The 115,343-nt window shown below is 35.2% G+C and carries 107 protein-coding genes and 3 tRNA genes; 80 read left to right on the forward strand and 30 right to left on the reverse strand.

What is annotated here, in order from left to right; all coding sequences use genetic code 11:
* The first annotated feature begins 250 nt into the window (after positions 1–250).
* The 16 genes from Q0972_RS09935 to Q0972_RS10010 all read left to right on the forward strand — a co-directional run bounded on the left by Q0972_RS09935 (position 251) and on the right by Q0972_RS10010 (position 14,593).
* Positions 251–532 carry a hypothetical protein gene (locus tag Q0972_RS09935; RefSeq protein WP_299365399.1) on the forward strand — a complete coding sequence of 94 codons (282 nt, stop codon included), beginning with the start codon at positions 251–253 and terminating at the stop codon, positions 530–532.
* A gap of 716 nt (positions 533–1,248) precedes the next feature.
* Positions 1,249–2,130, forward strand: a complete 882-nt coding sequence (locus Q0972_RS09940; RefSeq protein WP_299365401.1) for a hypothetical protein — start codon at positions 1,249–1,251, stop codon at positions 2,128–2,130.
* Between the two features lie 145 nt (positions 2,131–2,275).
* Positions 2,276–2,992: a DUF1963 domain-containing protein gene (locus Q0972_RS09945; RefSeq protein WP_299365403.1), complete on the forward strand. Its 717-nt coding sequence runs from the start codon at positions 2,276–2,278 to the stop codon at positions 2,990–2,992.
* Positions 2,993–3,219: 227 nt separating this feature from the next.
* On the forward strand, positions 3,220–3,996 hold the full coding sequence (locus Q0972_RS09950; protein ID WP_299365405.1) for a tetratricopeptide repeat protein: 777 nt from the start codon (positions 3,220–3,222) through the stop codon (positions 3,994–3,996).
* Positions 3,993–4,457: a hypothetical protein gene (locus tag Q0972_RS09955; protein WP_299365407.1), complete on the forward strand. Its 465-nt coding sequence runs from the start codon at positions 3,993–3,995 to the stop codon at positions 4,455–4,457. Before Q0972_RS09950 ends, Q0972_RS09955 begins: the two co-directional genes overlap by 4 nt.
* 148 nt (positions 4,458–4,605) lie before the next feature.
* Positions 4,606–5,583 (forward strand): WD40 repeat domain-containing protein, encoded by a 978-nt coding sequence (locus Q0972_RS09960; RefSeq protein ID WP_299365408.1) that lies wholly within the window; start codon positions 4,606–4,608, stop codon positions 5,581–5,583.
* 157 nt (positions 5,584–5,740) lie between these two features.
* Positions 5,741–6,361: an intradiol ring-cleavage dioxygenase gene (locus tag Q0972_RS09965; RefSeq protein WP_299365410.1), complete on the forward strand. Its 621-nt coding sequence runs from the start codon at positions 5,741–5,743 to the stop codon at positions 6,359–6,361.
* Positions 6,354–7,181, forward strand: coding sequence for a hypothetical protein (locus tag Q0972_RS09970; protein ID WP_299365411.1), 828 nt, complete (start codon positions 6,354–6,356; stop codon positions 7,179–7,181). Before Q0972_RS09965 ends, Q0972_RS09970 begins: the two co-directional genes overlap by 8 nt.
* 382 nt (positions 7,182–7,563) lie before the next feature.
* Positions 7,564–8,157 carry a phosphoribosyl-AMP cyclohydrolase gene (locus tag Q0972_RS09975; RefSeq protein WP_299365413.1) on the forward strand — a complete coding sequence of 198 codons (594 nt, stop codon included), beginning with the start codon at positions 7,564–7,566 and terminating at the stop codon, positions 8,155–8,157.
* 244 nt (positions 8,158–8,401) lie between these two features.
* Complete coding sequence (locus Q0972_RS09980) at positions 8,402–8,830, forward strand: hypothetical protein (protein ID WP_299365415.1); 429 nt, start codon at positions 8,402–8,404, stop codon at positions 8,828–8,830.
* 196 nt (positions 8,831–9,026) lie between these two features.
* Positions 9,027–10,280: a T9SS type A sorting domain-containing protein gene (locus Q0972_RS09985; protein ID WP_299365417.1), complete on the forward strand. Its 1,254-nt coding sequence runs from the start codon at positions 9,027–9,029 to the stop codon at positions 10,278–10,280.
* A 134-nt stretch (positions 10,281–10,414) separates the two neighbouring features.
* Entirely contained in the window at positions 10,415–11,191 is a 777-nt protein-coding gene (locus Q0972_RS09990; RefSeq protein ID WP_299365419.1) for an MBL fold metallo-hydrolase, read from the forward strand.
* A 40-nt stretch (positions 11,192–11,231) separates the two neighbouring features.
* Positions 11,232–11,723: a GNAT family N-acetyltransferase gene (locus tag Q0972_RS09995; RefSeq protein ID WP_299365421.1), complete on the forward strand. Its 492-nt coding sequence runs from the start codon at positions 11,232–11,234 to the stop codon at positions 11,721–11,723.
* A 141-nt stretch (positions 11,724–11,864) separates the two neighbouring features.
* Entirely contained in the window at positions 11,865–12,635 is a 771-nt protein-coding gene (locus Q0972_RS10000) for a hypothetical protein (protein WP_299365423.1), read from the forward strand.
* Positions 12,636–12,870: 235 nt separating this feature from the next.
* Positions 12,871–13,359 carry a hypothetical protein gene (locus Q0972_RS10005; RefSeq protein ID WP_299365425.1) on the forward strand — a complete coding sequence of 163 codons (489 nt, stop codon included), beginning with the start codon at positions 12,871–12,873 and terminating at the stop codon, positions 13,357–13,359.
* A 121-nt stretch (positions 13,360–13,480) separates the two neighbouring features.
* A complete protein-coding gene (locus Q0972_RS10010; RefSeq protein ID WP_299365589.1) occupies positions 13,481–14,593 on the forward strand; it encodes an agmatine/peptidylarginine deiminase in 1,113 nt (370 codons plus the stop codon).
* A gap of 24 nt (positions 14,594–14,617) precedes the next feature.
* Here the strand turns inward: Q0972_RS10010 and Q0972_RS10015 are convergent, their stop codons facing one another.
* Both Q0972_RS10015 and Q0972_RS10020 read right to left on the reverse strand, forming a co-directional pair.
* Entirely contained in the window at positions 14,618–15,376 is a 759-nt protein-coding gene (locus Q0972_RS10015) for a DUF481 domain-containing protein (RefSeq protein WP_299365427.1), read from the reverse strand.
* Positions 15,377–15,487: 111 nt separating this feature from the next.
* Positions 15,488–16,726 (reverse strand): peroxiredoxin, encoded by a 1,239-nt coding sequence (locus Q0972_RS10020; RefSeq protein WP_299365591.1) that lies wholly within the window; start codon positions 16,724–16,726, stop codon positions 15,488–15,490.
* A 247-nt stretch (positions 16,727–16,973) separates the two neighbouring features.
* Here Q0972_RS10020 and pheT point away from each other — a divergent pair, with 247 nt between their 5' ends.
* From pheT to ribB, 8 genes are all read left to right on the forward strand, one after another.
* Complete coding sequence (gene pheT, locus Q0972_RS10025) at positions 16,974–19,400, forward strand: phenylalanine--tRNA ligase subunit beta (RefSeq protein ID WP_299365429.1); 2,427 nt, start codon at positions 16,974–16,976, stop codon at positions 19,398–19,400.
* 71 nt (positions 19,401–19,471) lie between these two features.
* Positions 19,472–19,972: a thiol peroxidase gene (gene tpx, locus Q0972_RS10030; RefSeq protein ID WP_299365431.1), complete on the forward strand. Its 501-nt coding sequence runs from the start codon at positions 19,472–19,474 to the stop codon at positions 19,970–19,972.
* 5 nt (positions 19,973–19,977) lie between these two features.
* Positions 19,978–20,346 (forward strand): diacylglycerol kinase, encoded by a 369-nt coding sequence (locus Q0972_RS10035; protein WP_299365432.1) that lies wholly within the window; start codon positions 19,978–19,980, stop codon positions 20,344–20,346.
* 80 nt (positions 20,347–20,426) lie between these two features.
* Positions 20,427–21,191, forward strand: a complete 765-nt coding sequence (locus tag Q0972_RS10040) for a M15 family metallopeptidase (RefSeq protein WP_299365433.1) — start codon at positions 20,427–20,429, stop codon at positions 21,189–21,191.
* Positions 21,192–21,217: 26 nt separating this feature from the next.
* Complete coding sequence (locus Q0972_RS10045; protein ID WP_299365434.1) at positions 21,218–23,641, forward strand: DNA translocase FtsK; 2,424 nt, start codon at positions 21,218–21,220, stop codon at positions 23,639–23,641.
* Between the two features lie 109 nt (positions 23,642–23,750).
* Positions 23,751–24,353, forward strand: a complete 603-nt coding sequence (locus tag Q0972_RS10050; RefSeq protein ID WP_299365593.1) for an outer membrane lipoprotein carrier protein LolA — start codon at positions 23,751–23,753, stop codon at positions 24,351–24,353.
* Positions 24,354–24,371: 18 nt separating this feature from the next.
* A complete protein-coding gene (locus Q0972_RS10055) occupies positions 24,372–26,354 on the forward strand; it encodes an LptF/LptG family permease (protein ID WP_299365435.1) in 1,983 nt (660 codons plus the stop codon).
* 31 nt (positions 26,355–26,385) lie between these two features.
* Positions 26,386–27,534, forward strand: a complete 1,149-nt coding sequence (gene ribB, locus Q0972_RS10060) for a 3,4-dihydroxy-2-butanone-4-phosphate synthase (protein WP_299365436.1) — start codon at positions 26,386–26,388, stop codon at positions 27,532–27,534.
* On the opposite strand, the gene Q0972_RS10065 is transcribed toward ribB, so the two are convergent.
* The 9 genes from Q0972_RS10065 to Q0972_RS10105 all read right to left on the reverse strand — a co-directional run bounded on the left by Q0972_RS10065 (position 27,531) and on the right by Q0972_RS10105 (position 37,544).
* Entirely contained in the window at positions 27,531–29,066 is a 1,536-nt protein-coding gene (locus Q0972_RS10065) for a family 16 glycosylhydrolase (RefSeq protein ID WP_299365437.1), read from the reverse strand. The two genes, ribB and Q0972_RS10065, sit on opposite strands and share 4 nt — an antisense overlap.
* A 202-nt stretch (positions 29,067–29,268) precedes the next feature.
* A complete protein-coding gene (locus Q0972_RS10070) occupies positions 29,269–30,564 on the reverse strand; it encodes a hypothetical protein (protein WP_299365438.1) in 1,296 nt (431 codons plus the stop codon).
* 25 nt (positions 30,565–30,589) lie between these two features.
* Positions 30,590–31,807, reverse strand: coding sequence for a hypothetical protein (locus tag Q0972_RS10075; protein ID WP_299365439.1), 1,218 nt, complete (start codon positions 31,805–31,807; stop codon positions 30,590–30,592).
* Positions 31,808–31,931: 124 nt separating this feature from the next.
* Positions 31,932–32,315 (reverse strand): ester cyclase, encoded by a 384-nt coding sequence (locus Q0972_RS10080; RefSeq protein ID WP_299365440.1) that lies wholly within the window; start codon positions 32,313–32,315, stop codon positions 31,932–31,934.
* Positions 32,316–32,396: 81 nt separating this feature from the next.
* The gene (locus Q0972_RS10085; RefSeq protein WP_299365441.1) at positions 32,397–33,227 is read right to left on the reverse strand and encodes an AraC family transcriptional regulator; all 831 of its coding nucleotides are present in this window, start codon (positions 33,225–33,227) and stop codon (positions 32,397–32,399) included.
* Between the two features lie 62 nt (positions 33,228–33,289).
* Positions 33,290–34,483 carry a DegT/DnrJ/EryC1/StrS aminotransferase family protein gene (locus Q0972_RS10090; protein ID WP_299365442.1) on the reverse strand — a complete coding sequence of 398 codons (1,194 nt, stop codon included), beginning with the start codon at positions 34,481–34,483 and terminating at the stop codon, positions 33,290–33,292.
* Positions 34,484–34,547: 64 nt separating this feature from the next.
* Positions 34,548–35,174, reverse strand: coding sequence for an NAD(P)H-dependent oxidoreductase (locus tag Q0972_RS10095; protein ID WP_299365443.1), 627 nt, complete (start codon positions 35,172–35,174; stop codon positions 34,548–34,550).
* A 92-nt stretch (positions 35,175–35,266) separates the two neighbouring features.
* Positions 35,267–36,325: a peptidoglycan bridge formation glycyltransferase FemA/FemB family protein gene (locus Q0972_RS10100; protein ID WP_299365444.1), complete on the reverse strand. Its 1,059-nt coding sequence runs from the start codon at positions 36,323–36,325 to the stop codon at positions 35,267–35,269.
* A 40-nt stretch (positions 36,326–36,365) separates the two neighbouring features.
* Positions 36,366–37,544, reverse strand: coding sequence for a hypothetical protein (locus Q0972_RS10105; protein ID WP_299365445.1), 1,179 nt, complete (start codon positions 37,542–37,544; stop codon positions 36,366–36,368).
* 505 nt (positions 37,545–38,049) lie between these two features.
* On the opposite strand from Q0972_RS10105, the gene Q0972_RS10110 reads away from it, so the two are divergent.
* The 3 genes from Q0972_RS10110 (at position 38,050) to Q0972_RS10120 (ending at position 40,651) form a co-directional block, all read left to right on the forward strand.
* The gene (locus Q0972_RS10110; RefSeq protein ID WP_299365446.1) at positions 38,050–38,187 is read left to right on the forward strand and encodes a hypothetical protein; all 138 of its coding nucleotides are present in this window, start codon (positions 38,050–38,052) and stop codon (positions 38,185–38,187) included.
* Between the two features lie 242 nt (positions 38,188–38,429).
* Complete coding sequence (locus tag Q0972_RS10115) at positions 38,430–39,872, forward strand: pentapeptide repeat-containing protein (protein ID WP_299365447.1); 1,443 nt, start codon at positions 38,430–38,432, stop codon at positions 39,870–39,872.
* 8 nt (positions 39,873–39,880) lie between these two features.
* Positions 39,881–40,651 (forward strand): hypothetical protein, encoded by a 771-nt coding sequence (locus Q0972_RS10120; protein ID WP_299365448.1) that lies wholly within the window; start codon positions 39,881–39,883, stop codon positions 40,649–40,651.
* Between the two features lie 146 nt (positions 40,652–40,797).
* On the opposite strand, the gene Q0972_RS10125 is transcribed toward Q0972_RS10120, so the two are convergent.
* Positions 40,798–40,882: transfer RNA gene (locus tag Q0972_RS10125), tRNA-Ser, on the reverse strand.
* A gap of 209 nt (positions 40,883–41,091) precedes the next feature.
* Between Q0972_RS10125 and Q0972_RS10130 the strand changes: the two genes are divergently transcribed.
* The 5 genes from Q0972_RS10130 (at position 41,092) to Q0972_RS10150 (ending at position 45,164) form a co-directional block, all read left to right on the forward strand.
* Positions 41,092–41,871, forward strand: a complete 780-nt coding sequence (locus tag Q0972_RS10130) for a DUF3108 domain-containing protein (RefSeq protein ID WP_299365449.1) — start codon at positions 41,092–41,094, stop codon at positions 41,869–41,871.
* 29 nt (positions 41,872–41,900) lie between these two features.
* A complete protein-coding gene (locus Q0972_RS10135) occupies positions 41,901–42,239 on the forward strand; it encodes an FUSC family protein (protein WP_299365450.1) in 339 nt (112 codons plus the stop codon).
* A 68-nt stretch (positions 42,240–42,307) separates the two neighbouring features.
* Entirely contained in the window at positions 42,308–43,339 is a 1,032-nt protein-coding gene (locus Q0972_RS10140) for a M28 family metallopeptidase (RefSeq protein ID WP_299365451.1), read from the forward strand.
* A gap of 81 nt (positions 43,340–43,420) precedes the next feature.
* Positions 43,421–45,013 (forward strand): M28 family metallopeptidase, encoded by a 1,593-nt coding sequence (locus tag Q0972_RS10145; RefSeq protein WP_299365452.1) that lies wholly within the window; start codon positions 43,421–43,423, stop codon positions 45,011–45,013.
* 75 nt (positions 45,014–45,088) lie between these two features.
* Positions 45,089–45,164: transfer RNA gene (locus tag Q0972_RS10150), tRNA-His, on the forward strand.
* 44 nt (positions 45,165–45,208) lie between these two features.
* Here the strand turns inward: Q0972_RS10150 and bshB1 are convergent.
* Positions 45,209–45,931 carry a bacillithiol biosynthesis deacetylase BshB1 gene (gene bshB1 / locus Q0972_RS10155; RefSeq protein ID WP_299365454.1) on the reverse strand — a complete coding sequence of 241 codons (723 nt, stop codon included), beginning with the start codon at positions 45,929–45,931 and terminating at the stop codon, positions 45,209–45,211.
* Between the two features lie 220 nt (positions 45,932–46,151).
* On the opposite strand from bshB1, the gene Q0972_RS10160 reads away from it, so the two are divergent.
* The 4 genes from Q0972_RS10160 to Q0972_RS10175 all read left to right on the forward strand — a co-directional run bounded on the left by Q0972_RS10160 (position 46,152) and on the right by Q0972_RS10175 (position 52,571).
* Positions 46,152–47,990: an SLC13 family permease gene (locus Q0972_RS10160; protein ID WP_299365455.1), complete on the forward strand. Its 1,839-nt coding sequence runs from the start codon at positions 46,152–46,154 to the stop codon at positions 47,988–47,990.
* A gap of 59 nt (positions 47,991–48,049) precedes the next feature.
* Positions 48,050–49,945, forward strand: coding sequence for a DUF4914 family protein (locus tag Q0972_RS10165; protein ID WP_299365457.1), 1,896 nt, complete (start codon positions 48,050–48,052; stop codon positions 49,943–49,945).
* Between the two features lie 240 nt (positions 49,946–50,185).
* A complete protein-coding gene (pckA, locus tag Q0972_RS10170) occupies positions 50,186–51,823 on the forward strand; it encodes a phosphoenolpyruvate carboxykinase (ATP) (protein WP_299365459.1) in 1,638 nt (545 codons plus the stop codon).
* A gap of 55 nt (positions 51,824–51,878) precedes the next feature.
* The gene (locus tag Q0972_RS10175) at positions 51,879–52,571 is read left to right on the forward strand and encodes a DUF2490 domain-containing protein (RefSeq protein ID WP_299365461.1); all 693 of its coding nucleotides are present in this window, start codon (positions 51,879–51,881) and stop codon (positions 52,569–52,571) included.
* Here Q0972_RS10175 and Q0972_RS10180 read toward each other — a convergent pair.
* Together Q0972_RS10180 and Q0972_RS10185 are read right to left on the reverse strand one after the other, a co-directional pair.
* Entirely contained in the window at positions 52,552–53,697 is a 1,146-nt protein-coding gene (locus Q0972_RS10180) for an aminotransferase class I/II-fold pyridoxal phosphate-dependent enzyme (RefSeq protein WP_299365463.1), read from the reverse strand. The genes Q0972_RS10175 and Q0972_RS10180 overlap by 20 nt on opposite strands.
* Before the next feature lie 38 nt (positions 53,698–53,735).
* Positions 53,736–54,605 (reverse strand): Brp/Blh family beta-carotene 15,15'-dioxygenase, encoded by an 870-nt coding sequence (locus tag Q0972_RS10185; protein ID WP_299365465.1) that lies wholly within the window; start codon positions 54,603–54,605, stop codon positions 53,736–53,738.
* Between the two features lie 105 nt (positions 54,606–54,710).
* Between Q0972_RS10185 and Q0972_RS10190 the strand changes: the two genes are divergently transcribed.
* Positions 54,711–55,457 carry a bacteriorhodopsin-like gene (locus Q0972_RS10190; RefSeq protein ID WP_299365467.1) on the forward strand — a complete coding sequence of 249 codons (747 nt, stop codon included), beginning with the start codon at positions 54,711–54,713 and terminating at the stop codon, positions 55,455–55,457.
* A gap of 55 nt (positions 55,458–55,512) precedes the next feature.
* Here the strand turns inward: Q0972_RS10190 and Q0972_RS10195 are convergent, their stop codons facing one another.
* The 6 genes from Q0972_RS10195 to mscL all read right to left on the reverse strand — a co-directional run bounded on the left by Q0972_RS10195 (position 55,513) and on the right by mscL (position 62,378).
* The gene (locus Q0972_RS10195) at positions 55,513–56,919 is read right to left on the reverse strand and encodes an MATE family efflux transporter (protein ID WP_299365469.1); all 1,407 of its coding nucleotides are present in this window, start codon (positions 56,917–56,919) and stop codon (positions 55,513–55,515) included.
* Positions 56,920–57,050: 131 nt separating this feature from the next.
* Entirely contained in the window at positions 57,051–57,467 is a 417-nt protein-coding gene (locus tag Q0972_RS10200) for a hypothetical protein (protein ID WP_299365471.1), read from the reverse strand.
* Positions 57,468–57,469: 2 nt separating this feature from the next.
* Positions 57,470–57,841 carry a hypothetical protein gene (locus tag Q0972_RS10205; protein WP_299365473.1) on the reverse strand — a complete coding sequence of 124 codons (372 nt, stop codon included), beginning with the start codon at positions 57,839–57,841 and terminating at the stop codon, positions 57,470–57,472.
* Positions 57,838–58,221 carry an alkyl hydroperoxide reductase gene (locus Q0972_RS10210; protein ID WP_299365475.1) on the reverse strand — a complete coding sequence of 128 codons (384 nt, stop codon included), beginning with the start codon at positions 58,219–58,221 and terminating at the stop codon, positions 57,838–57,840. Before Q0972_RS10210 ends, Q0972_RS10205 begins: the two co-directional genes overlap by 4 nt.
* 410 nt (positions 58,222–58,631) lie before the next feature.
* Positions 58,632–61,823 (reverse strand): cytochrome c biogenesis protein CcsA, encoded by a 3,192-nt coding sequence (ccsA, locus tag Q0972_RS10215; protein ID WP_299365477.1) that lies wholly within the window; start codon positions 61,821–61,823, stop codon positions 58,632–58,634.
* A 105-nt stretch (positions 61,824–61,928) separates the two neighbouring features.
* A complete protein-coding gene (gene mscL, locus Q0972_RS10220; protein ID WP_299365479.1) occupies positions 61,929–62,378 on the reverse strand; it encodes a large conductance mechanosensitive channel protein MscL in 450 nt (149 codons plus the stop codon).
* Positions 62,379–62,695: 317 nt separating this feature from the next.
* On the opposite strand from mscL, the gene Q0972_RS10225 reads away from it, so the two are divergent.
* The 11 genes from Q0972_RS10225 to Q0972_RS10275 all read left to right on the forward strand — a co-directional run bounded on the left by Q0972_RS10225 (position 62,696) and on the right by Q0972_RS10275 (position 74,167).
* Positions 62,696–63,457 (forward strand): Rossmann-like and DUF2520 domain-containing protein, encoded by a 762-nt coding sequence (locus Q0972_RS10225; protein ID WP_299365481.1) that lies wholly within the window; start codon positions 62,696–62,698, stop codon positions 63,455–63,457.
* Positions 63,444–63,977: an HAD family hydrolase gene (locus tag Q0972_RS10230; protein ID WP_299365482.1), complete on the forward strand. Its 534-nt coding sequence runs from the start codon at positions 63,444–63,446 to the stop codon at positions 63,975–63,977. The genes Q0972_RS10225 and Q0972_RS10230 overlap by 14 nt, the downstream gene beginning before the upstream one ends.
* Positions 63,978–63,981: 4 nt before the next feature.
* Positions 63,982–64,296, forward strand: coding sequence for a hypothetical protein (locus Q0972_RS10235; RefSeq protein WP_299365484.1), 315 nt, complete (start codon positions 63,982–63,984; stop codon positions 64,294–64,296).
* A gap of 7 nt (positions 64,297–64,303) precedes the next feature.
* Entirely contained in the window at positions 64,304–65,230 is a 927-nt protein-coding gene (locus Q0972_RS10240) for a geranylgeranylglycerol-phosphate geranylgeranyltransferase (RefSeq protein WP_299365485.1), read from the forward strand.
* A 157-nt stretch (positions 65,231–65,387) separates the two neighbouring features.
* Complete coding sequence (locus Q0972_RS10245; protein WP_299365487.1) at positions 65,388–65,978, forward strand: Maf-like protein; 591 nt, start codon at positions 65,388–65,390, stop codon at positions 65,976–65,978.
* A gap of 30 nt (positions 65,979–66,008) precedes the next feature.
* Entirely contained in the window at positions 66,009–66,950 is a 942-nt protein-coding gene (locus Q0972_RS10250) for a septum formation inhibitor Maf (protein WP_299365489.1), read from the forward strand.
* 38 nt (positions 66,951–66,988) lie between these two features.
* Positions 66,989–67,522, forward strand: coding sequence for a mechanosensitive ion channel domain-containing protein (locus Q0972_RS10255; RefSeq protein WP_299365491.1), 534 nt, complete (start codon positions 66,989–66,991; stop codon positions 67,520–67,522).
* Positions 67,523–67,525: 3 nt separating this feature from the next.
* Positions 67,526–68,605: a magnesium/cobalt transporter CorA gene (gene corA, locus Q0972_RS10260; protein WP_299365492.1), complete on the forward strand. Its 1,080-nt coding sequence runs from the start codon at positions 67,526–67,528 to the stop codon at positions 68,603–68,605.
* Positions 68,606–68,695: 90 nt separating this feature from the next.
* Positions 68,696–71,215 (forward strand): PIG-L family deacetylase, encoded by a 2,520-nt coding sequence (locus Q0972_RS10265; RefSeq protein WP_299365493.1) that lies wholly within the window; start codon positions 68,696–68,698, stop codon positions 71,213–71,215.
* Between the two features lie 136 nt (positions 71,216–71,351).
* Positions 71,352–73,178 (forward strand): sodium:solute symporter, encoded by a 1,827-nt coding sequence (locus tag Q0972_RS10270; protein WP_299365494.1) that lies wholly within the window; start codon positions 71,352–71,354, stop codon positions 73,176–73,178.
* Positions 73,175–74,167, forward strand: coding sequence for a Gfo/Idh/MocA family oxidoreductase (locus Q0972_RS10275; protein WP_299365495.1), 993 nt, complete (start codon positions 73,175–73,177; stop codon positions 74,165–74,167). Before Q0972_RS10270 ends, Q0972_RS10275 begins: the two co-directional genes overlap by 4 nt.
* A 41-nt stretch (positions 74,168–74,208) precedes the next feature.
* Here Q0972_RS10275 and Q0972_RS10280 read toward each other — a convergent pair whose 3' ends face one another.
* Positions 74,209–75,057, reverse strand: coding sequence for a DUF2911 domain-containing protein (locus Q0972_RS10280; protein WP_299365497.1), 849 nt, complete (start codon positions 75,055–75,057; stop codon positions 74,209–74,211).
* A gap of 158 nt (positions 75,058–75,215) precedes the next feature.
* Between Q0972_RS10280 and Q0972_RS10285 the strand changes: the two genes are divergently transcribed.
* The 24 genes from Q0972_RS10285 (at position 75,216) to Q0972_RS10400 (ending at position 93,881) form a co-directional block, all read left to right on the forward strand.
* The gene (locus tag Q0972_RS10285; protein ID WP_299365499.1) at positions 75,216–75,545 is read left to right on the forward strand and encodes a helix-turn-helix transcriptional regulator; all 330 of its coding nucleotides are present in this window, start codon (positions 75,216–75,218) and stop codon (positions 75,543–75,545) included.
* A 93-nt stretch (positions 75,546–75,638) separates the two neighbouring features.
* On the forward strand, positions 75,639–76,109 hold the full coding sequence (locus Q0972_RS10290; protein ID WP_299365501.1) for a DUF6428 family protein: 471 nt from the start codon (positions 75,639–75,641) through the stop codon (positions 76,107–76,109).
* Positions 76,110–76,129: 20 nt separating this feature from the next.
* The gene (locus Q0972_RS10295; RefSeq protein ID WP_299365503.1) at positions 76,130–76,744 is read left to right on the forward strand and encodes a protein-tyrosine-phosphatase; all 615 of its coding nucleotides are present in this window, start codon (positions 76,130–76,132) and stop codon (positions 76,742–76,744) included.
* 25 nt (positions 76,745–76,769) lie between these two features.
* Complete coding sequence (gene arsB / locus Q0972_RS10300; protein WP_299365505.1) at positions 76,770–77,810, forward strand: ACR3 family arsenite efflux transporter; 1,041 nt, start codon at positions 76,770–76,772, stop codon at positions 77,808–77,810.
* A gap of 101 nt (positions 77,811–77,911) precedes the next feature.
* On the forward strand, positions 77,912–78,568 hold the full coding sequence (locus Q0972_RS10305; protein WP_299365507.1) for a TetR family transcriptional regulator C-terminal domain-containing protein: 657 nt from the start codon (positions 77,912–77,914) through the stop codon (positions 78,566–78,568).
* The gene (locus Q0972_RS10310) at positions 78,569–79,879 is read left to right on the forward strand and encodes an AarF/UbiB family protein (RefSeq protein WP_299365509.1); all 1,311 of its coding nucleotides are present in this window, start codon (positions 78,569–78,571) and stop codon (positions 79,877–79,879) included. It begins immediately after the preceding gene.
* Positions 79,880–80,515, forward strand: coding sequence for a flavin reductase (locus tag Q0972_RS10315; RefSeq protein WP_299365511.1), 636 nt, complete (start codon positions 79,880–79,882; stop codon positions 80,513–80,515). It abuts the gene before it with no gap.
* 151 nt (positions 80,516–80,666) lie between these two features.
* Positions 80,667–82,088 carry an SDR family oxidoreductase gene (locus Q0972_RS10320; RefSeq protein WP_299365513.1) on the forward strand — a complete coding sequence of 474 codons (1,422 nt, stop codon included), beginning with the start codon at positions 80,667–80,669 and terminating at the stop codon, positions 82,086–82,088.
* A 158-nt stretch (positions 82,089–82,246) separates the two neighbouring features.
* Positions 82,247–82,396, forward strand: coding sequence for a DUF2256 domain-containing protein (locus tag Q0972_RS10325; RefSeq protein WP_299365515.1), 150 nt, complete (start codon positions 82,247–82,249; stop codon positions 82,394–82,396).
* Positions 82,369–83,673 (forward strand): DASH family cryptochrome, encoded by a 1,305-nt coding sequence (locus tag Q0972_RS10330; RefSeq protein ID WP_299365517.1) that lies wholly within the window; start codon positions 82,369–82,371, stop codon positions 83,671–83,673. Before Q0972_RS10325 ends, Q0972_RS10330 begins: the two co-directional genes overlap by 28 nt.
* Before the next feature lie 132 nt (positions 83,674–83,805).
* Entirely contained in the window at positions 83,806–85,326 is a 1,521-nt protein-coding gene (locus Q0972_RS10335) for a cryptochrome/photolyase family protein (protein WP_299365519.1), read from the forward strand.
* A gap of 120 nt (positions 85,327–85,446) precedes the next feature.
* Complete coding sequence (locus tag Q0972_RS10340) at positions 85,447–86,940, forward strand: cryptochrome/deoxyribodipyrimidine photo-lyase family protein (protein ID WP_299365595.1); 1,494 nt, start codon at positions 85,447–85,449, stop codon at positions 86,938–86,940.
* Between the two features lie 100 nt (positions 86,941–87,040).
* The gene (locus tag Q0972_RS10345) at positions 87,041–87,472 is read left to right on the forward strand and encodes a hypothetical protein (protein WP_299365521.1); all 432 of its coding nucleotides are present in this window, start codon (positions 87,041–87,043) and stop codon (positions 87,470–87,472) included.
* Positions 87,469–87,741, forward strand: coding sequence for a TIGR03643 family protein (locus tag Q0972_RS10350; protein ID WP_299365523.1), 273 nt, complete (start codon positions 87,469–87,471; stop codon positions 87,739–87,741). Before Q0972_RS10345 ends, Q0972_RS10350 begins: the two co-directional genes overlap by 4 nt.
* Before the next feature lie 55 nt (positions 87,742–87,796).
* A complete protein-coding gene (gene folE / locus Q0972_RS10355; protein ID WP_299365525.1) occupies positions 87,797–88,489 on the forward strand; it encodes a GTP cyclohydrolase I FolE in 693 nt (230 codons plus the stop codon).
* Positions 88,490–88,492: 3 nt separating this feature from the next.
* Positions 88,493–88,720: a hypothetical protein gene (locus Q0972_RS10360; protein ID WP_299365527.1), complete on the forward strand. Its 228-nt coding sequence runs from the start codon at positions 88,493–88,495 to the stop codon at positions 88,718–88,720.
* A 9-nt stretch (positions 88,721–88,729) separates the two neighbouring features.
* Positions 88,730–89,413, forward strand: a complete 684-nt coding sequence (locus Q0972_RS10365; RefSeq protein WP_299365528.1) for an SDR family NAD(P)-dependent oxidoreductase — start codon at positions 88,730–88,732, stop codon at positions 89,411–89,413.
* Between the two features lie 4 nt (positions 89,414–89,417).
* Positions 89,418–89,957, forward strand: coding sequence for a glutathione peroxidase (locus Q0972_RS10370; RefSeq protein WP_299365529.1), 540 nt, complete (start codon positions 89,418–89,420; stop codon positions 89,955–89,957).
* Positions 89,958–89,961: 4 nt separating this feature from the next.
* On the forward strand, positions 89,962–90,129 hold the full coding sequence (locus Q0972_RS10375) for a Lacal_2735 family protein (RefSeq protein WP_299365531.1): 168 nt from the start codon (positions 89,962–89,964) through the stop codon (positions 90,127–90,129).
* A gap of 4 nt (positions 90,130–90,133) precedes the next feature.
* Positions 90,134–90,598 carry a TspO/MBR family protein gene (locus Q0972_RS10380; protein ID WP_299365533.1) on the forward strand — a complete coding sequence of 155 codons (465 nt, stop codon included), beginning with the start codon at positions 90,134–90,136 and terminating at the stop codon, positions 90,596–90,598.
* 23 nt (positions 90,599–90,621) lie between these two features.
* On the forward strand, positions 90,622–91,083 hold the full coding sequence (locus Q0972_RS10385; RefSeq protein ID WP_299365535.1) for an SRPBCC family protein: 462 nt from the start codon (positions 90,622–90,624) through the stop codon (positions 91,081–91,083).
* Positions 91,084–91,241: 158 nt separating this feature from the next.
* The gene (locus tag Q0972_RS10390; protein ID WP_299365537.1) at positions 91,242–92,546 is read left to right on the forward strand and encodes a deoxyribodipyrimidine photo-lyase; all 1,305 of its coding nucleotides are present in this window, start codon (positions 91,242–91,244) and stop codon (positions 92,544–92,546) included.
* A 237-nt stretch (positions 92,547–92,783) separates the two neighbouring features.
* On the forward strand, positions 92,784–93,410 hold the full coding sequence (locus Q0972_RS10395) for a DUF2306 domain-containing protein (protein ID WP_299365539.1): 627 nt from the start codon (positions 92,784–92,786) through the stop codon (positions 93,408–93,410).
* 108 nt (positions 93,411–93,518) lie between these two features.
* Positions 93,519–93,881, forward strand: coding sequence for a nuclear transport factor 2 family protein (locus tag Q0972_RS10400; RefSeq protein WP_299365547.1), 363 nt, complete (start codon positions 93,519–93,521; stop codon positions 93,879–93,881).
* A gap of 77 nt (positions 93,882–93,958) precedes the next feature.
* Here Q0972_RS10400 and murA read toward each other — a convergent pair whose 3' ends face one another.
* From murA to Q0972_RS10415, 3 genes are all read right to left on the reverse strand, one after another.
* Entirely contained in the window at positions 93,959–95,275 is a 1,317-nt protein-coding gene (murA, locus tag Q0972_RS10405) for a UDP-N-acetylglucosamine 1-carboxyvinyltransferase (protein ID WP_299365549.1), read from the reverse strand.
* A 6-nt stretch (positions 95,276–95,281) separates the two neighbouring features.
* Positions 95,282–95,926 carry a DUF4290 domain-containing protein gene (locus Q0972_RS10410; protein WP_299365551.1) on the reverse strand — a complete coding sequence of 215 codons (645 nt, stop codon included), beginning with the start codon at positions 95,924–95,926 and terminating at the stop codon, positions 95,282–95,284.
* An 87-nt stretch (positions 95,927–96,013) separates the two neighbouring features.
* Positions 96,014–96,307, reverse strand: coding sequence for a DUF493 family protein (locus Q0972_RS10415; protein ID WP_299365553.1), 294 nt, complete (start codon positions 96,305–96,307; stop codon positions 96,014–96,016).
* A gap of 90 nt (positions 96,308–96,397) precedes the next feature.
* On the opposite strand from Q0972_RS10415, the gene Q0972_RS10420 reads away from it, so the two are divergent.
* The 5 genes from Q0972_RS10420 (at position 96,398) to Q0972_RS10440 (ending at position 100,940) form a co-directional block, all read left to right on the forward strand.
* Positions 96,398–96,940 (forward strand): ATP-binding protein, encoded by a 543-nt coding sequence (locus Q0972_RS10420; protein WP_299365556.1) that lies wholly within the window; start codon positions 96,398–96,400, stop codon positions 96,938–96,940.
* The gene (locus tag Q0972_RS10425) at positions 96,940–98,832 is read left to right on the forward strand and encodes an ATP-dependent DNA helicase RecQ (protein ID WP_299365558.1); all 1,893 of its coding nucleotides are present in this window, start codon (positions 96,940–96,942) and stop codon (positions 98,830–98,832) included. The genes Q0972_RS10420 and Q0972_RS10425 overlap by 1 nt, the downstream gene beginning before the upstream one ends.
* A complete protein-coding gene (fmt, locus tag Q0972_RS10430; protein WP_299365559.1) occupies positions 98,829–99,788 on the forward strand; it encodes a methionyl-tRNA formyltransferase in 960 nt (319 codons plus the stop codon). Before Q0972_RS10425 ends, fmt begins: the two co-directional genes overlap by 4 nt.
* A gap of 196 nt (positions 99,789–99,984) precedes the next feature.
* Positions 99,985–100,257: an HU family DNA-binding protein gene (locus tag Q0972_RS10435; protein ID WP_076620986.1), complete on the forward strand. Its 273-nt coding sequence runs from the start codon at positions 99,985–99,987 to the stop codon at positions 100,255–100,257.
* Between the two features lie 128 nt (positions 100,258–100,385).
* Positions 100,386–100,940 (forward strand): YqgE/AlgH family protein, encoded by a 555-nt coding sequence (locus tag Q0972_RS10440; protein ID WP_299365562.1) that lies wholly within the window; start codon positions 100,386–100,388, stop codon positions 100,938–100,940.
* Here Q0972_RS10440 and Q0972_RS10445 read toward each other — a convergent pair.
* Together Q0972_RS10445 and Q0972_RS10450 are read right to left on the reverse strand one after the other, a co-directional pair.
* Positions 100,937–101,791, reverse strand: a complete 855-nt coding sequence (locus Q0972_RS10445) for an aminotransferase class IV (protein ID WP_299365564.1) — start codon at positions 101,789–101,791, stop codon at positions 100,937–100,939. The two genes, Q0972_RS10440 and Q0972_RS10445, sit on opposite strands and share 4 nt — an antisense overlap.
* Before the next feature lie 67 nt (positions 101,792–101,858).
* Positions 101,859–102,251 carry an START-like domain-containing protein gene (locus tag Q0972_RS10450; RefSeq protein ID WP_299365566.1) on the reverse strand — a complete coding sequence of 131 codons (393 nt, stop codon included), beginning with the start codon at positions 102,249–102,251 and terminating at the stop codon, positions 101,859–101,861.
* Between the two features lie 186 nt (positions 102,252–102,437).
* Between Q0972_RS10450 and Q0972_RS10455 the strand changes: the two genes are divergently transcribed.
* The 3 genes from Q0972_RS10455 (at position 102,438) to Q0972_RS10465 (ending at position 105,372) form a co-directional block, all read left to right on the forward strand.
* Positions 102,438–102,511 (forward strand) — tRNA-Met (locus Q0972_RS10455).
* A 305-nt stretch (positions 102,512–102,816) separates the two neighbouring features.
* Positions 102,817–103,827 carry an AraC family transcriptional regulator gene (locus Q0972_RS10460; protein ID WP_299365568.1) on the forward strand — a complete coding sequence of 337 codons (1,011 nt, stop codon included), beginning with the start codon at positions 102,817–102,819 and terminating at the stop codon, positions 103,825–103,827.
* A gap of 93 nt (positions 103,828–103,920) precedes the next feature.
* Positions 103,921–105,372 carry a hypothetical protein gene (locus Q0972_RS10465; RefSeq protein WP_299365570.1) on the forward strand — a complete coding sequence of 484 codons (1,452 nt, stop codon included), beginning with the start codon at positions 103,921–103,923 and terminating at the stop codon, positions 105,370–105,372.
* 262 nt (positions 105,373–105,634) lie between these two features.
* Here the strand turns inward: Q0972_RS10465 and Q0972_RS10470 are convergent, their stop codons facing one another.
* The 3 genes from Q0972_RS10470 to Q0972_RS10480 are packed head-to-tail and all read right to left on the reverse strand — an operon-like array spanning position 105,635 to position 114,928.
* Positions 105,635–106,138: a hypothetical protein gene (locus Q0972_RS10470; RefSeq protein WP_299365572.1), complete on the reverse strand. Its 504-nt coding sequence runs from the start codon at positions 106,136–106,138 to the stop codon at positions 105,635–105,637.
* Positions 106,139–106,144: 6 nt separating this feature from the next.
* Positions 106,145–111,106: a DUF6443 domain-containing protein gene (locus Q0972_RS10475; RefSeq protein WP_299365575.1), complete on the reverse strand. Its 4,962-nt coding sequence runs from the start codon at positions 111,104–111,106 to the stop codon at positions 106,145–106,147.
* Positions 111,107–111,127: 21 nt separating this feature from the next.
* Positions 111,128–114,928, reverse strand: a complete 3,801-nt coding sequence (locus tag Q0972_RS10480; RefSeq protein ID WP_299365576.1) for a hypothetical protein — start codon at positions 114,926–114,928, stop codon at positions 111,128–111,130.
* Between the last annotated feature and the right edge of the window lie 415 nt (positions 114,929–115,343).

Raw genomic sequence — 115,343 nt, forward strand, 5'->3', positions numbered from 1 at the left:
ACGGTTAAACCGCCGCTTTACGGCTTCTTTTAATCCTATTTTTTGCCTACAGTCACGCAGTACACTGCTATTCGTCTTTTATTTGCTATATTCATACCTAAACAAGGCAATGGCGCCTCGGCACATTTGCCAACTAACAACTAAAACGAATAGCGTTAAAAGCTTTCGTAGCTCGATCAAGACGCTGTCTTGAAACCCTACTCGCTTTACCCGCGTGACTGTTGTGCAACATTTGAAAAAACATTGAGATTTGATTAAAATATTTCAAAAGTCATTAAAGAAAGAGATTGCCGAATTGAGTAATGAGATTCTGAATTTCGTTTGGTCATATAAAATTGAACATTCTGATATAAAAAGTAGCGGAGTAAAGGATGGAAAACAAATCATTACGGAATATTTAGAAAATCGAGAATACGGAGTTGCTTATGAACATCTTGCATACATAATAACTGAATGCGAAATAGAATTAAAAGTCGAACAGAAAAACCGAATGGATAAAATCGCGGATAGAATGAATATTGAACCAATTTAGTTGCTAACTAATGAAAAAGGTACTGAATTTTTGTTTGGTTGCAAAACCTCTATTTGGCATCAATGATTGGTATAGAATATTTGAAATAACGCTTTAACTTATGAGCAAATATTAAAAATTTAATCAAATAAATTATATGAAAAACTTAGTCAAATATTTCCTTGTAGTTTTTGTTATTTGCTTTTGTTCCTGTTCGGAACTTGGTCCTAACTCAAATGAATTTGTAGTGTACAAGAAGCATAAATATAATGCATATAATTATACATATAGATTAAAACCAACTAAAGGGAAAGGGAAATTATTTATAAATACTTCCGATATATTCAAAGTTGGAGACACATTGAAACTATCTGTTAATTGCAAATAACAATAGAATATGGAAAACGTAAACAGGATGAAACCTTAAATATGAGCGGAACGAAAACAATAATTGATTCTTGTTTGGAATGTCTAATATAAGAGGAAATCAATTCCTTGTAGCCCGAATTAATTGAAAACAAGAGAAAATGGATAAATAAAAACGTGCCACAACAACGTGTATAGCTCATTGCGGCTGATCCCGATAGCTATTGGGACTAATCGGAATTGCCAAAGCCAGTTCGCACGTTGTGCTCGTGTCATTGCAATTTGCTATCTTTCCATTACGGCGGAAATCACAACAGATTTTCAGCAGTGAGCCATACACAAAGCTGTCATACACAATTTAACCCAACAAAATGAAAAAAATCTTAGCAATAATTATTCTGATTACGTTTTTAAGTTGTGAAAAAGATGATGGAAATAATTCAATTGAAATTGATAATAGCCCATTAACCCACGCTGAATTAGGGTTTGAATTAGATGAACCAGATGTGATTTTAAACGAACTCAGCAAAGGAGAGTTGAAAAAACATATAAATTCTATTTTGTTAGTAAGTTATGGAAACGCCTACCGAAAGTGGGAATTTGAATATATTGAGAATACAGATATGTTATCAAAAATGGTATTTTATTTGCCAAATTATCAAGGTTGCGAACAAAACGTTTACGAATTTTCATATAATGAAAATAGCTTGCTTGATAAAGTAATTTCAACTCGGGAAAATGTTTGCAATGAATATGAGGTCATTAAAATATACACCTTTAATTATAATGACAATGGTTTATTAAAAAGTATTTTTATGGATAATGACTTTTTTGTCGAAGAGAACTACTTTGGATATTATCCCAATGGAAAAATTAAAGAAATTTACAACGACCACAGAGGTAGAGGAGTTGAGCCAAGTTTTGGTGTACAAAAGTTTACTTATAATGATTCATTTACAAATGTAATCGAAGTAGAATCTATTGGAACAAGTACACATTACACATATAAATATTTTTACGACAATAATACAAATCCCTTTAAAGATGTTTTTATTGGAACATCCGTCTTTATGCCATTCATTGGGCCAGCGTATTTATCAGAAAATAACGTTATTGAGATGATTGAAAAAAATGAAAATAATATACATAACCAAGAATTTAGTACTGAATTTATATTCAATTACTCAAGTAATAATTCTTTAATTGACTACTCATCTTTAGATAACGAAATAATCTATACAGTAAATCAATAAAAACCGTGTACAACAATGTGTATAAGTAATAGCGGTTGAAATGATAAAATGAGAGTATAAACATAAAACAAAGGTCAGTACGCTCTGAATTGTCAAGGTTGTGACGAACTCAAAAAAAAAGTGTCTAAAATCATAACTGACGGTTATGCTAAACGGTTACTACACATTGAACATAACGAGAAAAGAGTTTGAAAATAAAATCAGAAAATCTGCAATCAAATTTAAAGTTGGTGGATTTAGACCAGAAGAGTCCTTAACCGCTTCTTGGATTGGTAATGTAACTGTAAAAGGGATCAATGAATCATGGCCTGAATCAAACGGAAAACCAATGATTCCGATTTGTCAACTAAACCTAGCTCAACTTCCAATCAGGCCAAACAATCTAAAAGATATTGAACTAATCACTTTATTTGTCGATTCAAATGAATTACCTGACGGCAAACCCAACGGACAGGGATGGTTAATCAGAACGTACAAGAACATAAATGGTTTGGAAGAAATTGAGAAACCTGCTGTAGACTTTCCAATTAAACCATTTCAATTAAAACCTGAAGTAATTGACAATGATTTTCCATGTTGGGAAGATTGTCCAATTGAAGTCCCTGGTGAATTTGATGACGATTACCATAACTTATTTACAAATATAGAAGGAATAAAAATTGGTGGTTGGCCAACCTTAGTACAATCAGAAATTTTATGGGCTCCATTTAATCAACATCCAGCGGAACCAGAATTTGTTTTACAAATTGATTCGATTGAAAAAGCCAATTGGTATTGGGGCGATAATGGAGTGGCTTATATCGGTCGTGGAACGAAACCAAAAACTAAAGAAGATTGGACTTTTAGTTGGCAATGTTATTAAAAAACGTGCGGTAACACAATATATGCTCAATTTGGTTGCTGTTTTTTTGTTTCCAAAAAAGAAAAATCAATGAGTACTCCTCGACTAGGCGAGACTTTCATAAAATCGACAACTGATAATAACAAATCTCTAAATTGGGCTAGACTCTGCCAATTATCAATACGATTTTTCATTATCTTCACAAAAAAAGACAACTGCGCATAGCGCAACATTAGGATGCATTTGAAATGAAAAACATCAAATTTATTACAATTTCACTTTTTTTTATGTTTAGTTGCAGAAATGGTGAAATTTCTGAAGTAAATAAAAAGAAAGCCACTGAACTTAATAATCAAGCGGTTGAGCTAAGAATGAATGGAGAATTAGATAAAGCAATAAATCTTTATAAAAAAGCTTATGAGATAGATGAATCTAATTTAAATGTTCATTTTTCCATATTAGGAATTTATATCCAAAAAAAGGAGATAAAAAAAGCTTTTGACTTCTTAGATAAACTCTCAAAAGAACAAAAGAAAACCGTCTATTATTATCAAACCAAAGGTAACTTATTTGAATACGATGGTAAAATAGATGAGGCTAAAGAAAATTACAAAAAAGCATACGAATTGAATGAAATGGTAGAAATCAAAAATGAATCAGATTTAAATACACTCATTAATTATACTATGCTCGAAACTTTTGCTGGGCATAAGGAAAAAGCAGTGAATAGAATAAATGAAACCTTAAAATTAGAATGGCTGACTGAAGCTAATAAAGATTATTTAGAAACATTTAGAAACGAATTTGAGTTTTATCAAGGTGATGGTGCATTAGAATTTCAAAACGAAAAAGAATTTCGAATTTGCACTAAAAATATTGATAGCTTAAAACAAATTTTAAAGGAAAATCATATTAATATTTCTGGTAGTAGTTCACCAATTGGAATTAGCGAATTCGGAGAAATAAGAGTAAATGAAAAGTTTCGAAGTAAAATTGAAAAACTTGAACTAAAAGAATGTGAATGAAAATGCATACAAATCAATACGATAGGGAATTAAGATATAACAAAGATGGGATTTATCAAGAGTTCAAATACTTCTTCAATCCAGTAAAACAAGAAGGCGGAACTAAAAGTATTAGTCATCACAATGGGGTTAAGATTTCCGAAAAAGACCATTCTGCCTATAAAACAGATATAAACGGTAATAAAATAGAAAAATATTCCGCCTATTCAACTGACACCCTAAAATTAATCTCTACTCATAAATTCAACGAAAAAAATCAAATACTAGAAAATGACTATCCAACCAAACTTGAAAATTTTGAATATGACAAGAATGGGCAGATTACAAATAAAATAATTAAAGACAAAAACGGAATTACAATTCTGAACTTCCACTACAAGAATTCATTACCTGAAAAGATAGTTAAACTTAACGGAGGAAATGAGTTAACTTTCAGATATGAATACGAATATTACAAATAAAAACTACTGGTAACAATGACAATAGCTGATTAGATCGGACTTTTTCTGCAACGAAACCATAGTCAAGACCGTTGGGCAAAATTGCAAAAAATGACTTGTATCCTTTCCCTTAACAGACCTTACAAACAATGGTAGACAAAATAAACTGATGAGAATACTTTATATATTACTACTTATCGCTACGTTTTTAGGATGCAAACAATCCCAAAAAGAAGAAGACCGAAATCAAGAAAAGAAAGAGCGATGGTTTTTTTGGTCAGTCGATTGGCATCCAACTAAGAAACAATTTGTAGTAGGAGGTTCTAACGATTCATTTTTAAAGTTTTTTTCTACCGATAATTTTCAAGAATTAAAAAGTATGCCTTATAAAGGAACGATTACAAAAACCAAATGGCATCCTACGAAAAGTAAATTAGCAATTTCGGTACAAGATGGGAAATCCAAATCTAAAATATTTAACGTTGACAGTGATATGATGGTCGAGCTAGATAGCATACCGAGTACTGGAGCAAGAGCCCTGGGATGGAACCAATCTGGAAATCTATTGGCAGTGGGCGACAATGAGGGCTTTTTAACATTCTTTGATGAAAATGGGAAATTTTTAAAGAAAATAGATACTGGGCAAAAAGGTCTCATGAGTTTAGATTGGCATCCAAAAGAGAATATAATTGTTACGGTTGGCGACAAAATTTCGTTGTATAACTATGACATTAATAGCTTAAAACATTTTGAGGATAGAGATGAAGAAATGCTAATGCTTTGCGTGGCGTGGAATCCTAACGGAGAATTTTTTGTAACGGGCGACTATGGAGATTTTACAAATCACTATCCGCCATTATTACAGTATTGGACATATGAAGGGGAAAAAATAAAAACAATAGAAAAAAGTAAGGCAGAATTAAGGAACTTAAAGTGGTCTAATGATGGTGAATTATTAGCAACTGCCAGCGAAAAAATTAGACTTTGGGATAAAAATGGAAATTTAGTAGCTGAAGAAGCTACCAAAAATCTTCTTTGGGGAATAGATTGGAATAAAAACGGTAATAAAATAATTGCCACAGATAACCAAGGGAAAATCATTTTTTGGGATAGAGACCTAAATAGGTTAAACGAATTGAAATATTGAAAAGACTGCCTACAAAAATGGTTATAAGTAATCACCAATAAATTACTTCCCCACTTAGTACTACTCGTATCACTCAAATCAATTATCTTTAGACTATGGCATAAAAATACACTGATGTTCCATAGCGAGCCATACCTTCAAGACGAATCACCAGACCATGAAAACATTTTTAGGCATAATTCTTATACTTTTGTTCACTACTTCCTGTAAAGGTCAAATGCAGAGAAACGTTGGCGGACCATGCGAAGATTGCGAAGCAGCCTTAGACTATAAAATACTCAATATAAAGCCAAAACCTATTGATACTTTGCCTGGATTTCGTGAGAATGACCCAAAAATAAAAATCACGGGAACCGTATTTAAAAAAGACGGAAAAACACCAGCTGCTCAGATAATTCTATATATCTATCATGTTGACAGAAAGGGAATATACCAAGCTAGTGCCGATCCAAAAGGATGGGAAAAACGTCACGGACAGTACAGAGGATGGCTAATGACCGACAATAATGGGCAGTATGCGTTCTATACCTTTAGGCCCGCACCCTATCCTGAAGTGCAAGAGCCCGAACACATTCATATTTATGTAAAAGAACCGAATACGAGACCCTACTATATTGATAGTTATCTTTTTGAGAGCGATCCAACACTCACGGACAAAATAAAAACATCTCAAAAAAAGCGTGGCGGTTCAGGAATCGTGAGACTTGACCTCCAAGACGGAATTTGGATCGCGAAAAGAGACATCATTTTAGGACTAAATATTCTGGACTATGAATAATCTAAAATCAATTGTATTACTTTCCATAGTCTTTTTAAGCTGTCAGACAAGAACCGAATTTCCTAACGTTAGTAATCAAATAGATTTTGCTTACAAACAACTAAAATATATTGATAAAGTTTCTGAAAAAAATTTACGGGGAGTTAGGTATTTCTCAAATGATAGTTTATTGATTGAAGTCATAGGGCACGAATATCGTTATAAACTAATTTACGATAGTAATAATAAGCTAACAGAAGAATACGACTGTAGAATGTACAATTGCGATGTTGGTTACAGAAAACTATTCTTTTATGACAAAAACAATAACTTCATTGGGAATTTCTATACTTTAGAGACAGAAGTTGACAAAGACACTATTAGTTTTAAACAAACCAAATTTTATAATTCCAACAATCAGTTAATTAAGGAACTGATTCAAAGTGGAAAGAATGCTAAAGGAGAATATTTTGAAACTTGGAAAGTCTATGATTATGTGAATAATAGGATAAACAAAGAAATAGAAACTCATAATTCTGACACCATTTGGGTTGGAAATTACTTTTATGATAAAAAGAATAACCTATCTCAAATAACTAGAAGATTTGGAGATAAATATGAAATCGAATTGTTCTTTTACAGTACATCAAATCAAATAAAAGAGCACCGAATTATGAGTAATGAGTACCAAATCGAAAAATCCACGTCATATAGCACAAACAATAATTCCACACAATACCTATACTACGACAATGGCCTTATTAAAGAAAAGGTACATTATAATCACTTAGGAGAAGAACATTGGAAATATATTTATGAATATGAATCGAAAACAGACTAAGCGCAACAATCGCTACGAGCAGGTTAGAAAGATGATTCTCACAGGTTGCTAGTGCCTGCACGTATTATTATTCTAACTCAAGTGTTGATTTTAATATAGCAGAAAACCATCATAAAATGTAGAATATTATCCCGATTTTAATTATTGCCTTGCCATTTTACCTGTCATATAGATAAAATTTTAAAGAATTAATAACATAATTAATACAAAAAGAACTAGAATTAATTCTTATCTTCTTATCAAGAAACATAGATCTATTTACGTCTTGTGATCAATTCAAAATCAATAGAACCACAGCCTTAAACTAAAGGAGCAGATAGGTCAAAAAAATGGACAAGCCGAACACCATTTTACAAAGTAGGCAAATCAAAAGTCTATAAAAATGATTAGAAAAGTTACGTTTATACTATTATTAGTTATAGGAGTTTCCTGCAATCAAACAGATAATCAAAATACTACCAAACAAGAATCTAATCAAGATCACAAAATAACTCTTTTTTCATCTGAATGTATTACGGAATCCGAAGTTGTTAAAGCTCAAGAAGAATGGGGTGCTGGAATAGTGAAAATCGGAAAAGTGTATTCCGAAGGAGGCAACTACAAACAAGCTGCTATAGAGCATATTCAAAACCTATATGGATACGACCTAAGTTCGGTTCTCTTTAAACCTACTCTAGCTTCTGAAGAGCAATTTAGGGGCACGTTTGACGCAGCTTTGTCTTACTTTGTTGGCGGAAACGAAACTTATCAAGAAGACAAAGGCTTTGCTTTGGCGCCATACACCAAAGTTCGTTGGGAAAACAGCGGAATAATAAACAACAGTTGTAATATGGCCATTGCTATGGGCAATTATTACTTCACTAAAACAGATGGTGAAGAAGTAAAAGTCGAATATACTTTGGGATACATTAAAGATGCTACCGGAAAGTTGCGAATTGTTGTCCATAAATCAGCTCTACCCTACAGTCCAGAGTAAAATAAAAAGCCGAATAAGCTAGCTATGGCAATGACTATAACTTATTAAGCTTAATATCGATATCAATCCCGATAGTCCCGATAGCTATCGGGACAAGTATCTACGCAATTTTTCATTATCTTCACAAAAAAACAGACAACTGCACATAGCGCAGTGTTACCACACTACCACACATATGAGAAGCAGTGTACTAATAACAATATTTTTAATTTCGATAAAAAGCTTTTCGCAAGAAAAAAGCAAAATGTTTCAGTCGGAATTTGCGCCATATACAATCCAATGTGAAAAAATTGGAAGATTATTAATTGACAAAACAGCCGGGTCAAATTTAACTGAATGGTTTGAGGGAAATGATTTAGACAAATACAAATCTGAACTCTCTGAATTTGAATCTGATATTGACAAATCTGAATTAGAAGTCACTTATTATCTATCGTTGATGAGCGAAAATCCATTGATTTATGCATTTGATTTTCGAAATGCAGAAACTGAAACACCATTCGGACAAATATATATTAGATTTATAAATCGCGAGAATATATTAGTTGATGACATAAAAATTATTACTAAATCTAAAATGGATGAAATAGAATCGGAATCTGACAATTCTGAATTGCCAAAACTTCCACCTCCACCAAAACCACCAAAAGAAAAAAAGAAAAGTGGAAATTAAAGTACATGTGGTAACAATATATAACCGCAATTATGGCAATGTTTATACTATAAAGCTTAAAGGTCACCCAAAAGCTTAAAACCACTAAATCAGAAAATCTTTCACTTCCCAAACAATTAATCTGCCTTTATTTGCTAACTTGCGTATAAAAGCAACAAACTAAACCCGAGCATTAGTAAACCTAAAAAACTAAGAAATGACAAAAAAACTACTATTGATTTTTACATTACTTGTAAGCCTTATTACTTGGGGGCAAACCTATGTGAGCGGCGGCATCAACCAAGACACATTTTGGACACTGCAAAACAGTCCCTACATCATAACCGGGGATACTGTTATCTTTGGTGACAACACGCTAACCATAGAGCCAGGGGTTGTTGTGAGATTCGATAATGACGTTCAGTTACGTATACAAGGCTCGCTCATTGCCATAGGGGATAGTTCTAATACTATAATATTCACTTCTAATGATCCCAATCCTCAAAGAGGATCGTGGCATGAAATAAATCTCGAATTCAATGCTGTATTACAGTTAGATTATGTTGAAATGGAATATGCAGACAATGCTTTGTATTATAGCTATATAAATACATCGAGCTATATTAGGAATTCAATTTTTCAATCTAACAACAATGCGATTGAAGCAGAATCTGGCGGACAGTTTGCATTAACCATAGAATCTGTTAGGTTTATCGATAATGATAAAGGAGTTTCTAATTATCACGATGATTTAACTTTATTGAATTGTGAATTTATAAATAATAGAATTGGTGCAGAATTAGTAGAAAGCAACGTCGATTCATGCCTGTTCGAACAGAATTCTGAAATTGGTCTTGACGGCCATACATCCACAATTCAAAACTCCACCTTTATATTTAATAATATTGGATTAGAGCAAAGTTTTAGTGGCGGAATCGATTCGTCTATTATGATAGGAAATACCATTAAGGATAATTCAATTGGTGTTAAGATAAGAGGTAATAATCCCATGGCAACATTTACAAATAATACCGTATGCAATAATACCATATATAACATAGAAAATACAAGTTCTTTTAGTGGGCACGACTTATCCGATAATTGTTGGTGTACAAGTGATACCAATGAAATAGAAGACAGCATTTTTCATGGCTTGGATGACATTAATTTTGGAGTTGTTACTTTTACCCCAACTGCTACAGGATGTCCAGATTCTACATTAAGTGTTACCGATGTACTTGAATCAAATAACGGCAATTTATTTTACCCAAATCCAATTATCGAGGAATTGCATTTTTTTGATGACTTTAAGAAAGTCTATGAGATTTACGCAATAAGTGGTGTCCTTGTAGAAAAAGGGGCCGCTATTGGTAAAATCAATCTTTCTAATCTTAATGCAGGATTATATGTGATAAAAGTAGAAATAGTGGACCAATCGAAAACAATAATTAATAAGCTTATTAAGAATTAAGCATTGCCAAAAGTGTATAACTGGAATTAGCATCGTCAGTTCTTGTTATTCGTATCACTCAAATGAATTGCTTTTAGGTTATAGTAAAACTATAGTCGCGACTACTACCCCCAAGTCAAAAATATAAATCAAATATGACAAAAATTCACCACCTAAACTGTGTTAAGATAGAATCGCCAATGGGTTCCGCTATTGGACATTGTTTGCTCATTGAAGAAAATGGCAAACTAACGCTGATCGATTCTGGAATCGGACTTTTGGAAACCAAGGATCCTGAAAAGACATTAGGAAAAGAATTGATTGAAGTAACTGGCTATATCTTTGAAGAGCGTCTAACAGCAATAAGACAAATCGAAAAACTTGGTTTTGAATCTAAAAACGTTGAGAACATTATCTGTTCGCATCTTGACCCTGACCACATTGGAGGATTGGCAGACTTCCCCAATGCCACAGTTCATGTATCAAAAGAAGAATATGAGAGTTTTAAAAGTGGAAACGAAAGGTATTTGCAGCAACAATTATTCCATAAGCCAGATTTAAAACTTTATGAAAACAACGATTCGGAATGGTTTGAACTTGCAGCCAGAAAAGTTGATTTGAACCTGCAAAGTGAAATATATTTAATCCCTCTGTTTGGACATACACTTGGCCACTGTGGAGTTGTAGTAAAAGCAAACAATCAGTGGACTTTCTACGTTGGAGACGCCTATTACCTGCGCGCAGAAATAGACAATAAAAACCATCCTGTTGACCAATTAGCGACAATTAGAGCCGTAGACAATAGTTTAAGAATTGCATCCTTAGAAAAAGTCAGGGAAATCATAAGACGGCATGGTGACCAAATCGAATATTTTGGCTATCACGACCCAACTGAATTCAAAATGAAAAAGCCCGTCGGCAACAGTATATAATTGTAGTAATACAACACCATTGTAAGCCATCAAAACGGATATGAATGTAAGAGTGTTAGAACATACTGAATCCGATTTTTTGGCAGAAATGCTGTATGAAGCCATCTACATTCCTGAAGGACATGATCCTTTACCTAAAGAAATAATAAAGGATCCTTCTTTGTCTAAATACATTGAAAATTGGGGAAAAGATAAATTCGATATTGCCTTAGTTATGGAAATAGAAGATCAACTGGTTGGTGCTATTTGGGGACGACTTTTTTCCAAGGACAATAAAGGATTTGGCTATGTCGATGAAAATACCCCAGAACTGAGTATGGCTGTTTTGAGCGACTATCGAAATCAAGGAATAGGAACAAAACTAATTCATACAATAGCTACTGAATATCAGAAAATCGGAGTGCAAACACTATCGCTAAGTGTTGATAAAGCCAATAATGCTTCAAATCTTTATAAACGACTTGGATATAAAATCATAGAAGAATTAGAGACATCTTGGACAATGAAAAAAGAATTAAATGACCACTTATAAAAATAACCAACTCAACAAAGCCATTACATTGAGTTACTAACACTAGATCGCATTGCTTGTATCACTCAAATAAATTACCTTTGAGCCCTGGCGAAATCATAACTGAGGCCGCCACAAACCATTTAAACCAAACGCTACAAAATGAAAAAACTACATTTACTCATTGGATTTTTAATCGGATTTACAATACTAGCTTGCTCGTCGGACGACAGTTCTTCAGATACAAATCAAGAAACAAATAGATTCTATAAAAAGTCTGAAGCCTATAGAAATAGTAGTCTAGTTTTTGATAAGACCGTAAACTATAACTCTAATAATAAAATTCAATCCATTTTAACAAATGACTATGGATACAATACAGAGACGATTACTGTGACATATTCAGGAAATACAATAACAAGTATAAACGAAATTGATGAATTTGATAATCCAAGCAATGCTGACCGAAATGTCACGTATGATGTAACCATTGAAAATAATAAAATTACTTTAGAATCAGACGATTATACCATTGAGATAAACCACTCTAATGGTTATGTAAATTCTACAAGAGAATTTTATCCTTCAAATCCAAATGCTTTTACTGAACAAATCTTTACGAGGGATTCAAACCTAAATTTAGTTTCAAACACAACGGGAGACGGTTCAACATTTACGTATACAGATTTTGACTCGGATAAAATGATAGACCCATTTGGGAGTGTCATGGAATATTTCTATTCCGACTACTTTAAAATATTTGACTTAAAAGTAACAAATAGTAATCCTCTGACAGCAACCTACAGTCAAGGAAGTATAACCGATACATATAGTCAGTATCTAGAATATGATGAACTAGGGTATGTTATAAGAACTACATTCGAACCTAATTCAACTACTGATTATACGGAACATGAATACATTGAATTGTAAAAACTGTTTGTAACGACAGCTATAGTTTGTTACTACCATAACTAGCCCTACAGTATCATTCTGTAGGGTAGCTTTCACCAATCTGTATTGCGGATTTCACGCTATTTTATTAACTTTAGACAAAGTCGGAAAATCCTCTTCCAACGTTAAGTTTCTGTGAACACGAACGGATTATCCTGCATAGCCCTGCACACAAAGCCTTTGTAATAATTGTTAACTTAAAACAAAACCAAACATGAAAAACCTTATCTTTCTTTTAGCATTGATCCTTCTATCCTGTAACGAAAAAAGCAAAGAATCCCATTCAGAACCTTCAAAAACGAAAGCTTTAGATATTGAAGCCGAATTAGCATCGATTGAAAAGACCCGTGCTGGATTTCAATTAGCAATTAAAGAAAAACGATATTCTGATCTAAAAAACTATAGTACTAAGGATATCATTTCTTTAACACCCATTTGTGGCACCTGGGAAGAATATAAACAACTTAGAGATGAACCCGTTGGTTCTTTCAGCTATGACAGTCTCATAATGAAACCAAAAGAAACAATTATCGTAAGCGATAGTGTTGCTTATGATTTCGGAACGAGTTCCATGTACTACACCAATGCAGAAGGTGAACCTGTAGAAATTAAGGACACTTTTTTAGCCATACTTAAAAAAGACAAAAATGATGGAAAATGGAAATTGCATAGAGAAGTCGCCACTACAAACATATTGGAATAAAAACTATGGCCAGCAATGGTTATAGTTCATAAAGAACATATCGTAGTCAAGATCATTACTAGTAATTTGAAAACGCTAGTGATGAAAAACATAAAAAATGAAAATAATGTCTATTTGTTTGATGATAATTTTAGCATTAGTGTCTGGCTGTGACGAGGATAGCAAGGCCATCACTACAGAAACAGACATCCTCTACATTATGCCTGAAGAAAGTGAGCCCCACGAGGGTACTTGGCTGCAATGGCCACATCAATATCAATATGGTGTTGAATATCGGAATAGTCTAGACCCAACGTGGATAGATATGACCCAAGCGTTGGTAAGTAGCGAAAACGTTCATATTATTGCATACAATGAGACAGAAAAAAATAGAATTATAGGGTTATTGACTTCCGCAGGAATAGCATTAGATCATATAGATTTCAAAATTCAAAAAACTGACGATGTTTGGGTTAGAGACAACGGGCCAATTTACACCAAAGACTTAGACGGGAATTTAGTGATACAAGATTGGGGATTTAATGGTTGGGGAGAAAAAATTGACGAAGTATCTGGGTTTCCTATCGAATTTGAAAATTGCGATATCATCCCAACTAAAATTGGTGAAAGTCAAGGAATAGACGTGATCGATTTAAACAGCACAATGATAAATGAAGGCGGAAGTGTAGTCATAAACGGAAATGGCACTTTAATGGCCTGTAAAAGCTCTATTTTAAACAACAACCGTAATCCTGGAATGACCCAAACAGAGGCAGAAAGAATATTCAAAACCTATCTGGGTGCAACCCATTTTATTTGGTTAGACGGCCAGGCAGGTCTAGAATTGACTGACCAACATATCGATGGATTTGCAGTATTTGGTAATGCTACCACTATTGTAACAATGAGCGAAAGTGATCTTTTGGAATATGATGTGCTTCAAAGTGATATTGATAAACTATATACAGCAACAAATAAGAACGGTGAAGCTTACACTTTTGTGCAAGTTCCCTTAACCCAAAATACAGTTAAAAAAACGGACGGAACAGACCTTGGCTATAAAGGCTCCTATATAAACTATTATATAGCAAACAATAAAGTATTAGTCCCTAATTATAATGATCCTAACGACGCTGTTGCTAATGGAATTATACAAACACTTTATCCAACAAGAACAGTGGTAGGCATAGACGTAAGAAATCTATACGAAAATGGTGGCATGGTACATTGTGTAACCCAACAACAACCTTTATAGTTAGTTCATTATACCAAACTCCAATCAATAACTCTTCAACGTCAGTCCAAAGGTTAAAAATTGGTCTTCACGCTTTTGGCCTTCAACGACAATACTTTCAAAGGTATGCAGGTAATTGATCTTAAAGTTAAGGAACTTCCAAATGGGCAATTCGATTCCAAAATCGGCCTGCCAGCGGTAATTATCGCTTTCCTCTAAGGAAGGCTGTACATAACTTTCGTGACTGAGAATCACCTTTTCCTTAAAGAGGTAGTACTTACCATTCACCCAAATCGTACCGCGAAAGGTATTGATCTCATCACTACTGTCATATTCATCGATATTAAAATCGGTATTATCAAAATTGGTTTGCTCGTACTCACTAGTCAACGAAAACTTAAGCCAGTTCTTGTCTTTCTTGTAGGCTTGCCAAGTAAACCCGGCACCTATTAACGATCGCGAACTAATTTCTCGCCTAAAATTGGTACTTAAAAAGCCCAAGACCTGCGGATATATTTTCTTTTCGGGGTTGAAGTATAAAAAATTAAGACTCAAAAAGTCGGCATCGGCTTTTTCTTTACCAAATTCCTGATACACATAAGAATTTTGGGTTTTAACCACCCATTTTTTCCACGGTTTATAAGTCACACCAGACTTGGCCCTAAAAATGAAAGTCTCTACATTACCGCCTTGCCAAAAACCCGTTAAGGATAGATCAGCTTTAATCTTTAGCGAATCACTTTCGTTTATTTGCGCCGAAAGCAACACAGGCAACCACAATAAAACGCAAACTATCTTTTTCATGCTACAGTAACTGAAATTATACTTCCATATACAATGCGAAGATATTTATTTGTTAAATATTACGTTTAATTGAATTGAGAATTTTACGATAACGTTTTCTTTGGAGGGAGATTAAGGCTTACCCTCATTTAATAACTCAGCCACGAAGCTTTCAAATTCGGCTTTAAACTCGGTATATTTTTCACCAGTGGCTGGACCGTTAAAACCTGTGTGTATTTTACGAACCTTTCCTTTTTTATCAATAAAAATGGAGGTTGGGTACGACAACACATGATTGAGCATTGGCAATTTTTCCTGCGCTTTGGTTTTACTCGACGTACCATATTGCGCCAAAAGTATAGGGTAGTCAATACCTATCTTAGATTGTAAACGTTCTATTCGGCTAAACGCTGTTGCCTTGTCTTTCGCATATTCAAAGGCCAAAGCAATAAACTCAATATTTTTGTCTTTGTTCTTTTTGTAAAAGTCAGCGTAATATTTGCTCTCATCCAAGCAGTTAGGACACCAAGTCCCCATAATTTGTACAATCACAACTTTGTCTTTAAATCGCTCGTCTTTAAGGCTTACCAATTCATTGGACGTATTAGGAAATGTAAAGTCAATACTATCGTAACCTTCTTTTAAAAATGTGAGTTCGTTGGCACTTGGCAGTTCATAAGTTGGGTTACGTTTGGCAATAAAAGGTTCTTTCCAATGATTACCCGAATAAAAAGTACCTTCCATAGTAGAATCGGTCACCGTTGCCGTAAATAAAAAAGCATGTGCGCCATCGAAGGTGGAAAGTTTCACGGTATTACCATCCATCACACCTTCGAGATAACGGTAATCACCTGTGGTGGTTCTAAAAGTACCTGTGACCTTTTGTCCTTCCTGTTTAAAAATACCTTTCGCCATATACTCATCCTCAGGAACACCTTTACTAAAAACCGTTTCCCAGATTCCAGAAACATTTTGGGTAGCGTCCTGTTGTATTTCAAAACGTTTGTTATTATTAAGCTCTGCGGAAAAAGGTACGATGCGATCTAAGCTTTCTTTAATAAAACTACCTTTAAGCTGTTCACCATCAAAAGCTGCTGCGATATACCCTTCAAATACAGGTGTTGTAATAAAAACGGAATCGTTTCGGTATTCAATCTCGTCAACATCAATCACTTCGTCAGCATTAAAAATTTGCAAGGATTTAGGTGATTTCACTTCAAAATTAAAAGGTAAGAACGTACCGTCCTGTACCTTTAGTGTTGCTCTGTAAGTTCCTGTCTTTAAAACATTGTCCATTACAGCTTCTTTTTTTACATCTTTCTTACAAGACAAAACAGTTAAGAAAACAAAACAACAGATTAGGTATCGCATCATGAAATAGTATTATTTTTCAGTAAAATTCGTCAATTCGAATAATTTTTCGTTATCTGATATCAAAAAATTGTATCGAGAATAGAATTTCAGCTCTCGATACACTCTTTCGGAAAGATCAAACTGACAGTAATTTGTAGTATTTGGATTTGAAAACTTACAACATACATAATTATTAAAAATTGTCTCCTCTGATTTCTTTAGGAATCTAGTATTTTTATCTTTGTAGCTTGATTAATGTAAGCGCATGAAAATATCATACAACTGGCTTAAACAGTTCATAAAGATAGATTGGGATGCTGAGAAAACAGGGGAACTACTCACGGATCTTGGCTTAGAAATAGAAGGTATTGAACACTACGAGTCCGTAAAGGGTGGGCTAAAAGGTGTTGTTGTTGGTGAAGTGTTGACCTCTGTGCAACATCCTAATGCTGATCGACTAAAAGTCACTACGGTTAATATTGGCGAAGACGAACCAGTACAAATTATTTGTGGCGCTCCTAATGTGGCTGCTGGACAAAAAGTGCCTGTAGCAACTATTGGTACTACCCTATATACTGCTGAAGGTGAAGCTTGGAAAATTAAGAAAGGAAAAATTCGCGGTGAGGAAAGCTATGGTATGATTTGCGCCGAAGATGAATTAGGTCTCGGTGAATCGCACGATGGTATAATGGTGTTAGATGAAAAACTCAAAGTGGGCACACTAGCTGCCAATATTTTTGATATTGAGAATGACGATGTTTTTGAAATTGGCCTTACTCCTAACCGTGCCGATGCTATGAGTCACTATGGCGTGGCACGCGATCTAAAAGCTGGACTACTGCAAAAGGAAATTGCTCTAGAACTCATAACACCATCCGTAATGTCGTATCATGTAGATGCGAGATCCTTAAAGATTGATGTAGAAGTTAAGGACAAAGAAAAGTGCCCTCGCTATTGCGGTGTAACAATTTCTGGTGTTAAGGTAGAGGCATCTCCCAATTGGTTACAGCATCGCCTAAAATCAATTGGCCTATCACCTATTAATAATATTGTTGATATCACCAACTATGTATTGCACGAATTAGGACAGCCTCTACATGCCTTTGATGCAAACAAAATCTCAGGCAATAAGGTTGAAATAAAAACATGCAAAGCTGGTACAAAATTTACGACACTCGATGAAACCGTTAGGGAATTACATGAAGATGATTTAATGATCTGCGATGCCGAAAAACCGATGTGTATAGCTGGTGTTTTTGGTGGTATCGATTCAGGAGTTACCGAAAATACAGAGAATATATTTTTGGAAAGTGCTTATTTCAATCCAGTTAGCATTAGAAAAACAGCTAAGCGCCATGGACTAAGTACAGATGCATCGTTTAGGTTTGAAAGAGGTATCGATCCCAATATCACCGAATATGCATTAAAGCGTGCAGCCTTATTGATTGCTGAAATAGCTGGTGGCGAAATTACGAGCGATATTTCTGATGCCTATCCAAAGAAAATCGAAGATTTTCAGGTACGCTTAAGTTTTGAAAATGCCAAAAAATTGATCGGTGAAGAAATCCCAAGAGAGACCATCAAAAGTATTTTAACATCCTTAGAAATTAAAGTCAATAACGTTACTGAAACCGGATTAGGACTAACAGTACCGGCTTACAGAAATGATGTACAACGCGAAGCCGATATTATTGAGGAAATCCTAAGAATCTATGGTTATAACAATATCGGTATCAATGAAAAGTTGAACGCTTCTATATCCAATTCTAACCGATTTGAAGATTACAAACTTCAAAATGTTATTGGCAATCAGTTAGCATCCCAAGGCTTTTATGAGATTATGGCCAACTCCTTAACGTCTTCTAAATACATTGAATTAGACGAGGATTTAAATACCGAGCACAATGTACAAATACTAAATCCATTGAGTAACGATTTAGAAGTAATGCGCCAGTCACTTTTGTTTTCTGGTTTAGAAGCGGTATCTCACAATATCAACAGAAAGCGTAACGACTTAAAACTATTTGAATTTGGTAAAACCTACCATCAATATTCAGGGAATCGTGAAGAGCATAAACATTTATCGCTTTTTGTTTCAGGAAACAAAACGGAAGAACGTTGGAATTCTGTAACAAGCCCTAGCGACTTTTTCTATCTAAAGGGCATCGTTGAAGCGATTTTACAGCGTTTAGGTTTAAACCGTTTAAGGTCTACTCCTACTAAATCCGGCGTTTTAAGTGAAGGGATGCAACTTTCACTTGGAAAGAGAACCTTAGTTGATTTTGGATTGGTAAAGAAATCGGTATTGAAACATTTTAGCATTTCTCAAAATGTATTGTTTGCTGATTTTAATTGGGATAACATTTTGGAAATGGCACAACACAACAAAATCAAGTTTAGTGAAATTGCAAAATACCCGGAAGTACGCAGGGATTTTGCGCTGTTGCTAGATAACAATGTGACTTTTGAGGATATCCATACTATTGCCAAACAAACCGAAAAGCAATTACTTAAAAACATCAATTTGTTTGATGTTTACCAAGGCAAGAATTTACCAGCAGGTAAAAAGAGTTATGCGGTGAGTTTTATATTGCAAGACGAACATAAAACCTTAACCGACAAACAGATCGACAAAATAATGTCTAAACTCCAAGCGAATTTTGAATCCAAGCTTGGTGCAGAATTAAGGTAAACATTATCATTTTATTTACATTTATCACAAACCCTTTTTTTATTTTTAACAAAACTTAAAACATCAAAAAAATGGCAAATGTAACACTTGGAGGAACTCCAGTAGAAACTATAGGAAATTTACCAACAGTTGGTAGCAAAGCACCAGATTTTAAACTTACTGGTACAGATTTAACGGATAAAACACATGCTGATTACACAGATATGCGATTGGTACTAAATATTTTTCCAAGTGTAGATACTGGGACATGTGCACAATCCATAAGAACATTCAACGAAAAAGCGAGTCAGTTGGACAATACCAAAGTACTTTGTATCTCTAAAGACCTACCCTTTGCTATGGCACGCTTCTGTGGTGCCGAAGGTATAGAAAACGTAGAGAGTCTTTCGGATTATAAAACTGGTAAGTTCGGTACGGACTATGGTTTAACTTTTTCTACTGGCGCATTTGAAACTTTGTTATCGCGATGCATAGTGGTTATAGATACCGATGGTACAATACTACATACTGAGCAAGTTTCTGAAATTGCGGACGAACCTAATTATGATGCCGCCATTGAGAGCTTAGCATAAGCTTTATGCAAAAAAAAGAACCGTTTCTTATCAATAGGCTCAAAAGTATAGGCTTTGCCTTTAAAGGTATGCTTATTCTTATAAGAACAGAGTCTAGTATAAAAATTCAGGTCTTTATAGCTATTGGCGTAACTGTTGCTGGTTTTTACTTTGATATTTCCTCTACAGAATGGATGATACAGATTGCTATGATTGGCTTGGTGATGAGTATTGAAGGGGTTAATACAGCCGTTGAGTATATCGCTGATTTTATTCATCCAGACCATCATCCAAAAATTGGACTGATCAAAGATATCTCTGCAGGTGCGGTTTTTATTGCAGCAATAATTGCGGTAATTGTAGGTAGTATTATTTATTTTCCAAAAATTTTTTAAATACCAAATCTAGCGAATAAGCGTTAAAGAAGAGCAGCTTTGTTCTGCTACTAATCTTTAGTATCTCTAAAATGAAACATTTGGCACTAATTCTTTTTCTAGGTTGTTCAATAATTAGTTGTCACACCAAAACAAAAGACACAAACGGTATTGAGATTAAAGAACCCGCAAAAGACACTTTAAAAACTATCAAAAAAGACACCCTCAATATTTCAAAAGCATTTGTTTTGGGCAAGTTTGATTATAAATCCGATTCAACATTTGTGAAGGTCAGCTCAAACTATTCATCAAAAAATATATACTTGAAAAATGAGGTATACCAAGCTTTTTTACAAATGTGTAATGCTGCAAACAAAGACAGTGTAACATTCAAAATTATTTCAGGAACTCGGAATTTTAATGAACAAAAATCGATTTGGGAACGTAAATGGGTAAGATACAAAGATCTTAATCCCAAAGACCGTGCTTTGAAAATTTTAGAATACAGCTCCATGCCCAGTTCTTCGAGACACCACTGGGGAACCGATATTGATTTGAATAGTTTAAATAATTCGTATTTTAACAGCGGAAAAGGGCTTTTGGAATACCAATGGCTAACAATCCATGCCAATAGGTTTGGTTTTTATCAAGTTTATACCGATAAAACAGATGGTAGAACTGGGTATCAACTAGAAAAATGGCATTGGTCGTATTTACCTTTGGCAAATCAATATTTGGCATTTTACAACGCTAATGTTAATGCTGGAGATATTAAAGGATTTAAAGGCTCAGAACTTGCCGCACAACTCCGTATCATCGAAGATTATGTTAATGGCATTTCTAAAAAGGCAATAAATTATAATTAAGCTTCCATTTTTGGTGGAAGAGATATATGGCAAAAAGAACAACTAAAAAGAAAAGTACTTCTAAAGTTAAGGCGAAACCAAAAACGAAACTAAAAAAGCCTTCTTTCAAACTATCAAATCAGCAAAAGCTCATTTTTGGAAGTTTATTGATTATACTTGGTGTATTGCTTTTTATTTCGTTTTTATCCTTCATTTTTACCGGAAAGGAAGACCAAAGCGCACTCAGTAATTTCCCAGAGCGTTCGGATGCCTATAAAAACTGGGCGAGTCAGTTAGGCGCATGGGTAAGCGAGCTATTTATTAGTAAAGGATTTGGTGTTCCGTCATTTATCTTTTCGGGTTTAATCTTTCTTTCTGGTGTATATGTCACCTTAAATCTCAAAAAAAATAAACTGACGAAGCATTGGATATGGGGAACTTTAATTGTTATATGGCTGTCTATTTTCTTTGGTTTTTTTACACATAAATATGATATCCTAGGTGGAACCATTGGTTTTGAGATGAATCAATTCTTTCAAGATTATATCGGTAAAATTGGTACCATACTATTATTGTTATTTGGGCTTATAGCTTACCTAGCCATTAGGTTTAATGTTACTGGTGATACCTTTGTTAACATATTCCAAAGTGCCAAAAAAGATTTAAAAAATGACTTGTCGTCAGATTCTGAAAGTGAACACCCTTCTGTTGTAATCGATAATAGCCTAACTGAAGAGGCCGAAGCCATAAAATCTGCTTTTGAAATTCAGCTCGATAAACCAGAGCCAACAATTAGCAACCACTCAAAGCCAAGTTCAAAAGTTGAAGAGCCAAAAATCGAGGTCGACAAAAAACCAAAAGAAAATACCGTAGATACACCAGAGTTAAAAGTTGAAGTAAAAACTGTTACTGAGGAAAAATCTGAAACAGACAATTTAGCAGACAAACTCGTTGAGGATTTTGGACAATTTGACCCCACCCTAGAATTGAGCAATTATCAATTTCCGCATTTAGACTTACTAAAAAAATATGATAACGAAGGGATTTCTATAGACCAAGAGGAACTCGAAGAGAACAAAAATCGTATTGTAGAAACCTTAAACAACTACAAAATTGGCATTACAAGTATTAAGGCAACGATAGGTCCAACAGTGACACTTTATGAAATTGTACCAGATGCAGGAATCAGAATATCTAAAATAAAAAATCTAGAGGATGATATTGCTTTATCACTATCAGCTTTAGGTATAAGAATCATTGCCCCAATTCCAGGTAAAGGTACCATAGGTATTGAAGTTCCGAATAAAAAATCGACCATAGTCTCAATGCGCTCTGTCATTGCCTCTCAAAAATTTCAGCAGTCTAAAATGCAATTACCTATTGCCTTTGGTAAAACCATTAGTAATGAAACCTTTGTCGTAGACTTGGCTAAAATGCCTCACCTACTCATGGCAGGTGCTACTGGGCAAGGAAAGTCTGTGGGGCTCAATGCTGTATTAACGTCATTATTGTATAAGAAGCATCCTGCAGAGGTAAAGTTTGTTCTCGTCGATCCAAAGAAAGTTGAATTAACATTATTCAATAAGATAGAGCGTCACTATTTAGCTAAGCTTCCCGATAGTGAAGAAGCTATAATAACTGACAACACAAAGGTTATAAATACGCTGAATTCGCTCTGTATTGAAATGGACAACCGCTATGATATGCTGAAAAATGCATTTTGTAGAAACATAGCAGAATATAATGCCAAGTTTAAAGCTAGAAAGCTTAACCCAAATGATGGTCATAAATTCTTACCATATATAGTCTTAGTCGTTGATGAATTTGCCGACCTCATCATGACCGCTGGTAAAGAAGTAGAAACACCAATAGCACGATTAGCACAATTAGCGCGTGCGATTGGGATTCATCTCATTATTGCCACACAGCGTCCTTCAGTAAACGTTATTACTGGTATTATTAAAGCTAATTTCCCTGCTCGTATAGCATTTAGGGTAACCAGTAAAATAGATTCTCGTACCATCTTAGATGGTTCTGGTGCAGACCAGCTTATAGGTCGTGGTGATATGCTTTATACCCAAGGTAACGATTTAATAAGGCTTCAATGTGCCTTTGTAGATACCCCAGAAGTTGAAAGGATTACAGAATATATTGGCTCCCAAAAAGCCTATCCAGATGCACATCTATTGCCTGAATATATTGGTGAAGAAGGTGGCACAAATCTTGATATAGATATTTCAGATAGAGATAAGTTATTTAGGGAAGCTGCAGAAATTATTGTTACTGCCCAACAAGGGTCAGCCTCTTTATTACAACGAAAACTAAAATTGGGCTACAATAGAGCCGGAAGATTAATAGATCAATTAGAAGCAGCAGGTATTGTGGGACCTTTTGAGGGTAGTAAAGCTAGACAAGTATTAGTCCCAGATTTAGTAGCTTTGGATCAATTATTAGAAAATGAAAAACTTTAACACTACAACATACTTAAACAAAATGAAATCAAAGATTCATAAACCCAACAAGGCAAATAGAAGTCTTGTGAGTAAAAGATTATTTATTCTAGCATTTTTAGGACTTGGAATGATAGGTTTTGCGCAGAATGATGCAAAAGCCGAAACATTACTAAATGAAGTAAGTAGTAAAATTAAAGCTTACAAGAATATAAGCTTAGACTTTAAATACGAACTCAATAATATTAGCGAAGACATTAATCAAGAAACAAGAGGCGATGTCGTTATTGAAGGTGAAAAATACAAACTAAATGTTTTGGGCGTCACCAGAATCTATGATGGCAAAACCTTGTACTCAATAAGCCCTGAAGATGAAGAAGTGACCATATCTTCAGATAATACTGAAGAAGAAGGCACCATTACACCGAGCAAAATGCTATCGTTTTACGAAGAAGGCTACATCTACAAAATGGATATTGTTCAAAATGTAAAAGGTAGAAAGATTCAATACGTAAAATTGAGCCCTATGGACACAAATTCTGAAATTAAGCATGTTTTACTAGGTATTGATGCAACAACAAAACACATTTACAATCTAATAGAAGTAGGCAAAAATGGTACTAAAACAACTTTAACTGTTAATTCTTTTAAAACCGATCAGCCTATCTCAAAAACCTTATTTACATTTGACGAAAGTAAATACGAAAATTACTTTATCAACAGAATCGACTAAGGTTTTAAACGCTTACATGTGAAAATACTTGATAGGTACATACTTATCACATTTTTGAGGACGTTTTTTAGCGTCTTCATTATATTCATGTTCATCTTTGTTCTTCAAGGGGTTTGGCTATATATTTCTGAACTCGCAGGCAAAGACCTTGATATTTCCGTAACTGCCAAGTTTATATTGTACTATATACCAAAGCTTATACCTCTGGTTGTTCCATTAACAATATTATTGTCATCAATAATGGTGTTTGGCAACTTTGCTGAGAATTATGAGTTTGCCGCAATGAAATCTACTGGGATATCTCTACAACGTGCTATGAGGAGTCTTAGTGTCTTTATTGTAGCTTTAGGTATAGCCTGCTTCTTTTTTGCAAATAACGTTATTCCCTGGGGTGAATTTAATTTTTATAATCTAAGGCGTAACATTGCTAAAGTGAAACCTGCCCTCGCCATTGCTGAAGGTCAATTTAACGAAATCGGAAACATAAATATTAAAGTAGATAAAAAATCTGGAGATAAAGGCCAATATCTAGAAGGTGTAGTGATGCATCAAAAGAGTGCTTCTAAGTCTGGAAACTTTAAGGTAATCGTCTCTGAAAAAGGTGAATTAAAAAGTACGCCAGATTCTAACATTTTACAATTAGAACTAATAAATGGCAATTATTACGAAGAAATTGTCAATAGAAAATCGCGTAAAAATGTAAATAAACCACATGCTAAAAGTTATTTTGACACCTATACAATAAATGTTGATTTAGAAATCTTAAACTCCGAAGACCTAGATGAAAAAAACTATAAAGATCGTTATAGCATGTTGACGCTTAAGCAACTCAACAGAACTATCGACACTTTAAAAAAAGAAAGGGAAAAGGATTATAAATATTTATCTAGAACACTCTATAACCGTACCACCTATGGAGCTCTTAATGCAAATATCAATACTACGGAAAAAGATTCTTTATACACTGGTGAAATTCTAGATCTCTTTGGATCAAACATCAAAGTACAAATTGTAAATTTAGCGATTAACTCGGCTAATAGTACGACTCAAATACTAGATTCTAACAAGAGAAATTTTGAAAAAAAATCCATCTGGCTAAACAAACATATCATTTCCTTACATGATAAATTTGTACTTGCCTTTGCCTGTGTTATCCTATTTTTTGTTGGTGCACCACTTGGTGCTCTAATTAGAAAAGGTGGCCTTGGTTTACCTATAGTAATTGCAATGGTGATATTTTTAACATATCATTTCTTCGGTATTTTCGCTAAAAAAAGTGCAGAAAAAGGGAGTTTTAGTCCTATAATTGGCTCATGGCTCTCCACTATGGTTATGTTTCCTTTGAGTATTTATTTAACCTATAGAACAACTAATGATAAAGGTGTCTTTCAGTTCGATGCCATTGTGGTCCCTTTAAAACGAATCTTTTATCCGAAAAACAAACTACAACTATCAGAAAGTGAAACTAAATCCTACAACTATTACAAAAGATATTCTGTAGAAGAATTGGTCAATGTGATTAAGCAACAAGGCGAATTTGACTTAAATAAAAAACCCAAGCAGATAGCCTTGCACAACTTATTGAACAGAAACATTCCGCTCGAAAATCTACAGGAAGAAGGCCTAGAAGTTGATAATGCACTTATTAAAGGCAAGCGTTTATTAAAAGACTACATGGATTACTCCAAGACAAGCTTGGTAAGTTTTATTGTTGGTGGAGCTTTATTAGGGCTGCATTTTATTTGTAAAAACAATAAACTACCAGTACTTACCGATGCTTCATTTAACCTAAGCATTATAGCTTTTATATTTTTTGCCATATATGTTGTTGTGGATGCTTATGTTTATTCTGAATTCTATAAAACCATTGGACAAAAAAACAAACGTATAAATCCATTTATTTTAATTCTATCGCTTCCTTTATACCCATTAAAGTATATCATCCTTAGAAATAAGATAGAACACGACTTCTACCAAAGTTGTATTCATAACATAAAATAAGCGTATCTTTGCGCTGTTCAAATCCATTGTGATGACTGTAAACTCTATGAATACACAAACCAAACTAAACACTGTAGAAGAAGCCATTGAGGATATTCGTCAAGGAAAAGTGATCATTGTTGTAGATGATGAAAATCGAGAAAACGAAGGTGACTTTCTTGCAGCTGCCGAAAAAGTAACACCAGAGATGATCAATTTTATGGCTACACACGGTAGAGGTTTAATTTGTGCACCACTCACCGAGCATCGCTGTAACGAATTAGAGCTCAACATGATGGTTAGGAACAATACAGACCCAATGGAAACTGCATTTACAGTCTCTGTAGATTTAAGGGGAAATGGCGTAAGCACAGGTATTTCAGCCAGTGATAGAGCAAAAACGGTAAAAGCTCTGGTAAACAAAGACACTAAAGCTTTTGAACTGGCAAGACCAGGTCACATTTTTCCTTTAATAGCCAAAGAAGGAGGTGTTTTAAGACGTACAGGCCACACAGAAGCTGCCATTGATTTTGCACGCTTAGCTGGTTTTGAACCCGCTGGAGTCATTGTAGAGATAATGAATGAAGATGGTACCATGGCCCGCTTGCCACAACTTATGGAAGTTGCCAGAAAATTTGATCTAAAAATAGTGTCTATCGAAGATCTTATAGCCTATCGTATGGAGCACGATTCCCTCATTGAGAAAAAGGAAGACTTTGATATAGAGACACGCTTTGGGAAATTTAGACTTAGGGCTTATTTGCAAACTACAAACAATCAAATTCATATTGCACTTACAAAAGGTAGTTGGACCTCTGATGAAACCGTATTAACAAGAGTTAATGCTACTTTGGTTAACAATGACATACTTGGCACGTTGACCAATAATGCAGATAAGAAATTAGACGATATGTTCAATGTCATCAATTCTGAAGGTAAAGGCGCCATTATTTTTATAAATCAACAAGCAGAATCCATGAATATTCTATCCAGACTTTCTATACTAAAGGAAGATCAGGTAGAAGGTAAATTAGTAAAAGCCCCAAGAATACCTATGGACAGTAAAGACTTTGGTATTGGTGCTCAAATACTACACGACTTAAAAATAAGTAAGCTCAAGCTAATGTCTAATAGTCTTCAGACCAAACGTGTAGGAATGATTGGATATGGCCTAGAGATTGTAGAATATATAAATTATTAATTTACTACCACTCGTCCACTTACCGAACGGTCTTTAGAATAAATTTTAAGAATATAACAGCCTGTCTTAAGTTCCTCTACATTGATGCTTTTTGAATTTTTGTTACCAACAACTAATTGCCCTAAAATATTATAAAGTTCTACTCTGTCTATAGGCTCATCTGTTTTAATATTGATGTAGTTTGAAGTGGGATTTGGGTAAATTCTAAATTTTTCCCCAAACACTTCGTCAATACTCAAGCCTGTATTTTGATACACCCTAACATAATCTATAACCATAGAGCTTTGTGCAAAACTAGGGTCGATTCCGCCAGAAATACCACCCATGGCCACATTCAATATTAAATACTGCTCTAAATCAAATGGCCAGGTATTAGCATCCTTAACTGCCGGATTATAGGTATAATAACCCACGCCATCGATCATAAATGTAACCTGATTTGGAGACCAATTCATCGAATAAACATGAAAATCATTCGCCACATCAGATAAAAACTGTGTTGCCGTATTAACTGTATTTCCGAAACTAGAAGGTGTATGTATCGCACAACTGACTTCATTCGTAGAATGCAAACCGTGTTCCATTATATCCAGTTCGCCACAAGCTGGCCAGGTAGTAGTTCCAAATCCTTGGGTTTGCCAATATGCACCTGTTTCATTAATATTTTTCCCAAGTGTCCATATAGCTGGCCAAGTGCCCTCACCTTCAGGTAATTTGGCTCTCACATCTACTCTTCCATAAGTGAAGGCAAATTTAGAGTTTAATCGTGCGGAAGTATAATTTAATGTAACTCCATCTTGGGTTAACGTTTCGCTTTTCGCGACGATGTTTAAAAATCCATTTTCTACATAGGAGTTATCTAGTCGGTCCGTATAATGCTGTTCTTCTCCATTAAACCATTGCCCACCATTGGGACCAAACGTTTGGTGATGCCATTTAGATGCATCAACAGCCGCTGGAATTGTACTATCAAATTCATCAGACCATACCAAATCTGTATAGACCACATCCAGTTCATGTGGGTCTCCTGGTATAGATCCGTCGTTTATATCATCAATTCTAAAAGCACCAGGTACAGCACTGCCATCATCTATTCTAATCACAAATCTACTGTAAGCACCACTTCCCCCAACAGTAGAAAAATCAAAAGTTAGATCTGACCATGCATCCTGATTGGAAGGAACTGCTACACTAACCTCTACATCGGGATTTGTTCCATTCTCTAACTTAACAACTACAGTATGTGTATTAGAATCGAAAGCGTAAAATCTTAAAGTTATTTGATCTTCTATATCCAAATCTACAGGTTGGCTTAAATCGATATAATGGCCTTGTTCTGATGTAGAGCCTGAACGAAAAAACTCTCCTGTAGGATTATTGGCATCTGTTGGTGATGGCACAATACCAAATGTACTACCGCCCCAAACATTGAAATTGTGAGAACTGTTTGAAAAGTCAATTGGCATTTGTTGCGAAAACAACAAAGACATTGAGAAGGAAAACAAAAATGTTAGTGCGTAATTTAACTTCATAGTATTCGTTTTACGATAAAAATAGAAATACTGTGAATTAATTACTAGAAAGTTACCTATACAAAACCTGTACAACAGCAAAAAGCCACTCCAAACAGGGGATCTCTGAGAATTGCACACTTATTCTTTTTATATGTTTGTATATAGTATTATTTACTTGTATTAATTTTGAATATGTAGAAAGTCTTTAAATAATAAGCTATTAATCCATCACCCAAACATCATTAAAGCCTGCACCATCAAATAAGCTTTCTGAACCAGCTATTACCCAAAGCTTGTCATCATAGGTAATGGATGTATGGAAAACACGTTCTTCAAAAAAGCCATTATTTGTAACCAATGTCCAAATTGCACCGTCTTTAGATTTCCAGATGTCATTGGTTTCGCCAATTATTGGCTGTTCTTGTCCGCCAATAACATAAAGATAGTCATCAAAAACTGTTGTTGAATGATGGAACCTAGGTGAGAATGATGCATTATCTGTTATCTGAATCCAATTAATACCATCCGATGATTTCCAAACATCATTCTTTAGATCTTCAAGTGAACTGCGCCCTGCAATTAACCAGATTTCATCTTTGAATACGGAAACAGAATACCCTTCCCTTGGCATAAAACCTGCTTGAGGATTAACTAGCACCCAATTAACACCATTACTTGTGTTCCACACTTCACTATTTTGAAAAAGCCAAATTTTACTTTCAAATACTATTGCCTTTGGATGATTCATCGCAGTGAAGTTTGCGTTTGCCGTTTCGAGTGTCCAGTTAAAACCGTCCGTGCTCGACCAAACATCATTTTTTGGTGTTCCATCATTTCCCCCTATCACCCACATCTTATTATTGAAGCTGACCGAAGCGTGGCCAAATCGTTTCGAGAACTGAGCTTCGTTGGTCATTTCTTCCCAATTAAAGCCATCTAGTGTTGAGTAAACATCGTTATAGCGAATAAAGTTATTAGTAACACCATCTTTAGTAGTTCCTGCTATAAGCCATAGTCTGTCATCATAAATGATGGTTTTATGCCTGCTTCTTTTAGCAAAACTTGCATCATCAATTATTGGATTAGAATTTATGTTTATAGGTCTTGTAGTAAAGCTAAATATATTGTTGCTTTCTGTTTCTCCTCCTTTGTCGTCCCTTGCAATGACCCTCCAATAGTATGTTGTGCATGTATTAGCGCGATCTGTTAAAATCATGGAAGTATCCGTAGTAATTTCAACCAAAGCCGAACCTAGGTTGGATGGATCTGTACCAAATTGCACCTCGTAAACCACAGGATCGCCATCTATATCTATTGCGCTTTCCCAGCTAAAAGTCAACTGGGTTAAATCCGTATTAGCTGACCCGTCAGGTAAATTTATGAGACTAAAGCTGCTCGGTGGGGTATTGTTTTGGTTAGCCATATTTAGATTATCATCATTATCACAGCTACTTATAAACCCCACGATTAGTAGAATAAGGTAGAATTTGCTCAACATGTTTATGCTCTTTTTCATGATTTCAATTTTTTACTTTTTTATATTAACCTTCATCGCAAATATTATTACTTGCAATACTGTTATATGAGTTAGAATTGCCGTTAAAAATGCATTGATCCCATCCAGAATTTGATGTGCCTACTACTATTCCACATCCGCCACTATTAGAAATGGTGCAATTGTTAACGGTAAGTCTCGAGCCATGAAAAATTGTTATGTTTGCCCTGTTGGAAACAAAGTTATGGCTATCACTTCCACCATAAGAGATTTCGCAATTTGATAGTCTATTTTGTGTATTATTAGTATCAAAATAGTATAGCCCTTTCCACGATCCTGGTATATTTACCTCGCCCGTAAATATGCTTCCTTCAGCATTTAGATAGGCATTGTCCCCATCAATTGACATAAACCCATTTGGTGTAAATTCTAGGTGGGCTCCAGGTAATATTGATAGACCTTTTTCTACTTCTATTTCACCATCTATTTTATAATTTAAACCTTGCCAAACATGATTGGTATTATCATTCAGTTTAGACTCTCTAATGGAGATACCATCAAATCCATTATTGGTGTAAGTACTGTTGGCATCTATTTTTTGGACATGTTTAGCAGATAGCCTTACCGCTTGTCCAATATTATTATTAAATGTGTTGTTTTCAAAGTTGCGCAAGTCTGCAATACTCGTACCAGTAATATTATTCATGACTAACAGGCCAATACCATCTGTATTTTCAATGGTTGTATTTTTAATTGTCAACTTACCTGTTGTAGTGGTTTTATATATTACAACGGCAACCTTTTGGTTAACCCAAGTGCTATTTATAGGACTACTGCCAGCATCAGTGACAATTACATGATTTAGCTCATTTCTGACATCATTAGACTCAAACCCAATACCTCTCCAAAAGCCAGCTACAGGCTCTTCACCTTGAAAAATAATAGGGTTGGTGTCAGTTCCTATTGCTGATAATGCACCATCGTCATTTACATACATCGAACCATCAGATTTAAAAATAAAAGTGGTGCCAGGTTCTATGGTTACTATGGCATTTATTTCCAAGTTGCAATCTATCACATAGTCAATACCTTCGGAATGATTCATAAGGGTAACATCTTCATTGATATCGCATTCTAGAGGTATTGCATTAGAGGCATTGTTATTGTTATCGCTATTTAAATTCTCTTGGTCGTCTGAAGAGCAACTAAAAATGGAAATAAATAAGAATATTACAATTGGTATGAATAGTTTTAAAGTTTTCATAATATTAATGTTCAATAAATTAAATACCTAAAAAGTTAAGCTTTGATAAATTTGGGCAATAGCAACCTAGGTGGCTAAAAATGCCACACAATTAAGTTTATTAAAAAGATTAAGAAATTTAAACCTAAGTCTTGGCTTCCATGATACCTAACTGCTCCATGAGAACAACCTGATCGGCCATAAGCCAATGATCTACAATTTTCCCATCCTTAATGGTATAACGAATTACAAAAGGCAAATTCATTTCCTTATTAGTAGGTGGAATACCATTAAATTCCGCTTTATGTATTCCTTTAGCTCGACCTTGAACCAACACCTTATCACCTTCGCAAATCATTTCTTCAATAAAAAGTTCATACTTAGGAAAAGCACCATCAAAAAATGCAATATGGTCTATTAATTTTTGGTCAGTCGTATAACGCCTACAAAGTGCTTCAGATTTCTCAACACCTGAAATAGCATTAAAATACTCTACAATAAAAGCTCTATTCTTTTTTATAATACCCATAATAACAATGATTTATGAAGCAAATTTAAAAAGCATTTTAATAAAAAAATTGTAGGAATGTTTCCATTTGTTGCCTCTATGTTACATCGCCTGTTTTTTAAAACTACTTGGTGTTATGCCAAAATACTTTTTAAAGGAACGCGAAAAATGTCCCTTGTCTGAGAACCCACAAGAATATGCCACCTCGGTAACGGATAAATCCTGCTTAGTATCCTTGAGAAGTTGTTTGGCGAGTTCGAGTTTAAATATCATAATGTATGATAAAGGCGATTTCTCAGTGATCTCCTTAACTTTTCTATAGAGATGTGTTCTACTCATATTTAGTGATTTTGCTAGCTCGGCCACACCATAATCTCCATCTTGTAAATGCAACTCTAATAATTTATTGATTTTATTTAATAAAATATGGTGGTCTTTATTAATCTTGCATGCCTCTTCCTTAGAACCTTTACCAAAAAAATGATTGCGAAGACTCTTGTTCATCTCAATGTAATATGGCGAAAAATTAAGCGGTTTTTCCCAATGGGCATTTATGCCAGTTGGAACATAAATTTGATACTGGGTATTGGTTCCTTCAATATGTATTCTATTTACCTTAAGCTGAGTGATAGAAAGAATCTCGGTTATTCTGTATAAATCTATACCTTGAATAAATACATTAATACAGATTTCTTTATTTTTTATTGACGCTACACCAATTTTAATTTTACAACCCTCTGGAATAAAATCCAAAATTCTATAAAACAGTTTATCTAGTTGATTTTTTATTTGAGAATTAATCGATAATTGTCTGTGTCCATAATTGTCAGGTACTATTTTAATATCAATATCCTGATGAGAAGCTTCTAATTTAAGTTCATCCAACCAGTCATATAGTGTACTAATATCTAGTTTTGGCAATAGTGTCCCCACTGTGATTGATTAATAATCAAGAAGATACTTAAAACAAAAGAATTAAAAAAATTCTCTGGATTTTAAATTTTAGAGGTAATAATTTGCGCCATCTTCTCTGCACGAGCTTTCACTTCATATTCAGTCCAAGACAATTTAATTAAGCAAGATAAATTTCTGGCTATAAAAGCATCAGATTGCTCGAAGGTTTTTGAAGTAAGATACTTCAATCCCTCTTTGACTTCTGCTGAAATTGGAAACAAAGACTTTAAATCTTTGAGGTGGTCCCATTTTCTTATATAATGCCAATTATTATCGTAGTAATGGAAACAAGCATCAACTCCATTTTCCTTAAAGGCTTCAGAAACCTTTCTGGTTGTATCTAGATCAGGTAAGAAAAAATTCAAAAAGGCATAGCTTTCAACACCACCATTCGGAATCTTTCTAAATTCAACTTCGGGTATTTGGGACAGTGCCTCTCTTAGTATTGTATAATTTCTTTTCTGAATTTCAATAAACTCTGGCAATCGTCTTACCTGAGCCAAGCCAACCGCAGCATGTAACTCAGAAATCCTAAAGTTGTAGCCCAAGAATGGATGTGTTTCTGCACCTCTATCATGACCTATATGATCATGTCCATGGTCCGAATAGTGATCGGCATGTGTATAATAAGCTTCACTATTTGTAACAACAGCTCCGCCTTCACCACATGTAATCGTTTTTACAAAATCGAAAGAAAAGCAACCTATATCCGCTATACTTCCCAATGGCTGTCCTTTGTAAGTTCCGCCTATAGCCTGACAAGCATCTTCGATAAAGATCAAATTATGTGTCTCACAGACCGACCTTAAGGCGTCCATGTCTCCCATACTTCCGCACATTTGCACAACCATAACGGCTTTGGTTCTAGAAGTGACGGCGGCCTCTACTGCACTAGGGTCTAAAGTTAATGTGCTGTCTATATCAACTAAAACCGGAATAGCTCCTAACATCATAATGGCTTCAAAACTTGCTACAAAGGTAAATGTGGGCATAATCACTTCATCACCTGCTCCTACTCCAGCTGAAGCCAAAGCTACAGTTACAGCAGCTGTTCCGCTAGATACTAATTGTACGTATTTGGTGTTAAAGGTACTGCTAAGTTCGGATTCTAATGCCTTAGCCTTCCAGTGGCCTTTGCGCATCCCATCAAATCCATAGCGCATTAGAACACCATTGTCTAAAACATCGTTAACTTCCTTACGCTCTAAATCACTGAATAATTCGAAACCTGGCATAAATTTGAATTGTTATATTTTTACAACAAATATAACCTTTTGTTCACTTTCTGGAAGGGTCTTATTATAATTCTATGATAGTTTCGGATAAAGATTTTCTTACTTTTTTGAGCTCAGCAAACATATCGTCTTCTGCCCTAAATCCGACGGGAAACATTAAAACAGAACTTAAACCAAATCGATCTAGGCTTAAGGCCTTGTCTATTTCAGTAGGAATAAAACCTTCCATAGGACATCCATCAATACCTTCTACAGCGCAAACTGTCATTAAATTTCCCAAAGCGATATAAGCCTGTTTTGCCGCCCAATCTGTTTTTTTCTCATTTGGCATATTACTGATCGTTGTTTTTAAACCGTTCTTAAATGGCTCTAAAACACTATCTGGAGTTTGTCTTATCTTTTTTACATTATCAAAATGCTGTTCTACATCAGCATCGTCGATATCATTTTGAATACATAATATGAGCAGATGAGAGGCGTCTGCTACTTGGCGCTGACCATATGAATGCTCCACTAATGCTTCACGACGCTTTCTATCTTCTACAACAACCATCTTTAATGTTTGTAAACCGTAGGACAATGCCGTTAGATTAAATGCTTCTTTTAATATTTGAATTTGCTGCTCTGACAAAGTCTTTGAATTATTAAATTTCTTGGTAGCATAACGCCATTTTAATTTTTCTATAATCATTTCAATCTTCAATTAAAATCTTTCACTTTGCAAATATACAATGGGTCATATAATTAAATACAAAACCCATACTAAAGCGTATGGGTTTTGTATTACACTTTTACTTTATCATTCTTAATCCTGGAGCGATAGAGTGGAAAAAAGTCGGTTTCATTTTTATACATTTCAAAATCCTGCCCAAATTTACTTTTGGTTAGGCCATTGTATGCGTCTTCATTGACGATATATTTCCAAGTCTTAAATTCCTTGAATTCTTTTGAGAAACTACTCTTAAATCTAAACAAGGAGTCTTCCCTACTACCTAAACCTCCACCTAAGTTGAAAAACTCATAACCCTCATTAGTAGATTTTATTCGCATCTCATCAATAATCAATTTAATAGGATTGAGTTCAAAATGGTCTTCACTCAAACCGGACAAATGATACTGTACAATATTTCCTTTTTTCATAAACATCGAAGCGCCAATTATTTCCTGACTTTCGTTATGGATACATAGGGACAGCTCAGATTTATAATCATTACTTGATAGAACCTCGCGATAATACTCATCTGTAAAAAAATAACTATCATCGGCTTCGACACGTTCCATATTCTGATGGTATAAACGCTTAAAATCTCCAAGATGCTTATCAATATCGCCTTCAATGACTGTACAAGATCTTCTGGATTTATTCAGATAGGTCTTTAAACGTCTATTAAATTTTGCTCTTTGGTTCTCTATAGTGTCTTTTAAGTCTATATAAACCACTTTACCCAAAGTATTTATTTCGCCCAATCCATCAAGGATCATCTCCTGATGCGCTATAAAAGGATGCAATCTGGAAAAAACAGAGACAATATGATGTTCATTAAGAAATTCATTAAAGGTATTGTGGAAATGATCCCGATTAAAAGAATCATCCATGTGTTGTACCAAAGGGCCTGCATATCCGTATACAGAGGTGGCATCCTTATAGTTTGAGTTCTCTATAGCTCTTAATAGTAAAGGAATCAATAAAGATATTTGTCCATCCACATACTTTATAAGCACAGGCTCTTCGCCTTCATTTTTAGAAAGCTGATGATAATCGTATGTGTGGTAAAAATCTGGATTTACAGCCAAATCGATCTGTTCTTTCCAGAGTTTTTTATCTTTAATTACTTCAATCATAGGGTAAGGTATTACATTGAAATAAAAATGTGCTCGGCAATTATATTCTAAACATTGCGCCTGTAGGCTTAAGACCTAAATAGGCCATACCTGCTTGATTCATCCAGTGTGGTTGAACAATGCCGTGTTGGTTAACCGCGTGCACATCTCTGTGAGCTCGTTCTATTACATTCTTAGTGTATAACGCCACTGTGCCGGCTGCTGCATATATTTCAGTCACCATAGCTCTCGCTGTAGTTGCGGCCTGATATGATGCCGACCAAACATCTGCTAGTTGAATATCCGAATAGTCATTACCAGCTTGTGCTTGTTCCCAAATTACGGATACCGAATTATAAAGCTGGCATCTCGAAGCATCCAATAAGGTTTTGCTTTTTGCCACTACACTTTGTACACGGTCTCTATCTCGTAAATCTGGATTTTTTCCTGGTGTTATTTTTTCGAAACATATTTTTACAAGGTCATCCATAGCAGCCTTATAGATGCCCAAAGCAATAGCTGCATTACCTGCAGCATTCATACATCCTATGGGTAAGCGACTGTAAGGATTATCTATAGCTACAGGGCTTTCAAAATCCACGGCATAAGCTTCTGGTACAAAATGGCCTTCTACTTTTACATCATGACTTCCTGTACCTCTTAAACCACCAACATGCCAAGTATCAATAATTTCAATAGCCTCTTTTGGGATGAAGAATAGTTTTAATTTAGCACCCGGCCCAAGTGTTTTTGGTAAACCTTCACCAGTTACTAAACAACGTAGTGCAAACCAGTCTGAAATTTCACATCCAGAGACTAATGTCCATCTACCATTTATTTTATAACCGCCAGGTACAATCTCTGCTACACCTTCTGGACGTGCGGAGTTGGCGTAAACGTGAGAAGCATCTTTGTATATCTCTCTCATGCTTTCTTCATTAAGAAAACGTCCAAAAGTACAGGCTAAGTGATTATTCCAAGCACTCCATCCAGCAGCGGCCTCACCGCTACTCAATATTTCATAAGCTTTTAAAACCTCTATTGGATTGTCTTCCCAGCCTCCAAGAAATTTTGGTAGTCCCATTCTAAACAATCCAGTTTCCGTAAGATGGTTTACAAGGGCTGGTGCAAGCTTTCTAGATGCTTCGGTTTCTTCACGATGTGCTCTCGCGGTTTCATAAACAGCCTTAGCAGCATCGGATGGTAACATTGTAGTAATTTCTAACGTTGATTTGTGCATAATTCTAATTTTATTATAAATGATATAACTACCATTAGTTTTTCATAGGATTTAATTAACTGCTGAATTTTTTAGAAATATGACCAGGTGTAAGGCAATAATAAAAATTCAGGGCTTTAATTCGAAGATATTGCTAATAAGTTGAAGACTTGAAAATTAATTGATTAAATGCCAAAAAAATGGTTAAAGAAAAAATATCGAAAAAACCTTGACGGTATTGACTTACAAAATATGGCATATGATGACTGTAGTCGGTTGGGCCACTGTAAAAACAACGATAGATAACAACGTTAGGAACATTGAAGGCAAGCAAGCACTTAAAAAATGCTTTTATACGATCTAAAATGTACCTTTGATTCTTTGCTATTTGCAAGCTATGTCGAATTAGTTATTAAACATTCTTAGCTCAAATTTTTAAAACGTGTTTACAGTTTCGATATTTAATGGCTATATTTAGCTACCCTTTGTACTAATTCCCCTTGAAATAAATTTAGATGTCTGAAGAATGAAAAAGCTCTTGGAGCAACAACTATGGCATATTGCCAATAAACTGTGCGGTAAAATGGATGCCGATGCGTACTTGGATGCTATTAAAGAGGAATCGCTTCTAAAATTAGGATATTTTCTAAGATCAAATAAATGATTCGGTTTTATAGCCAAAAAAAAGTACTTCTAACAAAGAAAACAAGTGCATCTTTGTCTTATAAGCATTAGAAAATATTCTAAATTATATAGAATAAAGTATCATGAGAACCGAAAGTGTTAATGATTTCAACAAGTTATTTTGAGAATTTAGACCTCAACAGTACCAAATTTGGCAGAAATACTAGTAAAAAAATACGAGCCTTTAAAAAAGGTTTGTTGCAGAAGATGTTTGTGTAGGTTATGGAAAAAGAAAATACAATACATGAAGTTGTAAGCAGCGAATCCTCTTTTTTACAAATTATAAAGGAGTTGCCCAATAAACATTTGCAAACACTAATTAGCATACCACAGCAGAGTGCCGGTGTTATTGTAGAAGGTTTAGAGTTCTCTTACTTTCCAAATCCTGCAATAAGTACACTTAAGAAACAATTACTAAATGAAAATATTGTTAAGGAATTGACTAAGTACTTAGTTAATTCCTTAATAAAGGTAGAGCCAAAACTATACTTTGTACAATTTATAAATTGTGTGTTCGATGATAGTATAATTCTGTTTGACGATAGCAGTACTGTTGACCTAACGTTTTCAAACTGTTCTTTTAGTAAGCCATTACTTATTCCTAAAACTTCTAACACGCTAACATTTGTTAACACTTGTGTGTTCAAAGAAAAACTAAGTTTTGCATCCACAGATAAGATTCTAACATTTGTTGACTGCATTTTTAAGAAGGAGGTAATGGCAAAGGATAAAACCTTTAAAAACAAAGTGCGTTTTAGAAACTGCGACTTTATAGGTTATGCCAATTTCAGAAACACAACTTTTGAAGACTTAGCCGATTTTTGGCGGTGTACCTTTTATCAAAAAACTATTTTTTATAAAACCGACTTTTTAGATACCATAGTATTTTCGGCTGTTACATTTATGGATGATGTGTTGTTTACTTATGCTTTAATCGATAAATTAATGATTCTGAGAGGTACAGATGTAGAAAAAGGGTTTGATATTTCATTAGCAATCATATCTGGTAGACTAAGCATTTTCGATTTTAAATTAAAAGAGAAAAATTATAAATCATATAAGGATATTTATAAAGATGCCATAATACTTATGCCTAATTATCAAGGACATAGTACATTTTTAAAAGCTTATGAAGAAGTCTATGAAAAAGCCGTTTCTGAGAAAGCATTAATCCCCATAGAAAATAAAAGAGAAACCTACCGTATTCTCAAAAGTCAATTGGATAGCCAAAAAAACTATATAGATGCCGTACCCTATAGAGTGATGGAGCACAAAACATATTTGAAAGAATCTTGGAAAAAATTTTGGAGTAGGCATCAACCCTATACCAGACCCTTTTCTAATATTATCGTTTTGTCTTTAAATGGTATATCTAATTGGTTTGGTTCGTCTTATATTATCGGTATAATTTTTACAGTTTCTATTGCAGCAATATTTTTTAACAGTATGCTGTCACACATTAGTGATTTTGTTTACACAACTGATATTAGAGAATGGCAATGGGAATATTTTGTTCAGTTTTTGAACCCCGCGCATAAATTTGATTTTATGAATAAAGTGGATGAGAATCCAAGAACTTATTTTTATATATTCGACTTTTTGGGTCGCATATTTATTGGGTATGGTATTTATCAAACTGTACAGGCTTTCCGAAAGTATAAATAAACGGAAGTATGAGAAAAGAATTTGAAAAAAAACTCGGCTTACATGGCTCTGACGACTATGGCGCATGGATAAAAGGCACACGAACATTACGCCAACTCATAGGGTATCTAGGTATGCTTTTACCAGTATTTCTAATTACCTTCAGTAATAAATGCGACGAGCTCCCTTTAGAATCCATAAGCCATTATTTCTACACGCGATCTAATTCCTTTTTTATAGTGATTCTAAGCCTTGTAGGTATCTTTTTAATTATCTATACAAAAGATTTCATCCTTTCTAGCATCGCCGGAATATGCGCCTTGTGTGTAGTATTCTTTCCTACAGACCCTTTGTTGGACCGTTGCTGTATTGTTGATATCCCAGGTAATAATTGTAGGGAAGGGTTTCATTATTTAAGTGCAGCTATATTTCTTGTGATTTTAGCCTATATGTGCATACGCAAGTTTACTAAACTAGATAAGGAAGAAATTGATATGCGCCATGATAAAGTTAAATATAAACTATTTTACAAGATCTGTGGGTATATGATGCTTCTTTCCTTGGCCATAATCGGGCTGAAATTTCTTAGTAGCAAATTTTTTCCAGACTCATTTGAAGGGTTTATAGAATTCTATGACGAGAACCAATTGACTTTCTGGATGGAACTTGTGGCTTTAGAGTTCTTTGGATTAGCATGGCTGGTAAAGGGTTATAATACTATAAAGTATTCGGATTACAGAATTCATCTGTTTAGAGGCGCAAGTAGTGAACTTAAATATAAGTCATCAAAAAACAATTAAAAAACACTTAAGTTTTAAATGAACCCACAATCAGACTATATATTAGAAGATAATTCAGATTTTAAAAAGCGTAAAAATTAAAAGGTCGCTAAGAAGTAAACTTATGCGACCTTTGTGCCTTTTGGAATGATTTTTCATTCTCTGAGCGGAGAAAGAGGGATTCGAACCCCCGGAGGTGTGACCCTCGCCGGTTTTCAAGACCGGTGCATTCGACCACTCTGCCATTTCTCCAATTACTTACCAGCCCAGTAAACATGCTTTACCGCTCTAGCGGGTGCAAATATAAAACCCTTTTTCATGTTGCCAAAAGGTTTTTTTAGTTTTTTCATTATTAATCTTGTGTAGCAAATTTGAAAATAAAATTAGCATCATTAACCTAAGGGTCGTATTTTCGGCATAATATATGTTATCAAACACTTTATTATCACAAATCCATCTTCATGAAACAAAATATATTACTCCTATTGGTTTTTTTCACTGCCGTTAGTACTGCTCAAAATAAAACGATTGCAGTGGGTGAAAAACTCGTATATTCAGCATCTTATAATATGTCGGGGTTAATGACAAACATCGCCCAAGTAAAAATGGAGACCAGCGAGGTAAAAACATCTAAGAGTACTTTAATGCGCTTAAAATGTACAGCAACTACATACAAAAAATGGGATGGCTTTTTTAAGATAAGGGATTTGTACGAAAGCTATGTAAATCCCAAAACACTCACACCCTATTTATATAAGAGAGATATTAGCGAAGGTGGCTACTACAAATTTATGCAATACAAGTACAATCATAAAGCCAAATTGGTAACAAGCTTAAAACGTAAAAAAAGAAAGGATGGTACTACCTGGGATGAGAACAAAAGTGTAAAAATTAATCCATCGACTAAAGATATTGTAAGCACATTGTATTACATTAGAAACTTAGATATACATAAAGCCAATCCTGGCGATCAACAAAATTTTACGATACTTTTCGATAATCAAGAAAACACAATAACATTAAGATATATCGGTAAAGAAACTATAGCGACTAAAATTGGAAAAAAGGAATGTTACAAACTAGCCCTATCCATTAAAGGAAGTGATGCCTTAAAAGGGAATAATAACAACTTGTTGTGGTTAACAGCTGATGCCAATAAAATTCCAGTATACGCGACGTTTAAAATCGCAGTTGGAAACGGCGAATTAAAGATTGAATCCGCCACTGGATTAAAACATTAAACGGCAAACAAGATTAAAAGCAAATAGAAATGATAAAAAAACTATTCATTATTTTAGGTTTTGTAACAGCAATTTTAGCGGTCGTTTTAGCCGTTACTCCACTTTCTACCTTAGCCATAGCACCAATTATTGTAGCATTTGTTAGCGGAGTATTAGTCTTGTTGGTTTCCAGAAAAGAGAAAACCAAAACAAAAACCATTCAGTATATTTTTCTAATGGTTATAATCGCCTTGTTTTTAACCATTTATAAAAGTTTCAATCCTACTTCAGAAATTGGTGATACCAAACAGCTAGAGCAACGCGACGAAGAAAATCTTGAAAACTCTATAAAAACTTTAGAAGGCATTGAAATTGAAGAGGATTTTTAGAATTTCTATAGCAACGTGAGAAAATATATCGCTCTTTTAACTTATTTTTGACCAAATCAATTAGTTACATGAAATTTTTAGTTGCCTCAGCTCTTGTTCTTGTCGGTTCTTGCTCTACCCTTAGGCATAGTGAAAGAATAGATAATTTAAAAGAAAGTATATCCTACGAGGATAAAAGTACTGTAGAACAGTATTTAAGCACTATCAATGCCGATCAATTAAAAACTTATGTAGAAGAAGTATCTTCTGATAAATATGAAGGACGGATGACAGGAGAAGAAGGCCATAACCAGGTTTGTGATTATATTAGAAATTATTACAAATCTTTAAATATTAAGGCTCCAGAATCCCATCCCGATTATTATCAAAAAGTCCCTAAAGAAGCCTTACCAGAAGACATAAACGACTCCCAAAACGTCATTGCCTATATTGAAGGATCAGAATTTCCGGATGAATATATTTACATCACAGCACATTCTGATCATGAAGGCACAGTTGACGGCGAGATCTATTCTGGAGCTGATGATAACGGTTCGGGCACCGCTGCTGTGTTTGAAATGGCAGAAGCCTTTAAGATGGCATCAAACGATGGAAATGGTCCTAAGCGAAGCCTTGTATTTCTTCATGTAACAGCCGAAGAAGTAGGCTTACATGGCTCACGCTATTACACCAACAACCCTATTTTTCCTATAGAAAATACCATTAGCACCTTAAATATAGATATGATAGGTCGTGTAGATGAAAGACATCAAGACAATGAAAACTACATTTATGTTATAGGGGCAGACCGCATTAGTACTGAGCTCCATTTTATTATACAAGAAGCCAATTCAAAGTTTATAAACTTAAATTTAGATTATAAGTACAATGAAGATAGCGATCCAAACCGCTATTTCTATAGGTCAGATCATTATAATTTCGCAGTAAAGGATATACCTGTGGTTTTCTTTTTTAATGGTGAACACGAAGATTATACAAAACCTACCGATACCGCAGACAAAATAAATTATCAACTTTTGGAAAAACGAACCAAGCTCATCTTTGCTACGACTTGGTACTTAGCAAATTCGCCAGTTCAATTGAAACGGGAAATCATCTAGCGTTAAAGTTTGTTAAAAGCAAAACGGTCTAAACGTCTTGATATTTCGATTTTTGTATTTTTAAATTTCAATCTCCTTACAATGAAAAAGAAACTATTACTTCTTAGTATCTATATTGTCTTTGTTAATTGTGGTACCTCGTCAAAAGGCAATAATACTGCAATACAGACTAATGAAGCCAAAACAGTAGACCCTACAGAATATGGCGCCACGATTACTTCAGACGAATTAAAAGAACTACTTTATACGTATGCCTCAGATGAATTCGAAGGAAGAGATACAGGCGAAAAGGGACAAAAGTTGGCTGTTCAGTATCTAAAGGACCTATACAAATCTATAGATATTGCAACACCACTAGGCAATGATGACTACTTTCAAGAAGTGCCCTTAGAAAAACAAAGTGTTACCGAGGCTAAAATTTCAGTCAATGGAACTGATTTTAAGAGTTTTGAAGATCATATCGTTTTAAATGCTTCTGGCAAAGTAGATATTTCGGAAGACGAAATTGTCTATGTAGGTTATGGCATTGATGCCGACAATTATTCAGATTATAAAAATATAGACGTTAAGGGCAAAATAGTTTTGGCCAAAGACGGAGAACCAAAAGATGCAAACGGTAATTATGTAACTTCAGGAAATACTGAAAATACAAAGTGGTCCTACGGACGCCAATCACTCTCTAGTAAAAGGGATGCAGCAAAAGAAAATGGTGCCAAAGGACTTATTTATATGGATAGTTATTTATTCTCCAGATATGCACCATATTTACAAAGGCAAGCCATGTTTAATGCTTTGGGTCGCCTCTCCCTAAAAAGTAATCAACCAGAAATGATGATGCTTATGGTCAACGAAAATCTAGGTAAAGCGCTACATAACTCAATCTTAGAAGATGAAATACCTAAAACTGTAAACACAAATATTAACTTATCCATAGAAAATAAATCGGAAACCATATCTTCAGAAAATGTAGTAGCTTATATTAAAGGTTCGGAAAAACCTAATGAGATTGTTGTTATTTCTGCCCACTTGGATCACGAAGGTGTTAAGGATGGTGAAATATACAATGGCGCCGATGATGATGGTTCTGGTACAGTGGCAATCGTTGAAATTGCTGAGGCCTTTAAAATGGCAGAAAAAGATGACAATGGTCCAAAACGCTCTATACTATTTCTGCATGTTACTGGCGAAGAAAAAGGACTTTTGGGTTCTAAGTATTACACAGATTACGACCCCATTTTTCCGTTAGAAAATACAGTTGCAAATTTAAATATTGATATGATAGGTAGAACAGACCCTAAGCGTGAAGAAGGTGACAGAAATTATGTCTATCTCATCGGCAGTGATAAATTGAGTACAGAATTACATGCTATTTCAGAAGACGTCAATACTAAATATTGTAATGTTGAATTAGATTATAAATATAATGACGAAAATGACCCCAATCGTTTTTATTACCGATCCGACCACTACAACTTTGCAAAAAATAATATTCCCGTAATCTTCTATTTTAATGGTACCCATGACGATTATCACAAGCCAACTGACACAGCGGACAGAATTGAATATGACTTATTGCAGAATAGAGCACGTTTGGTCTTCCACACGGCATGGGAATTGGCAAATAGAAAAGAGCGTATAATAGTAGATAAGCCTTTAGAAAGCACTAAACCATAGGATACAAATCAAATAAGTAAAAAAAGGTTTTGCAGAAAAACGTAAATCATTTACATTTGCAAACCTAATTAAAATGGTGGTTGTAGCTCAGTTGGTTAGAGCGCCTGATTGTGGTTCAGGAGGTCGTCGGTTCGAGACCGATCTTCCACCCGAAAAGACCAAGCCTTTCAGAAATGAAGGGCTTTTTTTGTATCCCTATATCAAATCTAAAAGAGAGTCTACCGCAGGATAACGCTCAACCGTAAAACCTTCACCATATTCTGTTCCGATAAGGCGGCCTAGATTTCTGGCTCTATACGTAATACTATCCGTAAAATTCTTACTTGAAATCGGAGTCTCCGGTTCATTACTAGTCGGATCAAAAAATTGAGTCTTATAAGCAAGTACAGCTTCCATTTTTTTGTCCATAAATCCAGTAACATCAACAACAATATCTGGTTCAAGATCTTTCCATTGAATATAGTGATACACGGCTTTTGGTCGCCAAGGCAATTGCCAATCATCTTCATCTTCGTGCTTTGTGTCTATCTTTCGCAAACCGCTTAAAAAACAAGCATCCCTAACCAATTGACTTGCTCTTCCATGGTCTATATGGCGATCTTCTATGGCATTGCATATTACAATTTCGGGCTTATACTTTCGTATTTCTTTAATAAGTTCGATCTGATGCTGTTTATCATTGCTAAAAAACCCATCGGCAAATTCCATATTCGTACGCATAGTAATATTTAAAATTCTGGCAGATTCAGTAGATTCAGCATCACGTGTTTCTGCTGTACCACGGGTTCCGAGTTCACCTCTTGTCAAATCTATGATCCCTACTTTTTTGCCATTAGCGGTTTCTTTGGCTAGTGTTGCTCCACAACCTAATTCTACATCATCTGGATGTGCTCCAATGGCTAAAATGTCTAATTTCATACGATTTTTTATTTTCTCTGTTGTCAAAAATATTAAAAAGGATATAGAATTCCGTTTTCTTTTTATCACGCAAACGGTTTCGTTTAAATTCTCTCCATATTTCTTCTTAAATGCATCCCTAAAATTGAATAATTCGCAATTCCGAAAAAGCATGACATTCATCATAATTATTGCACTGTTCTACAAGTAATTTTACCCTGTAATTCTTAGTCGATATCATATGAATTTAATGCTGGCCATCTTAATCATTACCATAATCCTTTTTATTTGGGGGAAATTTACGCCAGATATTGTTGCTTTACTCTCTATGTTAAGCTTATTTCTTTTCGGGATACTCGATTTAACGGAAACCCTGAGCGGCTTTAGCAACCCAACGGTAATTATGATTGCCGCTTTATTCATTATAGGTGAAGGTTTATCTCAAACAGGATGGACAGCTTTAGCTGGACAAAAATTCATAAAAATGGCAGGTAAAAGTACTACTAAGCTTTTACTGATTACTACCTTAGGTTCAGGATTGCTCTCTAGTGTTGTAAGCAATACAGGTACAGTAGCAACATTGATGCCTGTGACCATATCTTCAGCCTGGAGTATAGGAACATTACCCTCTAAGCTCTTAATGCCTGTAGCCTTCGGATCTAATACAGGTGGTTTATTAACATTAACGGGAACACCTCCTAATATTATTGTTAACAACACGATGTTAGAAAGTGGCATAGAAGGCTTTTCTTTCTTCGAATTCGCATTAATAGGATTGCCCTTGTTACTTATTGCACTCATCTATTTTAGATATATAGGATACAGATTATTACCGAGCAACAAGACCAATAATAAACCTGTGGATATAAGCACTACACTGCATAAATGGATTGAAGCTTATAAAGTAGATGATGACTATTATCGACTTAGAGTACGTTCGGTATCTCCCTTACTAGGAACTACACTCGGTCAATGGCATTTTGAAGACAATCACCATGTTTCTATTTTAAGAATAAAACGACGTCATCCAAATCGCTTAAGAGGCAACGACCCTTTCATTGAATTTCCATCCAATGATACAGAATTTAAGTATCATGATATTATAACAGTTAAAGGTGATACCAAAGCCATAAACGCCTTAATGATTAGATTTAGATTAGGTCTTTTACCATTAGAACCTATTGCAGACGAGCTAAGAAACAACCTTATAAATCAGGAGGTTGGAATGACAGAAATTATAGTTACACCAAAATCGACTTTAGTGGGAAGAAAAGTAAGAATTGGTCGTTTCTTTAAACGCTTTGGTGTACAACTTATGGCTGCCTCCAGAAATAACAAAGCATTTACCGATCGTGAAATAGTAGTTAAAGCTGGCGATGCTTTCTTAATCCGAGGTATTTGGAGTGATATAGAACAATTAAAATCACACCACGAAAATCTGGTCATTATAGGAAGCCCAGAAGGGATGGCAAAAACAGTCACCAATTTGACACATAAATCCTACATCGCACTTTTTGCACTTGTATTGATGATAGTGCTATTAGTAATGAATGTTGTTCCAGGTGCCATAGCTGCATTAATATCAGCAGGTATTATTTTAATTACAGGCTGCGTGCCTATTACTAAAGCCTATAAGGGCATTAGTTGGATAAGCGTTGTCATGATTGCTGCCATGATACCAATGGGACTCGCATTACAAAAAACAGGTACTGCTGAGCTCATTGCTAATGGCTTAGTGGAGACTTTGGGAACTTTACATCCTATAGTTTTATTGGGAGGTGTATTCCTTTTAACGACAACATTTAGCCAAGTCATTAACAATTCTGCTACAGCTGTATTAATGGCACCAATTGTTATTATAGCCGCAAATACCTTGAGCTTATCTGCCGCGCCTTTTATGATTGCTGTGGCAATAAGTGCCTCTACTGCTTTCTTAACCCCCGTAGGTACAACAACCAATGCTATGGTGATGACAGGTGGAGGCTATAAGTTTAAAGATTACGTAAAAGTAGGAGCACCATTACTTCTACTATTCTTAATAACAACATTAACATTAGTGCCATTGATTTGGCCATTTTAAGTGGAGTAAATAAAAAAGTAAATAGATAAAAAAGATAACAGAACATTAAACAAACAGTTATGGAAACATTAGAATTAAAAAAAGATACTTTACCTGTTGGTAACATTTCAGAATTACGAGAGTTAATTGATGTTGCACCAAGTATTACTGTGGCGAGGAACGTTGATGAACTTGTAGATCTTGCCGTTGGTGATGAGCTAAACAAAACTAAAGAAGTTCGCTTTGATTTGCCAGATGGAAGCAGTTATCACGAAGTGGACGTCATGCGAACTAAAAATGGTATAGCTGCAAATTATAAAGAGGTTTATATGCGTAGACGCGATCCAGATTGTATGGTAATAGCTGATGACCGGCCTACGGATAAACCTACATTCAAGGATAGATTTGGAACCAATTTTGATGCCCTAAGAGAAGAAACATTCGAATGGTTAAAGAAACAAGACTTGGCCATGTTTTACTTTAATGCTGGTCAACCAGGTATGGGCTATAATGCCGTAGCGGTTATCCCAGCTAATTGCGGTTTCTTTGGACTGGGCTTAGCGCTCTTACAAGGAATTTTAGATTATACGGACTTGCCTGAGGATTTCTCACCAGAGGCTGTTATTTATGTGGCACCTCCATTTAGACATACGCATTTTGAGGGAAAACAAGTTGTTGTACACAACAGAATACCCGGTAAATATGAAATGTTCTCCTATAATCTTTATCCAGGACCAAGTGCAAAAAAAGGAGTCTATGGTATGTTAATTGGTAAAGGTGAAGATGAAGGTTGGGTAACTGCACACTGCTCTGCCGTAAGAGTAACCACACCTTATGATAACGTCATAACAGTTATGCACGAGGGTGCTAGTGGTGGAGGAAAAAGTGAGATGCTACAGCAGCCACATAGGCTTGATAATGGTAGAATCTTGCTTGGAAAGAATATTTTTACTAACGAAGAATTCGCCTTAGAGCTTCCTAGAACCTGCGATTTGAATCCTGTGACAGATGATATGGCCTTATGTCACCCTAACCTACAACAGGATGCTAAAAAACTTTGGCTCGAAGATGCTGAAGATGCTTGGTTTGTTAGAGTAGATCACATAAAAAAATACGGAACGGATATAACACTTGAGAAAATTACAGCTCAATCTGAGCAGCCGCTTTTATTTTTAAATATTGAAGCTGTACCAGGTGGAAGAGCGATGATTTGGGATCATGTTGAGGATGAACCAGGAGTACCGTGCCCAAACCCAAGAGTGATTTTACCAAGGGACGCCATGCCAGGAGTGTATTCAGGACCAGTAAGAGTAGATATTAGAAGTATCGGATTAAGAACTCCACCTTGTAGTAAGGAAGAGCCCAATTATGGTATCGTTGGATTAATGCATGTTTTACCACCAGCTCTAGCTTGGCTCTGGCGTTTAGTAGCACCAAGAGGACATGCCAATCCTAGTATTATTCAAACCGAAGGCATTAGTAGTGAAGGCGTTGGAAGCTATTGGCCATTCGCTACCGGTAAGAAAGTAAAACAAGCAAATTTACTCCTAGAGCAAATAATTAGAACCCCAGGTGTAAAATATATTCTAACACCAAACCAACATATTGGTGCTTGGAAAACTAGTTTCATGCCACAATGGATAAGTAGAGAATTTTTGGCTAGACGTGGAAATGCTGATTTTAACGAGGAACAAATAAGCCCATCGAGATGTAGTCTTTTAGGTTATAGTTTAAATTCAATGAAAGTAGAAGGAGTAAGAGTTTCTAGAAGATTCCTAAAGGTCGAAAGACAAGAAGAAGTTGGAACTGAAGCTTATGATCAAGGTGCTGAAATGTTGTATGATTTCTTCGTGAAAACTTTAGCTCAGTTTCAAGATGAAAATCTACATCCATTGGGTCAAAAAATTATTGAATGCTGTTTGAACCGTGGTACGGTAGAAGATTACGAAAGAATTTTTAATGAATATGTAAAATAATTTAAAAGTCATTAATATTCAATCTGTTATATAAAAGTGAGGATAAATAATGTCGAATAAGGATTTTTGGATGCATTAATCCTTATTTGACATGGCTTTCATAGTTCTTAAAACTCAAAAAACAAGCATGATAAATATCATAGATTTTTGGTCTTAAACGAAGTAACTTTATGCATTCATAAATATTATTTATGATACTCATAAATCTTTCTTTCGCAAAAAAATCACAAACATATAATCATGGAAACATTATTAAAAGAACCAATTATGAAAACTAGAGACCTCACTAAGTATGGCATAATAGATTCTAAAGTTCATTGGAATTTATCGCCAGAAGAATTACAAGCCATTACCGTAGAAAAGGGAATGGGGAAAGAGACTGCAAATGGTACATTGGCCATTAATACTGGGAAATTTACTGGACGTTCACCTCAAGATCGATTCTTAGTTAAAGATGATTATACAACAGATAGAGTTTGGTGGGGAAAAACAAATAAAGGCATATCTCCTGAAAATTTTGATTATTTACAGTCTGAAATAGAAAAATACCTCAGTGGTAAAGAGATTTTTGCTAGAGATGGTTTTGTATGCTCCGACCCTAAATATAGAATGGGTGTAAGAACTATAACTGAATACCCTTGGTCTAATATGTTTATTTATAATATGTTCTTAAGACCAACAGCCGAAGAATTAGAGAACTTTGAAGAAGAGTGGTTGGTACTTTGTGCACCTGGTTACGAATGCCCAGAACCAGCTAAACGTGGACTTAGACAAGGTAACTTCTCCATACTTAATTTTACTAAGAAGATAGCACTTGTAGGTGGTTCTGCCTATACAGGCGAAATGAAAAAAGGTATTTTCTCTGCCCTTAACATGATTTTACCTGTTGATAAAAACGTATTACCAATGCACTGTTCAGCTAATGTTGGCGAAGATGGCGAAACTGCTATTTTCTTTGGTTTATCAGGAACTGGTAAAACTACTTTATCTGCCGATCCAGACCGTAAACTTATTGGTGATGATGAGCATGGTTGGACAGCTGAAAATAGAATCTTTAATTTTGAAGGTGGATGTTATGCGAAATGTATAGACCTTACAGAAGAAAAAGAACCAGACATTTATAGAGCTATAAAGCCGGGTGCTATTCTTGAAAATGTGATCTTTAAGGACAATAATGAGGTAGATTATTTTGATAGCACCATTACACAGAATACTCGGGTAAGTTATCCATTATATCATATAGATAATATACAAACACCATCTTATGCCGATAACCCTAAGAATATCTTCTTCTTAACTTGTGACGCATTTGGTGTATTACCTCCAGTATCGAAGTTAACTCCTGGTCAGGCCGCTTATCACTTTATATCTGGTTACACAGCTAAAGTAGCAGGTACAGAAGCAGGAATTACAGAGCCGGTACCATCTTTCTCAGCATGTTTCGGTGAACCATTTATGCCATTACACCCAACAAAATATGCTGAAATGTTAAGTGCAAAAATGCAAGAAGCTGGAGTTAACGTTTGGTTAGTAAATACAGGATGGAGCGGTGGCCCATATGGTGTGGGTTCTCGCATAAAACTTAAATATACAAGAGCTATGATAACAGCCATTCTTAATGGAGACTTAGATAATGTAGATTTTGAACAACATCCAATATTTGGATTATTTATGCCGAAGTATTGCCCTAATGTTCCAACGGAAATGTTAGACCCAATGAATACTTGGTTACAAAAAGGAGCTTATATAAGTAAAGCTATACAATTAGCGCATTCTTTCCACTTGAATTTTGAAAAATTTGCGAGTGAAGCTTCAGATCAAATCATAGAAGGCGGTCCATTAATTGATGAACACCATCACTTAAACGACCACGTTTAATAATTCCATGACTGAGAGGAGCTCGAAAAGAGCTCCTCTTTATTAATCACCCACAATGAAACCCCTACTTTTCCCTCTTTTCTTCTTTCTATTCGCTATTCATTTATTTTCACAAAATCCTTCCGAAAATCACCTTGGTTCTTGGTATACCTACGGAAGCCACCACAGATTAAGTGAACGTATAAGTCTTAATCCTTACACAGAATTACGGTTTTATGAACCCTCATCTAATTACAATTTGGCTTTTGTATCACTAAGAGGAAACTATCATTTTAGTGCAAATCAAACTATAGGTATTGGTTATGCCTATTTAGATATCGACACTGTTTTTGAGTTTGATAATGAACCTAATATACATGAGCATCGTATTTTTGAGCAATACACCGTTTCGCACAAAGTTTCTAAGTTCAGCGTTCTCCATCGCACACGTTTAGAACATCGATTTTTAGATTTTTCAGACCGAAACGAGCTTCAAAACCGCTTCCGTTATCGCTTGAGTGTTAAGTATGAGCTAAGCAAAACGTTTTTTATTCTAGTGTCTGAGGAACCCTTTGTGAATTTTCAAGATCAGGTGTTTCATGAAAATCGGTTTTATGCCGGGATCGGTATTAACGTATTGAAAAACTCCCGACTTCAAATAGGCTATTTAAAACAGCACATTAGAAAAAACAATTTGAACAGAATACAGGTCGGAATCAGTATTAAGACGGATTCCCGAAAACCAAAAACTAAGCTAGCGCAGCTATAGCCCGATTGATATCTTTCTTTAAGTCCTTAAACGCTTCAATACCTACAGAGAATCGTATTAACTGATCACTTATGCCAACGGCTTCACGTTCTTCTTGAGTCAATAATGCATGGGAGGTTAGATGTGGTGAAATAACCGTACTTTCAATACCTGCTAAGCTCATAGAGGGCTTTATTAATTGTAATGCCTTCTGAAATTCGTAGGCATCCAAATCTTCTGTTAATTCAAAAGACAACATGGCTCCAAAGCCTTTCATTTGTGATTTGGCCAATTTATGCTCAGGATGCGATTTTAAACCTGGATAATAGACCTTGCTGATCTTTGGGTGCTTTTGCAACCATTTGGCCAATTTCATAGCATTATTAGTCTGTGCTTTTACTCGTAAGCCTAAGGTCTTCATGCTCCGTTCTAGCATCCAAACGGTCATATCGCTAAGACTTCCGCCTAAGTTCTTGCTTACATTCCAGATACGTTCTATATGCTCGTATTTCCCAGCAACTGCTCCAGCGCATATATCACTATGGCCTCCAAAATACTTCGTCGCCGAATGCATAACCATATCAATGCCAAAATCAATAGGATTCTGGTTAACTGGTGATGCAAATGTATTATCAATGGATGTTAAAATACTTTTAGATTTTGCCAGTTTAACCACAGCTTTAATATCTGTAATTGTTAATAATGGATTTGATGGTGTTTCAATATGAATTAATTTTGTGTTTGCTTTAATGGCAGCCTCAAAATCCTCAACCTCATAGCCATTGGTAAATGTATACTCAATACCATACTTAGGAAACTCTTCCTTGATGAAGTTAACCGTTCCGCCGTATAAGGTATTTTGTACCACCAGATGATCTCCTTTTTGCAAAAAAGCAAAAAACATATGGCTAATGGCCGCCATACCAGAACCAAAAATTAGAGCAGCTTCTGTGTGCTCTAGTGCTGCTATCTTTTTGGCAAGATGTTCTTGATTTGGTGTATTAAAATACCTCGGATAGCGTTTTACATCAACATCCAAAAACTCATAAGAAGAGCTTAAGTATATCGGCGAAACTGACCCTTTAAATTGTTCGTCCTTTAACTGACCAACATGTGCACAAATGGTATTTAGTCCTAATCTTTTCATATCATAAAAATAAGAGTTTTAAAATTTTTAAGGAAACCTCAATTCTTATTTAAAAAGTACATTACAATAACATGAGGAACAGTTATTGCTGCCAAAAAAGCGAAGAAGACCGTTATGAAATTTATTTCAAAATAAGTAGTAGCTATATATAACAGTATTAGACCCAATATTGAAATTAACCAATAAACAAATGACGATTTTATGTAATGAACAATATTGACTTTATTAGATTCACCATAAAGTGTTTTAATTTGATCCATAAGACTAGGTAAAGAATGCCATACTATAAAATATATAGCGAAAGCCCACAAAAGTGCTGCAAGCTTAAAAAGTATGGCAAATAACAAAATCAAAAATATTTCCTGAAAGTGATTGGAACTCTCTTTAAAATTCTTATAATTCAGACTATATAATACTACTGTTGAAGCTATCCCTATTGCCATAAACCATAGAAATTGAACCTCTGTTAAAGAATACCCTATTAAGTCATTGATTATTATAGATGTACTTTCGGAATTAAAGTAAAAAAGTAGTCCAAATATTAAACTCCCATAACTCAAGAAAAGTAATTTAGACAGCATATCGTGTCTTTTAATCCGATTATGAAAATGTTGCTCCCCAAAATGATAACAACTTATAAATATGAAAAAAAGCAAAGCTAATGTGGGAGAAATCAAAAATGCTGCAATATTGATAACGATCAATCCTACATAGAACAAAAGATACTTAAAAGGAAGTCTATTCTGTTTTTTTACAACTTTTATTAATGATATATCGTTTGAGCCATGAATGATTCCAATTGTCAATATAAAAAAGTATGATAAATACTCCTCATAAGAGGCTTCCAACTGAATGGTCAACCAAAATAAGAAAACCGTAAATATTAAGTTAAAAATTGGGAATTTCATAATACAAAGGTAGCAATATTACATTTTGTTTAATTTTTTTATGAAAACTTTAAACATTTTTTGTTTAACTATTTTTAAATTTGCTTGAACAAAAAAATTATTGTTATGAAATTACTAACCATGCTCATCGATGGCACACAGAGAATTGCTACTGATGATTACGTTGGCTTCACATTCTTTGTTGGGTGTATGGCCATGATGGCCGCCTCGGCCTTTTTCTTTTTATCAATGAATAGTTTTGATAAAAAATGGAGAACTTCTATCCTAGTATCAGGACTAATTACATTTATTGCCGCAGTACATTATTGGTATATGAGAGATTATTGGGCTTCGTTTGCCGAATCTCCAACATTCTTTAGGTATGTAGACTGGGTTCTTACCGTACCGTTAATGTGTGTTGAGTTTTACCTCATTCTCAAGGTTGCTGGCGCTAAGAAATCACTAATGTGGCAGCTGATCTTTTTATCTGTAGTAATGCTCGTTACGGGTTACTTTGGTGAAGCTGTACATACATCAGCACCTGGACCAGCGATTTGGGGATTCATTTCTGGTGTGGCATACTTTGCCATTGTCTACATCATTTGGTTTGGTGCTGCAAAGAAGTTGGCAGAACAAGCCGGTGGCGCTGTATTAAAGGCGCACAAAACACTATGTTGGTTTGTGTTGGTTGGATGGGCAATCTATCCTTTAGGTTATATGGCGGGAACAGAAGGTTGGTATGATGGTTTAGCTGGATTAGGGCTTAACATGGATGTTATATACAACATAGGTGACGCTGTTAATAAAATAGGTTTCGGATTAGTTGTCTACAGCTTAGCTGTTGCTTCTACTACTAAAACATCTGAAGCTTAATCTTAGTTTAATTAGGTCAAAAAGCCTTTCCGTGTTGGAAAGGCTTTTTATTTTGTTATACTTTAACTGCCTTCCAAAGTCCTTTTTTGAACCAAACCAAACCTAAGATCGTAATCAATACTTCTGCCAAAGTAATGGCTATAAAAACACCTAATGGCCCTAAATCCAATGACATAGCCGACAAATAAGCTAGTGGTAACTGAAACAGCCAAAAGCAAATAAAATTTATCCAAGTTGGTGTCCTAGTATCTCCAGCACCATTAAAGGCATTAATAATTACCATTCCATAGCCATAGAACACATAGCCTGCAGCAATGATTCTAAGACATAACGCACCATTTTTAACTACTTCTGGCTCTTGGGTAAACCATGAGATAATCTCAGGAGCAAAAATGAGATAAACTACGGAAACAAAGCCCATAAAAATGGCGCTGTACTTACCTGTTTTCCAAACTGATGCTTCTGCACGATCAGGTTTTTGGGCTCCTAAATTCTGCCCTACTAAAGTAGCCGCTGCATTGCTCATACCCCAAGCTGGCATTAAAGTAAACATCATTACACGAATAGCAATCGTATAACCTGCTAACACTTCGCTTCCAAACTCACTCATAATGCGCATTAAAAACACCCAGGATGATGTACCAATTAAGAATTGCCCTATTCCACCTAAGGATACCTTAATGAGATTCAGCATTACCGTAACTCTAAGGACGATATCCCTCAATCCTACCTTTATCTTACTCCAACCATAAAACAGCACCAGTAACTGAAATATTACTGCTGTACCTCTACCAATGGTCGTCGCTATGGCAGCACCTTTTACGCCATAAGCTGGTATCGGACCGAGTCCAAAAATAAAGATTGGATCTAAGATAATATTCAACCCATTGGATAACACCAAAGCCCACATGGCAATTGAGGCGTCCCCTGCACCTCTAAAAACGGCATTGATCAAAAATAAGAGCATTATAGTTACATTTCCGCCAAGCAGTACTTGCGTATAGCCATAACCTTCAGCAATTAAATCTGGCTCGCCTCCCATTAATTGCAATATCTCCTTTGGAAAAAAGATGCCTATTACACTTATAATAGCAGCTACCAAAATACCTAGACCAATCACCTGCACTGTGGCCTGCGAAGCTCCTTCCCGATCCTGTTCACCGATTCGCCTAGCCACAATAGCTGTAGCTGCCATACTAAGACCTATAGCTACAGCATACACCAAAGTAATTACGGATTCGGTTAGACCTATAGTTGCAACGGCATTTACACTGACTTGGGATACATAAAATATATCTACAATAGCAAAGATAGATTCCATGAGCATCTCTAAAATCATTGGAATAGAAAGCATAAACACTGCTCTCCGAATACTACCTGAAGTAAAATTCTGCTCCTTACCAGAAACTGCGATTCTTAAATATTTAAAAAATTGTTTTATTGAAATTTTATTGGATTGCATAACATAAGAATAAACTATTGAACCATGGCTAAACAAATCATTTTGTTTAACACTCTTACATCACATGAAGTGGTGACGATTTTTCCGAAAGTTGAATTAAGCAATCATGACGCAAATATGCACATTATTTTTTAATTCTGAAGAAAATATATCAATGATATTAAAAATAATGATGTCCAAAGCACTGTCCTAGTCCAATTTCTTGTTACTAATTTTTTACAGACATTTTCTACTGGCTTGTTATTGTCTATACTAAAGTGAAGTGGGACAAAAACTCGAAACGTCAGTATCCATAGCATTAAAACCAGAAATAAACTAATAATGGTATACCAGTTTCTTATTTGCAATAAGTGAAAAATACTAAGTGCCAGTTGACTAAACATTAGAGGCAATACGATAAAGGTAACACGCTTAGTATAACTTCTATGCCACTTAACTAAATCTGATTTTGAATAATAACCAAAACTTGGATAAATGACCAGCTGAACAGCCCAGATTAATATTACAAATCCAAAATCTATGAGCAATCTCAATATTTCGACCGTCATTTTTAATTTACTTTTCTAACCATCCAAGCCCAATACATAAGGATTGGATGTACAATTAATAGTCTAAGCCAAGCTATCCAAGGCGCAACGCAAAAAGCACTCTCTACACATGACCCCTTTAAGATAAAATCGACATGCGATGGTATAAACAGAATTAGCAAGATAATGATTCCTTTCGCAGCTAATAACCTTGTTTTGGGAAAAACAATACCTAAGCCTAGGAGAATTTCAAAAGTACCACTAGCATAGTTAATAAAGGAATGAAATGGTAGATAATCAGGAATTAAATCTGAATAAAACTCTGGATTAATAAAATGATAGCTTCCTGCAAAAAGATAGAATCCTACTAATATATTGCGTAAAATTTTAATCACGATAGTTTCCATTTATGATCTACATGCACTTTTCTCAGAATTAGAAAAAATGGAATCCACCAAATAAAATCATTGGTAATTAAGGTATAAATGAATTCTAAGGGCACATCACCATTTAGGTAATTAAAAACAAAGCCTAAAGGACCAAAAACTTTACCCAAAAAGCCAACCGCTACAATTGGCCAATGTTTCATTGGGTTATAAGACGCCCACCAATAGCCTAAACCATAAACACCAATGACCATGCCCATACCCTGCCAAACCATTGGATGGTTTAGAGGTGCCATTCCGACAAGTTCAAAAAAATGATTAGGAAAAAGAACTACCCAAGCCCCCCAAATAACATTGTAGATTGCTGCAAGACGAAGCGTTAAGCGCATTTTTCTTTTTTATGCAAAGATAAGGAACAAAAAAAGAGTACGATGAATCTTAGTCGTTTTTACCAGCCTTGTTATACGCACGGATCATAAGAATTGCCCATAAGGCTACAAGTGCTATAACTATAATGGAGAACCATAATACAATATCATTTGCTACCATGATCTACAAGTTTTAAGTAGATCATGACTCCTAGTAATGTTGGTGCCCAAAGGCCCACAAATATACCATGCATCTGATCTCCGGTTAGAAATAAATATTCTGCGACAATAATTATAACTGCACACAAGATCAACATGAACAAATTTGCAGTTCCTAATTTTTTGAAGTAATCCATCTTTGAGGGTTAGTTTAAACCCTCAATTTAAAAAAAAATTACAATGTGTTAAAAAAATCCTAATGAAATAATTAACTATTTATAGTACACTTTGTGCTTTCGGTAAGCAAAGAAAGCTAATATCGCTATGATAACCAATGTAATAGCTATAAATTGAAAACTCAGTATTTGGTCTCCACTTGCATAAGCGTGCAATCCAGAGAGGTAAAAATTAACGCCAAAATAGGTCATTAAAATACTACCGAAGGCTAAAACCGACATTAAATTGTAGAACCAACGTCCCCGTAATCCAGGCACTAAACGCATATGAATCACAAAAGCATAGATCATAATACTTATTAATGCCCACGTTTCTTTTGGATCCCAGCCCCAATAACGCCCCCAACTTTCATTAGCCCACATACCTCCTAAGAAATTACCAATAGTGAGCATTACCAAACCAACGGTCAATGCCAATTCGTTAATTATGGTCAGTTCCTTAATATTAATCAGCATACGTTCTTTATTTGTCTTGTTGGTTAAAATCATAAGAAGTAAAGCGACCACGCCTAAAATCATGCCTATAGCAAAAGGGCCATAACTTGCCACAATGACTGATACGTGAATCATTAACCAATAGCCTTGTAGAACAGGTTGTAAGTTAGCAATTGCCGGATCCATCCAATTCCAGTGTGCTACCATTAAAATCATAGAACAAACAAAGGCTGCTGATGCAATAGTGAGATTACTCTTCCTCCCAAATAAAAGACCAAAAAGCATCACAGACCATGCCACATAGATCATAGATTCATAAGCATCACTCCAAGGTGCATGTCCAGACAAATACCAACGCCAAATTAGGCTAAGTGTATGGGACAAGAACAAGAGTATTACAATACCGATCATTGCATTTATTGCCCATTTTAATACTTTGCTCTTAAACTTAAATATCTGAACGATTATAAGAATAAACAATAGTGTTGCGGCATACATATACCAACTAAATAGCTTCTTAAAAATATCGTATTTATTGTAGAGAATTTCAGATTCTATTTTTTCATCTGATAACATAATATTACCACCAAACTTCTGTTGGGTTTTCTTTATACCTTCTAGAAGCTCTTCTGCTTTTGTAAAATCACCTGTTTGCTTGGCATTATTTAAAGTTACCAGATAAGCACTAAAACCATTGTTAATAAAATTTTTATACAAAGAATCCTTGATCTTATCGTTGTAACCCTTTTCCCTGTATTCTAATGACGAAATCCAAGTATTGTTCTCATCCTCTGGAACAGGGAATATTTTTATAGAGCGTCCTTCAATGGCATTATACAATAGATTGACACGAGAATCCGCTTCCTTAACTTCTTTCTGAAAACCATTGGGAACTTGTGCTTTGTAGGCTTCTTCTAGATATGGTCCTAGTTTATATCTCCCTTCTGGTGTAAAGAAATCTACAAGACTTGCATATTTTTCACCATAATCTACACCGATTATTGTTCGAATGGAGTCAGCCTTTCTTTTCTTTAAATAAATAATAGGGACATTATACCACAGCAATGGGCTCTCTTGGATGGATAAAAATACCTGCGTCGCATTAAACGCTTCGTAAACATCTTTTTTACTTAGTTTCCTTAAAGTTTCCGAAGCATAGGTATGCATGGGCATCATACGACCACTATAGTCTTGAATCACCATCTCGGCAAACTTATCCGCATGCTCTTCTGGCGTTATGTTAGCACTTAAGATAGAATCAATCTGAGACTTAATAGGCTTTTGGGAATGATCATGGCCATCACCGCTTGAATGTTCCTGAGCAAATGATGAAAAACTTAATAATAAGGCAATCATTGCCATCAGTTTTGCCTTTTTCTTTTTCAATTTATACAAACGTTGTCTTAAGTCATCGAATCGTGTATGCCTGGCAAAAATAATCGCCATCAAACCAAAGTACAATAATAAATAACCAGCATAAGTTATGTAGGTACCCCAGCGATCGTGATTTACAGAAAGTACAGTTCCCTTTTCATCTGGATCAAAACTCGCCTGAAAAAATCGATAACCTCTGTGGTCTAGGATATTATTCATATAAATGTGATAGTCAAAATCCCCTTCGTCCCTATCCAATACAGTCACCTTACTTTCATATGAGGAATATGCATTTTCGGTTCCTGGGTATTTTTCGGCTATGAAATCATTAAGTTTTACCTGAAAGGGTAATTGCTCTAATCTAGAGCCAAAGCGCAGTGCCACATCCAATCCACCCACATTAATTTCTTCCATTCTATTGTAGGTTCCCAGACCACCAATAAGATTGATACTCTTGGTTTCTCCGTTTGCTGTAATATCTAGCACAGCTCCACTTTCATCACCTTTAAGAATCGTTGGTTTCTTTACGATATCGAAAACACCTTTTACAACAGGTTTAGGAAATACCAACTGCATATTTGCAATAATGTATCTAGAACGCAGTGCCAAACGTTGCAAACTGTCCTTTACCAATTTACCACGCTGACCAGTAGCCATAGTCATATATTCACCCTCATAAGGAGACTTTATAAATAAGCCTTCTTCGGTATTAAATATGTTTATGGCACCATCTTGTTCTTTATTAAGGGAAATTAAGACATTATGCAAGTTAGAAATTTGCCCTTCCTTTAAAAAGTGGTTATGCGGTCTTCCATCTCCTGCTTCAACAACCTTCAAATAACTTTCACCATTTTCATCTGGTATAATATCTTTTTCTGCACCCTTTATGAACCTTTTGAGCTTAAAACCAACATTAGTATCACCATAATCATAAGTGCGTTCAAAATCATTATTGAGGCGATGTGAAAAATCTACTTCCTCCATAATATTGCGCTGTTGTAGTTCTCCATTAATTTGGTAATCTCCTACAATACGTCCACTGATATAGGTTTTTAGGGATCGAAACTGGCTCTCGGTTGCTCCTTCCCGAATGTTCATCATCCCTTCGTAGCCAATGTATCGCGTTACACCAGCACCAACTATGATCAAAATCCAAGCTAAATGTAAAATAAGCGTGGCCCATTTTTCCTTTCGCCATAAACGGTATCGTCCTATATTTCCAATAAAATTGATCACAAAAATGACCATGATCGTCTCGAACCACCAAGCGTTATAAATCAATGTTCTCGTATAGGGTGTTGGAGAGGTCTCCATGTTTCTATCCATAATGGTTCCTGTGGCCATAGCCACAGCAAAAACAATGAATAGAACGGCAGTAAGTCTTGTTGAAAAAAGGAAATTAAGGATTTTCTTTTGCATAGCTCGATGGGCTTTTTTAAGCTCGTGCAAAGATAATGCTTTTTCGTGATTTTGTATTTGTTTTTAAACCATCAAAAAGCGTTAAAATTATCCTTAAGCTTACAATCAATTTGAAATTTTGGACTTTAGTAATTGATTTTGTTCTTCCATTAAATGTTTTAAGTCCGATAATAACTCAATATCCTTTGGTGTCACGACGGTTTGGTCATTGGTGTCTTGTGCTTTATTACGTAATTTGTTCATGGCCTTTACTACAATAAAGATGGTAAAACCGATAATTAAAAAATCTAGAAAGACCTCTATTAAGGCACCATAAGCTACGACAACTTCACTCGTAGTCACGGTTCCTGCTGCATCTGTTACCCCATCCCTTAGCACCAATTTTTTATCCTGAAAATTAACGCCATCAGACAGTAATGACAACGGTGGTAACAAAACCTGCTTGGCCAATACACCAATCACTTTATTAAAGGCAGCACCGATAATGATACCAATGGCCATGTCCATCATATTGCCCTTTACGGCAAATTCTTTAAATTCTTTGAGGAGTTTCATGCTAGTTATTTGTTTTATGTTTCTTTAGTGTGAAATTCGTCAATTCGAGTGAATTTCAGGAATAATTATGAATGAAATTGTATCGAGAATAGAATTTCAGCCGTATTGTAGTTCTCGATACGTCCCGACTTTTACTGTCGGGATACTCGAACTGACAACCATTATTTAGTTCTTGCCTCAAAAATTTTTAAATAGTCGTTTCTCACTTTGGTATAGAACTGAGAAACCAATTGATAAATATCTGCTCTGGTTTTGATGTCTGATTTGCCAACAATTCAAAGTTATTCTTTTAAACTAAATCTTACTATTTTTACAGCATGATAACTGTTGTTCTTCTTGGTGCTGGCAATGTGGCCACACATCTTTATAAGGCATTTAAAGCTTCTAATGCAGTAACTATTGTGCAGTGGTACAATCGCAATTATACTGCTATTTCATCTTATGCCAACGAGGTTGATATTACTGATGATTTATCAAAATTAAAAGAGGCTGACCTATATATTTTGGCCATTAGTGATGACAGCATTTCTAAGGTATCTAAGGACTTACCTTTTGAAAGCCGATTGGTAGCTCATACTTCGGGAAGTGTTTCTATTCACGATTTGGACAAGAAAAACCAGCGTGCCGTGTTTTACCCCGTACAGACCTTTTCTAAAGAAGCCGAATTAGACTTTAGTGAAACTCCGATCTGCATTGAGGTTACTGAAAAGCAAAATCTTCAATTTATGAAGAATTTGGTTCAAGCATTAGGCTGTACGCCTTATAGAATTACCACAGAACAAAGGCAAACCTTGCACTTGTCGGCTGTGTTCGTTAATAACTTCACCAATCAATTGTATCGAATTGCACACGAAATAAGTGATGCTAAAAGCATAAATTTTGATATATTAAAACCTTTAATATTAGAAACCGCGAAAAAAGTTCAAAATATGTCACCTTATATGGCACAAACAGGACCGGCAAAACGAAACGATAAAAAAACCATAAGACGGCATCTAAAGCAACTAGAAAATGAAGAGCATAAAGCGATTTACGAACTTTTAACCGCTTCAATAAAAAAAACACATGGACAACGCTAAAAGCTATAAAGAATATCTAATCAATATTACCACCTTCATCTTTGATGTAGATGGTGTGCTTACAGACGGCACTATCACAGTCACTACTGATGGAGAAATGCTGCGAAAGATGAGCATTAAAGACGGCTTTGCCTTAAAAACTGCTGTTGATGCTGGTTTTAATGTTTGTATTATTTCCGGAGGTTCTAACGAAGGTGTTCGGAAACGATTAAAAGGACTTGGCATAACCGATATTTATCTTGGTGCACATAATAAAATTGAGCAATTGGATGAATATTTGGATATTTACAATATTAAGCCCGAATCTGTGTTGTATATGGGAGATGATATTCCTGATTATCCGGTGATGAAGTTGGTTGGTCTACCTTGTTGTCCTCAGGATGCAGCACCAGAGATTAAGGCAATTTCAAACTATATTTCGCATAAAAATGGGGGAAAAGGTGCTGTGCGCGATATTATTGAGCAAGTGCTAAAAGTCCATGGTAAATGGAATGCTAACTTCGATGCAAAATATGACTAAATAAATGGGACGCAGAAGCAGAAGACATAGTACAGGTTTTGGTTATATTGGTTTTGGAAACAATCAGGCCACTTTTAACCAAAAGACCTCTGTTCCCTTTTCAGTTTATAAGGAAAAACTGGATCTTGAAGCGCATCTCCATTACGAAATGGAATTTATGCACAAAGACCTGACTAAGGCCGATAAACAAAAAATAAAAGATAAAATAAGAAAGCAAGAACGTAAACTATTTATCAGAACAACCATATTAAGCCTCTTCGTTTTTGCTCTTGTGGCTTTTATAGCCTACTATTTAATTAATCAAATTCTTTCGCGCTAATCCCCTTATGATTCATTTTCTAAACCTAATTCGTTGGAAAAACCTGGTTATGATTGCACTTGTGCAACTCTTAATAAAATATGCCTTACTCCTCCCCTTTTTTGAAAGTCACGGCGTTATAACTACGTTAAGTCCTTTGGCTTTTTCATTATTGGTTATTTCCACATTATGTATTGCCGCTAGTGGTTATATCATTAACGATATCTATGATATTGAAACCGATAAAGTGAATAAACCCGAACGCGTTATTGTCGGCACCTACGTTTCCGAAAAAGTAGCGCTAAGGCTTTTCATTGTACTTAATGTAATTGGCGTTGGATTAGGTTTTTATCTGTCTAACGGTATCGGAAAATCGGGATTTTTCGTAATTTTCTTTATGGCTTCTGCCCTATTGTACATCTACTCATCTTACTTAAAACAAATGCTTTTGGTTGGTAATATTGTTGTATCCTTAGTAGTGGCCTTAAGCTTACTTTTGGTTGGGATTTTTGAATTGTTACCCGTAATAAACGAAGGCAACAGAAAGATTCAAATTTTCTTTTTCAGACTTATTCTAGACTACGCCATTTTTGCATTTATGGTTAACCTCGTTCGCGAATTGGTAAAGGATATAGAAGATATTGATGGTGATTATAAAGCCGGTATGCAAACTTTGCCTATCGTTTTAGGTCGTGATCGTACTACAAAAATTGTATTTATCTTATCATTGATTCCTATATTTTCTGTAGTGTATTATGTAGTAACCAACCTATTTAAGCAACAGCTTTTTGTTGGTTATTTTCTAATTTTTATAATAGCACCTTTAATTTACATTAGTATAAAACTCTTTAGTGCCGAGCATAAATCACATTACAAACACATAAGCTCAGTGCTTAAGCTTGTAATGCTAACGGGACTGCTCTCAATAGTGCTATACCCTTTAGTTTTGAAATGAGATTCATCGAGGAGTGTAATGTGTCATTCCGACAGAGCTGGGTTCTGAGCGAAGACTAAAATAAAGCGATGAGGAATCCCATAGTCTTATTTTGTAATGAGATTTAGCTACGCTAAACCTTATGTTTATGGCTTTAACCATTAACTAGATAATATATATGCTAAACGAAAAACTCAAAAAATACCAAATTATTTTGGCTTCAGCCTCACCGAGGCGTCATGCCTTTTTAAAATCCATGAATATTGATTTTGAAGTCAGATTACATCCTTTTGATGAAATCTATCCCAAAGAATTAAAAGGTACCGAAATAACGGATTTCTTGGCAAAACTTAAAGCTGAAGCCTTTAAAAAAGACCTTAAGGAAAATGATATTTTAATTACAAGCGATACGATTGTTTGGTTAGATGGCAAGGCTATAGAAAAACCAAAAGATAAAAACGATGCGTTTAGGATGATCAAATCATTAAGTAGTAAAACACACGAAGTAATGACATCGATTTGTTTTACGCAGCAAACCAATCAGAAATTAGTAAATACAACAACCAAAGTCACATTCAAACCTTTGACAGACGAAGAAATATGGTTCTATGTTAACACCTACAAACCTTTGGACAAAGCGGGCGCTTATGGCATACAAGAATGGATCGGAGCCATTGGTATTACCAGAATTGAAGGCTCATACAATAATGTCGTTGGCTTACCTACACATTTATTTTACGAAACGTTAATTAACATTATTAACACCTAATATCTTCTTATTTTTGTAAAAAATTTGAAAATGAATAAGTCTATAAAAGCGCTCATCGTTTTTTTATGCTTTATGTGTGTGCTCATCATCATAATGTCTTGCAAAGACGATAAACCTGAAACTTCCGAAACACTTGCCATATCTGAGATAAAGGAAGAACCTATTAAACCAAAAACAATATTATCCCAGGAGTTTAAAGATTATTGGTATGCTGGTGAAGCCGAAATTACATCCTATAAATTAGAACAAGCGCGTTATGGAGAAATGCGAGATGGTTCTGCAGTTTTAGTTTTTGTTACAGAAGACTTTTTACCTGATGCACAAGTAAAAGCAGATAATTACAGTGAATCGAATATCCCGGTTTTAAAACTCAACGCCACCAAAAACTTTAATACTGGTATCTATCCATATTCTATAATGCAGAGCACCTTTTATCCCGTGGCCAATAACGAGCATGCCATAAAAGTTTCGGCATCAATACAAGAATGGTGCGGACAAGTCTATACACAACTTAACAACAGAAATGACTTTGAGGTGATGTCGCATTCTTATTTTCAGGACGAAGCGGACCAAAATTTCAGTATTGAGAAAACATGGACCGAAAATGAGCTATGGACGAAACTGCGAATCGACCCTAAAAGTTTACCGACTGGTGAACTAAGTCTTGTACCATCTTTAGAATTTACGAGATTAAGACATAAAACCATAAAAGCCTACAATGCTTTTGCCAACTTAGATGGTGGTGTTTACACCATAACATACCCAGAATTAAACAGAACACTTAAAATAAGTTTCGACCCTGAATTTCCTCATGAGATTTCCGGTTGGGAAGAAACCACGGTTAATGGCTATGGAGGTTCTGCAAAGACACTTACTACCAAAGCTACCAAATTAGAATCCATTAAATCTGCCTATTGGAGTAAAAACAATAATGCAGACGAAGGCTTGAGAGAAACTTTAAAATTGCAATAAATTAAAATTATATTTGTTACAGACCAACGCGCTGTAACATGACTAAATTCTTCGAGGCCTATCAATCTGAAATTATCTATTCTGTAGTAGTATTAATAGTCCTATTTATCATAAGGACCATCATAGTACTAAGTGTTAAGCGCATCGGTAAACGTAGTGGTACAACCGAAGCAAGAGCCAATTTAATAGGGCGTTATGCCACAGTAACATTAGTTCTTATTGCACTTCTCATTGAAGCTTTTATTCTCGGTTTTGACACAAGAGATATTACCCTGGTATTTTCTTCGGTATTTGCCGTTATTGGTATAGGATTGTTTGCGATCTGGTCCATTTTGAGCAATATTACCTCAGGTGTTATTATGTTTTTCTCATTCCCGTATAAAGTAGGCGACAAAATAAAGATTCATGATAAGGACTATCCTGTAGAAGCCATTATTGAGGATATTAGGGCATTTCAACTCATCTTAAGGGAAGATAATGGAGATTTGGTAACCTATCCAAACAATCTTATACTTCAAAAGGCTGTAACTTTAGTAAAAAAAGATGCTTTAAGCAAAAGTACCTCTAAATAGATTATGGCAAGAAAATCATCTAAAAAACGTACTCAAGACTATGTAAAACATATTGGTCAGATACCTGGTACACTTATATATACCGGTGAGAAATCTGATAAAGATTTTCAAGTTGAATGCTTTGACTACACAAAAGAAAACGTTGAAGAATCCATCCTATTGAATATTGAAGAAGTCATCAACTACAAAGAAACCGATTCGGTGACTTGGATTAATATAGATGGTCTTAAGCATACCGATAAGATTGAAAACATAGGCAAACAATACAATCTTCATCCTTTAGTACTAGAAGATATTGTAAACACCACCCAACGCCCAAAAATTGATGAGTACGAAGCATATTTGTTTGTAGTACTAAAAATGCTCTACTATGATAAAAATGGTAGCCTAGTCATTGAACAGGTCAGTCTTGTACTTGGCAAAAATTATGTGCTAACCTTTCAAGAATCCGAAGGTGATGTTTTTGGAACTATAAGGAACAGGTTACGTCATAATAATGGAAGAATTAGAGGTTTAAAATCCGATTACCTCATGTATGCTTTAATTGATGCTGTAGTCGATAATTATTACACCATCATTGAAACCTTAGGCAATAAGATTGAAGATCTCGAAACCGAATTGTTTGAAGGACATGCAAGAGAAGATGTGAATATTGAAATACAACAACTCAAACGGGAAATCCTAAGGGTGAGACGTGCCATATTTCCTTTGCGCGAAATCATTAGCAGAATTACCAAAGACGATCAACCTTTAATCTACAAACGTACAATTACCTATTACAGAGATATTTATGACCACCTCATCCAAGTTTCCGAAAATATAGATATTTATCGTGAAATGATCTGGAGTTTAATGGATATGTATATGACTACCATTAGCAATAAGATGAATGAGGTTATGAAAGTTCTCACCATCATAGCAACCATTTTTATTCCACTAACTTTTATTGCAGGCATATACGGTATGAATTTTAAGTTTATCCCTGAGCTTCAATATAAATATGGCTATTTTGTACTTTGGGGCATTATGATCCTTATGTTTTTGGCCATGTTGTATTATTTTAAGCGAAAGAAATGGCTGTAAGTTATTGTTTTAACCGTTAAACAAAACCTAAAACCAAACCCACTAGCTGGTTACTTTTATATATTTGAAAAGCACTAACTAATACACACCATGCGCCATATTAAACTTTACCTATACTTCATTTTAGGTAGCTTGGTTACATTACAAGCACAACAACCTGAAAAATTAAGTTCTTCAGAAATTTATGAAGCCGTCCAAAAACTTAATGTTCTTGGCTCTGTATTATATGTTGCTGCACATCCAGATGATGAAAATACACGCTTAATTTCGTACATGTCTAATGAAGTTAAAGCACGTACAGCCTATTTATCCTTAACACGTGGTGATGGTGGGCAGAATCTTATTGGCCCAGAAATAAGGGAGTTGCTCGGCGTTATAAGAACTCAAGAATTGTTAGCTGCCAGAGGTGTCGATGGTGGCGAACAGCGTTTTTCTAGAGCAAACGATTTTGGTTACTCAAAACATCCCGACGAAACCTTCGATATTTGGAATAAAGATGACGTACTAGCAGACGTGGTTTGGGCCATTAGAGAATTTAAACCAGACGTAATTATTAATCGCTTTGATCATAGAACGCCTGGTACAACCCACGGTCATCATACAGCTTCTGCTATGTTGAGTGTTGAAGCTTTTGATTTAGCCAATGACGCTTCAAAATACCCTTCACAATTAAAACTTACCGAAACGTGGCAGCCCAAACGATTATTCTTTAATACCTCTTGGTGGTTTTATGGCAGTAGAGAGAACTTTGAAAAAGCCGATAAAAGTAATATGCTCAATTTTGATATTGGTGTCTACTATCCAACTAAAGGCATGTCCAATAACGAAGTCGCTTCTTTAGCTAGTAGTCAGCATTTGTGCCAAGGATTTGGCCGATTGACCACACGAGGCACACAACAAGAATATATAGAATTTCTAAAAGGAGAACCTCTAGATGGAACCAACGATGTTTTTGCGGGAATTGACACTTCCTGGAACAGAATTAAAGATGGACAAGCCATTGGAAATATTTTAAACGACGTTGAAAAGAATTTCAATTTTGTAAATCCAGCCACACACTTACCACAACTATTGGAAGCTTATAAATTACTCCAAAATGTTGATGATGAGCATTGGAAAACGCTGAAGTCTAAAGAGCTAAAAACCATTATTGAAGCTTGTGCTGGTCTGTATTTAGAAGTTTCGGCCAACACACCACATACATCACCAAATTCAACTGTGAGTCTTAAAATAGAAGCTTTAAACCGAAGCAAGGCAAAAATTAACTTAGTATCCTACAAGCTTTCAACACTTGAAAATGGAATTTCGAAACAAATGGAAATGCCAGAAAATGAGCGTTTGAATTTTGAAGAAGGAATTACTATTCCAAATAATATCACCTCTACTGCACCTTACTGGCTTAACAAGAAAAGTTCTTTGGGTATGTACCATGTTGAAGAGCAACAACTAATCGGACTACCAGAAACGCCGAGGGCTGTTTTTGTAGATTTTAATTTGAATATCGAAGGTACACCTCTAACCATTACCAAGCCTGTAGTCTATCGTTATTCAAAACCAGACAAAGGCGAATTATATAGACCTTTTGAAATCATTCCAGAAGTATCAGCTAGCATAAGCGATAAGGTATTTATATTTGAAAACGACCAACAAAAAGAAATAGAAATTACTGTGAAAGCAGGACGCAATGCCATTGAGGGTTATGTACAAATGGCTTATCCTAACGATTGGAATGTGTACCCACAAAAACAAAAAATAGAAATTGCTACTAAAGGAGATATTCAAAAAGTAGTGTTTACCGTTATTCCCCCTAAAGATCAAAGCGATGGGCTAATTACGCCAATGGTTAATATTAATGGGGAATTTTATACAGATGAGCTGATTGAAATTGATTATACACACATTCCTTACCAAACGGTGCTTATGCCTAGCGTTAGCAAAGTAGTGCGCTTAGACATCAAAAAACGTGGTGAAAATATTGGTTACATAGAAGGCGCAGGTGATGTTGTCCCTGAAAGTTTACGTCAAATTGGCTATAATGTCACCATTATTAAACCAGAACAAATAGCTTCGGAAAACCTAGTAAACTTTGATGCTATTGTTGTAGGAATTAGAGCTTATAACATTTTAGACGAATTGAAGTTTAAACAAAAATTTCTGCTAGATTATGTAAATGAAGGCGGCAATTTAATTATCCAATACAATACCAATAGACGTGTTAAAACTGATAATATCGCACCTTACCCTTTACAGTTATCTAGAGATCGTGTGACTGATGAAAATGCCGAAGTACGTATTCTAGAGCCTGACCATCCACTTTTAAATTTCCCTAATAAGATTACCCAAAAGGATTTTGAAGGTTGGGTTCAAGAACGTGGCCTCTATTTCCCCAATCAGTGGTCAGAAGAATTTACACCACTATTAGCAATGAATGATAAGGGTGAAAGCTCAAAAGAAGGTAGCCTACTTGTCGCTAATTACGGAAAAGGACATTACATCTATACAGGCTTAAGTTTCTTTAGGGAATTTCCTGCAGGTGTTTCGGGTGCTTACCGCCTTTTTGTTAATCTTCTATCTGCGGGTAAAGAAGACAAAACAACACTTAAAAACTAACAACTGATTAATATGCAAAACCAAGACCAACCTCAACCAAAACAAAAATGGGATAAAATGTACACCATTGTGTTAATTGCCAATGCCTTATACATTGTTTTGTTTTACTTTATAACAGCTTCATTCGCTTAGGCTTATGCAACAAACTTTAGATTGGATTGACTGGACGGTTTTAATAGCCACCCTAGTTACTATTGTCGGCTATGGTACTTGGAAAACCAGAGGCAGCAAAAACGTTCAGGAATATGTACGAGGCGGAAACTCTTCAAAATGGTGGACTATTGGCTTATCGGTTATGGCTACCCAAGCCAGTGCCATAACCTTTTTATCCACAACAGGCCAAGCCTTCTCAGACGGTATGGGGTTTGTTCAGTTTTATTTTGGACTACCCATCGCGATGGTCATTATCTGTTTAGTATTTATCCCACTATATCATCGGCTTAAAGTTTATACAGCATACGAATTCTTGGAAAATCGATTCGACCTTAAAACTAGGACTCTTACTGCAATTCTATTTTTAATCCAACGCGGACTTGCTGCTGGCATCACCATCTTTGCACCAGCTATTATTTTATCTGTCGTTTTGGGCTGGAATATCATAACGCTCAACATTATAATAGGAGTTCTCGTCATTATCTATACTGTTTCGGGTGGCACAAAAGCAGTAACCGTAACACAGAAACAACAAATGTTTGTCATTTTTGCTGGGATGATTGCGGCTTTGGTGATCATTATCGGTTTAATCCCTGATGAAGTCTCTTTTACCGATGCTATTGACATCGCAGGTGCAACTGGTAAGATGCAGGTTTTAGACTTTTCTTTTGATCTTAACAACAGATATACTGTTTGGACAGGATTCATAGGTGGTACGTTTTTAATGTTGTCTTATTTTGGTACAGATCAGAGTCAAGTACAACGTTACCTTTCCGGTAAATCCATGAAAGAGATGCAAATGGGCTTACTTTTTAACGGTTTACTGAAAGTCCCTATGCAATTCTTCATACTATTGGTAGGTGTTATGGTATTTGTATTTTACCAATTTAATCCAGCACCTTTGAACTTCATTGATGCTTCAACACAAACCGTATTGGCTTCAGAATACGGTGAAGAGTACAAATTACTTCAGGAGAAGCAAGCTGAACTTTTCGGCACGAAACAAAGATTAAGTCTAGCTTATGCAAAGGATAATAATGAAGATTTAAGATCAGAATTGTTTACCGTCGATAGTCTTGAAAAAACCTACCGTTCGGAATCAAAATTTCTAATCAAAAAAGCAATAGATCCCGAATATAGAAATGAATACAAAAAGCTTCAAGAAGAGGTTGAAACTTTAAAATCCGATACCAGTAGCGCAACTTACAAAGAAAAGTCTGCTGAACTCAATATGCTTTACAAAGATGCTGCTAAGGATACACAGACCAACGACAGGGATTACATGTTTATCCGATTTATCTTAAATCATTTACCAGTAGGATTAATTGGTCTTTTATTAGCAGTTATTCTTTCTGCTGCTATGTCCTCTACAGCATCTGAGATAAATGCACTGGCTACTATTACGTCCATTGATTTATATGGTCGAAACCTTAAAGAAGATAAAGGAGAAGCACATATGGTGAACATCACTAAATGGTTTACCTTCGGTTGGGGAATTGTAGCCATTATTATTGCTTGTTTTGCCAATCTTGCAGAAAATTTAATTCAATTGGTCAATATTATCGGGTCTATTTTCTATGGCAATGTATTAGGTATTTTTTTATTGGCTTTTTTCTTTAAAAAAATTCGAGGGAATGCTGTTTTTATTGGAGCACTGATTACCCAAGTTTTCATTATTGTGCTTTACTTTTTAGACAACTTCGAAATCATCAATTTACCTTACTTATGGCTTAATCTCATTGGATGTCTCATTGTTATTATTATTGCACATATATTGCAATTTATGACGCCTAATAAAGTAAAGGCATGAGCACAAGGGTGATTCGTTGGGGGATAATTGGCGCAGGCAAAATCGCCAAGAAATTTGCTCAAGACTTAATCACATTAGATAATACAGAACTTTATGGTATTGCTTCGCGCAGTTTAATAAAAGCTAACAAATTTGCATCCGAATGTAATGCTAGCATTGCCTATGGCAGCTATGAAGCACTTGCATTAGATCCTCATGTAGATGCCATTTACGTGGCTACGCCTCACAGCTTTCATTGTGCCCATTCCCTACTCTGCTTAAAACACAAAATTCCGGTTTTATGTGAGAAACCTTTCGCCATGAATCTTGACGAAGTAAATGAAATGATTCAAACGGCAAAAGAAAACGACACATTACTAATGGAAGCCATGTGGACTGCATTTTTACCGCATTTTAATTTTGTTGAAAAACTGATTAATACCAAATACTTTGGCGAAGTCTTAAAACTTGAAGCCGACTTTGGTTCGCATCCTATGTATGACGAAAACTCAAGGGTATTCGATAAATCGGTTGGTGGCGGAAGTTTATTGGACATAGGCATCTATCCTATTTTTGCTGCGCTCTCTACTTTGGGCTTACCTAACACTATTGAAGCAAAGGCAGAAGTATTCCCTAATGGTGCCGACTCCAAATGTGACATGGTATTTCATTACAATAAAGCAAAAGCTTACTTGAAGAGTTCATTAGTTGACGATACTAAAACCGAAGCTATTTTTTATTGTGAGGAGGGCATAATTAAAATTAACGGTCGTTTTCACGAACCAACGTCTGTTTTACTCATTGACAAATTCGGTAATAAGGAATTAAAATCCTTTAATTATCAAATGATTGGTTATAGTTACGAAATTGCCCACTTCAATAAGCTTATAAGACAAGACAAAACCGAAAGTGCTATTATGTCTTTCAATAGAAGCATGGCGTTGATATCTACTTTAGATAAGGTAAGGCATATTATTGGCTTAGGGTACAACAAAAAAAGCGCAACTTAAATGGTCGCGCTTTTTATAGTTTATGTTATGGTTTAAGGACTTTACATCGCTCCCCACTCCTTTAAAGACTCTTTGTTCATCTTAATGTAGTCAGCATTTTCAGCTTTCTTTGCACCTTCAAGTGACTTTTTAGCTGCTGCTATAGCACCTTTTTTATCGCCATTAGCTGCATGGATTAAAGATTGTTGTCTTAAATACCAAAAACGTGGCTGGTCGTTAGTCATATCTACAGCTTTGTCGATCCATTCCATCGCCTTATCCAAATCCTTACCTTCAGATAAGTTATAAACGGCAGCAGCATAGTAGTCGTTAGCTGATGGACCTGACATTACTCGATCAATTGAAGCAGAGGCTTTAGCATCTGTAGGAACTTCAAATGTTACAGCAGCATAAGTATTTTCCCAAACAAAACCTATACTCGCAGAATTATTGGTTAAATCATCAATTCCTATGGTCCAAGTTTCAACATTCATAGGCATGTTATAAACTTTTGCCGAAGCTTTAGCAGCAACTTTAGAATCATCCCATTCCCTAGGAGTTCCCCAATTTTCAGTATCCGAATAGAATACTACATCCCACGACTCCTTATTTGGCGTAATAAAAATTGCGTAAGACCCAGCTTTTAACGTGTTGCCATCTATTGTAACATCATCACCAAAAGTAATGGTCGTATTCTTATTGGCGCCTGCTCTCCACATCTTACCATATGGTACCAAATTTCCAAATATTTTTCTTCCTTTCATACTCGGTCGTGAGTATTCTAAAGTAACGTCAGTAAGACCAACTTTTTGTTCAATTTTTGTAAAAGGACTTGGCTGAGGAGTCTTAATTTGTGCATTAACAGAAAACATGAGAGTAAACGCAAATGCAAATAATACTAATTTCTTCATTTTGATTAGTGTTAAGTGTTTTTATTAGTGATGTAAAGGTACTACTTAACAGATGGTACAGTTGTTAAGGAATACTTAAAAGACACAAATTCTCATTTAAAATAGCACTTTATATCAAATATTAATCGTAATATTGCAATATATAAATTAAAGAATATATGGGACTGACGAAAAGTGAGATTTTTACAGATGCACAGAATGAAATAGCAACACTTGCAAAAGCCTTTGCACATCCGGCGCGAGTGGCCATTTTACATCATCTCTTTAAAACGAATTCTTGTATTTGTGGCGATCTGGTAGATGAAATTGGATTAGCTCAAGCCACAATATCCCAACACCTTAAAGAGCTTAAAACCTTGGGATTAATAAAAGGTAATATTGAAGGTACAAGCGTTTGCTACTGTATCGATCAGGAAAAATGGTCTGAAATGAAATACCTGTTAACTGCTTTTTTTGATCAAGACATAAAACCCGATAACTGTTGTTAACTATTTATTCTAAAATAAGTTATAAGGCTATATTGATTCCTAAATCTATTTACAAATCCTATCCAACAACTTTACAACAAAACATAGTAACCGATGAAACTATCAGAAATTAAATCAAAACTCAAAGTACTAGACACGATTGCCTTTCAATTACCAAACGGAACTTTAGTTCCTAGTCATTTTCATGTTACCGAAGTAGGTAAAATCAATAAACACTTTATTGATTGCGGTGGTACAGTAAGACATGAAGAAATTGTCAACTTTCAATTATGGGAAGCCAATGACTACGACCATAGACTTCATCCGGAAAAATTATTAAGCATTATCGAGCTTTCCCAAAATGTATTAAACATTGACGATTTGGAGATCGAAGTAGAATATCAAGGGGATACTATAGGTAAATATAACTTAGACTTTGATGGAAAAAACTTTTTATTAACTTCTAAGCAAACCAATTGCCTAGCCAAAGATAATTGCGGTATTCCTAAAGAAAAGCCTCGAGTAAGATTGTCGGACTTACAACAAACATCGGCTTGTTGCGAACCTAGTTCTGGTTGTTGTTAAACCTTAATTTATTCAAAACTATGGTATTTGAAACGATAGAGAAAGACATTAAACAATTAGATATTACGTCTATTGGTGAGTCTCGAAAAGCTGTTTTACAACTTTTAATAGATTTTATTGAGAATAAAATAAACGATAAATCTGTTATTAACCTGAATTTTATTTGTACCCACAACTCGCGCCGCAGTCATTTATCTCAAGTTTGGGCACAAGCGTTGGCTCATTATTACAACGTTAAAAATATATTTACATACTCTGGAGGAACTGAAGCCACTGCTCTATTCCCATCAGCTGCTGAAGCTTTAGAAAGCTCAGGATTTAAAATCAAAAAGCTTTCAAACGAGACTAATCCTTTATATGCCATTAAATATTCAGAAGTAAAACATCCAATTATTGGATTTTCAAAAACATTCGATGATCCTTTTAATCCATCGTCAGAATTTGCAGCAATTATGACTTGCGATTCTGCAAACGAAGCATGTCCCTTTGTTCCTGGATCAGAAAAACGAATTCCTTTAACTTACGAAGACCCCAAAGCATTTGATAATACACCCCAACAGGCTGAAAAATACAAAGAACGAAGCCTTCAAATTGCTACGGAATTAAAATATGTCTTTTCAAATTTAAAAAAATAAGGTTCTAAAAACTTTCATTACTGACATGAAAAAACTAAGCTTTCTCGACAAAAATCTCACCCTGTGGATATTCATAGCTATGGCTATAGGCGTAGGAATTGGCTACTTCTTTCCAAACTTTCCAAATTTTGTCAACTCATTTAACAGAGGCGCAACTAATATTCCAATTGCTATTGGATTGATTTTAATGATGTATCCACCATTAGCAAAAGTAAATTATGCACTGCTACCAAAGGTTTTTAAAGATGTGAAAATACTATCCATTTCACTAATTCTTAACTGGATTATCGGTCCGGTATTAATGTTTGTCCTAGCCATATTATTTCTAAAGGATTACCCCGAATATATGGTTGGTCTAATTCTCATTGGTTTAGCACGTTGTATCGCAATGGTTTTAGTTTGGAATGACTTAGCAGAAGGGAGCAGTGAATACGGAGCAGGATTAGTCGCATTAAATAGTATTTTTCAAGTTTTTGGATATAGTTTTTATGCTTGGTTATTTATTACAAAACTACCGCCTCTTTTTGGGTTTGAGGGTGCAATAGTTGATATTTCCATCGCAACTATTGCAGAAAGTGTGGCCATTTATTTAGGGATCCCTTTTATAATGGGGATTTTAAGTCGGCTTGTTTTAGTTAGACTAAAAGGTAATGAATGGTACAACAAAAAATTTATTCCTACCATTTCTCCCCTTACATTAATAGCACTTTTATTTACCATTGTAATCATGTTTTCGCTTAAAGGTGAATTAATTGTCGAAATTCCAATGGATGTTCTAATTATAGCGCTTCCATTGCTAATTTACTTCACTCTAATGTTTATTACAGGCTTCTTTTTCACCAAAGCCATGGGAGCAGAATATGATAAAACCGCTTCAGTTGCCTTTACAGCTGCAGGAAATAATTTTGAGTTAGCTATAGCTGTAGCTATTGCAGTCTTTGGCCTTAATTCGGGACAAGCTTTCGCAGGAGTCATTGGCCCCTTAGTAGAAGTTCCTGCACTCATATTATTAGTAAAAGTAGCTTTTTGGTTACGTAAAAAGTATTATTTCCCTCATAAAGTGTAACTCTTAATTCTATGTGTTTCCCTAAGAAAGAGTTAAATTTTGTTTAACCTTAATTGAAAATAGTTAAACAATTTGTATCTTTACATTGTAAAATAAGCACAATGGCAAAGAAAAAATCAGTATCACAATCAGATATTATTGGGTTCTACATGGATTATGTATTGATGCATAACGAAAATCCCAAGTCAGTTTATGCTTTTGCAAAAGATAATAATTTTAAAGAGCAAAAGTTTTATGAGTTCTTTGCTTCATTCGACGCTTTAGAACAGTCTATATTCAAAATATTTTTTGACAATGCGCATGCAGTTTTAGAGAAAAGCGAAGATTATTTAAACTTCGACGCTAAGAACAAGTTATTAAGTTTTTACTTCACATTTTTCGAAATTCTAACAGCAAATAGAAGCTATGTCAGTTATGCTTTAGAGGGACATAAATCCTCTTTAAAATCTCTCAAAACACTTATACACCTTAAAAAAAGGTTTGTCAACTATATCGAGCACCTAAACATTAATACTATTGACCTGAAGCAAGAGCAATTGGTAAGGTTACAAAACAGGAGTTTAAAAGAATCTGCATGGTTACAGCTTTTGATGACCATTAGATTTTGGTTAGATGACACATCACCTTCGTTTGAAAAAACAGATTTGTTTATTGAAAAATCGATTAAAGCCAGTTTCGATTTAATAGATACAACGCCATTAAAAAGCATAATCGATTTAGGGAAATTCCTGTATAAGGAAAAAATGCACATGAATTAAATGAAGACCATAGACAGTATACCAATAACAAAAATATCCCGAGCCTCAAAACTAGTGACTACTGGCGCTAAAGTTGGTGTAAATTATTTAAAATATTATGGCGACAAAATGGTGAGCTCCAAAGAAGAAGCTAAAGAGCGCCTTAATCAAAACAATGCAGAAGACATTTATGATAGTCTAAAAAAGCTAAAAGGAAGTGCATTGAAGGTTGCCCAAATGCTCAGTATGGAAAAAAGCATCTTGCCTAAAGCTTATGTAGAAAAATTTTCGTTATCACAATTTTCTGTGCCACCATTGTCACCACCATTGGTTATAAAAACATTTAAAAAATATTTTGGGAAACATCCCGATGAACTTTTTGATACTTTCAACGCAACTTCAGTTAATGCTGCAAGCATTGGTCAAGTACACCTTGCAGATAAGAATGGGAAAAAATTTGCTGTGAAAATCCAATATCCTGGAGTTGCGGAGAGTATCGCTTCAGACTTAGCATTAGTTAAGCCTGTGGCCATTAAAATGTTCAATATCAAAGGTAAAGATTCTGATAAATACTTTAAGGAAGTTGAAGATAAACTAGTAGAAGAAACCAATTACCTACTAGAAATAGAGCAGAGTAAAACGGTAGTTGAAGCCTGTAAGCACATTCCAAATCTTAAGTTTCCAAATTATTATGAAGCGTATTCCTCCGAGCGCATCATTACTATGGATTACATGAAAGGAGAACACCTTTCCGAATTTGTGGCACATAATACCAACCAACAAATATCTAACAAACTCGGACAGGCCCTTTGGGATTTTTATATGTATCAAATCCATAAACTTAAAAAGGTGCATGCAGATCCACATCCCGGTAATTTCTTAATTTCTGAAGATGGTGAATTAATCGCTTTAGATTTTGGTTGCATGAAATCCATTCCAGATGAGTTTTATGTCCCCTACTTTGAATTGGCTAAAAAAGAAAGTATCGAAAATCCAGAGGTGTTTAGAGCTAAAATGTACGAGCTGGAAATTCTCCGACCTGACGACTCTGTAGAAGAAATTCAGTTTTTTAGTGATATGTTTTATGAATTGTTGAGTCTCTTTACACAGCCGTTTCATAATGACGTTTTTGATTTTTCAAATCCAGAATTTTTCAATCAAGTGGCAGAAATGGGACAGAAGTATTCTAAAAGCACCGAATTGAGGAACATGAACGGCAATAGAGGGTCTAAGCATTTTATCTACATCAACCGTACATTTTTTGGCCTGTACAATCTAATGTTCGATTTAAAGGCAGAAAATATCAAAATCAATAATTTCATCAATCTATAAATGGCAACGTTTTCTTTAGACGACATCAACAATATGCATCATTTATACCGAATCAACCTCATCAATAGTTGTTCTGGCTATAAATCCGCTAATCTTATTGGGTCTAAAGATAACTTTGGCGTCAGCAATGTTGCTGTTTTTAGTTCTGTAACACATTTAGGATCCAATCCTGCTTTGTTAGGTTTTTTCTTAAGACCAACCACAGTCATGAGAAATACTTACGATAATATAAAAGCTACAGGAAAATACAGCTTAAACCATATCCATTTAGATATTCTTGAAGATGCACATCACACTTCCGCTAAGTATGACGCTTCGATATCCGAATTTGATGTCACCGATCTTAAGGAAGAATATAAAGACCACTTTATAGCACCTTTTGTAAAAGGATGTCCTATACAAATGGCCATGGAATATGTAGAAGAATATCCCATAAAGGCTAATAACACCATATTATTGATTGGCAGAATATCAAAATTGTACGTTCAGGATGAGTTATTAGAAAAAGATGGCTTTATCAATTTGTCTAAAGGCAAAGTAGCAACTATTAATGGTCTTGACGGTTATGCAGTACCCGAATTGAAAACCCGATTAGAATATCAAAGGCCTAAAGCAGAAATGATGATTGACAAATAATAACTGTCATATCGAACATTGGTTGAAATTAAAATACATTTTGATTGAGAGCGCACTACGAAGTAGTCTAGACATCTCGCTTATAATTAAATTATGAGATTTCTCAACAGCTTTGCCAATTCGAAATGACAAATAAGGATGAAAACGAAGCATGAAAATACTTATCACAGGTACAACGGGCTACATTGCCAAACGATTAGCACTTCAGCTACTCGAAGCTAAGCACAAGCTTATTTGCTGTGTCCGTGATATGAATCGCATTCCAGATGAAATCGAAGAACACCCCTTATGCACATTCATTAAAATAGATTTTCTTTCTCCAAAAGCGAATCAGATTCCAAAAGATATTGATGCAGCCTACTACCTCATTCATTCTATGGCTACAAATACAGAAGATTTTGAGGATTTAGAACGCCAATGTGCATCCAACTTTAAACATCTTATCGAGACTACAAACTGCAAGCATGTCATCTATCTAAGTGGCATAGTGAATGCTAATTCATTGTCTAAACATCTAAAATCGCGCTTACAAGTTGAGGAAACCTTAAAATCCAAAAAATATGCGCTAACCACCTTTAGAGCAGGTATTATAGTAGGAAGTGGCAGTGCCTCATTTGAAATCATAAGAGATATCGTCGAAAAACTACCATTGATGATTACTCCAAAATGGCTGAACACTAAATCACAGCCTATAGGCATCAGAGATGTTCTCACCTATCTATCAGAAGCTATCGGAAAAGAACAACTCTACAATAAATCGTACGACATCTTTGGCCCAGAAATACTGACTTATAAAGATATGCTATTGCAATTTGCCGAAGTTCGCGGGTTAAGAAGATATATCTATACACTACCTGTATTGACACCAAAACTATCATCGTATTGGCTATATTTTGTAACGTCAACATCATTTCAATTAGCACAGGCTTTAGTGGATAGCATGAAGGTGGAAGTCATTGGGAAGCCTAGTGATATCAATGAGCACATAGATATTGAACCAATGACCTATAAAACGGCAGTTAATCTGGCCTTCCAGAAAATACAGCAGAACTCGGTGATCTCTAGTTGGAAAGATGCTGTTAGTAGTGGCGTTTTCAGTGATCAACTATCAAAACACATCGAATTACCTCAATTCGGTTGTTTTAAGGATGTGCGCTATAGAAAGGTAAAAGATGAGCAATTCACCATTAATAAAATCTGGAGTATTGGTGGACGTAATGGTTGGTACAGTTTCAACGGATTATGGAAATTGAGAGGCTATGTCGATAAATTATTCGGTGGTGTTGGCCTTCGAAGAGGAAGAACACACGATACATATTTAGAACCAGGTGACCCCTTGGATTTTTGGCGTGTACTATTTGCCGATAAAAAAGAAAAACGCTTACTGCTATTTGCAGAGATGAAATTACCCGGCGAAGCATGGTTAGAATTTAAAATTGTAAAAGATAAACTCTACCAGCGTGCAGTTTTTAGACCAAAAGGCGTTTGGGGACGCCTTTATTGGTATATGGTTTTACCATTCCACGCTTTTGTTTTTAAAGGAATGATAAATGCATTGGTAGAATCAAAATGATATTGAATATCATTTCGACGGAGTGAAATATGAGTGACGAGAAACCGTAGGTTCAGCGAAGCTAAATCACATATTCATGCTGTTGGATGAGATATCTCATTTTAGCCTGTCTTAATTGACAGTTGAAAAATGTAATATGACAAATTAAAATTCAGAAAATGCCAAAAGGCACTAAGAAACAATATCTACCAGAAAAGGTATGTTTTGTTTGCAAACGTCCTTTCTCTTGGAGAAAAAAATGGGCAAAGGATTGGGATAATGTAAAATATTGTAGTGAAAGATGCAGAAGACAGAAAAAACAAATCTAGTTTGGTTTAGAAACGATTTAAGAACAATCGATAATGCCGTTTTAGCCGAAGCTAGCAAAAATGGCAACCGTGTTATAGGTCTATATTGCTTTGACCCAAGGCAGTTTCAAGTCCATTCCTACGGATTTAAGAAAACCGAGAAGTTTAGAGCAAAGTTCTTGATAGAAACCGTCATAGATTTAAAATCGCAATTAGATGCTTTAAATATTGACTTGCTGGTTTATTATGAATTGCCAGAAACTATCATTCCTAAACTCTGTGAAATTCATAATATCTTTAGTATTTATCTTCAAAGGGAATGGACTCAAGAAGAAGTTGATGTTGAAAATGTCGTGAAATCTAAATTGCCAAATATTAAATGGCATTCCATTTATAATCAATTTTTGTATCATCCAGATGATATCAATTTCGGAATAACAAATACACCTCAAGTATTTACCGTATTCAGAAAAAAGCTTGAAAAATACATTCCCATACGTGAAGAAGTTCAAACAAAACAGCAGTCTGAGGAAAATAGAATTGAAAATAACACCTCTATCCCTAGCCTATCTAATTTAGGTTTTGAAGATTTTGAGGTTCATCCGCATTCTGCATTTCCTTTTAAAGGTGGCGAAACCGCAGCTTTGACTCGTTTGAATGATTATTTCTTCGGTACAAAAAAATTAGGTTTCTATAAAAAGACCCGAAACGGTTTAGCTGGTACCGATTACAGCTCTAAATTCTCGCCATGGTTAGCCAATGGCAGTATTTCTGTACGAACGGTTTATTGGCAAGTGAAACAATTTGAAAAAGAGCACTTCAAAAATCAATCGACCTATTGGCTCATTTTCGAGTTGATTTGGCGTGACTATTTCAAATATATTTCGCTAAAGTATGGCAACCATATATTTAAATTGGGAGGTATTCTTTCAAAAGATTATGAATGGTCTACCAAGCCATCTCAAATTGATCAATGGATTAATGGAGAGACATATTCTGATTTTGTGAATGCCAATATGATCGAACTCAAAGAAACAGGTTGGATGAGTAACAGGGGACGCCAAAATGTAGCCTCTTATTTTGCTAAAGAACTAGAGCTCGATTGGCGCATCGGTGCGTCTTATTTTGAGTCTCTACTTATCGATTATGATGTTCATAGCAATTATGGCAATTGGATGTATGTCGCTGGCGTGGGGAACGACCCTAGAGACCGCAAGTTTAATGTACAACTGCAAGCAGAGCGCTATGATACTAATGGAAGATTTAGAAGGCTTTGGTTGCAACCGAGTTTGTTTTAAAAAAGTCATTACGAGCCTGCCTGTCGGCAGACAGGGAATGAGGCACGCGATGTACTGAGCTTGTCGAAGTGAATGACGAAGTAATCTAAAAAAGATTGCTTCACTATGTGCGCAATGACAAAACCAAAAGAAATGAAAAAGAAAGAAGCTATATTATTATTCCCGCATCAATTGTTTAAGAATTCCCCAATTCTAGAATTGGATTGTGACATCTATCTGGTTGAGGAATTCTTATTCTTTAGACATTACAAATTCCATAAACAAAAAATTGCATTTCATCGTGCTACTATGAAAGCCTACGAAGATTATTTAAAATCAAAAGGCAAGCAAGTAAACTATATCGAAGCTACATCTGGTTTGTGCGATGTTAGAACATTGATTCCAAGTTTGGTTGCCGATGGATTAAAAAGACTTCATATCATAGACCCTACGGATAATTGGCTTCAAAAACACATTAATTCTGTTTCAAAATACATTACAGTGACGTGGTACGAAAATCCTTTGTTTATTAATTCAAAAGATGAACTAAAGTCGTTTTTTAAGCCATCAAAAAAGAAATTTTTTCAAACGGCATTCTACAAACAACAGCGAAAGGACAGGGATATTTTGATGTCTTCTGGTGAGCCTGTAGGCGGCAAGTGGACGTATGATACAGACAATAGAAAGAAATATCCGAAAGGCAAAATGCCACCAAGCATTCAATTTCCAGACAGAACTAATTATCATATAGAGGCAGAAGACTATGTTAATCTAAATTTTGACAATCATTATGGTAAACTATCAGATTTCACTATTTATCCTATAGATTTTGACGCTTCTGAGTCTTGGCTACAAGAGTTCTTAGAAATTAGATTTCATGAATTTGGTATCTATGAGGATGCCATAGTGAAAGAAGAACATTTCCTTAACCATAGTTTACTTTCATCTCTAATTAATGTCGGATTGTTAAACCCTTCAGAAGTTATAGAAAAAGCTGTTGATTATGCTAATGAAAATGATGTCCCACTTAATTCAACTGAAGGCTTTGTAAGGCAGATTCTTGGTTGGCGAGAATTTATAAGAGGCGTATACGAAGTTAAAGGTACGGAAGAACGTACTAAAAATTTCTGGAAGTTCAATCGCAAAATACCAGCTTCGTTCTACAGTGGTACTACTGGCATTGAACCAGTGGATGACGTTATTAGAAAGGTGAATAAAACAGCTTATGCACACCATATAGAACGCCTAATGATATTAGGAAACTTTATGGTATTGTGCGAATTCGACCCCGATGAGGTTTACAAGTGGTTTATGGAGCTATTCATTGATGCTTACGATTGGGTGATGGTCCCTAATGTATATGGTATGAGTTTGTATGCCGATGGCGGTTTAATGTCCACCAAACCTTATATCAGTAGCAGTAATTACATCATGAAAATGAGCAACTACAGCAAAGGAGAATGGCAATCGACTTGGGATGGCTTATTCTGGACATTTATGGACAAGCATCGTGATTTCTTTTTAAGCAATCCAAGGCTAAGCATGTTGATAAGAACTTTTGACAAGATGAGGCAGGATACTAAGGAAACGCATTTCGACCATGCAAGAGTTTTTTTAAAGAGTTTAGATAAAATGAACATCACTTCGAGTGATTTTATGAGTGAAGCTTTATAAAATAGTATCGAGAAGTTGTATGGCTAGGGTTCTCGATAGCTCTGCTGAGCTTTGTCGAAGCACGTCCTGATCCCGATAATATTGTGACTGTAGGACACTTGAACTGATAAAAAAAGGAGTATAGTGACAACAAAAGAAAGCATAAATATTGTTTGGCTAAAACGCGATTTAAGACTCGAAGACAACGAGGCCATTACTAATGCCCTAAAGTCTAAAAAGCGTACACTCTTACTTTACGTCTTTGAGCATATATTATTAAATGATGACCACTATAGCGAACGCCATTTCAATTTTATAAAGGAATCCATAAGAGATATCAACAATGAATTAAGAAGCTACAATAGTAAAATCCTCGCTGTGCTGAGCGACATACAAGGTGCGTTTAACTTAATCCAAGAATTCTATAAAATTAATACCATTTTTTCCCATGTTGAAACTGGCCTGCTAGTCACATACAATAGAGATAAAGAAATTAAGCGTTATTGCAGAAACAATATTATTAATTGGGTAGAAAGTAAAAATAATGGTGTAGAGCGCGGTTTGGCCAATAGGGAGAACTGGTTTGAAAATTGGGAAAACTACATGTATCAAGATCCTGAAGTATTTCAACCAAGAGATAATCAATTATTGAAACTGCCCGAAATTGAAACTTTGGAAAACGTTTTTACAATAGCCGACTTAGAAACACCCACGGACACAAAATTTCAAAAAGGAGGTAGCACTACAGGATGGAAGTACGCCAATTCTTTTTTAGAAAGTCGCCATGAAGAGTATATGTTTAATATTTCTAAACCTGAAGCGTCTCGTATAAGCTGTAGCAGAATCTCACCTTACATTGCCTGGGGTAATTTATCCATTAGGCAAGTATTTCAAAAGGCGCAAGAGGTAAAATCTGCCTCAAAAGACAAGCGCCATATAGGAGCATTTATCTCACGATTACGCTGGCAAGCTCATTTTATCCAAAAGTTTGAAATGGAACATACCATGGAAAACGCTAGTGTTAATAAAGGTTACCATAAGCTAAAAAAAAGTATTTCTAATGAATACCAAAAGGCTTGGCGTGAAGGGCAAACAGGATTCCCTCTTGTTGACGCCAGTATGCGCTGTCTCATAGAAACAGGTTATGTAAACTTTAGGATGCGTGCCATGTTGGCATCATTCTTTACCCATATTCTATGGCAACCCTGGCAAGCGGCAACCACTCACCTATCCCAACAGTTTTTAGACTTCGAACCTGGTATTCATTTTCCTCAATTACAAATGCAAGCTGGAGAAACTGGCATCAATAACCTTAGGATTTACAATCCTACTATTAACAGTCTAAAGCACGACCCAGAAGCTGTCTTTATTAGAAAATGGGTGCCCGAATTGGCGCATTTAGACACACCTTTTGTTCATGAACCCTATCTTATGACAGAAATGGAACAGGCATTCTACAACTTTAAATTGGGTGTTGATTATCCAAATCCAATAGTAGACATCAAGGAGAACCGTAAAAGAGCCAGTGATATTTTATGGAATATGAAACAGGATCCGCAGGTTATAGCAGAAAGTTTCCGCATTTTAAAACGACATACTCTTAAGGATAGAGATCGCATGCTAAGGAACGAATAAGCGTCCATGTTAACGTAATTTTCTTACATTCTTAATTCTGTGTTAAACTTTGTTTAACTTTAAATGAAAAAGGTTAAACATTTTGTATCTTTACATTGTAATGATATTAAATACAACACATCACAATCCTGAGCACAAACAGATTATAGCTGACCTTATTGGCAGTCCTTTTAGTTTGGTACAAAAATTGAAAATGAATGGTGTGGGCTCAAAACGTATGATTGTTGACGAAGTAAGCCCTAACATGCAAAGCATGATAAACAAAGTGTCTGATATCAATTATGCGAATATAGAATTAAGACCAAAAGGCATTTTGGTAATGATCAATCAAGGTTTGAAAAACTTTACATGGGTTATTCCTTATTATCAATTAGTCATATATAAGGTAAATGGTTCTAGTATTCATGCACAAGGAAGATTCATTCATTTTAGAAACAGTAAAACGTTTAGGGAAAATAAAAAGTTTTTTGATAAGCTGATGGATGAAAAAGTAAAGTACGACATGCAATATGCTATGCCCCAGGACATATGATATTGGAAATAAAAGATATTGATAGGATTGTGGAAATGGCATGGGAAGATCGTACACCTTTTGAGGCTATCACATTCCAGTTCGGACTTAAAGAGCAGCAGGTCATCGAGCTTATGAGGAAGGAAATGAAACCAAGTAGTTTCAGAATGTGGAGAAAACGTGTGCAAGGCAGAGCCACAAAACATAAAAAGAAAAGAACATTTGACAAAGGCAGATTTAAATGCTCGCGTCAAAGAACTATAACGAACAACTCTATTTCAAAACGCTAACACGTGCTTTGATTTAAGTTTGGAGTACTTAAAGACAGCACATTAAAAAGATTCTATGAACACAGAAACAATTTCCAAAAAAAATGGCCAGCATTTAAATGGTTTTAGTATCGAAGATATTGGAGATGACCATTTATTCACTTCATTAGACACACCTATGAAAGCCAATGCTTTTGATATGCCTAATGAAGAAAAGAAAGAACGTATATCTATATTATTTTCTGAAATAATGGATGTTCTTGGCTTAGATCTCACTGATGATTCATTAAAAGGCACACCAGACCGTGTAGCCAAAATGTATATTGAGGAAATATTTTCAGGACTAGATCCTGCAAACAAACCGAAAGTGGCCTTATTCGATAACAAGTATCAATACAACCAGATGCTAGTTGAAAAGAATATTACCTTCTATTCTAACTGTGAGCATCATTTTGTTCCCATAATCGGAAAGGCACATATTGCTTACAAATCTTCCGGGAAAGTTATAGGCTTATCAAAATTGAATCGTATTGTTCAGTATTATGCTAAACGCCCACAAGTACAGGAACGTTTAACAAATCAAATAGCAAACGAACTAAAGACGGTACTTGGAACAGAAGATATAGCGGTAATTATCGATGCCAAGCATTTATGCGTATCCTCAAGAGGCGTCAAAGATGATACTTCGGCTACAGTAACGACTTATTATGGAGGTGAATTTAATACACCCGAAAAAATCTCAGAATTACAAAACTATTTAAATGATTAAGCTATGGATATATTAGAAAGAGCAGTTGAATTTGAAAACAGAAAGTTTTCATTCAAGACCACAAGCGACAGAATTTTAGCAGCTAGAGAGGCTAAAGAAATAATTCTAGGTGTTAACGAAATCTATAAGCAGAAAAAGGATTCTAAACTAATGGACTTAATGAAGCGTCTTACGGTTATAAAACAAAAAATCGAAAAACGCTTAAAAGGCAGACCATTAACGGCTGCATAAATAATAATAATGAAGACTTTAATTGTGGTTGGTGGAAGCAAAGGCATTGGGAATGCAATCGTCTCGTCTTTGCTTTCTTCACATAAAATCGTGAATATCAGCAGAACAGCTCCTGAGCAATCTCACGAAAATCTAACGCATTATAATTGTGATATTCTCGAGGATGAACTACCCGACATTGATATAGTAGATGGTTTGGTATATTGTCCCGGCAGCATCAATTTAAAACCAATCAACAGGCTCAGCGCCGAAGATTTTAAATCTGATTTTAATATCAATGTTATTGGCGCAGTTAAAACCATTCAAAAGTATTTGCCAGCCTTGAGAAAAGGTAACAAACCTTCTATGGTATTGTTTAGTACGGTAGCGGCAAAACTAGGTATGCCTTTTCATGCCAGTGTTGCGGCAGCAAAATCGGCAGTCGAGGGCTTAACAAAATCCTTAGGAGCTGAGCTTGCACCAACGATAAGAGTCAATGCTATTGCCCCAACAGTAACAGATACCGATTTAGCGTCAAAATTACTGCGTAACGAACGCATGATCGAAAATATGAATGAGCGTCATCCGCTAAAAAAATACCTACAACCACAAGAAGTTGCAGATATGGCAGCTTTTTTACTTTCTGAAAAAGCAGCGTCTTTATCAGGACAAATATTTGAAATGGACTGTGGTATTGTAAGCTTCAAAATTTAACCCCATGAACCCACTCAAAGCTTTTATTGGTACACTTTCAGCTACTGATACTGATGTTACCCAAAAATCGTCAAAATCAATCTATGATATAAAAATTAATAGCCTTCAAGGATACCCTATTGATTTATCGCAATTTAGAGGTAAAAAACTTTTGTTTGTAAATGTAGCTTCAAAATGTGGCTTCACGCCCCAATACAGAGAGCTTCAAAAATTATATGACGCATATAAGGATAGATTAACCATTATTGGTGTACCATGCAATCAATTTGGCAGGCAAGAACCTGGTACTTCTGATGAGATTCAAGAGTTTTGCCGAGCCAATTATGGTGTTTCATTCTTAATGACCGAAAAGATTGATGTCAAAGGGGCTAATCAACATCCATTGTATAAATGGCTAACTAAAAAAGCTATCAATGGTAAGCAAAATTCTACCGTGAAATGGAATTTTCAAAAGTATCTCATAGATGAAAATGGAGAATTTATAGATTTCTTCTATTCCATTACGAAACCAACCAACCAAAGAATTACTAAATATTTAAACTAAAACTATGTTTGGGCTATTTAAAAAAACATCGGAACTAGAAAAGCTTCAAAAACAATATGAAAAGCTGATGGCAGATTGGCATAAGCTTTCGACCACAAATAGAGCCGAAAGCGATAAAAAGTATTCTGAAGCACAAAAAGTATTAGATAAAATCGAGGCTTTAAAACATTAGCACCTTGAGCAAAACGGTCTATTTTATACTGTTTTTAATCATCAACTTTGGAGGACTTGCGCTTGGAAGCTGGTTGATGAACAATGGCCCGGAAACCCAATGGTACCAAGATTTAAGTAAAGCCCCATGGACACCACCTGGTTGGGTGTTTGGTGCCGCATGGACAACTATAATGGTATGCTTTTCATGGTATTTAGCCGAGTTATTCCACAATAGAAGTTCAAAGTTTTTGTGGCTGGTCTATGGTTTTCAGGTGGTTTTAAATGTAGGATGGAATTGGGTATTCTTCAATCAGCATCAAATCACTTTTGGGTTATTAGTGATTAGTCTTTTACTTTTAGTGATTTTGTATTTCTTTATTACCTTTAGAAACGACCGTATAAAGTATGCCAAATACCTGTTAATGCCTTACTTAATTTGGCTTTGTATTGCTACATCCCTAAATGGATATATTGTACTTAACAATTAGTTTAAATTCGACTATCCTAAAAAATGAAAATATATACACTACACAAAAAACAAAACCTACCAATATCGGTAGACGAAGCTTGGGACTTTTTATCAAGTCCTAAAAATCTTAAAACGATTACTCCAGACTACATGGGTTTTAATATACTCTCTGGTGCTGATAGACCAATGTTTCCTGGGCAAATTATTCAGTATATCGTAACACCTGTATTAGGTATTAAAACGAAGTGGGTCACCGAAATTACACATGTAAAGGACAAAGCGTATTTTGTTGATGAACAACGTTTTGGACCATATGCTTTGTGGCATCACAAACATTTTATTAAAGAAATTGAAGGTGGCATAGAAATGGAAGACATTATTGATTACAAAGTTCCATTGGGTATTTTAGGGCAAATGGTGCATCCCATATTAGTGAAACCAAAACTTGAAGAAATCTTCAGTTACCGAACTAAGAAACTAGAGGAATTATTTGGCAAATATTGATCAACTAAATTGTAACTTAGAGTGATTTTGGAGTTATCGAAATCAAAATACATACTGATTGAAGATACTTAAAAATCAGTATCGAAAAATCTTACTCCCTTCTCGATACATCATGACGTTAATCGCCAGAACACTCAAACTAACTAACAACCCTATAAATGGATAAAAAAATCAACATATTTTGGTTTAGAAGAGATTTACGATTAGAGGATAACGTTGGTCTTTTTAATGCCTTGAACGGAGAACATGCTGTATTACCCATATTCATCTTCGACTCAGATATCTTAGATAAACTACCTAAAGATGATGCTCGAGTTTCGTTTATACACGAAACCCTTCAAAATATTAGGCAAAAATTGCAGGACGACTATGACAGTAGTTTAGCCATTTATCACGGTAAACCTTTGGATATATACGAGCAATTAGCTGAGGATTTTGATATTGATGTTGTTTATACCAATCATGATTACGAACCTTATGCTACCGAAAGGGATACAGAAACACGAACGTTTTTAGAATCAAAAAACATTGGCTTTAAAACATTTAAAGATCAGGTTATTTTTGAAAAGGATGAGATTGTAAAAAAAGATGGTAATCCATATGTGGTATACACACCTTACATGCGAACTTGGAAGGAGACGTTTAAATCCATAGAATTTAAGTTCCATCCATCAGAACATCATCTTGAAAATCTAATAAAAACAAAAGATTTACCGTTTCTGAGCTTGTCTGATATTGGCTTTGAAAAATCATCCCAAAAGGTACTACCTTATAAAGTTAACCCTGAGCTTATACAAGACTATGAGGCTACTCGCAATTATCCTGCAAAAGATGCCACATCCCGTTTGGGTCCACATTTAAGATTTGGAACCGTGAGCACTAGAAAGATGGTAGAAAAAGCCATTGCAGAAAAAAACGAAATCTTTTGGCAAGAACTCATCTGGCGAGAATTCTTTATGCAGATCTTATGGCACTTTCCACATACTAAAGATCAGGCTTTTAAGTCTAAATACGATCGTATTCAATGGCGGAATGACGAAGCGGAATTTAAATTATGGTGCGAAGGAAAAACAGGTTATCCTTTGGTTGATGCCGGAATGCGACAGCTAAATGAAACTGGATTTATGCATAACCGTGTTAGAATGCTAGTAGGCAGTTTTTTATGCAAACACCTTTTAATCGATTGGCGTTGGGGAGAAGCTTACTTTGCGGAAAAATTGCACGACTACGAAATGGCTAGTAATATTGGTAACTGGCAATGGGTAGCAGGTTCTGGTGTTGATGCTGCTCCATATTTTAGGATTTTTAATCCTACATCGCAAATTCAGAAGTTTGATAAGAATCTCGAGTATATTAAAAAATGGGTGCCCGACTTTCAGGAATTAACCTATCCACAACCCATAGTAGACCATAAAGTTGCTAGAGAACGCTGCTTACACACTTACAAATCCGCATTAAATTAACAATGTTTTTAATTTATATTTATTTTTTTAACTTTTCATACAATAAATTAAATATACCTGCGTTACAGCATTAAGACGAATTATGTCTTAACCGGAATAACCATTTCAATAAACAATTCAAAAAGCTCTGAAACTAATCAGGGCTTTTTCAATTTTAACACCTTTAAACTGTAACACTTTATGATGGATTTAATCTAATATTTAATCGTATGTATTAAATAACCAATCAATCAAAAAATGTCAAAGAAAATTTCGTGGATCATCTTAGGAATCCTTTCCTCGCTAATAGGCCTATATCCCATAATCTATTTTATCATTGACAGACATTTTGGGCTTCTATCTACAAAAACAAAAGTTTTATTAACAAGTACCTTATGGAATATCGGTTTTTATGGCCATATCATATTTGGTGGTATTGCACTATTAATCGGTTGGATGCAGTTCAATCCAAAATTGCGAAATAGCAATTTAAAATTGCATAGAACTATTGGCAAAACCTATATGTTTTCGGTAGGCATTAGCGGCACATGTAGTCTTTATATTGCCTATTATGCCACTGGAGGCATTATAAGCAGTATTGGGTTTGCATCACTAGGACTAATTTGGCTAAGTACTACGTTTTTTGCACTCAAAGCCATAAAGCGAGGAAATATTAAACTGCACCAGAAATTACTAATATACAGTTATGCAGCTTGTTTTGGTGCGGTTACATTACGAATTTGGCTTCCTATCCTAACGAGTTTAATGGGAAGCTTTAACAAGGCCTATCCCTTTGTGGCATGGATATCGTGGGTTCCTAATGTCATAGTTGCCTACTTTATTACTAGAAAACTAGATAAACAATCGTATAATAATGCCTTCTAAACACCTGTATTAATAGTTCTCTATTTGGTTAATGAATCCTAACATTATTTTAAGATACATAGGACAGAAATTAGCTAAATTGATGTCACTAATTTTAAATCAAATAATATGAATACCTTAGAAGTAGCCCAAAAATGGCATAATATGTGCAATCAAGGTCAAAATTTAGATTGTATTAATGAGCTATATGCAGATAACGTAACTAGTAAAGAAATGCCTGGAATGCCAGGAGAAGTTGTTTCTGGACGTGAAAATGTCTTGATTAAGAACAAAGAATGGTATGGCAATGTTGAAGAATGGCATGGAGGTGACATTAGTGAGCCAATTGTGGCAGGCAATCATTTTACAAGCAAGCTTACTTTTGACGTTACTTTTAAAGATAGAGGAAGACAGCAAATGGAAGAAGTTGGTGTTTGGGAAGTAAAAGATGGAAAAATAGTAAATGAGCAATTCTTTTATTCTATGGAATAACAAGATAGAAGATGACTAAATAAAAAGCTTCAAGGATTAAATCTTGAAGCTTTCTTTATTTATTGTGTAAATTTGGATTAGTTACCAGGTAAGCGCTCAATCTTTGCTCCAATAGCCCTTAAACGTTCATCTATATTTTCGTAGCCTCTGTCTATCTGTTCGATATTATGTATTGTGGAGGTGCCCTTGGCTGATAATGCCGCAATCAATAACGAAATACCTGCTCTAATATCTGGAGACGTCATAGTAGTAGCCTTTAATTGTGATTTAAAGTCATGACCGATAACCGTTGCCCTATGTGGGTCGCACAGAATGATTTTTGCACCCATATCTATGAGTTTATCAACAAAGAACAAGCGGCTTTCAAACATTTTTTGATGCACAAGCACTTCGCCCCTAGCTTGCGTAGCTATTACTAAAACGATACTTAGCAAATCTGGAGTAAATCCTGGCCAAGGTGCATCAGCTACAGTTAAAATAGAACCGTCTATATAATTTTGTATCTGATACCCTTTTGTATGTGCAGGTATATGGATATCATCGCCTTGCTGCTCAACTGTAATGCCTAATTTTCTAAAAACATTGGGTATTTGACCTAAATCATTCCAACTGACATCTTCAATTGTTAATTCACTTTTGGTCATAGCGGCCAAACCAATCCAGCTACCAATTTCAATCATATCTGGCAACATTTTGTGGTCTGTTCCACCAAGGCTTTCAACTCCTTCTATAATCAACATATTAGAACCTATGCCAGAAATTTTGGCTCCCATTCTATTTAGCATTTTGCACAATTGTTGCAAGTAGGGTTCACATGCGGCGTTATAAATCGTAGTAGTGCCTTCTGCCAGTACTGCAGCCATAACAATATTTGCCGTTCCAGTAACGGAAGCCTCATCCAAAAGCATATAAGTCCCTTTTAACTTCTCAGCCTCTACGCCATAAAAATAATCTTCCCTATTGTAGCGGAATTTAGCACCTAAATTAATAAACCCTTCAAAGTGGGTGTCTAGTCGTCTTCGTCCTATCTTATCGCCACCTGGTTTAGGAATATAACCTTTGCCAAAACGTGCCAATAATGGCCCAACGATCATGATGGAACCCCTTAATCCTCTCCCTTCTACTTTAAACTGATCGGATTCTAAATATTTGAGATTTATGTTTTCGGCTTTAAATGTGTAGCTATTCGGTGATAATTTTTCAATGTCTACACCAAGATTACCAAGAAGCTTTATAAGTTTATTGACATCGACAATATCTGGTATGTTACTAATGGTTACTTTTTCTGGAGTAAGCAAGACAGCACATAAAATCTGCAAAGCTTCATTTTTTGCACCTTGTGGTTTTATAGAACCTTTTAACTGGTGACCACCTTCAATTTTAAATGTACTCATTCGTTGTTAGTAACGTTTTCTGTTGCTTGAATATTTTTTTTTGGATTTTTTAGAACCGCCTTTATTGCCATATTTAGACTTGGTTCTCATTAAACTCGATGAATCGGTTAAATCCTCTTCACTATCCTTCAAATTAATCTTACCGTCCGAAAGTTCAAAAAGGTGATCGAATATTACTATATCCTCAACGGTATCTTTATTCCAGTTGAGATAACATTTTTTCATATGGTTAGCAATGGTATAAACCAAAGCTTCTTTCATTTCACCATCTTCCCAAGTACAAGCCACATCGATCATGGTTTTTATATTGTTTCCGTAAAAACGGTACTTAGGATGGTTCTGAGGATATTTTAAAGGTTCTGGACCCGCTGTTAATTCTTCCTTAGAAGGTTTAGGAAATGGAGAATCGGCATCTAATTCAAAATCAGACATGATAAAAAGCTGATCCCATAACTTGTGCTGAAAATCGGACACGTCCCTTAAATGGGGCTGAAGATTTCCCATTACCGAAATAATAGCTTTTGCTAACCTGTTTCTTTCTTCTTTAGTCTCGCGAGATTTGGCATAATTGATCATTTTCTGTAAATGACGTCCATATTCTGGTATTATTAAATGCTCGCGTTCTGTGTTGTATTCTAAATTGTCTGTCAAAATGTAAAGTGTGTGGTAAATAAATTGAAAAACCGAAGTCTAGGTTTTGTTGCAAAGTACAAAAAATTAAGCAGCAAAAAACAAATTTTAAAGAGAAATTACGCCTTCAACATTTTCTGCAACTTCTTTGTACTTAGCAATGACAGCTTCTGGGTTTTTCATTCTAACATTTATGGATACACTGGTATATTTTCCGTTTTTTGATGCATTGGTATTAATAACTGCTCCCAAATCATTGAATAAATTTTCAATATCCTTAATCCCAGTACCCTCAGACACTACTATAAATTTATACAAATACTCAGCAGGCCATAACGCCGTATCGTATAACTGGGTCTTTAATTTTTCGTAAAACGCTTCACTTTTCTTAGAACTATCCATGTTAAAATTTTTCAGTTGCAAAGATACACTTAACTTTACATTTTTATCTGTATTTTTAGTTACTTATTTCTTAGCAAAAACATTGCCAATTTGAATCCAAAAAAAGTTGTTATAGCTGGTGGCCCAGGAACAGGAAAAACGTCTATCATCAACCATTTAAAAGAACGTGGTTTTATTTGCTATGATGAAATATCGAGACAAGTGACTTTACAAGCAAGAAAAGATGGCATTGAACAATTATTCCTTACAGAACCTTTACTTTTTAGTGAAAAATTATTGGACGGGCGAATACAACAGTTTAATAACGCTTCCCAAGAACACGAATCTGTTGTCTTTTTAGACAGAGGCATCCCAGACGTTTTAGCTTACATGGATTATATTGGTGACCGCTATCCCAAGTATTTTATTGACGCTTCTAAAACCAACATATACGACCATGTGTTTATACTAGCACCATGGCAAGAAATTTTCACTAGTGATAGCGAACGCTACGAGAACTTTGAACAAGCCATAGAGATTCATAATTGTTTGCTAAGTACTTACAAGCGTTTTGGATACCAACTTATTGATGTTCCTTTTGCTTCTGTAGAACAGCGATCAGACTTTATCTTAGAAGAACTAAACCTCTTGTAATGCATCCCATTGAAATTTTAGAACGCTATTGGAACCATACTTCTTTTAGGCCCTTACAGGAAGACATTATTACCTCTGTATTAAATGGTGAGGACACCTTTGCTCTGTTACCAACAGGAGGTGGAAAATCGGTCTGTTTTCAAATTCCCGCTATAATCAAGGAAGGTATCTGTATTGTAGTCTCACCGCTGATTGCTCTAATGAAAGACCAAGTGAATACCTTAAAACAAAAAGGGATAAAAGCAATTGCCCTGACCTCTGGCATGTCTTATGCCGATTTAGATACGCAATTGGATAATTGTATATACGGTAATTACAAGTTTTTGTACCTCTCACCCGAGCGTTTACAGCAGCCCATAGTACAAGAACGTATACAGCAGATGAAAGTAAACCTTATTGCTGTTGATGAGGCGCATTGTATTAGCCAATGGGGAAATGATTTTAGGCCAGCTTATAAAAACATTTCAATACTGAGAAACATACACCCTCACGTTAATTGTATTGCCCTAACGGCTACAGCAAAACACAGTATTGTAGAAGATATTATTAAAAACCTCGATTTTGTTGCCCCAAAAACTTTTAAAGCTTCATTTGTAAGACCCAATATTGCTTACCAAGTTGTTCATACGGATGACAAATTATTTCAATTAGAACATATTTTAAAAATACATCCTGGTGCGTCAATCATATATGTTAGAAATCGAAGAGCAACAAAGGATATTCACAACTATTTAGAAGCCAAAGGGTTTTCATCTGCTTTTTATCACGGTGGCATAACCAACAGGGAAAAGCAAGACCGCCTACTGCAATGGCGTAATGGTCAAAAGCAGATCATGGTTGCTACAACCGCTTTTGGAATGGGCATTGATAAGGCCAATGTAAAAACAGTTATTCACTATAATTTACCAGAAAGTCTAGAAAGCTATTATCAAGAGGCAGGTCGGGCAGGTCGTAATGGTGAATTGGCACAGGCTATCATCTTAAAGCAACATATAGATGAGGACCATTTACATAGCCAGTTCTTAAGTGCTTTACCTTCAATAAAGTATATAAAGAAAATCTACAAAAAGCTTAACAACTATTTTCAAATTGCTTATGGCGAAGGCGAAAACAGCACACATCAATTTGATTTCAAAAATTTCTGCTCAGCTTACCAGTTAAAAAAAAATATCACCTATAATGCTTTAGTATTATTAGATAGAAACTCTGTAATTGCATTAGCTCAGCACTTTAATTTTAGGACTAAAATTCAGTTTCTAACAACCAACGATGGGCTGTTTCAATATTTAGAAAACCATTTAAACCTAAACATCTTAGTAAAGGTGTTATTGAGAACCTATGGTGGTATTTTTGATTATGAAACCAAAGTGAATTTAAACCTAGTAATACAGAAAGCCAATCTTTCGGAAAAACAAGCCATTTCCCAGTTACAGCAATTGGAAAAAGACGGTATCATTAGTTTACAAATGGCTAATACCGATTCTGAAATAACGTTTTTAAAACCTCGTGAAGATGATGCTACCATTAACCCTATTTCTAAAGTTATTAAACAACAGCATCAATTAAAGCATCAGCAAGTTGAAGCCGTTCTCGATTACATAAAAAATGATACTGTTTGCAAAAGTCAACAACTACTTCGTTATTTTGGTGAAAAGGGTAGTAAACCATGTAGATTATGCTCGGTTTGCCTTTTGAAAAATTCTAATACCAAAGCCATAAACCTGAATCTTTCCGATAGTATTCTACACGCATTACAAACTGAAGATTTATCTTCGCGTCAGTTATTACAGATGATCAACTGTTCTGAGAAGGAATTGTTTCAAAGTCTGTCTGAGCTTATTGAGATCAAAAAAATTAAAATCACACACGCTAACACCTACACTCTTTTATGATGAAAAAACGCAGCTTACGTATTGTTTTTATGGGCACGCCCGATTTTGCCGTTGCCAGTTTAAAAGCTTTGATCGATAATCATTATAATGTGGTTGGGGTGATTACCGCGCCAGATCGCAAAGCCGGTCGTGGCCAGAAATTAAGAGCTTCTGCTGTAAAAGAATTTGCCTTAAAGCATCAGTTAAACATTTTACAACCCAAAAATTTGAAGGCAGAGTCGTTTCTTGAAGAATTAAAGGCTTTGAACGCCAATCTGCAAATTATCGTGGCTTTTAGGATGTTGCCTAAAGCGGTTTGGCAAATGCCAGAATATAGTACTTTTAACCTTCATGCATCATTGTTGCCTCATTACAGAGGTGCAGCACCTATTCATTGGGCCATTATTAATGGTGAAACCAAAACTGGTGTTACTACCTTTTTTATAGATGAAAAAATTGATACTGGTGCCATTATACTAAGTGAAGAAACCGATATTGAAAATGACACCACGGTCGGGGAACTTCATGATCAGCTAATGGAGTTGGGCAGTGACCTAGTTATAAAAACAGTTCAATTGATTGAAGCTGGTGAAGTTTCGACTACTATTCAACCACAATCAGAGAATCTAAAAACGGCTTACAAACTCAATCGCGATAATTGCAAAATTGATTGGACAGAAGCATTGGACACCATATATAATAAGATTAGAGGATTAAACCCTTTCCCTGCGGCCTGGTGCTATTTAGATAATGGCGAAGAAGAACTACTCACAATTAAAGTCTATGGTATTGAAAAACAGATTAGTGAACACAAATACGAAACTGGGTACATTATTACAACGAAGGACACTCTAAGTGTGGCATGCAAAGGAGGTTATATTAGAATCAACGAAATTCAACTCCCTGGAAAGCGAAAAATGGACGCAAAATCGCTTTTAAACGGTTTTCAGTTTTCAAAAAGTGCCAAACTGCTGTAAACCCTTATCGGTATTGGGATAATAAAAAAATCCGACAAAATACATTCCTTTATTAACAAATGCTATGACTTATTAACAAAAACGCTCATTTCCCTTGCTATTACTTGCATAGCTTAATATTACTAATAAATTTGTGTACGGATTTTTAACAAATAGTATTAAAAACCGAATTTTTAACAATTTAAATTTAACATTTATGAACAAAACAGATTTAATCAATGGTATGGCAGAGAATGCTGGAATTACTAAAGCAGCTGCAAAAAAGGCATTAGATTCTATGCTAATTGACATTGAAGGCGCTTTACAAAAAGGAAACAGAGTTTCTTTAGTAGGTTTTGGTTCTTGGTCAGTTTCTAGAAGAGCTGCAAGAGATGGAAGAAACCCACAAACTGGTAAGACTATTAAGATTAAAGCTAAAAATGTAGTAAAATTTAAGGCAGGTTCTGACTTAAGCAATGCTGTAAACTAAGACATTTTTTCTTAACAATACAGAGCCTGCTCATTTAGCAGGCTTTTTTTGGTCTTAACTTTTAAGGAACTAAAGTTGTTTAAGTGATAAAAATATCCTAGATTTAATTGCAAAATTATGCATATCAAATGATTAAACCCGAAAAAGGCAATTTACTTATTGCAGAACCATCAATCATTGGAGACATCTCCTTTAACCGTGCAGTGATTCTATTAGCCGACCATAACGCACTTGGCTCGGTTGGGTTTATTCTAAACAAACCTTTAGATTATAACCTTAAAGACCTCATTGAGGGCACTGAGTCTGAATTTACGGTATACAATGGTGGCCCTGTTGAACAAGACAACCTATATTTTATCCACAAATCTCCAGACTTAATCCCAAATAGTATAGAAATTTCTAATGGAATTTTTTGGGGAGGCGATTTTAATGTGGTACTCGATCTAATAAATAGCAAAAAAATCTCCAAAGATGATATTCGGTTCTTTTTAGGCTATTCTGGTTGGGCAGAACAACAACTCGACAACGAATTAGAATCTAATGCTTGGTTGGTTTCAGAGAATATTTACAACAATAGTATTATAGCTAAACCCTTCCATACATTTTGGCGCGAAAAAATGCTAGAACTCGGTGGCGATTATAGTATTTGGTCAAATGCACCAGAAAATCCAAGCTATAACTAAACGCTCAACCTCAGCTTGGTATTCAATTTAACAACAACGTTCTTGGCAAAATCGCTGTCGTAAGTTTTTTTACGGTATTTTGTAATTGGAATAATGCCCTTTATGACATTAGTTATAAACAATTCTTCAGCTTTTTGAAGTTCAAAAGGACTAATGGATGCCTCTTCAACAAATAAATTGACATCTTTAGATAAGACTTCCAAAATTTGTTTGCGCATAATTCCTCGTAAACAACCATCTTCTAAAGGAGGTGTTTTAATTTTATCCCCTTTTACCAAAAACAAATTACCATTAAGGGCTTCAATTACAGATTTATTGGTATTTAAGACCAAGCAATTCTCATAGTCATTTTCATTGGCATAAATACTGCCAAGGACTTGAATGGCTTTATTGTTAGATTTTAGACCGGATAGAATACCTGGCGCTACAAGGAAATCCTTATAAAGTTCTACTTCATATTTGGCATCAGTATCTATAGTATAAAATGGATTACTGAGGGGCTCGACAATAATGTTGAATCTCACTTTAGTGTCATCATTTGGTAGATATTTGCCTCCTTCGCCTCTATCGACATTCAATCGTACTCTTGCAGACGCATTGGCTAGATGGTTTGCTTCAACAGTCTTTAGTATTTCTGCCTCAAGAAATTCCATGGTAAAGTGCATTGGAATTTCCATTCGCATAATTCGCATCGAAGCCATAAGTCTAAAGTAATGATCTTCCCAAAAGAAGATACTTCCGTTTACGACTTTGAGCGTTTCAAAAAGGGCATCACCATATTTATAACCTCTATTTTCTGAAGTTATTTTAGAACTAACGTCTTCGGTGAGATTTCCATTAAAATTTACCATAAAAAAAGTCTCGATTTAGTTTTAAATTAAACCGAGACAAAGATATAATAGTTGAGTTAGTTAGTCGTTAACGAGAGCCTAAAACTTGTTTAAGGCTAGATATCTGGTTATCCCAAAGCATTTTCCCTTCTTCAATTTCATCTTCTTCGGCAAAATCGGTAATCATTAATGATACGTCTTTTGTAATTTCATCGACTTGAATTCGTATTTCAAAATAGTAGCTTGCGCCGTCTTCATCGTCGCTTAGCCATCGGAACTTAACGCGTTCGCCACTTTTCTTAGTCAATAGTTTTGCCTGTTCTTCTGAGCCATCCCATATAAAAGTAAACAACTCACCTCTAGAGTTCACATTGTCTGCAAACCACTCCGATAAGCCTGAAGGTGTTGATATGTATTGGTAAATTAGTGATGGGGACGCTTGAATGACAAACTCCATTTCATATTTTTCTTTATCGTCCATATAAGCATAGTATTATGTGCTCAATATATACAATTATGATACAATTCAAAACTTTAGGCTAAAATTATTTTTTTAGAATGTTCTGTTTGTTGTCGTAGAATTTGTTTTTATATTTGCAGCCGCAATAATGAGCGAGGTAGCTCATCCTGATAGTTATCGGGAGGTTAGAGCTTACATTATTTAATTGGCGAGGTAGCTCAGTTGGTTAGAGCGTCGGATTCATAACCCGGAGGTCTCGAGTTCAAATCTCGATCTCGCTACAGCAGTAAAAGTCTAATACGAATAGTATTGGACTTTTTTTTATGCGTTGCCGTAAAGCTTGCTTTATAGGCATAAGTATATAAAACAACAATGCGAAGCATTGGCTTTTACTATTGTCATGGCCAACAAAAAGATTCTATAAATCTCGATCTCGCTACAGCAGTAAAAGTCTAATACGTATAGTATTGGACTTTTTTTTATGCGTTGGCGTAGAGTTACTTTCTAATGTATTTAGGCTATATTAATAAAATATTAATGAAACTTTCATATATTTTGCCGAGTCTATTAGACCTGAATCAATATAATGGATATAAATTTCTTCATAAGGGATATTTCATTAATATTCAATACTTTAGGTGTTGGAAATTGCATCCTTTTATCTATCCTATTTTTCTTTAACAAAAGTGGCTCTTCTTTTCAAAAGAATACATATACTTCAATATTTATAATCATTGGAATTATTATCCTCAACTCTATTTTTAACTTTATGGGTTATATCTCTATAACACGATATTTTGAGTTATTAAGTAATTTGATGACGATATTTTTGCCTATCTTAATTCATTTTAGTCTTACTAAAAGAAACTATTCAGAAGTGAACAATCTATATTTTATAGTTCCTGTAATATTTTGTGTGCTGTGGATCGTCCGTTTCACAAAAATTCCTTCGCTCCAATGGCTTTGGGATATCAATGAGATTATTCTTGTAGTACTAATTAATATGTATTTTCTGTTTTATATCCTTTTGGATAGAAGACTGCTTTTAAAGCGACAGTTGAACAATTTCCACATCAGCAACATCTTATTCTCTGGCATCTATATTATTTGGTTTTTGAATCTGATATTGCTTGCCTTTAAGGTTTTTTATGATGGCTTGCACCCCTTAATTCAACTGAATGTCTCCTTATTATTCTCTATGCTTTCTTTTAGAATTATTTGGCATCGCATTGAAAAAAATGGCTTTTTCTTGGTCGAAAAAATGACCATGGGTAAAATGGAAATATTAAAGATTATAGACGAAATCAAATTAGAAAAGTATTACCAAGATCCAAACTTGACGATACGGACCCTAGCTTCAAAGATTGACATTCCTTATTATGAATTAAGTAAAGGTTTAAATGAATACACCAAAAAAAACTTTAACACCTTAATTAATGAGTTGAGAGTGGAAGACGTCATTGATAAGATAAAAAATCAGAATAATAAACTGAGTATTTGGGGTCTGGCACAAAATGCTGGATTTAATTCCAGAACAACTTTTTATAAAGCGTTCAAAAAGAAAACAGGGAAAAACCCCTCAGAAATGAAGGCTTAGAAAAGTGTTCCCATTTGCAAAACAGCACATATTCACTCTTTAGCACCTTAAAAAAGACGATACATTTACCATAATTAATCAAAAAATGAAATTATGAAGTATCCAACGCTTTTTACGACGCTATTACTATTTACGATTTTTTCAAGTAGTTTATATTCCCAAAATACTTACAAAGTTCAAATAAACGGGCTAAAATCTATTCATATAACTGCTGATCTTAAAGTAAACACAAATCAGATATACATGCCTGTTGTGTCGTCTAGATCCGATCCAAATGGACCTGTATCTAGTGTCAAAAATTTAAAAATTACTGCCAATGGTAATGCCTTACAATTTTCTGGATTAAACACGGGCAAGAATTACTATCAATGGGAGTTTGATAACAGCCCTAATAATGAAAACATAAAAATAGAATATGATATTATACTTAATCATGCCAATCAAAAATGGCCTTTTGGTTTAGAAGAGGTTTCTTACACAACCGAAGAAGGCGTTATGATTATTGGTAGATATCTGTTTATAGTTCCTGATTTTGGGTATGAGAAAACCTATACCATAGCATTTGATATACCAAATAATTGGACGGTAAGCGTACCTTGGAAAGTAGAAAACAACACTATAAGTAATTTAAGTAGTGAAGACATTAGAAACAATGTATTCTTTATGGGTTCGCACATTGAGGAAATCATTAAAATGGATGATATCAACATAAAGCTAGTGGTTGATAAGCCCATACGAGAGCACTCTAAAACCATTATGGATCATTTAAGACCAAATATTCTTGCAATGAGGGATATGTTTAAAGATACCCCAAAGGGTACTTATTTAATGGTTTTTAAAGAGGGTGAAATGCAAGGCGGTGCATTTAACGACAGTCATAGTATGATTCTCGAAAAACCAATCAATAAAGAGTCATCTGTTTTATGGGGTCATGGTATGGTGCATGAAACATTTCACTTTTGGAATGGAAAAAGTTTAATTCCTGCTGATCCAAAACTCGAATGGTTTAAGGAAGGCATTACAGAATATCTTGCCATGTATCTTGGTAGAACAACCAATACACTATCATTAAAAGGGTATGAAAAAAAGATGGAAAACGCTTATAGACGGTATTTCTTATCGACGATGCTTGGAGAACCAATGTCATTGGTAGATGCCGGATTAAACAAAGATAAAAACCGCTTTAAAATATATGGGCTTGGAACTGTGTTTGCTTTTATTCTCGATGGTGAAATAAGATATGCCAACAAAAATAAATATGGCCTTGGTGAGGTTTTGCGTTTAATGTACAACAGAATAGCCAAGAACGATAAGACTTTTACTATTGACGATGTTAAAGCAACAGTAAATGAAGTCGCTGGCAAAGATTTTTCCTATCTATTTGATATCTATGTTTATAGTCAAAATCCCAAAGATTTTAATACATCCTTAAATAAATTTGGACTTCATTTATCGGTAATGTATGATGAAGCTTATCTCATTGGCTCTAATTGCGATGAGTTAGGTAGGGAGATTAAAGCAAGTTTGTTAAGCACGTCCAATTAAGTATAACAGGTATTACTATTTTGTATGATTATGATGAAACTTATAATATCATTATTATTAGAAAATATCTTAATTTTCCTCCCGCCCAAAAACTTTATATTGAGTATATCATGGTAGCTAACATCAAAAAAAGGATAGACTTTAGGTCTATCCTTTGTAAATGTTTGTATTTATTGCTCGGATAACGTATCAGCGCTATCGGGTTATAATGCCAAAAAAGCTTACGCATAAAAAAACCACTCCGAAGAGTGGCTTTAAATATTTAATCACAGCATTCTTTTTTGCGCTTTTTCTTGGTAACTCTTAACATTTGACCATTTGATGAATCATATTCAAATGTATATTTTTTACCTTCTAAAGGCTCGTAGATTTTACGATATTTCTTCCTTTCTGTGTTGTAAATTTTTAGCACAAAGAAATAGTTTTTTAACCAGCCTTGTTTAAAATCTATTTCATAATCATAATAATATGTCTCATCGTCACATACTTTAGAGTATTTGAGCGACATATCTATACTATTCACATTATCACTTAACAAACTTTGATAGTCTGACTCTTTTATCGACAAATTACCTGCGTGATAGTCTGTGTAAAATGTATTTATAATATTTCCTTGGCTATCCTTTACGGATATTTTTGGCGTTGTTGGTGTCGTCCAAATTTCATCATCAACCATAATGATAAAATCAAAGTTTTTGGCTTCCTGTGCTTTCATAAAATTCAAAGAAATTAAAAAGACAAAATATGTTAACAATCTTCGTTTCATAGTGATTTAGTTTTGTATTATTCTTTGTACAACTTTTTTCTTGAGGCTTACTGTTTGCTGACCACTTCGGTTGTAAATTACTACTCCATTGGAACGTTTTGGCACACTTACTTTACCATCTGGGCCTCTTGTAACACTTCCTTCTTTTACCGTTCCTATTGGTCCAACTATAACGTTTGTGTCATAGTTCTTAAATACTGTTAAATCTGCTCCTGATGGTACACTTGCTGAATGAGGAAAAACTTGGTCTCCCACTTCCTGTACTTTTGTCGGATGAGAATGTATTGTAGCTTCTACATCTGATGCGCTCTTACCTTCAGGCACACTTGGTAAATAAGTCGTAGCTGTTGAAACACCATCCTTTATAACTGGTTCGGTTCCTGTTGGTGCTTTTACTACAGTACCATCATTCATAACTATTGATGCCTCTTCTTTTAAACCGCCATTATCTATTTGACGGTCGAGTACATTTACAGATTCTGTTAATACTGCATCGCTTGGTAATTGTTGAGCTGAACTTACATCAGATACTTGTGTAGTACCACCTGCTTTATCAGTCTTTTTAATGGACTTAACTTCTTTCTTATCAGTTACAACATATTTTTTACCGTCGTCTATACCATCTGTCCCAATCTTTTTTCCATTCTTATCAAAGAAGTCTCCAAAACCTTCAGCGAACATTCCGTCTGGGTCAATGAAATATATTGGATTGTTCCAAGCAAAATTATACGGACTAAACCTGCGCATCTGTTCTGCCAATGGGTCTATCTGCCACCATCTTCCAATCGCTGGGTCGTAATTCCTTGCACCATAATCGTACATATCAAGACCAAGTTCATCGTTAAGTTCCTTGCCGTTATACTTGAACTTCGAAGCCGCACTGTTAACATTCGCACTCACCACATCGTTGTAACCTCGGTGAAGAAGCCCAAAAGGATAATAGTTGTGTTCTTCAACAATCTCAATAGCCATATCTGGGTTAGCCCTACGTATTACCAGTTCATCGTACCAAACCCTACCATCACCATTGTTATCTATCCTAAGGTTGATTCTACTCATGTTAGAGGGGACAGTTACCCGTTTTTCAAGATATACCCATCTACCTTTTGAAGTCACCCAGCCCGAAAATTCCCAGGCCGTAGCATACCCAGTTTCTTCTGGAGTGCTCATTAGCAACAGCATTTCAGCACTATTATTGCCTATATTTTCCAAATACACCCATGCAGACATAATATAGTCCGTATCAACAGTATTGCTTATGGGTATCCAATCGTCACTGTGCGTAGCGCGCTCATTTGAATTGCCATAAGGGTCAAGACGCCCAGAATAATTGCCTCTAAACTTAAAACTGCTGTCAAAAGCACTTAACGGCCAGCCCCAACCGCTCATTGAGCTTGAGTTATCCCAGCCTGTTGCAGACTCAAAACCGTCACTCCATATGACTGTACTGCCTCCTGTTATTTGCCCATCGGCATTATTGTCCTTATAGCTTAGACGAATATTACCCAAATGGTCCCTATACTGGTAGATGTAATCATATCCAAAAGTACCATTAGGTTCTACATAGCCCTCTGGATGGTTAAAGAACTTGAGTTCTAGTGGCATACTATGTCCTTGTTCATAGATATAGTTACCCGCGTAATAAGTAAACTTGGAACTTGACGTACTACTTAACCACACCTCCTTAGATTGTTTAACACCGGTAGCATCATAAATATATGTAATTGCTCCCTCACCTTGAGTTCCGTTAATAGAAATACTGGTTGGTAGGTTAAGATGGTTGTAAACAATAGTGGTGATACCCTTATTGAAATCCGATATCATGTTACCATGGGTGTCATAGATATAATCATTACCGATGGTGTTACCATCCACAAAGCCTCCGAGTCCATTGGCGGTAGCGTTATTATTACTATCACTTACACTCAAGAGTTTGTTTCCCTCATCATAAGTATAGGTTAGGTTATCCATACTTGTGCTACTGTTACTATTGGTTGGACTTTGGGCATATCTGACCATACGTTCTATATTTCCGTTTCTGTCATAATTATCTATATAACTAGTAAATTTACTATTATAATTGTGACTTTGAGCATAGTAAGCACTAGTAAAGCGATTCAAAGCGTCATAACGATAACTGTAGTGTCTCAATTCACTGTCAATGTTATCCGTTTTCCAATAAGCATGGCTTATGTTACCATTATAGAGTGGTTGGTTATACATCGATGATGTTGATGGACCATTGGGTTGATTATAGTTGAGACCAAAGCTAAACAGGTCATTCTCACTGTGCATGGTTACGGGGTCGTTGATACCTTTTAGCCAGCCACGGATGTTATAAGAGTAATCGATATTCTGTAGGCGTTGTTGATTCTCTCTACCACCAACACCCTTACTTACCACTTGCCCAAGCTCGTCATAAGTGTTTTGAACAATGACTTCGTCCTGCAGGGCGTTATTGATGTTTTGCTTATGTAATACAAGCCGGTTGACATGATCATACTCAAACTTATCGACTATTGTAATAGAATTGAGTCCTGACTTTTGGTGTATAGTTGTACTCTCAACTACTTTACCTAAAAAGTCCAATTTATGTTTCACTTTGTCTACAGCACCTAAGTAGGTGTTGTTGCTGTAGGTGTAAATTGGTCGAGCTTTGTCGTCATAATAATTCACAATAGTAATCCAGTCGTTAGTCTCTAATACCTTGCTCTTAGTCCCTGTAGTTAAACCTTGGACGTTGGTCGTCGGCGTAATGCCATAGGTGTCCTCGGAAGAACCGCCAGCAAGATCAAATGTATAATCATCGTAATAACTAACGGTATGGACTTCAATAATATTGGTATCTGGAAAAGCATCGCTAGTGTAATACAATGTAGTACCATCACTTAGAGTGGTAGGAGATGATACCCTTGTTTCATGCAGTGTGGAGCTATTGTCTACCAACTGCTGCATGGCACTCCTTGTGTCATCTGCATAATCACATATTCCTGTGTAGACGACACGTCCAAAAATATCGTATTTAGTAAATAGCCATTGTTCTTCATTGAGGGGGTTTCTGGTCAATACCGGACGGTTCAATTTGTCATAAACAATGTATTCCCAAGCCTTTCCCGGTATCTTCTTTTCAATAAGGCGATTTCGCTGATCATATTTGTACTGATAAGCCAAAGCGTTTAAATCTGTCAAAGTAAGATCGGGGCTACTGATATTAAACGCTCCCAAATTAGCTTCGAGTTGTAGATAAAAGCTATTATTAATGGTTAATGTACCTGTTGGAAAATCCGAGTTGAGATGAAGTTGATTATTCTGAATCGTTGCAGATACATTTAATTGCTGACTAATACCATTAGTATCTGTATAGCTTAAACTACCTGTGAGAGTTATGTTAGGCAAATCAACCCCAAGAGGTAGATCCATCGCATAGCCTTGCTTAAATGTGACTTCTATATTGGGATTGGACCATGAGAATCCATTATAATAAAGCAATACTTGTTTTGTAATACTGTTAAAATATATATTCCCCCATGCGTACTCAAGAACGTACCCTGATAGTAAAAGGTCTATTGAGGTAACAGGAATTTGTTGTGAAGGCGCATCGGTCTGCCAAAAGTCGAGATAGGTGGCCATTTTTGGAGGCAATACATAAGTAAGGTTTCCAAAATCGTCATACACATAATAGGTATCGTGCTGCTTACCCCGATTAAAAGTACGTTTCAAAATAACCTGCTCTAGCTTATTTTTATATTCCTCTGTGGTATGATCCTTAGGATATTGCTGTCCAGATTGCCAATTTTCGTCCTTAATCACCGACTTATATAGTTTATTTGAGGAATATACAACCCCATTATCAATCAATTGAGGGGCTTCTGTATTGCCTCCAATAAAACCTACATCAAATCTTCTAACGGCATCTTCGGTTATATTGGCCTGATAACCAAATTTTATAGTATGATTGTTGTCCAGAGACCAATCAGATCCAGGCGCAGCTTGCTCCAATACCCGATTTAAGCGTGAATCCTCAAGGATTTTTTCACTGTAGGGATTAGGCGTATTTTCGTATTTTTCAACATCGTAAAAACTGTATAACTCGGTTAAAGGATTGTTATAGATTTGACCATTAGATGTATTTGTAACCGCATAGGGTAAATAGGTTTGAACAATCCTTCCGAAATCATCATATACTATTGGGGAAATAATATCCTCTGCCTGTCCTCCAGCGTTCATGGCTATTTCTTGTTTGGGTCTTCCTAAGCCATCAAAATATTGAACAGACTTAATAGAAGGAACAGCTTCGTTGATCACAAAATCTACAGGAGCTTGGGGTTCAATAGTTAAGACATAGTTTTCATTGCTCATTTGAGGTAATGGCGATACTGAATTACAAAAATCCTGCAAGGTAATTATAGCTGAGCTGCCAATGGTTTCGTCAGTATCTTGAGTACTACCAGAAGAAGAACTATTGATAAGGTAATATTCTATATTACCCGATGTTTCCACCTTATAAATTTCACCGGTTATTAGAAACTCTGAGGTCCATATCTTGGCCTTTATGCCGGAATTAGCTATAGGAGGGTAATCACAATAGGCAGAAGCACCAGCTTCGGTATTACCGAGATACTTCAAATAGTGCAACTTATATGTCGGTTCTGATTCACAAAAGTCTTGTAAGGTTATGGTTGAAGAACCACTAATTCGCTCATCAAAATCCCTATTACTAGCAGAACTGACAACATAGTAATACGAAATGGTTCCTGAACTTGTTTCTACTTTATATATCTCTCCTATTACTATTGAGAGCGTCGTTGTTATTCTATATTTCAACCCACCGCTTAGTTGTTGACCGCAAAACTGACTGGCACTTTGCTCTGTGCTGCCTAAGTACTCAAGATAACGATATACGTAGTTTTGCGAAAAAACTAAGAACGAAAATGTCAAAAAAAACATGGATGTTATTAATCTTTTCATTTTTAAGTATTGTTAAGTTTGTTATTGATCTTTATACCCATATTTAAATGCCTTTAGCACTTTTTGGTCATGATCTAAAATATATTCCAGCCTATCAAAATCATCATATCTATAGAACGTTTTTCGTCCCCTTTTATCTATCATAAGCTTAATGCCCACTAGAGGATCATAGATATAGGCTTCAACATTGGCATTTGGGAAGCTTGTCCTAAGGCCGTTTGCAGCCGAAACGATACCGTTTTCATTTCCAGAATCAATAGAGTCAAGCTGATATGTTGTCAGTGATGCTATAGCTTCATCATAACTAACACCTTCAATCTTAATGATAGGATAATTGTTGTTATAACCCCAAATTTGGGATGTTACAAGGCCTTGAGGAGGATAAAACTGTAACAGATTACCAAATGTATCATACTTATCAATAATCAAATTTTCATAAGATTGAGAGGTTCCCTTTTGAGATGTCACCTTGTGCAATTGAGTATTAAACCCCGCGCCAAAACGCTTGTATTCAAATTCCTGTCTCGATAGCAATACACCAGACTTAAAATATTCTGATTTCACGGGCCTGTTGATTTGCCCGTTATCAATCAAAAACTGGTTATCATTCTCAGAAGGAACTTCAAAAGCATAAGTCAGGTGGTTTTTATGCATAGCATTATTACTATCCATTGACTCAATTTGTTTTATAAGCAGATAATTATCGTCGTATTCCAATTCTTTGATCTGAGTAATACCATCAATAATGTTGGTCTCTTTTACAAGCAAAGGTTTTAACAAGGGCTCTAGTTCATTAACCGTAAAAAAAGTAACACCGCATGTAATTTCATCAATAGTTGGAGTGGCGTTACGGATGTACTGTCCGTTACTTTTCCATGTCAACGACCCTGGTACCAGTTCTCTGATAGCGTATTTTTGAGAAGAATCATCATTGTTATACACATAAGAATGCGTAAAAGCAGATTGTATGGAATTTATGGTCTTGTTTTCTAATGGGGATAAAGAATATTCATATGAGCTTTTTGAAGCAACAGAACCATCTGATGCATAATTCTCTACTCTTTCTATATAACCATTAAAACGACCTCTAGTTCCAAACTGGTCGCGGTCTGGAAAAGGATATATATCATACCCCTGGATTTCAAGCAGTCCATATGATAAAGAAAAAACATCCCAAGTGTTAAAAGCCGTATTTCCAACTATGGTCCAAGGAACCAATGGTACATTCGGTTCTATATATTGAAACTCAGACGACGTACCACCTGACATTTGAACAAGTGTTCTATTGTCTTCATAATGATTAAACTGCCTTGAGCGATTTATGAGATTAGTTTCGTCATTAATTGATTGTACAGATTCTTCAACTTCTTTATATAAGACTTCTCTTCCTTTATAATCCCGTGTTGGCCCTAAAGGATAATTAGAAACTTTTATCAGTTTTTTTAAGACAATTTGCTTATCATAAGTTGTAATCAATGGGTTATCTCCGCTTGCAAATGGCACTCCCCTTTTAAACAAACCATTTGAAGAATTATAAGAAACGATATTGGATAAGTCTTTCGGATGATACCAAATATCTTCCATAGCTGCCATATCAATATCATTATCATAACCATCGTTACTAATGTATGCAAAAGACGGTCTATACATTATAACTCCAGAGCTTTGACTCGGATTGGATTTGATTGAATAAGTATATTTTTTGATTCGTTTTTTAGTATTGTCATTGTCAAAATAATTTAGCCGGGATACCCTAAGACCAGGACCTTCAACATTCGGAATAAGAGCTAGATCATCGTAATATGTATTACTCTCATATTCTATTTCCAAATAGCCCTTTGTTGGAAAATTGATACGTTGCAAAGTACCTGATTTGATAGTACCTTCATCAATAAACCTAAGGTTACCTTCAAATACAAAATGATTAGCGTTAGCAGGTTGTGTGTACATGATTTTATGACCTGTAGGATTATCTGGAGCCACAAAAAACTGTGGAAATGATGGATGTTCTGTTGTTCCTGGGTGTTTTGCGTAACCCCAAAGATCTTGATACTTGGCCTCATTCTTTGGCCCTAATAGGCTTGGAGTCGTGTAATCAAAAGTATAAGAATGCTCATACCTGGAATCTGTGACAGATTTTAGAAACATACGTTTTCTTAAGTGTTGATTTAAGGATGCGTATTGGGATGTTATAACCTCTTTATCCAAGGTAAACGATCTTTTTACCGGATGACCGAAGGTCATTTTATCCTTTATAAGAACTTCCTTAAGATTAGTCCGTGCTCCAGATTCTACATCTACCCTATCAGTACTGTCATAATTAAACTCTATGATGCTCACAGGTGTTTCTATTGAGGTTAACTCATAAGTAGTTGCTCTTTTATTTACAAAATGATCGTTCTCCGCTAAAGGGTGCCACATAGGCATTAGATTGTAACGATGCCCTTTATATTCTCCTGTATGCGTTCTAGACACTTCTGTTTTATGATTATAGATTACCTCATTATAATTAAAACTAATGGTCTCTTGGTTAGGAAGTACGATTAAAGAAATTTTCCATTCAGTTGTACTGGAAGTCTCTAAGCCCCATTGTACAGCCTTATGCCCTAAACGTGTTCCTGTTTCTTCGGTATGTACACCCATTACTACATTATTATCCATATAAGAATGCAGATACTCACTATCGGCTATAGTGTACTTGTTAAAGTGATATTTTATTCCCTCTTTGTCAGTAATAATGAACTTGTTTATTCCTAATGCTATATGTGGGTTTGAAGAATGTGGTCCAGTTGTTATGTAAGTTTCACCTGTATCAGGATTATACGTTTCAGATATTATTCTCGATTTACTCGTATGGCTTTTATTCCATTTTCTAAATAATGGAATATCTTCAACAAAGAATTGAATTGTGTACCCTTTTTCATCTAATGGTACAGCAGTATAGAGTTGCTGCATCCGATCTCTATGAGATAGACTTCCATTGGTAGAATAAAAAGGATCGAGCGTATACTCTGGCAATGGCACTTCCTTTTCCTGTAGCATAAATGAGAAGTCCATATCCCCAAACGACACCTTAAAAATGTCTCTCTCAAAGTCATTATTTCCCCTGTTGGAATTGTACTTATGCTCATGAAAAAACCATTTTACCGAATCAAAATAATCGGTAGCGTAAGCTAATTCACCATATTGACCCCACCAGCGCTTTGGATAATGGTACATATAATAAGGTGTTCCTAGTTTTCTTATAGAGCCATTAAATATTGGGTGACCAAAAACACTCGTTTGAGAGGAAAATGCAAGATACTTCTCGGTATTTATAGTAGTATAGGCAAACATTCCATAATTAGCGGGAATAATCCCACTATTTAATGGAAATCTATACATTCTTCCAGTAAATGCATTCGCAGATTGGTAAATACTTGATCCTTCATTAGTTCCTAAATCGTCAGGCATACCCTTAACATGCCTTGTTATGGATCCTCCCGCTACTAGACTCCAATCTACACCAATTGTAGATAAATACTCATACATTTTGACTCCTGAGGTAGAGTAGTTAATTCCTATGGGCAATTCTATAAACTTATCCTTATAGGTGTAAAACGGTATAGTAAAATCAAATTTACCTGTAGTTTTATTTACACTCCCCATGGTAGAATAGTCCAAGAATTTGTAAACTTCTGGGGCTTTTTCAAAAGTTCTTGTCTGGTCTCTTTGAAAAAGCTTAAATGGTTCATCATATCCTATTACCCTTTCTTGTGCATAGCCCATGCATATAGCACCAAGAAATAGAATGAATTTCAATAACTTAAAATATCTTATCATGATTATATTATTTACGGATTGGTAAAAATGGATGAAATACCTTGAGGATTAACATCCCATGTAATAAATGTTCTTCTGCTATTACTTAAAGGAATTAGCCCGTGATTACTTTTTAAAATCTGATTAAATGAGATATGAAAAGGGAAAATAGACCTTACAGGAAAACCTAATCCAAAAAAGGCAGATAAGTGTAAAAAATTTAAATAATACCTTAGCATTTTATAAAAACCAGAATAATATGTAATTTCTTACAATCAAATATCTGTAATTACATGTAAAATTTTTATGATAAACATCATGTTTTCAAAATTTTAAGCCGATTATAGTATTAAGAGATTGTAAAGTAAAAAATTAGAAGGTATCGCCTACAAAACGTTGAGTTAATTCAATAGTTATTCATATGCTCTAATTACCT

The sequence above is a fragment of the Winogradskyella sp. genome (assembly GCF_028282165.1).
Taxonomy (GTDB): Bacteria; Bacteroidota; Bacteroidia; order Flavobacteriales; family Flavobacteriaceae; genus Winogradskyella.

Excerpts from the sequence above, each read along its gene's own strand:
- mscL (WP_299365479.1), bottom strand. The coding sequence starts at position 62,378 with ATGAAACTCCTCAAAGAATTTAAAGAATTTGCCGTAAAGGGCAATATG.
- folE (WP_299365525.1), top strand. The coding sequence starts at position 87,797 with ATGAACACAGAAACAATTTCCAAAAAAAATGGCCAGCATTTAAATGGT.
- Q0972_RS10290 (WP_299365501.1), top strand. The coding sequence starts at position 75,639 with ATGAAACTATCAGAAATTAAATCAAAACTCAAAGTACTAGACACGATT.
- Q0972_RS10475 (WP_299365575.1), bottom strand. The coding sequence starts at position 111,106 with ATGAAAAGATTAATAACATCCATGTTTTTTTTGACATTTTCGTTCTTA.
- ccsA (WP_299365477.1), bottom strand. The coding sequence starts at position 61,823 with ATGCAAAAGAAAATCCTTAATTTCCTTTTTTCAACAAGACTTACTGCC.
- Q0972_RS10180 (WP_299365463.1), bottom strand. The coding sequence starts at position 53,697 with ATGAAAAGATTAGGACTAAATACCATTTGTGCACATGTTGGTCAGTTA.
- Q0972_RS10450 (WP_299365566.1), bottom strand. The coding sequence starts at position 102,251 with ATGGACGATAAAGAAAAATATGAAATGGAGTTTGTCATTCAAGCGTCC.
- Q0972_RS10310 (WP_299365509.1), top strand. The coding sequence starts at position 78,569 with ATGAAGACCATAGACAGTATACCAATAACAAAAATATCCCGAGCCTCA.
- Q0972_RS10015 (WP_299365427.1), bottom strand. The coding sequence starts at position 15,376 with ATGAAAAAGATAGTTTGCGTTTTATTGTGGTTGCCTGTGTTGCTTTCG.
- Q0972_RS10250 (WP_299365489.1), top strand. The coding sequence starts at position 66,009 with ATGAATAAGTCTATAAAAGCGCTCATCGTTTTTTTATGCTTTATGTGT.
- Q0972_RS10425 (WP_299365558.1), top strand. The coding sequence starts at position 96,940 with ATGCATCCCATTGAAATTTTAGAACGCTATTGGAACCATACTTCTTTT.
- Q0972_RS10265 (WP_299365493.1), top strand. The coding sequence starts at position 68,696 with ATGCGCCATATTAAACTTTACCTATACTTCATTTTAGGTAGCTTGGTT.
- Q0972_RS10375 (WP_299365531.1), top strand. The coding sequence starts at position 89,962 with ATGTTTGGGCTATTTAAAAAAACATCGGAACTAGAAAAGCTTCAAAAA.
- Q0972_RS09995 (WP_299365421.1), top strand. The coding sequence starts at position 11,232 with ATGAATGTAAGAGTGTTAGAACATACTGAATCCGATTTTTTGGCAGAA.
- Q0972_RS10200 (WP_299365471.1), bottom strand. The coding sequence starts at position 57,467 with ATGACGGTCGAAATATTGAGATTGCTCATAGATTTTGGATTTGTAATA.
- Q0972_RS10325 (WP_299365515.1), top strand. The coding sequence starts at position 82,247 with ATGCCAAAAGGCACTAAGAAACAATATCTACCAGAAAAGGTATGTTTT.
- Q0972_RS10185 (WP_299365465.1), bottom strand. The coding sequence starts at position 54,605 with ATGAAATTCCCAATTTTTAACTTAATATTTACGGTTTTCTTATTTTGG.
- Q0972_RS10235 (WP_299365484.1), top strand. The coding sequence starts at position 63,982 with ATGGGACGCAGAAGCAGAAGACATAGTACAGGTTTTGGTTATATTGGT.
- Q0972_RS10110 (WP_299365446.1), top strand. The coding sequence starts at position 38,050 with ATGAAAAAGCTCTTGGAGCAACAACTATGGCATATTGCCAATAAACTG.
- Q0972_RS10010 (WP_299365589.1), top strand. The coding sequence starts at position 13,481 with ATGATAATTTTAGCATTAGTGTCTGGCTGTGACGAGGATAGCAAGGCC.
- Q0972_RS10045 (WP_299365434.1), top strand. The coding sequence starts at position 21,218 with ATGGCAAAAAGAACAACTAAAAAGAAAAGTACTTCTAAAGTTAAGGCG.
- fmt (WP_299365559.1), top strand. The coding sequence starts at position 98,829 with ATGATGAAAAAACGCAGCTTACGTATTGTTTTTATGGGCACGCCCGAT.
- Q0972_RS10395 (WP_299365539.1), top strand. The coding sequence starts at position 92,784 with ATGTCAAAGAAAATTTCGTGGATCATCTTAGGAATCCTTTCCTCGCTA.
- Q0972_RS10280 (WP_299365497.1), bottom strand. The coding sequence starts at position 75,057 with ATGAAGAAATTAGTATTATTTGCATTTGCGTTTACTCTCATGTTTTCT.
- Q0972_RS09980 (WP_299365415.1), top strand. The coding sequence starts at position 8,402 with ATGTTTCAGTCGGAATTTGCGCCATATACAATCCAATGTGAAAAAATT.
- Q0972_RS10145 (WP_299365452.1), top strand. The coding sequence starts at position 43,421 with ATGAAAAAGAAACTATTACTTCTTAGTATCTATATTGTCTTTGTTAAT.
- corA (WP_299365492.1), top strand. The coding sequence starts at position 67,526 with ATGGCAAGAAAATCATCTAAAAAACGTACTCAAGACTATGTAAAACAT.
- Q0972_RS10350 (WP_299365523.1), top strand. The coding sequence starts at position 87,469 with ATGATATTGGAAATAAAAGATATTGATAGGATTGTGGAAATGGCATGG.
- Q0972_RS10115 (WP_299365447.1), top strand. The coding sequence starts at position 38,430 with ATGGAAAAAGAAAATACAATACATGAAGTTGTAAGCAGCGAATCCTCT.
- ribB (WP_299365436.1), top strand. The coding sequence starts at position 26,386 with ATGACTGTAAACTCTATGAATACACAAACCAAACTAAACACTGTAGAA.
- Q0972_RS10275 (WP_299365495.1), top strand. The coding sequence starts at position 73,175 with ATGAGCACAAGGGTGATTCGTTGGGGGATAATTGGCGCAGGCAAAATC.
- Q0972_RS10440 (WP_299365562.1), top strand. The coding sequence starts at position 100,386 with ATGATTAAACCCGAAAAAGGCAATTTACTTATTGCAGAACCATCAATC.
- Q0972_RS10000 (WP_299365423.1), top strand. The coding sequence starts at position 11,865 with ATGAAAAAACTACATTTACTCATTGGATTTTTAATCGGATTTACAATA.
- Q0972_RS10240 (WP_299365485.1), top strand. The coding sequence starts at position 64,304 with ATGATTCATTTTCTAAACCTAATTCGTTGGAAAAACCTGGTTATGATT.
- Q0972_RS10130 (WP_299365449.1), top strand. The coding sequence starts at position 41,092 with ATGAAACAAAATATATTACTCCTATTGGTTTTTTTCACTGCCGTTAGT.
- Q0972_RS10140 (WP_299365451.1), top strand. The coding sequence starts at position 42,308 with ATGAAATTTTTAGTTGCCTCAGCTCTTGTTCTTGTCGGTTCTTGCTCT.
- Q0972_RS10465 (WP_299365570.1), top strand. The coding sequence starts at position 103,921 with ATGAAGTATCCAACGCTTTTTACGACGCTATTACTATTTACGATTTTT.
- Q0972_RS10100 (WP_299365444.1), bottom strand. The coding sequence starts at position 36,325 with ATGATTGAAGTAATTAAAGATAAAAAACTCTGGAAAGAACAGATCGAT.
- Q0972_RS10135 (WP_299365450.1), top strand. The coding sequence starts at position 41,901 with ATGATAAAAAAACTATTCATTATTTTAGGTTTTGTAACAGCAATTTTA.
- Q0972_RS10210 (WP_299365475.1), bottom strand. The coding sequence starts at position 58,221 with ATGCGCTTAACGCTTCGTCTTGCAGCAATCTACAATGTTATTTGGGGG.
- murA (WP_299365549.1), bottom strand. The coding sequence starts at position 95,275 with ATGAGTACATTTAAAATTGAAGGTGGTCACCAGTTAAAAGGTTCTATA.
- Q0972_RS09955 (WP_299365407.1), top strand. The coding sequence starts at position 3,993 with ATGAAAATGCATACAAATCAATACGATAGGGAATTAAGATATAACAAA.
- Q0972_RS09990 (WP_299365419.1), top strand. The coding sequence starts at position 10,415 with ATGACAAAAATTCACCACCTAAACTGTGTTAAGATAGAATCGCCAATG.
- Q0972_RS10305 (WP_299365507.1), top strand. The coding sequence starts at position 77,912 with ATGGCAAAGAAAAAATCAGTATCACAATCAGATATTATTGGGTTCTAC.
- Q0972_RS10270 (WP_299365494.1), top strand. The coding sequence starts at position 71,352 with ATGCAACAAACTTTAGATTGGATTGACTGGACGGTTTTAATAGCCACC.
- Q0972_RS10385 (WP_299365535.1), top strand. The coding sequence starts at position 90,622 with ATGAAAATATATACACTACACAAAAAACAAAACCTACCAATATCGGTA.
- Q0972_RS10095 (WP_299365443.1), bottom strand. The coding sequence starts at position 35,174 with ATGATTATAGAAAAATTAAAATGGCGTTATGCTACCAAGAAATTTAAT.
- pckA (WP_299365459.1), top strand. The coding sequence starts at position 50,186 with ATGGAAACATTATTAAAAGAACCAATTATGAAAACTAGAGACCTCACT.
- Q0972_RS10370 (WP_299365529.1), top strand. The coding sequence starts at position 89,418 with ATGAACCCACTCAAAGCTTTTATTGGTACACTTTCAGCTACTGATACT.
- Q0972_RS10195 (WP_299365469.1), bottom strand. The coding sequence starts at position 56,919 with ATGCAATCCAATAAAATTTCAATAAAACAATTTTTTAAATATTTAAGA.
- arsB (WP_299365505.1), top strand. The coding sequence starts at position 76,770 with ATGAAAAAACTAAGCTTTCTCGACAAAAATCTCACCCTGTGGATATTC.
- Q0972_RS10255 (WP_299365491.1), top strand. The coding sequence starts at position 66,989 with ATGACTAAATTCTTCGAGGCCTATCAATCTGAAATTATCTATTCTGTA.
- Q0972_RS10445 (WP_299365564.1), bottom strand. The coding sequence starts at position 101,791 with ATGGTAAATTTTAATGGAAATCTCACCGAAGACGTTAGTTCTAAAATA.
- Q0972_RS10480 (WP_299365576.1), bottom strand. The coding sequence starts at position 114,928 with ATGATAAGATATTTTAAGTTATTGAAATTCATTCTATTTCTTGGTGCT.
- Q0972_RS10175 (WP_299365461.1), top strand. The coding sequence starts at position 51,879 with ATGAAACCCCTACTTTTCCCTCTTTTCTTCTTTCTATTCGCTATTCAT.
- Q0972_RS10035 (WP_299365432.1), top strand. The coding sequence starts at position 19,978 with ATGCAAAAAAAAGAACCGTTTCTTATCAATAGGCTCAAAAGTATAGGC.
- Q0972_RS10105 (WP_299365445.1), bottom strand. The coding sequence starts at position 37,544 with ATGCACAAATCAACGTTAGAAATTACTACAATGTTACCATCCGATGCT.
- Q0972_RS10050 (WP_299365593.1), top strand. The coding sequence starts at position 23,751 with ATGATAGGTTTTGCGCAGAATGATGCAAAAGCCGAAACATTACTAAAT.
- Q0972_RS10460 (WP_299365568.1), top strand. The coding sequence starts at position 102,817 with ATGGATATAAATTTCTTCATAAGGGATATTTCATTAATATTCAATACT.
- Q0972_RS10165 (WP_299365457.1), top strand. The coding sequence starts at position 48,050 with ATGGAAACATTAGAATTAAAAAAAGATACTTTACCTGTTGGTAACATT.
- Q0972_RS10070 (WP_299365438.1), bottom strand. The coding sequence starts at position 30,564 with ATGAAAAAGAGCATAAACATGTTGAGCAAATTCTACCTTATTCTACTA.
- Q0972_RS10120 (WP_299365448.1), top strand. The coding sequence starts at position 39,881 with ATGAGAAAAGAATTTGAAAAAAAACTCGGCTTACATGGCTCTGACGAC.
- Q0972_RS10075 (WP_299365439.1), bottom strand. The coding sequence starts at position 31,807 with ATGAAAACTTTAAAACTATTCATACCAATTGTAATATTCTTATTTATT.
- Q0972_RS10020 (WP_299365591.1), bottom strand. The coding sequence starts at position 16,726 with ATGCGATACCTAATCTGTTGTTTTGTTTTCTTAACTGTTTTGTCTTGT.
- Q0972_RS10320 (WP_299365513.1), top strand. The coding sequence starts at position 80,667 with ATGAAAATACTTATCACAGGTACAACGGGCTACATTGCCAAACGATTA.
- Q0972_RS09940 (WP_299365401.1), top strand. The coding sequence starts at position 1,249 with ATGAAAAAAATCTTAGCAATAATTATTCTGATTACGTTTTTAAGTTGT.
- Q0972_RS10415 (WP_299365553.1), bottom strand. The coding sequence starts at position 96,307 with ATGGATAGTTCTAAGAAAAGTGAAGCGTTTTACGAAAAATTAAAGACC.
- Q0972_RS10435 (WP_076620986.1), top strand. The coding sequence starts at position 99,985 with ATGAACAAAACAGATTTAATCAATGGTATGGCAGAGAATGCTGGAATT.
- Q0972_RS10285 (WP_299365499.1), top strand. The coding sequence starts at position 75,216 with ATGGGACTGACGAAAAGTGAGATTTTTACAGATGCACAGAATGAAATA.
- Q0972_RS10470 (WP_299365572.1), bottom strand. The coding sequence starts at position 106,138 with ATGAAACGAAGATTGTTAACATATTTTGTCTTTTTAATTTCTTTGAAT.
- Q0972_RS10080 (WP_299365440.1), bottom strand. The coding sequence starts at position 32,315 with ATGGGTATTATAAAAAAGAATAGAGCTTTTATTGTAGAGTATTTTAAT.
- bshB1 (WP_299365454.1), bottom strand. The coding sequence starts at position 45,931 with ATGAAATTAGACATTTTAGCCATTGGAGCACATCCAGATGATGTAGAA.
- pheT (WP_299365429.1), top strand. The coding sequence starts at position 16,974 with ATGAAAATATCATACAACTGGCTTAAACAGTTCATAAAGATAGATTGG.
- Q0972_RS10345 (WP_299365521.1), top strand. The coding sequence starts at position 87,041 with ATGATATTAAATACAACACATCACAATCCTGAGCACAAACAGATTATA.
- Q0972_RS10400 (WP_299365547.1), top strand. The coding sequence starts at position 93,519 with ATGAATACCTTAGAAGTAGCCCAAAAATGGCATAATATGTGCAATCAA.
- Q0972_RS09965 (WP_299365410.1), top strand. The coding sequence starts at position 5,741 with ATGAAAACATTTTTAGGCATAATTCTTATACTTTTGTTCACTACTTCC.
- Q0972_RS10230 (WP_299365482.1), top strand. The coding sequence starts at position 63,444 with ATGGACAACGCTAAAAGCTATAAAGAATATCTAATCAATATTACCACC.
- Q0972_RS10365 (WP_299365528.1), top strand. The coding sequence starts at position 88,730 with ATGAAGACTTTAATTGTGGTTGGTGGAAGCAAAGGCATTGGGAATGCA.
- Q0972_RS10225 (WP_299365481.1), top strand. The coding sequence starts at position 62,696 with ATGATAACTGTTGTTCTTCTTGGTGCTGGCAATGTGGCCACACATCTT.
- Q0972_RS10330 (WP_299365517.1), top strand. The coding sequence starts at position 82,369 with ATGCAGAAGACAGAAAAAACAAATCTAGTTTGGTTTAGAAACGATTTA.
- Q0972_RS10315 (WP_299365511.1), top strand. The coding sequence starts at position 79,880 with ATGGCAACGTTTTCTTTAGACGACATCAACAATATGCATCATTTATAC.
- Q0972_RS10245 (WP_299365487.1), top strand. The coding sequence starts at position 65,388 with ATGCTAAACGAAAAACTCAAAAAATACCAAATTATTTTGGCTTCAGCC.
- Q0972_RS09950 (WP_299365405.1), top strand. The coding sequence starts at position 3,220 with ATGAAAAACATCAAATTTATTACAATTTCACTTTTTTTTATGTTTAGT.
- Q0972_RS10065 (WP_299365437.1), bottom strand. The coding sequence starts at position 29,066 with ATGAAGTTAAATTACGCACTAACATTTTTGTTTTCCTTCTCAATGTCT.
- Q0972_RS10335 (WP_299365519.1), top strand. The coding sequence starts at position 83,806 with ATGAAAAAGAAAGAAGCTATATTATTATTCCCGCATCAATTGTTTAAG.
- Q0972_RS10160 (WP_299365455.1), top strand. The coding sequence starts at position 46,152 with ATGAATTTAATGCTGGCCATCTTAATCATTACCATAATCCTTTTTATT.
- Q0972_RS09985 (WP_299365417.1), top strand. The coding sequence starts at position 9,027 with ATGACAAAAAAACTACTATTGATTTTTACATTACTTGTAAGCCTTATT.
- Q0972_RS09960 (WP_299365408.1), top strand. The coding sequence starts at position 4,606 with ATGAGAATACTTTATATATTACTACTTATCGCTACGTTTTTAGGATGC.
- Q0972_RS09945 (WP_299365403.1), top strand. The coding sequence starts at position 2,276 with ATGCTAAACGGTTACTACACATTGAACATAACGAGAAAAGAGTTTGAA.
- Q0972_RS10005 (WP_299365425.1), top strand. The coding sequence starts at position 12,871 with ATGAAAAACCTTATCTTTCTTTTAGCATTGATCCTTCTATCCTGTAAC.
- tpx (WP_299365431.1), top strand. The coding sequence starts at position 19,472 with ATGGCAAATGTAACACTTGGAGGAACTCCAGTAGAAACTATAGGAAAT.
- Q0972_RS10190 (WP_299365467.1), top strand. The coding sequence starts at position 54,711 with ATGAAATTACTAACCATGCTCATCGATGGCACACAGAGAATTGCTACT.
- Q0972_RS09970 (WP_299365411.1), top strand. The coding sequence starts at position 6,354 with ATGAATAATCTAAAATCAATTGTATTACTTTCCATAGTCTTTTTAAGC.
- Q0972_RS10390 (WP_299365537.1), top strand. The coding sequence starts at position 91,242 with ATGGATAAAAAAATCAACATATTTTGGTTTAGAAGAGATTTACGATTA.
- Q0972_RS09975 (WP_299365413.1), top strand. The coding sequence starts at position 7,564 with ATGATTAGAAAAGTTACGTTTATACTATTATTAGTTATAGGAGTTTCC.
- Q0972_RS10090 (WP_299365442.1), bottom strand. The coding sequence starts at position 34,483 with ATGCCAGGTTTCGAATTATTCAGTGATTTAGAGCGTAAGGAAGTTAAC.
- Q0972_RS10360 (WP_299365527.1), top strand. The coding sequence starts at position 88,493 with ATGGATATATTAGAAAGAGCAGTTGAATTTGAAAACAGAAAGTTTTCA.
- Q0972_RS10295 (WP_299365503.1), top strand. The coding sequence starts at position 76,130 with ATGGTATTTGAAACGATAGAGAAAGACATTAAACAATTAGATATTACG.